Source organism: Microbacterium sp. NPDC060132, assembly GCF_042729675.1.
Lineage (GTDB): Bacteria > Actinomycetota > Actinomycetes > Actinomycetales > Microbacteriaceae > Microbacterium > Microbacterium sufflavum.
In genome coordinates, this window is the sequence record NZ_JBHWXU010000001.1 from 2,229,247 (window position 1) to 2,341,108 (window position 111,862).

Genomic DNA, 111,862 nt, shown 5'->3' on the forward strand with positions numbered 1-111,862 from the left:
TGGAAGAGCTGAGCGCCGGATGGCCGCGCGGGGTGCTGCACGTCGAGCGCTTCCAGGCGAAGACCTTCGGCGAATCGCAGGGCGCCGAGTCGTTCGAGGTGGTCGCCAGCCGGTCCGACCTCGTCGTCACGGTGGACCGCGGGTGCAGCATCCTCGAGATGCTCGAGAACGCCGGTATCGGCGTGCCCAGCTCCTGCCTGGAGGGCGTGTGCGGCACGTGCGAGACCGCCGTCGTCGACGGGGCGCCCGAGCACCGCGACTCGATCCTCACCCCCGACGAGCGCGAGAGCAACGAGACGATGATGATCTGCGTCTCCCGTTCGCTCGGCGACCGTCTCGTCCTCGACATCTGACCCCCCCCACGAACGGAGCGACCATGGACACCGGAACCGCATACGGGCTGCGCCTCGGGCAGCCGCTGAACGAGCTCGCCCAGGTGGGGCCTGGCACCCCCTACGGCGAGGTGCTGCGCCGCTACTGGCACCCGGTCGCGAAGGTCGAGGATGCGACGACACGACCCCTCTCGCTGCGCGTGCTGGGCGAGGAGCTCGTGCTGTTCCGCACCCGCAAGGGCAAGGCGGGTCTGCTGCACCCGCGCTGCATCCACCGCGGCGCGTCGCTGTTCTACGGCGGGGTCGAGGACGAGGGCATCCGCTGCTGCTACCACGGCTGGGTGTTCGACACCGAGGGGCACTGCCTGGAGCAGCCGTGCGAGCCCGACCTGGGACTGCACCGCGATCGCGTACGTCAGCCGTGGTACCCCGTCGAGGAGCAGTACGGCCTGATCTGGGCCTACATGGGCCCGCCCGACAAGAAGCCGGTGCTGCCGCGCTACGACACGCTCGAGGAGCTGGCCGACGACGAGCAGCTCATCGTGAACGACCAGGGCGTGGGCGGAGGCGGCCCGGCACAGCTCGACTTCAACTGGCTGCAGCACTGGGAGAACGTGATGGACCCGTTCCACGTGCCGATCCTGCACGCCCGGTTCAGCGGCAACCAGTTCACGCCGGAGATGGCGCTGATCCCCGAGGTCGAGTACGAGTACACGCCGCTGGGCGTTCGGAGCATCCAGATGCGCGACCTCGGCGACGGCCGGCAGCTGCGCCGCGTGACCGAGGTGATCTTCCCAAACCTGCGCGTGGTGGCGAGCCCCAAGCTCGCCTCCGGACAGACGAACATGATCGGCTGGGTGGTGCCGATGGACGACACCAACTTCCGCATCTTCACGGTCGCGCGCGACAGCGACCCCGACTTCCTCACCAAGCTGCGCTCCACCCACGAGGGCAAGCCGTGGAAGGAGCTCACCGACCTGGAGCACCAGCGGCTGCCCGGCGACTACGAGGCGCAGAAGTCGCAGGGCGCCATCTCGCTGCACTCCGAGGATCACCTCACCACCACCGACCAGGGCATCGCGATGATCCGGCGCATGATGGCCAAGCAGCACCGGGCCGTGGCGGGCGGCGGCGACCCGGTGGGCGTGTTCTTCGACGAGTCGGAGCGGCTGATCCGCATCGAGGGTGGCAACTACTTCGAGGGCGCGCCCGACGCGCCGCTGCTCGCCGACGCGGTGGACGACTGACATGGCCAAGTACACGGCGCGGCCGCCCCGGGGGGACCGTCCGGTCCTCGTGCTGGGCATCAGCGACGTCGTCGTGATCGAGGGCGAGCCGGCCGTGCCGGTGAGCACGCACCACCTGTCGGCGTGGGGGCGGTGGGTGCGCGACGTCGCCATCCCCGACGCCGCGGCGCAGCGGCTGCACGAGCTGGCGGAGCACTTCGACATCGTGTGGGCGTCGGAGTGGGGCCACAACGCGCACACCGCGTTCCGCGAGCCGCTCGAGCTGCCGGAGGAGCCGTGGCCGTTCCTGCCCGTGCAGTTCGACAAGCTCGCGCACATCCGCCGGTACGCGGACGGTCTGCCGTGGATCTGGGTCGACGATCCGCTCGTCGACCTGAGCGGCGAGCCGCCCCGGTGCGACGACGGCATCGTGGTGCGCGTGGACCCGGCCGCCGGCATCCTCAGCCTGGACGTCGACGAGCTGCTGACGAAGACGCGCGAGCTGGTCGAGCGTCGCGCCGAGGAAGACGAGGAGAACGCATGACGGATGCCGTCGCGATCGTGGGAGGGCGGGTCGTCACGGGCCTGGGCGAGGAGATCGAGAGCGGCACCGTGCTGCTGTCCGACGGGCGCATCGAGGCCGTCGGCACAGGGCTCGCCGTGCCCGAGGGCGCCCGGGTGATCGACGCCGCCGGATGCTGGGTGCTGCCCGGCCTCATCGACCCGCACAGCCACATCGGCGCGCACGAGGAGGCCAACGGCCCCGCCGGGTTCGACGGCAGCGAGGTCTCGTCGCCGGTCACCGCCGGCGTGCGGGCCATCGACGCCGTCAACATCGAGGACATCGCCTTCCGCGACGCGCTCGCCGGTGGCATCACCGCCGTGGTCGTGAAGCCGGGATCGGGCAACCCGATCGGCGGGCAGAGCGTCGCCATCAAGACGGCGGGAGGGCGCTCGGTCGACGAGCAGGTGATCCGCGCGGCGCTCGGCATGAAGTCGGCGCTCGGCGAGAACCCCAAGCAGGCCTACGGGGAGCGCAAGCAGCTGCCGTCGACCCGGCTCGGCATCGCCCTCGTCATCCGTCAGGCGCTGCGCGACGCGCAGGACTACGCGGTCCGGCGTGACAAGGCCCGCGCCGACGGCACGCCGTTCGCCGTGGACCTCGGAAAGCAGGCGCTCACGGAAGCCCTCGACGGCACGCTCACGTGGGAGCAGCACGCGCACCGGCACGACGACATCGCCACGGCGCTGCGCATCGCCGACGAGTTCGGGCTGCGCCTCGTCCTCAATCACGGCACCGAGGCGCACAAGCTCGCCGGCATCCTCGCCGCGCGCGACGTGCCCGTGATCTACGGACCCATCCTGTCGAGCCGCTCCAAGGTGGAGGTACGCGAAGCCGATCCCGCGAACCTCGCCGCGCTCGCCGCGGCGGGTGTGCGCGTGGCGCTCACCACCGACCACCCGGTCGTGCCCATCGGCCTGCTCGCGATGCAGGCGGCCGTGGCCGTGCGGGCCGGGCTGCCGAGGGAGACCGCGCTCGCGGCGATGACCTCGACGGCCGCGGCCATCGCCGGCATCGACGACCGGGTCGGCGCGCTGGAGCCCGGCCGCGACGCGGATGTGGTTCTGTGGACCGGAGACCCGCTCGACGTCGCCTCGACCGTGCGGGAGGTGCTCATCGACGGGCGCACGGTGTACTCGGCGCCGTCCGCGGCGCAGGAGGGGAACGGATGACGCTGCACGACGACGCCGCACGCCTGCAGCCGGAGCTGGTGGAGCTGCGCCGTCGTCTGCACCGCATCCCCGAGCCCGGGTTCGACCTGCCGCTGACGCAGCGCGCCGTGCTCGACGCGATCGACGGCCTTGGCCTGGAGATCACGACCGGATCGGACCTCAGCTCGGTCACGGCCGTGCTGCGCGGCGCGACCGACGGCCCGTCCGTGCTCCTGCGCGGAGACATGGACGCGCTCGCCATCGTCGAGGAGACCGGCCTCGAGTACGCGTCGGCGAACGGGGCGATGCACGCGTGCGGGCACGACCTGCACGTGGCCGGACTCGTGGGGGCCGCACGCCTGCTCGCCGGGCGGCGCGACCGCATCGCCGGCTCCGTCGTCTTCATGTTCCAGCCCGGCGAGGAAGCGGGCGGCGGGGCTCCGCTCATGATCCGCGACGGCGTGCTCGACGCCGCGGGCACGCGGGTCGAGGCCGCCTACGGCATCCACGTGGGTCCGGGCGCGCGCGGCACGTTCCAGCTGAAGTCCGGGACGATCATGGCGGGCGCCAACGTGCTGCGGGTGCGCGTGCACGGGAGGGGAGGGCACGGGTCGAGGCCGCAGCAGGCCGTGGATCCCGTGCCCGTGGTGGCCGAGCTGATCCTCGCCCTGCAGTCCTGGGTCACGCGCCGCATCGACGTGTTCGATCCCGTGGTGCTGTCGGTCACGACGCTGTACGCGGGGGAGATCACGAATGTGATCCCCGAGGACGCGGGCTTCGCGGCGACCCTGCGCACGCTGTCCGAGGCGTCGATCGCGCGGGCGCAGGCCGAGCTCCCGCCGCTGATCGAGCGCATCGCCGCGGCGCACGGCTGCACGGCCGACGTCGAGGTGATCGTCGGCTATCCGGTCACGGTCAACACGGTCGAGGAGACGGCGGCGGCGGCAGCGGTGCTCCGCGCCGAGTTCGGCGAGGACCGCGTGGAGGAGATCGATGCGCCCTGGATGGCGTCGGAGGACTTCTCGTTCGTGCTCAGGGAGGTGCCAGGCACGTTCCTGTTCCTGTGCGCGACCCCGCCGGATGTGGACCAGGACGACATCCCGATGAACCACTCGCCGCATGCGCGGTTCGACGACGCGGTGCTGGGCGATCAGGCCGCGGCTCTCGCGGCGCTCGCCTGGCGCCACGTCGGAGTCGGCGACGCGTAGGCGCCCGTCGTCTCGTCGCCGGGGTGCTGCCTGAGTGAGCGGAGCGAGACGAGGGGCGCGCGTGTCAGCGACCGAGCGTGCGGTGGTCCAGCACGGCCTTGCGGCCGACCTTCACATCGCCGGAGCGGATCGCGTCGATCAGGGCCTCGTGGATGCGCAGGCGCTCGTCGGTGTCCTGCCGGAAGCCCGGCACGGCCAGGGCGTCGTCGGTCGCGGCCCCCGCGGTCTCACCCTCGATGTAGTCGACGAGGTTGAGGTAGAACGTACGCAGCACGGCGTTGGGGGAGATCTCGGCGATCCGCCGGTGCAGCCGCCAGTTGCCGTGCAGGCCCTCGATGGGGTCGTGCCAGTGCTCGGTCAGCTCCGCCATCACGGCTTCGAGATCGGCGATGTCGGCGTCCGTGCGGTGCTGCACCGCGTCCTGCATGACGGCCTCGTCGAGCGCGTCCAGCACCTTGATCACGTCGTTCACCGGAGCGCCGGTCTGCCGCAGCCGCAGCACGCTGTGCGCGAGGCGGATCAGCGGGGACTGGTCGGCGACGAAGATGCCGCCACCGGGACCCGGGCGCAGATCGACCGAGCCGCGCGCCCGCAGCACCCGCAGCGCCTCGCCGAGCGTGGCCGGCGCCACACCGAACTGCTCGCACAGCTCCTGGCGGGTGCCGATGCGATGACCCGGCTCGAGACCCTCCGTCTTGATCATCGCCTCGACCTCGGTGACCACGCGGTCGGCGACGGACTGCGCGGGCGCGACGCGCTGGAACGTGCGCGCTTCTTCCTGGGTGCTGGCCACGGGGATCCTTCGGTCGGAGCGGGGCTGTGGAGCGGATCTCTCACATCCTAAGGAGCGCCTGCCGCGCCGGGGCGGTGGCGGCGGGCGATTCTCCTATTTGCAGTAATTGAATGTATCTAATACAGTCAATCACGCAATGCTGCTCACGAGAGGAAACAGATGACCGACCCCACCGGTGGCGATCTGCTCGCAGACTCCCTCATCAACCAGGGCGTCTCACGGATCTTCGGCATCCCGGGCGTCCAGCTCGATGCCGCCGCAGACGCCCTCCACGCCCGCACCGACCAGGTCGACTTCATCTGCGCGCGCAACGAGCAGGCCACGACCTACATGGCGGACGGCTACGCGCGGAGCACCGGCGACGTCGGTGTCGCGATGGTCGTGCCGGGCCCCGGCGTGCTCAACGCCCTCTCCGGCGTCGCGACCGGCTACTCGGCCAACTCGCCGATGCTCCTGATCGCGGGCCAGATCGACTCGCAGGCCATCGGCCGCGGACTCGGCGCCCTGCACGAGATCCCCGACCAGACGGGCATCCTGCAGCGCCTCACGAAATGGACGGGCACCGCCCGCTCCGCCGATGAGATCCCCGGGCTCGTGCGCGAGGCGTTCACGCAGCTGCGCAGCGGCCGCCCTCGCCCCGTCGCGCTCGAGGTGCCGCCGGACGTTCTCGCCGCCACCTCGCGTGCCGTCGCGGCCGAGCGTGTCGCCGACGCGCCCCTCGTGCCGGAGGAGCAGCAGATCCGCGACGCCGCCGCCCGCCTGCTCGCGGCCAAGCGCCCGATGATCGTGGTGGGCGGGGGAGTGCTCGCCGCGAACGCATCGGTCGCCCTCCAGGCACTCGCCGAGGCACTGGAGGCCCCCGTGCTCATGACCGAGAACGGCCGCGGTGCGCTCGACGCCCGCCACCGTCTGGCCTTCGACGCGCTCGCCCTCCGCGCGTTCCGGGAGGACGCCGACCTGGTGCTCGCCGTCGGCACGCGCTTCGTCTCGACGTTCGGCACCCAGGTCGACACGAACGGCGCCCCCGTGATCCTCGTGAACGCGGAGGCCGCCGACCTCGAGGGCCCGCGTGCCGCCGCGCAGACGCTGCACGCCGATGCCCGCCTCGCCCTCGCCGGCCTGGCCGCCGAGGTCGGCACCCCGGCGCGCGACTCGCGGGAGAGCGAGTTCGCCCGCGTGCGCGCCTGGCTCGCCGCGCAGTTCGCCGACATCGCCCCGCAGCGCGAGTACCTGTCCGCGATCCGCGGCGCGCTCCCCGAAGACGGCGTCTTCGTGAGCGAGTTCACGCAGGTGGGCTACGCCGCCAGCGCCTGCTATCCGGCGTACCAGCCGCGCACCTACATCGGCCCCGGTTACCAGGGCACGCTCGGCTACGGCTTCGCCACGGCCCTCGGCGTCAAGGCGGCCGACCCCGACCGCGCCGTCGTGTCGGTGAACGGCGACGGCGGCTTCTCCTGGACGCTGCAGGAGCTGTCCACGGCCAAGCGCTACGGTCTCGGCCTCGTGACGATCGTGTTCCACGACGGGTTCTACGGCAATGTGCGCCGCATCCAGAAGAACCGGTACGGGGCACGCTACTTCGCCAGCGACCTCACCAATCCGGACTACGGCACGCTCGCGGAGGCGTTCGGCATCCGCTCCGCACGGGCGACTACCCCGCAGGAGCTCTCGGGGGTGCTGGCCGACGCCGTGCCCGCGAACGAGCCGATCCTCATCAACGTGCCGGTCGGCGAGTTCCCGTCGCCGTGGCACCTGATCCACGAGGGTGTGCCGCGCCCGGCGCCGCTCGCCCCCGATGCGCATCTCGTGCGGCAGGCGGGGGTCTGACATGGTCATCGGGCACGACATCGCCGGCATCAGGGAGGATGCCGCAGGGCAGGCCTCGATCGATGTCGTCAGCCCGGCCGACGGCACCGTGATCGGTGCCGTCGTGGCAGGCGGCCCCGCCGATGTGGATCGTGCGGTGGCTGCGGCCGCGGGCGCGTTCGGCACCTGGTCGACGACGCCGATGTCGCAGCGGATCGCTCATGTCGAGGCGCTCGCCGAGGGGTTGGCGCGCCACCGTGAGCTGCTCGCTGCGACGTTGAGCGCGGAGATGGGGTCGCCGATCGCGTTCGCGCGCTCCGCCCAGGTGGGCGTCGCGATCGCCGACCTCGCCCGGCTGGTCGAGGCCGCCCGCGCGCACGTCGAGCGCGAGGCGGTCTCGAACTCCCTCGTGGTCGCGGAGCCGGTCGGTGTGGTCGCCGCGATCACGCCCTGGAACTTCCCCCTGCACCAGATCATGCTCAAGGTGGGCGCCGCGATCCTCGCCGGCTGCACCGTGGTGCTCAAGCCCAGCGAGGTCGCGCCGCTGAACGCCGCGATCGTGGGCGACATCCTCCGCGAGACCGGGCTGCCGGCCGGCGTCGTGAACATCGTGCACGGCGACGGCGCCGGTGTCGGCTCGCCGCTGGTGGCGCACCCCGGCGTCGACATGGTCACCTTCACGGGTTCGCGCCAGGTGGGGGAGCAGGTGGCGCGCGCCGCCGCCGCGACCATCAAGAAGGTCGCGCTGGAGCTCGGGGGCAAGTCGGCGGCGATCGTGCTCGACGACGCGCCGCTGGACGAGTCAGTGCGGGGGGTCCTCGCCTCGTGCTTCGCGAACGCCGGACAGACCTGCGCGGCGCAGACGCGCGTGCTGGTGCCGGAGGGCATGCGGGAGGCGTGGGAGCGCGCGGCCGTCGAGGCCGCGGCGGGCTGGGCGCCCGGCGACCCGCGCGCGGAGGGGACGGCCACCGGGCCGGTCGCCTCGGCGCTGCAGCGCGAGCGGGTGCGGTCGCACATCGAGACGGCGATCGCCGAGGGTGCGCGCGTGCTGACCGGCGGCCTCGATATCGTCGAACCGACGGCCGGCGGCGCCTACGTGCAGCCCACGATCTTCGCCGATGTGACACCCGACATGAGGATCTTCCACGAGGAGGTCTTCGGTCCGGTGCTCACGATCACTCCGTACGCCACGGTCGATGAGGCTGTCGACCTGGCGAACGACAGCGTGTACGGCCTGTCGGGCGGCGTGTGGTCGAGCGACCCTCGACGCGCCCTCGAGGTCGCGCTGCGCATGCGCACCGGCACCGTCGGCATCAACGGCGCCGGGCTCGACGTGGGGGCTCCCTTCGGGGGGTACAAGCAGTCGGGCGTCGGCCGGGAGTGCGGCGTGCACGGGTTCGAGGAGTTCCTCGAGCTGAAGTCGGTGATGGGCGCCGCCGCCCTTCTCGACGACCACTCGTGACCGGTAACAAACCCGAAACACCGCCGACACGAGGCAATAAAGAGCAATTCATAATTTTCAATGAGTTGGAACCCGCCCGAGGGTTCCGTGAAGAGAGGACACCCATGAGACGCAGCATCGTAGCCGCGGTCGTCGGCGTGACGGCACTCGCCCTGACCGGCTGCGCCGGCGGGGGAGACGGGTCAGGAGGCGGAGCGGTCGAGAAGGCCACCATCGCCATCGCCGCCGACCCGGGTTCGCTCAACCCGATCACGAACGCGACGCAGGCGGGGCAGGAGGTCTCGGCCTACCTGTACGAGACCCTCATGTCGTTCGCCCACGGCAAGGACGCCGAGGGCCTGCTCGCCGAGAGCTGGACGGAGTCGACGACCGAGGTGTCGTTCGTGCTGAAGGAGGGGATCGTCTGCACGGACGGCTCCAAGCTCACCGCCTCCGACGTCAAGGCCTCGTTCGACTACGCCGCAGACCCCGAGACGGCATCGCCCTACTCCGGCGTCTACTTCCCCGCCGAGGGCCTGACCGTCGAGGCCGACGACGCCTCGCGCACCGTCACGTTCACCAGCGCGCAGTCGCAGAGCTTCCTGCTCAGCAACATCGGCCAGATGCCGGTCGTGTGCGCGGCCGGCATCGAGGACCCCGCGTCGCTCGACACCACCCCCGTCGGCACCGGCATCTACACGCTCGAGGACTCCTCGCCCGGGCAGACCTACACGCTCGCCCTGCGCGACGACTACACGTGGGGTCCCGGCGACGTCACGAGCGACACCGAGGGGCTGCCGAAGACCGTCGAGCTGGAGGTCGTCGACACCGAGCCCACGCGCGCGAACATGCTCCTGTCTTCCGAGATCAACGTCGCCGAGGTCGGCGGCACGGATCGCGACCGGCTGGAGAGCGGCGATCTGTTCACGATCGACGTGCCCGCCCGTCCCGGCCTGATGTTCTTCAACCAGTCGGAGGGACGCCCGACCAACGACCTGCTGGTGCGGGAGGGCATCGCCGGCGGCATCGACCGCGACGAGGTCGCCTCGGTCTCCACCGGTGGACGCGGCGAGCTGATGACCTCGCTCGTCTCCTCGTTCACCGCGGTGTGCGTCGGGGCGGATGCCACCACGTCGCTGATCGGGTTCGACGCCGACGCGGCGGCCGCATCGCTCGACGAGGCCGGCTGGACCGTGGGCGCCGACGGCGTGCGGGAGAAGGACGGCGCGAAGCTGGAGCTCACCTTCGTCTACCCGTCCACCGAGGCGCAGTCGGTCGTGGCCGGCATCGAGCTCATCCAGCAGCAGCTGGGCGAGATCGGCGTCGAGGTCACTCCGGCACCGTCGTCGTCGTACACCGACGTCATCTTCCAGGGCGGCGACTGGGACCTCATCTGGGCCCCGATCTCCACCACGCTGCCCTCCACCTGGGCCGGCATCCTCTCGGGTCCGTTCCCCCCGGACGGCGGCAACTGGACGTACAACACCAACCAGGAGTTCTTCGACCTGACGGCCGAGGCGCAGCAGCTGGCCGGCGAGGACAGCTGCGACGCGTGGACCGCCGCGCAGGCCTCGGCGATCGGTAACCTCGAGGTGATGCCGTTCGCGGAGTCCACGAGCACGCTGTACGGAGCGGGCGTGGAGTTCGAGGTCACCACCAACGGACTGCTGATCCCGACGAGCCTCCGAGGCTAGGAGCCGCATGCTGGACCACGCGTCCGCCAGGACGGACACCGTGGCGGTGTTTCTTCGGAAGCGCCGCCACGGCAACCCCTGGCTGAGATTCCTCCTCCGCCGCGCGCTGCGCATGCTGGTGGCGATGTTCGTGATCATCGCGGTCGCGTTCTTCGTGCTCAGGGCATCCGGCGGCGACCCCGTGCGCGCCGCACTCGGCGCGACGGCCGACGAGGCCGTGGTCCAGGCCCGGCGCGATCAGCTGGGTCTCAACGACCCGCTGATCGTGCAGTTCTGGAACTATCTCACCGGCATCCTCCAGGGTGATCTGGGCTCGTCCCTCATCACCGGACGGTCGGTGTCGGAGCTCGTGCAGAACCGTCTCCCGGCCACCCTGGAGCTCGCCGGCATCTCGTTCGTGATCGTGCTGCTGGTGGCCGTGCCCGTGGGCCTCGGCATCGCGATCCTCACGCAGGGCAACCGACGCCGCGGCGTCGAGGTGACGTTCACCGGCATCACCGGCGTGATCGCCGCGATCCCGGAGTACCTCCTGGGCGTGGCACTGGTCGTGATCTTCGCGGTGGGGCTGCACTGGTTCCCCGTGGCCGGACGCTCGGGCCCCGCGTCGTACGTGCTGCCGGTGCTGGCCATGACGGTCGCCTCGTGGGCGTCGCTGTCGCGCATCGCCCGCGTCGAGGCGCTGAACACGCTGTCCGACGACTACGTGCGCACGGCCCGCTCCAAGCGCATCCCCGCGTCGTGGGTGTACTTCCGCCACGCGCTGCCCAACATGCTCACCGCCACGCTGACGATCGGCGGCACGCTGCTGTCGACCATGGTCGCCTCCAGCGTGCTCGTGGAGAAGGTGTTCAACTGGCCGGGTCTGGGCTCGGCGTTCGTCGACGCCATCGCCACGAAGGACTACGGCATCGTGCAGGGCCTCGCGCTCGTGTACGCGGCCATCATCCTCGTCATCACCCTCGCGGTCGACATCGTGCTGTCGCTCCTCGACCGGCGCACCACCCTCCTGGAGACGACCTGATGCGCTCGATCCTCACCTTCCTGCGCAACCCGCTCGGCGCGATCAGCACCGTCATGGTGCTCGTGCTGGTGTTCCTCGCGCTGTTCGCCCCGGAGATCTGGGGCGCGCAGGCGAACCAGACCGACACGTCGGCGCTGCTGCAGGGACCCAGCGCCGCGCACCCGCTCGGTACCGACGGCCTCGGGCGCGACCTCCTGCTCCGCACGCTCGTCGCCGCACGGCTGTCGCTGGGGATGGCGCTGATCGCCACCGTCATCGGCCTCGTCTTCGGTCTGCTGCTCGGTGCCCTCCCGTCGGTGCTCGGACCGCGGGTGCAGCGCCTGTTCAGCTCCGTCATCAGCACGTGGCTGGCGTTCCCGGTGCTGCTGGTGGCGATGCTGACCGTGATCCTGCTCGGGCCCAGCTCGTCGTCCGCGGTGATCGCGCTCGGCCTCACGATGGTGCCGTCGTTCGCCCGCCTCGCCCAGACGCTGTCGTCGCGCGTCGGCGGATCGGAGTACCTGGCGGCGGCGCGCATGATGGGCGTCTCGCGCGGACGGCAGTTCACGCGCTACGTGCTGCCGAACATCGCCGAACCCATCATCGTCAACGTCACCCTGTCGATCGGCGGCGGCCTGCTCGCGCTCTCCAGCCTCAGCTTCCTCGGCGTCGGCGTGCAGCCGCCGGACTACGACTGGGGCCGCATGCTCAGCGAGGCGTTCGACCAGGTGTACACCAACCCGACCGCGGTGGTCGGCCCCGGAGTCGCCGTCGTGTTCGCCGGCGTGGCGTTCGGCACGCTGGGCGAGTCGCTCGCCGCGCACCTGCGCAGCCACGGCAAGGGCAGCGTGCTCTCCCGGCGCAAGCTGGGCTCCGCGCCGCGCGTCGAGGCCCGCGAGCGGGTGGCCGACGACGACGCGCTGCTCGTGGTCGACGGCCTGTCGGTCTCGTTCCCCTCGCCGTCCGGGTGGGTGCGTCCCGTGCAGGACGTCTCGTTCTCGGTCGCACCGGGGGAGATCGTCGGCGTCGTCGGCGAGTCCGGCAGCGGCAAGTCGGTGGCGCTGATGGCGGTCGCCCAGCTGTCCGCCGCGGGCGCCGCCGTGACCGCGCAGGAGCTGCGCTTCGATGGCGACGACGTGCTCGACCTGCCGCCCGCCGTGATGAAGAAGCGGCTCGGCACGAAGATCGGCGTCGTGTTCCAGGATTCGCTCACGGCGCTCAACCCGGCGCTGCGCGTGGGCACGCAGCTCGCCGAGATCCCGCGTTTCCACGCCAGGGATGCCCGTGGCGCCGCACATCAGAAGGCCGTCGCCGCGCTGAAGGACGTCGCGATCGACGAGCCGGAGCGGCGCTCCCGGCAGTTCCCGCACGAGTACTCGGGCGGCATGCGGCAGCGCGCGCTCATCGCGATGTCGCAGATCGGCAAGCCGCGACTCATCATCGCCGACGAGCCCACCACGGCCCTCGACGTGACGGTGCAGCAGCGTGTGCTCGCGCTGCTCCGCCGCGAGTGCGAGGAGACCGGGGCGGCCGCGATCGTGGTGTCGCACGACATCGCCGTGCTCGCCGAGCTGTGCCAGCGCATCCTGGTGATGTACGCGGGACGCATCGTGGAGGACGTGGATGTGCGCCTGCTCGCGACGCCCGAGAAGCTCGCGCACCCCTACACGCGTGCGCTCGCCGAGTCGCTGCCCGACCTCGACACCGATCGCACCCAGCCGCTCGCGACGATCCCCGGCGAGCCGCCGGACCTCTCGCTGCCGCTCGTGGGCTGCGGGTTCGCTCCGCGCTGCCCGTTCGCGACCGAGCAGTGCCGCGCGGTCACCCCGGAGCCGGTGGCCCACGGTCACGGCGGTCGCGTGGCCTGCTGGCACCCGCAGGACGGCGTGCCGATCGAGGGCATCCTCGGGGAGCCGGTCGTGCTCACCGGGTCGCAGACCACGCAGACCACGCAGGAGGTGCGCTGATGGCCGAGCTCGTCGTCGACGATCTGGTGGTGACCTTCGGGCACGGCGACTCGTCGTTCAACGCCGTGGACGGCGTGTCGCTCACGGTGCCGCACGGCAGCATCGTCGGACTGGTCGGGGAGTCCGGCTCGGGCAAGTCCACCATCGCGCGCGTCATCGCCGGTCTCCAGCCGGCCACGGCCGGACGCCTGCTGCTCGACGGCGAGGAGCTGCGACCGGCGACCGGGCGGCAGCGCCTCGCGCGCGCCCGCGACGTGCAGATGATCTTCCAGGACCCGTACTCCTCGCTGAATCCACGCATGACCATCGGCGACACGCTCGACGAGGCGCTCACGCTGCACGGCAGCGGCAACGCCAAGGCGCGCGCCGACGGCGTGAAGGAGCTGTTGCGGCTGGTGCGCCTGAAGCCGGGCACGGTCGACCAGTATCCGTCTCAGCTGTCCGGCGGCATGCGGCAGCGCGTCGCGATCGCCCGCTGTCTGGCCGTGAAGCCGCGGCTCATCATCGCCGACGAGATCACGTCGGCGCTCGATGCGTCGGTGCAGGGTGCCGTGCTGAACCTGGTGCGCGATCTGCAGCGCGAGCTGGAGCTCTCGGTGCTGTTCATCACCCACAACCTCGCCGCCGTGCGGTACATCGCCGACACCACGGCCGTGATGCGCAAGGGGCGGATCGTCGAGCACGGCGACGCGGACGAGATCGTCTCGAATCCGCAGCACACCTACACGCAGTCCCTCGTCGCCGCGATCCCGCGCATCCAGAACGCCGGCACCGACCACCTCCTGCACGCGATCGGACACTGATGACCCTGCTCCACCCCACCACCGGTCTGCGCGACGACGCCCGCGATCTGCTCCCCGGTCTGGTCGGCCTGCGCCGCGCGATCCACGCCGATCCGGAGCTCGGGCTCGAACTGCCGCGCACGCAGCGGCGGATCCTCGATGCGCTCGAGCCGCTGGGCGTCGAGGTGACCCTCGGCGCGGGACTGAGCTCGATCGCCGCCGTCATCCGCGGCGCGCATCCCGGCCCGACCGTGCTGCTGCGCGCCGACATGGACGCACTGCCGCTCACCGAGGAGACCGGTCTCGACTATGCCGCCACGGGGGAGCGCATGCACGCGTGCGGACACGACCTGCACGTGGCGGGTCTCGTCGGCGCGGCGCAGCTGCTCGCCGCCCGTCGCGACGATCTGCACGGCGACGTGCTCCTGATGTTCCAGCCGGGCGAGGAGCTCGGCGACGGTGCCACCCGCATGCTGGCCGAGGGACTGCTCGACGTCACCGGCTCGCGGCCGGTGGCCGCGTTCGGCATCCACGTGGTCCCCGGTGAGTTCGGGGTGTTCTCCACGCGACCCGGTGCGCTGATGGCGGGCGCGATCGAGGTGGAGGTCACGATCACCGGGTCCGGGGGACACGCGTCGGCCCCGCACCTCACGCGGGACCCCGTGCCGGTGGCCGCGGAGCTCGTGACGGCGCTGCAGGCGTTCGTCACGCGGCGCTTCGACGTGTTCGACCCGGTGGTGCTGAGCGTCACACAGCTGCACGCCGGCGGACCCGCCCGCAACATCATCTCCGACACGGCGTCGCTCGTGGCGTCGGTGCGCGTGCTCTCGCACGAGAACAGCGCCCGCGTGCAGACCGAGATCCCCGCCCTGGTGCAGGAGATCGCGGCGGCGCACGACTGCACGGTCGAGGTCGACGTCACCATCCTGTGCGCGCCCACCGTGAACGACCCGCAGGCCGTCGCGCACGTGCGCAGCACCCTGAGCGGCCTGTTCGGCGAGGAGCGGGTGTGGGAGACCGCACACCCCGTGATGGGGTCGGAGGACTTCTCGTTCGTGCTGGAGCAGGTGCCGGGCGCGTTCCTGTTCCTGCGCGCCACCCCCGACGAGGTCGACCTGGAGACGGCGTCCCCGAACCACTCGCCGACCGTCGTGTTCGACGACGCGGTGCTCGCGGATCAGGCCGCGGCGCTCGCCGCCCTCGCGCTCGGCCGCCTCAGCGCCTGAGCCCTGCCTCAGGCCGTCAGGAACGCGCGGAGGTCGGCGTTCAGCTGCGCCGCGACCGCCGGGTCGCTGTACATCATGTGCCCGGCCCGGTACCAGTGCGAGGTGGTGCGTTCGCGGGGCAGGCCGAAGTGCCGCAGCAGATGGTCGGCGGCCCCCACGGTGGTCAGCGCGTCGTACACGCCCGTGCCGAGGAAGAGCCGCGCGTGCGGGTTCTGCTTCATCCACCGCGAGAGCCGCGCCGGGTAGGGGTAGGTGTGGAACGGCGACGGTCGGCCGTAGGTGGGGAACGCGGCGCCGCCCTCCTCCTGCCAGTCCCAGTCACGGCCGGCCTCCGTGTCGACGACCCGGTACGGTCGCGCGGAGTCGTCGCCGAACACGTCGAGCCGCAGACGCGACAGCCCGGTGACGTAGCGCGGGGAGAGCGCGGTGTCGGCGGGGTCGTGGCCGAGCTCGCCGACACGGCGGTCGGCGGCGGGGGCACGGTAGCGACTGTCCGTGACGCCCAGCACCTGGCCCTCGAGCAGCCGTTCGCGGAAGTCGGTCTTGCTGATCCACAGTCGGTCGCGCACGAGCTCGTCGGCGGGGAGGCCGATCATGGCGGACAACCGCTCGGCGACCGCGTCCCGGTCGCCCGCCGGCAGCTCGTCGCCCTGCAGCATGGCCGCGGCCAGGTCGCCGCGCGCGAAGTCGAGGGCGTCCGCGATGGCGTCCTCGACCGTGGCGTGCCCGCGCGACCCCGTGCCGTGGTACCAGGCGGTGGCGGCCTTGTAGGGCAGGTTGGCGAGGGCTCCGACGATGCTCCCCGGCCGGTCCTGCGTCTCCTGGATGTTCACCGCCTGACCGAGCAGCGCGATCCCGGCCAGCGGCGCCGTGTCCATGCTGTGCGGGTTCGTCGCCAGGAACGCCGCGCGCAGCGTGCCGTAGCTCTCGCCGAGGAAGTACGTGGGCGCGTCCCAGCGGCCGTGCCGGTCGCGCCAGTCGCCGATCGCGGCGGCGACCGCGTCGGCGTCGCCCTCCACGGTGCGGAAGAGCGAGCGGTCGGCGTCGTCCGCGAACGTGCCGAAGCCGGTGCCCGGTGCGTCGAGGAACACGAGGTCGGCGACGTCGAGGATGCTCGACGGGCTCTCCTCGATGCCGTACGGCGGCTGGCCGGCGTCGTCCGTGTCCACCGGGACGCGCGCCCGCCACGGTCCGATGCCGCTCAGGTGCAGGTAGATCGACGAGACGCCGGGCCCGCCGTTGGTGAGGAACAGCACCGGCCGGCCGGGTGCGTCGACCGTATAGCTGAACGCCGACAGCGTGCCCTGCGGCGTGCCGTCGGAGCGCCGCAGCGGCAGCTCCTCCACCCGCGCGACGTACTCCCGCTCTCCGAGTCGGCCCGTCGTCTCGCGTGCGCTCATCAGCGCGCGGTGGCGTCGCGGTAAAAGTCGTCGAGGTCGCTCTTCATGCGCACGACGGCATCTTCGTCCACGAACGTCATGTGGCCGGACTCGTAGAACGCGAAACGGATGTTGTCGCGCAGCGCGGGGGCGAGGTACAGGTGCGCCACGTCGACCTCCGGCCCGAAGAACGGGGTCGCGAGGTCGTAGTACCCGCCCATCACGAACACGCGGAGGTTCGGGTTGCGCCGCACCGCCGCCGACAGGTCGAGCGACACGTCGGGCACGAGCTGGGGGGCGTCGACGCCCGGCGCCTTGTGCTTCCAGTCCCAGGCCCGCGAGATGGGCATGTTGTGCAGGTGCCGGTAGTGCAGGTCGCTGGTGTAGCCGATGTCGTCGACGAGGTGCGCGCGGTAGGTCGACAGGTGCGCGCTGTTCACCCCGGCGGTGGCGGCGTCGTCGGTGGCGGGGTCGTGCGAGCCGCCGCCCACCACGTACTGGTGCTCGGCGGTGAAGCGGGTGTCGAACCGGCCGATCACGCGACCCTCGTCGGCGAGCAGCGCGTAGCGGTACTGCTCCATGCCGATGCGGAAGTGGTGCTTCTTCAGGTCGTCGGCATCGAGACCGACGAGGGCGCTCATGCGCGCGGCGACCTCGTCTTCGACCTCGGACGGGATCAGGTCGCCCTGCAGCAGGGCGGCCGCGAAGGGTCCCTGCGCGAAGGCCCTGGCCTCCACCAGGAACGGCTCCAGCTCGGTGTGCTCGGTGCGCGCCCTGCCGTGATACCAGGCGGTCGCGGCGAACGAGGGCAGCAGGTTGATGTACTCGCGCGGGCCGCCGAGGTTGCTCTCGCCCCAGTTCAGCACGGTGGACAGCAGCACGACGCCGTTGAAGTCGAGGCCCTGGTTCTGCAGGCGGTGCACGAGGGATGCGGCGCGCGTGGTGCCGTACGACTCGCCGAACAGGAACCGCGGGGCGTTCCAGTTGTTCGTGAGGGTGAGCCACCGGGTGATCGCCTTCGCGAACGCGTCGACGTCCTGGTCGACGCCCCATACCTGCGCGGGCGCGGTGTCGCCCAGCAGTCGCGAGTAGCCGGTGCCGGGGGCGTCGATGAAGACGAGGTCGGACTCGGTGAGCAGCGTGTGCGGGTTGTCGCCCCACGCGTAGGGAGCGGGTGGGGTCGCCTTCGGCGTGTTGGTGGGGGTGCGCTTGACGCCGAAGCCGCCGATGTTGAGCCACAGGCTGGCGGAGCCGGGTCCGCCGTTGAACAGGAAGGTCACCGGTCGCGGCGCAGCGCCCTCCTCGCGGTCGGCCACGTAGGACGTGTAGAAGACGCTGGCGAGCGGGGTGTGCTCGTCGTCGCGCACGATCACGGTGCCGGCGCCCGCCGTGTAGTCGAGCGTGCGTCCACCCGCCGTGATGCGGTGGCGGCGCGAGGTGAACGTCTCGGTCGCTGCGGTGTCGGCGGCGGGGGTCTGCTCGGTCACGGGGCTCCCTTGGAGGCTGGCAATGAGTGAATTGAATATAGCTTAATCACTCGCTCGCGTGCCGCGCGAGGAAGTCGTACACCTCGTTGTCGTCCACGCCGGGGAAGGCGCCGCGGGGGAGCGGCGAGAACATGTGCGTGTGCACGCGGGCGCTCGGCCACGCCCGCCCCTGCCAGCGCTCGGTCAGCTCGGTCGAGGGGCGCCGGCAGCACGCCTCGTCGGGGCAGGTCGACACGGCGCGGTCGCTCGTCTCCCTGCCCCGCCACCAGCGGGCGTCGTCGAACGGCACGCCGACCGTGACGGAGAACTCGCCGTCGGTGGAGGAGCCGGTCTGGGTGGAGCACCAGAACGTCCCGGACGGGGTGTCGGTGTACTGGTGGTGCTCGACCGTGCGGTTCTGCTGCGTGAAGGCGGAGCGCGCCTGGAACTTGCGGCACACGCGCTGGCCCTCGACGGCGCCGGTGACGTCCATCGGCAGCGGCAGCCCGTCGTTCTCGTAGACGCGGGTGATGGCTCCGGTCGAGTCGACGCGCAGGAAGTGCAGCGACATGCCCAGGTGCTGCGTCATCAGGTTGGTCATCCGCATGCCGGCGGCCTCGTGCGTGACGCCGAAGCCGTCGCGGAAGTCCTCGACGGCGAGGTTGCGGTCCTTCTTCGCCTGCTGCAGGAAAGCGACGGCGGCGGTCTCGGGCATCAGGCAGCAGGCGGCGAAGTAGTTGATCTCCAGGCGCTGCTGCAGGAAGTCGGCGTAGTCGGTGGGCGGGGTGTGCCCGAGCAGGCGGTGGGCCATGGCCTGCAGTGCCATCGAGCGCAGGCCGTGTCCGCCGGGGATGGAGGCGGGCGGCAGGTAGATGCGGCCGTTCTCGAGGTCGGTGACCGAGCGGGTGGAGTGCGGCAGGTCGTTGACGTAGATGAGCTCGAAGCCGAGCTTCTCCGCCATGATGCTCACGGTGCGGTGGGTGAGGGCCCCCTGTGTGTGCCCGGCCGCCTTGAGCTGCTTCTCGGCGAGCTTCTCGATCTCGGGCAGGTAGTTGTTCTGTGCGCGCATCCGCAGCCGCAGCTCGGTGTTCGCACGCCTGGCCTCCTCGGGGGTCGCGATCGCCTCGCGCTCCCTCCGCTGCAGCTCGTTGTGCAGCCCGAGGATCGACTCGATGGTCTCGTCGCTCATGCCCTTCGTGACGCGCACGGGAGCGACGCCGAGCTGGCGGAACACCGGGCTCTCCTGCGCGCGCTCCAGCTCGATCTCGAGCGCCGCACGGCGGTTGGGCGGCTCGCCGGAGATGAGGTCGGTGACCTCGGTGCCCGTGGCGTGCGCGATCGCCTGGAGCAGGGAGAGCTTGGGTTCGCGCTTGCCGTTCTCGATGAGGCTGAGCTGCGAGCCGGCGACCCCGACGACGGCGCCGAGCTCGTCGAGCGTGTACCCCTTCTGCAGGCGGTGGTGGCGGATGCGGTGACCGAGGGTCGTGAGGTGGAGTCCGGAGGGCGGCATGGTTTTGAGTGTAGCGAAAGAACATCGATTCTTTCGGCCCGATTTGTCCGAAAGTCGGGGTGGAGGCGGAAGAAGATAGGTGCAACGCCCCACACTTCTAAGGAGCAGTCATGGCCATGGCCGAAGTCATCACCCCCCGCACGTCTCCCGTCGCGACGATGCGTACGTTCGGCACGGCCCCCTCCTCCGACACCCCCGCGATGGCCGAGCTGCTCGCGTGGGTCGAGGAGATCCGGGCGCTCACCCAGCCCGACGCCGTGCACTGGGTCGACGGCTCCCGCGCCGAGAACGACTGGCTGCTGCGCGGGCTGGTCGACGAGGGCAAGCTCATCAAGCTCAACCCGGAGTGGCGTCCCGGCTCGTACCTCGCCCGCTCGCACCCGAGCGATGTCGCCCGCACCGAGGGGCGCACCTTCATCGCCTCGGAGCGCGAGGAGGACGCCGGTCCCACCAACAACTGGGCGGACCCCGCCGAGATGCGCGCCACCATGACCGAGATCTTCGCGGGCTCGATGCGCGGTCGCACGATGTACGTCGTCCCGTTCTCGATGGGTCGCGTCGGCGGACCGCTCTCGCACATCGGCGTGCAGATCACCGACAGCGCCTACGCGGTCGCCTCGATCGGCATCATGACCCGGGTGGGCGACGCCGTCACCCGCCAGATCGCGGAGGGGGCGCCGTGGGTCAAGACGGTCCACTCGGTGGGCGCTCCGCTGGCCGCGGGCGAGCCCGACGTCGAGTGGCCGTGCAACGACGAGAAGTACATCGTGCACTTCCCCGAGACGCTCGAGGTCTACTCGTACGGCTCGGGCTACGGCGGCAACGCGATCCTCGCGAAGAAGTGCTTCGCGCTGCGCATCGCCTCGGTGATCGCCCGCGACGAGGGCTGGCTCGCCGAGCACATGCTGCTCATCCGCGTGATCGATCCGCAGGGCACGGCCTACCACGTCGCTGCCGCGTTCCCCTCGGCGTGCGGCAAGACGAACCTCGCGATGCTGCGTCCGACAATCCCGGGATGGCGGGTCGAGACGCTCGGCGACGACATCGCCTGGATCCGTCCGGGCGAGGACGGGCGTCTGTGGGCCATCAACCCCGAGGCCGGCTTCTTCGGTGTCGCGCCGGGCACGGGCGAGTCCACCAACGTCACGGCCGTCGAGACGCTGTGGGGCAACACGATCTTCACGAACGTCGCGCTCCGGCCCGACGGCGACGTGTGGTGGGAGGGGCTGACCGACGAGGCGCCCGCGCACCTGATCGACTGGGAGGGCAACGACTGGACGCCCGACTCGGGTCGTCCGGCGGCGCACCCCAACTCGCGCTTCACGGTGTCGGCGGCGCAGTGCCCGCAGATCTCGGAGGACTGGGAGGAGGCCGTGCCGCTCGACGTGATCCTGTTCGGCGGGCGTCGCGCGAGCAACGTCCCGCTCGTGGTGGAGGCCACCGACTGGACGCACGGCGTGTTCCTCGGCTCGAACATCTCGTCCGAGCGCACCGCGGCGGCCGAGGGCACCGTGGGCGAGCTGCGCCGCGACCCGTTCGCGATGCTGCCGTTCTGCGGCTACAACATGGCCGACTACTTCGGGCACTGGCTGAAGGTGGGCCGCGGCCTGCGCTTCGACCGGGCACCGCGCATCTTCCAGGTCAACTGGTTCCGCCGCGGGGCCGACGGGCGCTTCCTGTGGCCCGGCTTCGGCGACAACTCCCGCGTGGTCGACTGGATCATCCGCCGCATCTCGGGCGCCGTGCCCGCCGTCGACAGCCCCATCGGACGGCTGCCGCGTGCGGAGGATCTCAACCTCGACGGGCTCGACCTGCCGGCGGAAGACCTGGAGGAGCTCTTCTCGGTCGACCCGGAGGCGTGGAAGGTCGAGGCCGACCTGACCGAGGAGTTCTACGACACCTTCGGCGACCGCGTGCCCGCGGCGCTGCGCACCGAGCTGGCCTCGCTGCGCTACCGGCTCGCGAAGGCGTCGTAGCCCCCAGACCGGTGCCGGTTCGGGGGAGCCGGCACCTTCGGGCCCCCGTGGCCCCCAGACCCGCGAAGGCGGGGCGTCGGAGACGAACCCATGGCTGAGTGGTCTCCGGCACCCCGCCTTCGCGTTGCCCGTTCGAGTGCGGTCAGGCGAGGAGCTGGTGACGCGCGAGGTCGCGGTACAGCGGCGTCGACTCGACCAGCTCCGCGTGGGTGCCCTGGCCGACGACCGTGCCGTCCTGCAACACGACGATGAGGTCGCTGTCGACGACCGTCGACAGCCGGTGGGCGATCACGACGAGGGTGCGGTCGGTGGACGCCGCCTCGATGGCCTCGCGCATGCGCTGCTCGTTCACACCGTCGAGCGACGACGTGGACTCGTCCAGCAGCAGGATCGGGGCGTCCGTGAGCAGTGCGCGCGCGATCGCGAGGCGCTGGCGCTCGCCGCCCGACAGCATCACGCCGTCCTCGCCGACCGGGGCGTCCACGCCGAGGGGGCTGCGTTCGAGCACGTCGCCGAGGTTCACGGCGCGCAGCACCCGTTCGCAGTCGGCGTCGCTGGCGTCGGGCGACGCGAGGCGCAGATTCTCGGCGAGGGTGCCGGCGAGGGTCGGGGCGTCCTGCTCGACGTAGCCGAACTGCGCGCGCAGCTCCTCCCGCGGGTACGTGCGGGCGTCGTGGCCGTGTACGCGGATGGCGCCGCCCGTGGGGTCGTAGAAGCGCTCGATGAGCGACAGGATCGTGCTCTTGCCCGCGCCGCTCGGACCGACCAGCGCCACCCGGGCGCCGCGCGGCACCGCGAACGACACGCCGCGCAGCACCTCGTGATCGGCGGCCTCGGCGTCGGCGGGCACCGGCTCGGCGGAGTCGAGGTGAGCGTCGGCGAGCAGATCCTTGGCCGCCTTCGCCGCGGCCTGTCGTGCGGCCACGACGTTCGCGGGGTAGCGGAAGCGCACATCGCGGAACTCGATCGCGGGCGCCGTGGGATCGTCGGCCTCGCGGGGGATCGAGGCGGCGGTGGCGGCGTCGTCCTGCGACTCGGTGGGCAGGTCGAGCACCTCCTGGATGCGGCCGAGCGCGCCGAGGGCCTGGTTCACCGAGGTGATCGCCCCGAACGTGGTGGCGAGCGGCATCACGAGCAGGAACAGGAACATGATGAACGCGATCAGCGAGGCGATCGTGATGGCGCCGGCGGCCACACGGAACCCGCCCACGCCCAGCACCACCAGGAGCGACAGCTGCAGGGCGATGCCCGAGACCGGCACCACGAGAGACGAGATCTTGGCGATGCGCACACCGATGCCGTAGGCCTCGGCGGCCCGGTCGGAGACGGCTGCGGTCTCGCGCTCGGTCGCCCCCGAGGCGCGGATGGTGCGGATCGAGCCCACGGCACGCTCGACGCCGGAGGCGAGTTCGCCCACCTTCTCCTGCTGGGCGGTCGACGCGGTGCGGATGCGGCCGCTGAGCGACACCACGACCACGACCGAGACGCCGATCACGACCACGATGAGCAGCAGCAGCACCGGATCGATCAGCAGCATCGCGACCAGGGCGCCCACGAACAGCACCGCGCTGCCGACCGCATCGGCGAGACCCTGCGTGAGCACGGCGTACAGCAGGGTGGTGTCGGTGCCGACGCGCGAGACGAGGTCGCCGGTGCGGCGGGCGTCGAACTCCGCGGTGGGCAGGTGCAGGATGCGCGCGATGAGCTTGCGCCGGCTGGAGTACACCACGGCCGTGCCGGTGCGCTGCAGCAGGTAGTGCTGGAAGCCGGAGATGATCGACGACACGATCACGAAGCCGACGAGCAGCCACACCAGGACCCCGATCGTGCCGTCGGTCTGCACGGCCTCGATGACCTGGCCGACCAGCACCGGCTGCACGAGCGAGGTCGCCGCGCCGATGACGCTGAGGATCGCGACGACGATGAGGGTGCGCTTGTGCTCGAACAGGAAGGGAAGGAGCTGACGGAAGGTGGCGCGAGGGCCGTCGGGCTGTGCGCCCCGGCGGCGTCGGCGTGCTGTCACCGTGGTGGACATGCGGGACCTCGATCTGGAGAGGGGGGTACTTCGACCGTACTCGGGGGCCGGTCGCTTCCTATGCGGCTGCTGTATGCACTCAGTGGCGCCCGAAGCGGCGATGCGCGGCCTGCTTGGTCACGCCCAGGGCGCTGGCGATCGCCTGCCACGAGTAGCCGTCGTTGCGCGCGCGGCGCACCTGCGCCTCCTCGGCGCGAGCGATCTCGATGCGGAGCCCGGCCAGGCGGTGCAGCTCGGCGAGCGGCTCGCCGCCCTCGGCCTGGGCGATCGTGGTCGTGTTCATCGGACACCTCCTGCGTCAATGATCATTGACGCGCGCCACCGTTGTCAATCTCTGTTGACGCGCGGTGTCCACAGATCGCGAACACCGCGCATGCGCGCCACATGTGATCACGGGGGCATGGGCAGATCACCCGCCACCCGCTGCGCCGCCTGATCCGGCGCATCTGGACGCTGCGCGAGGAGGTCTCCGCATACGACGCCGGCTCTGTCGCGCCGGCGGAGGCGCTCGGCGTCCCGCTGCTCACGCTCGACCGCCGGCTGGCGAAGACCGCGGCGGGGTACTGCGACGTCGTCGTCCTCTGAGCGCTCCCGCGTGCGGACGGCGGCCCGGAGACGCGCGAACGGCCGCACCTCGCGGGGAGGGCGGCCGTTCCGGGGTTCGTCGTGGGGTTCTCAGAGCTCGGCGGAGGCCGCCAGCCCCAGGTCGTCCTCGTAGTCGTGGTCCTTCGTCTCCGGCGTGAAGATCAGCGCCACGAAGGTGAGCACGGCCATCGAGGAGAGGTACACGCCGACCAGCCACGGCTCGCCGCCGACCGCCGCCCACAGTGCCACGGCGATGAACGGGGCCACGGCCGCGCCGAGGATCGACGACACGTTGTAGGCGATCGCGGAGCCCGAGTAGCGCACGTTCGTCGGGAACAGCTCGGGCAGCAGCGCGCCCATCGGGCCGAACGTCGTGCCCATGAGCATGAACCCGAACACCAGGAACGCCTGCGTGAGCGCGCCCGTGAACTTCGGGTCGGCCTGGGGCAGCAGGAAGAGGTTGAACGACAGGCCGAACACCACGATGAGGCCCGTGACCCACAGCAGCAGCTTGCGGCGGCCGATGGCGTCGGCGATCGGACCCGACAGCAGCGTGAAGATGCCGAAGAACACCACGCCGATGATCTGCATCAGCACGAAGTCGGTGTAGCCGAAGCCGAGCCCCGGGTAGAACTGGGCCGCGAACGCCGTGGGGTCGAAGTCCTTGCCGGTCGCCTCCGCGGCGGCGCGGGCGGCGGCCGACGCGGTCTCCACGTCGGCGGCCTTGGTGCCGTACGTCAGGGTGAAGTTCGTCATCAGGTAGAACAGCACGTAGGTCGCCAGCATGATGAACGTGCCGAGGATCAGCTGCTTCCAGTGGTGGCGGAAGACGGTGGCCAGCGGCAGCTTGCGGATGGCGCCGGTCTTCTCCGCCTTCTTGAACGTGTCCGACTCGACCAGGCGCAGGCGCACCCACAGGCCGATGATGACCATGACGGCCGAGAACAGGAACGGCACCCGCCAGCCCCACGACAGGAACGCCTCCGACTTCAGCGCCGGGTCCTCGGGGTGGGGCAGGGCGAAGTTGATGGCGAGGAAGATGCCGTTCGCGATGATGAACCCGAGGGGCGCACCCAGCTGCGGGAACGACCCGTACCAGGCGCGCTTGCCCTTCGGGGCGTTCTCGGTCGCGACCAGCGCCGCGCCCGACCACTCGCCGCCGAGCGCGAAGCCCTGGGCGAGGCGCAGCACGAGCAGCAGCAGCGGCGCGACCCAGCTGATCTGCTGGAACGTGGGCAGCAGGCCGATCACGAAGGTCGCGATGCCCATCGTGAGCAGGGACGCGACGAGCGTCGCCTTGCGGCCGAACTTGTCGCCGAAGTGGCCGAACACGACTGCGCCGATCGGGCGGGCGACCATCGCGGCGCCGAACACGGCGAACGACGACAGCAGCGAGGCGGTGTCGTTGGTGCTGGGGAAGAAGAGCGTCGGGAACACCAGGACCGCTGCCGTCGCGTAGACGTAGAAGTCGTAGAACTCGATGGTGGTGCCGACGAGGCTCGCGGTGATGACGCGCGAGCGGGGATTCGCGGGGGCGGGGGCGCTGCTCATGGGGTCTCTTTCTCGGATGACGCCGCTGGTATACCAGGGACCCGGGCGAGTCTACGCCTTCCTGGGAGTTGCCTGAACGCGGATGACGGCTCTCGGACCCGGCGGTGCGCGGCCCCCGTAGAGTCGGAGCACACGACGCGGAACACATGACGCGGAGCACACGACGCGGGGGAGCCGATATGACGACGCGGATGCTGCTGCTGGCCGACACGCACGTGCCGAAGCGCGCCAAGCGACTGCCCGACGCCGTGCTGCGCGCCGTCGACGAGGCCGACGTGGTGGTGCACGCGGGCGACTGGGTCGACGAGGCCACGCTCGATCTCCTCGCCGAGCGCGCCGCGGTGCTGCACGCCGTGTTCGGCAACAACGACGGCCCCGGTCTGCGCGGCCGGCTGCCCGAGGTCGCCCGGTTCCGGGTGGAGGACACGTCCGTCGCGGTGATCCACGAGACCGGGGGCGCGACGGGGCGGGAGCGACGCATGGACGCGGCGTTCCCCGACGACGACCTCCTGGTGTTCGGGCACTCGCACATCCCGTGGGACACGGTGACCCCGCGCGGCCTGCGTCTGGTGAACCCGGGGTCGCCGACCGACCGCCGCCGTCAGCCCGTGTGCACCCTGATGACGGTCGTGATCGACGGCGCCGACATCGACGCGACCCTCGTGCCGCTCTCGTGAAAGAGCCTCCCGCCGCCTCCGGCCCCGAGGTCGTCGCGGAGCCGCTGGCCTACCGCGCACCGATGCGCTCGCGCGACGACGCGGTGCCCGACGGTGCCGGAGCCGAGCGCGGTCTCACGCGCGGCCTGGTGGGGATGGGAGGACGGCTGGAGCGGGTGCCCTCGTCGCCGGCAGAGGCGCTGTCGGCGGTGGACGCCCGCTGGGGCGAGCGCGCCGCCCGGCGCCTCGAGCGCTTCGTGGCGCTGCCGGAGGGCACCTTCGTCTGGACCCGTGACGGAGACGGCCTGCTCTGGCTCGGGCGGCTCGACGGCCCGTGGTGGTACGACGGTTCGGCGGAGGCCGCGGCGGTCGACCTCGTGCACGTGCGGTCGTGCGTGTGGCTTCCGGCCCCCGTGGACCCGGCCGTGGCTCCCGCCGCCGTCACTGCGACGTTCGCGCGCGGCGGTCGCAACGGTCAGCGCATCGGGACGCCGGGAGCGGGTGCGGCGACCGCAGCGGTGTGGGAGCGCATCGTCGGCGGATGATCCCCGCGGTCGCTCAGACCGCCGGGGTGTCGGGGGTCAGCGCCGGATGGGTCAGCGCCAGACGGGTCAGCGCCAGATGACGGCCATGCCGGCGTTGGCCAGCGCGAGGATGCCGATGAGCCAGAACACGGCGGAGGGCACCGCCTCGCCGCGCTTCTGCCGCGCGGAGCCGATGCCCAGGAGCGCACCGATCACGAGGAGCACCACGAGCTTCACGCCGATCTTGACGTAGTTCAGGTCGTACTCGATGCCCCACGGAGCGGCCAGCGCCAGTCCGGCGACACCGGCGATCAGCAGGCCGTAGTCCATCAGCCGGGTGATCTGCCGCTTGCCGCCGAACGCCTGGGCCGCCCAGGCGCCGAACAGCACCGCGAAGCCGATGAGGTGGACGAACACGACGATGTGGCGCAGGATCTCCATGCCCTCACCGTACGTGAGGGGGGTACTGCGCCGCTAGCAAGGCCGCCCTGACCTCAGCCGCGCAGCTCCCGGATCACGAGGGCCGTGCGCAGCGCAGCGTCCGCCGCCTCCGCGCCCTTGTCCTCCTTCGAGCCCTCGAGACCCGCGCGATCCAGGCCCTGCTTCTCGTCGTCGAGGGTCAGCAGGCCGAAGCCGACCGGCCGCCCTGCGTCGAGCGACACCCGGGTGAGACCGTCGGTGGCCGCGGCGGACACGTACTCGAAGTGGGGGGTGCCGCCGCGGATGATCACGCCGAGCGCGACCACCGCATCGGCACCTCCGGCGAACGCGGCCTGCGCGGCCACCGCGAGCTCGAACGAGCCAGGCACCCGCACGAGCGTGTGCGACGCCTGCGCCTCGTCGAGCACCCGCTGCGCGCCCGCGATCAGTCCGTTCGAGATGGTCTCGTGCCACGTGCCGGCGATCACGACGACGTGCAGTCCCCGCCCGTCGATGCTCCCGGCCTTCGGTGCTCCTGCGCCGCTCATTCCTCGTCCTTCCCGGCCGCGAGGGCCTGGGCGAGCTCTGCCTCGCCGATGATGTGACCCATCCGGTCACGCTTGGTCTCCAGGTACTGGTGGTTGTTCGGGCCGACGCCCACGATCAGCGGCACCTGCTCCACCACATCGAGCCCCAGCTCGCGCAGCTGGTTCACCTTGTCGGTGTTGTTGGTCAGCAGTCGCACCTTCGACACGCCGAGGTCGGCGAGGATGCCGGCCGCGGCGGCGTAGTCGCGCGCATCGGCGGGCAGCCCGAGTGCGAGGTTCGCATCGACCGTGTCCAGGCCGTCCTCTTGAAGGCTGTAGGCGCGGAGCTTGTTGATCAGCCCGATTCCGCGCCCCTCGTGCCCGCGCATGTAGACGACGACCCCGCCGTCCTGCTCGATCGCGTCGAGCGCGGCGTCGAGCTGCGGTCCGCACTCGCACTTCAGCGACCCGAACGCCTCGCCCGTCAGGCACTCGGAGTGCACGCGCACGAGGGCGGTCTCGCTCAGCTCGCCCGACACGACCGCGATGTGGTCGGTTCCGGTCACGCGATCCTTGTAGGCGAGGAACCGGAACGAGCCGTGCTCGGTGGGCACGGTCGCGTCGGCGCGCAGGCTCACCCGGCGACCGCGGTGCGCGGCCGGCGTCGCCCCCGCGGGGTCGATCTCGTTGAGGTGCGCGATGAGCTGCTCGATCGTGATCACGGGCACACCGTCACGCGCGCCCAGCTCGATCAGTCCCGGCAGCCGCATCATGCTGCCGTCCTCCGCCACGACCTCGGCGATCGCGCCGACCGGTCGCAGACCCGCGAGCTTCATCAGCTCGACGGCGGCCTCGGTGTGGCCGCTGCGCTCGCGCACGCCGCCGTCCACCGCGCGCAGCGGCAGCACGTGCCCGGGGCGGATGATGCTCGTCGCGGTCGAGTCGGGGTTCGCGAGCACGTTGAGGGTGCGGGCCCGGTCGCTCGCGCTGATGCCAGTGGTCACGCCGTCGGCGGCGTCCACGCTCACCGTGTACGCGGTGGAGCGGGCGTCCTCGCTCGCCGCGACCATGGGCGGCAGGTTCAGCTGATCGGCCAGGTCGGCGGGCATGGGCGCGCACAGGAACCCGGACGACCAGCGCACGGTCCACGCGACCCACTCGGGCGTCGCCAGCTCCGCCGAGAGCACCACGTCGCCCTCGTTCTCGCGGTTCTCGTCGTCGGCCACGAGGACCGGCCGTCCGGCCCGCAGTGCCTCCAGGGCCTCGGGGATGGATGACAGGCTCATCGCGAGCCCCCTTCCGGTGCGGCGCGGAACGCGAGCAGACGCTCGACGTGCCGCGCGAGGATGTCGGTCTCGAGGTTCACGCGGTCGCCGACCGCGCGGGTGCCGAGCGTGGTGGCGGCGAGCGTCTCCGGGATGAGCGACACCTCGAACCACGGCGCCGCCTCGTCGGGCGCGCTCACGGCGCTCACGGTCAGCGAGGTGCCGTCCACCGAGATGGAGCCCTTGTCGACCACGAGCGGCGCGAGATCGTGGGGCAGGCCGATCCGCAGCACGCTCCACTGCGCACCCGGCCGCACCTCCCGCACCTCGCCGGTGCCGTCGACGTGGCCCTGGACGATGTGCCCGCCGAGCCGCGCGCCCACCGGCATCGCCTTCTCGATGTTCACGCGCGTGCCGACCACGGCCGATCCGATCGCGGCGACGTCGAGCGTCTGCTTCATCACGTCGGCGTCGAACGTGTCGGCGGTCGAATCGACCACGGTCAGGCACACGCCCGACACCGCGATCGACTCGCCGTGCACGGCGTCGGCCGCGGCCCTCGGCGCGCGCACGGTGAGCCGCCAGCCGTCGCCGGACTCTGCGATCGCCGTGATCTCGCCGATCTCCTCGATGATTCCGGTGAACATCACCAGGCACCTTCCTGCTCGGGGGCGTGGGGGTCTGTGAAGCGGGCGACGGCCAGGAGGTCGGCGCCGAGCGGCACCCACTCCTCGACGGTCAGCCGGCGCGCCTCGTCGATGCGGGAGACGCCGATGTCGGTGAGCGCGAGGCGGCCCCCGCCCAGCAGCACCGGTGCGACGTACGCGAGCACGCGATCCGCGAGTCCCGCCGCGACGAACGCGCTGGCCAGGGTCGGCCCGCCCTCCACGAACACGCTGTGGTGGCCGCGATCGTGCAGGTCGGCGAGCACCGCGGGCAGCTCGTGGGTGTCGTAGAAGAGGGGAGCGTGCGGGTGCCGGTGCACCGCCGCGTGTGCGGGCGTCGCGCGGGCGCCGATCACGACCGGCACGGGCTGCCGCGGGTGGAGGGCGTCACCGTCGCGCGCGGTCAGAGCCGGGTCGTCGGCCAGCACGGTGCCGGTGCCCACGACGATCGCGTCGGCCTCCGCACGACGGCGGTGCACGTCGGCGCGCGCCTCGGGGCCGGTGATCCATCGACTGGAGCCGTCGTCCGCGGCGGCACGGCCGTCGAGGCTCTGCGCCCACTTGACCGTGACGTGCGGGCGGCCCAGGCGCTTCGCGGTGAGCCAGGAGGCGATCAGCGCCTCGGCCTCCGCGGCGCGCACGCCCGACTCCACGTCGACCCCGGCGGCGCGGAGCCGCTCGGCCCCGCCGCCGGACACCTCGCCCGGATCGTCGAGGGCGTAGACCACGCGGGCGACCCCGGCCTCGATGAGAGCCACGGCGCAGGGACCCGTACGGCCGGTGTGGTTGCACGGCTCGAGCGTCACGACCGCGGTCGCCCCGCGCGCGGCACCCGGCGAGAGCTTCGACAGCGCATCGACCTCGGCGTGCGCGGTGCCGGAGCCGCGGTGCCATCCCTCGGCCAGCACCTCACCGGCGGGGGAGAGGAGCACGGCGCCCACCTGCGGGTTGACCCCGCGGGGGCCGCGGGCGGCGAGCTCGAGCGCACGGTCCATCGCACGCTGCTCGATCGCGGTCACTGCCATCCGTCGTCCTCTCTGCGGCCTCGGGGCTCTCGCAGGGGTGGCGGAACGGACGCACACGCGTGCGCCTCGTGCTGCCTCCCTTCCGGACTAGCGAGGTCACCCTCGCATCACCGTCGGTCCCGGAGTTCCACCGGATCGGCATCCCGATCACTCGAGACGCTCGCGGACTGTCACCGCCGGTTCGGATTCCCACCGACCCCGGAGCACGTTGCTGCTCTGAGTGTACTCAACACGGTCGGCGCGATTTCATTCCGTGGCATGGATCCGCGCGCAGCGCCGATCTCACTTCAGCAGGCGCGAGAGGCGGCGGTCGGCGAGCACCTTGCCGCCCGTCTGGCACGTGGGGCAGTACTCGAGCGACCGGTCGGCGAAGAACACGCTGCGCACGGTGTCTCCGCACACGGGGCACGCCTCGCCGCGGCGCGCGTGCACCTGCATGCCGCGCCGCTTGGCGTCTTTCAGGTCGGCGGGCGGCTTCCCGGAGGCCGCGGCCACGGCCTCGCGCAGCGTCTCCTGCATCGCCGCGAACAGCCGGTCGACCTCGGCGTCGTCGAGCGTCGCGGCGATCGCATAGGGCGACATGCGTGCGGCGTGCAGGATCTCGTCGGAGTAGGCGTTGCCGATGCCCGCGATCACGCCCTGGTCGCGCAGCAGCCCCTTGATCTGCATGCGCCGCCCCTCCAGCAGGCCGGCGAAGTCCGCCCGCGTGAAGGCCGGGTCGAGCGGGTCGGGACCGAGGCGGGCGATGCCGGGCACCTCCTGCGGATCGCGCACGACGTACACCGCGAGCGACTTCTTCGTACCGGCCTCCGTCAGGTCGAACCCGCTGCCGTCGTCGAGCGCGACACGCAGGGCGATGGGCGTCTTCCCCGGCTTGATGAGCGTGGTCGGCAGGGGCTCGTACCAGCGCAGCCAGCCCGCCTTCGCCAGGTGGAACACGAGGTGCAGCTCCGCACCGCACGACAGCACGACGAACTTGCCGAGCCGCGCGGCCGCGGTGATCTCCGCGCCGTGGAGCGCCGTGATGGGCGGGTCGTACGTCTTCAGCGCCGCGATGGCCGAGACCGACGCGCGGGTGATCGTGCGTCCGACCGCGCGCTCGCCGAGGAACGCGACGAGTCCTTCGACCTCCGGCATCTCGGGCATGCAGCCATCCTGTCACCGGCCTCCGACGCTGTCACGCCTCGCCGGCAGCCGTCAGAGCACGGGCCACTCGACCGGGGTGCGGTCGTCGGTGGCGAGCAGCCCGGCGACCCAGCCGTCGTCGCGGCCGCGCTGACTCGTGAGGGCCTGGCGCTGCGTGCCCTCGAACCGGAAGCCGAGGGCGCGGGCGGCCCGTGCCGACGGCACGTTGCCCACCACGGCCTGCCAGCGGATGCGCGCGAGCCCGAGCTCGGCGAACCCCCAGTCCAGCACCGCGCGGGCCGCCTCGGTCAGATAGCCCCGGCCGCGGGCGTCCGCGACCATCCAGTAGCCGAGTTCGGCACTGCCACCCGCGGCGTGGCCCGCGATGTGGTGCAGGCCGATGACGCCCACGAGCACGCCGTCCGCGAAGATGCCCCACACGGTCTGGGAGCCGTCCGCCCACCAGTCGGCGACGAGCGCGACGAAGTCCTCCGCGTCCTGCCGGAAGTACGGGTTCGGGACGGTCGTCCAGCGGGGGATCTCCGGGTCCTGGCAGGCCGCGGTGATCGCGTCGACGTCCGCCTCCGTCGGGGCATGCAGGACGAGGCGGGCGGTGGTGAGGGTGACCGGAGGCATCCCTCCAGCCTAGGACGGCCGAGCCGGTCGCCCGGTCGGCGAGGGGGACGTCGACCGCGGTGTCGGTGGGCGCGATTAGGCTTGTCCGGTGACTGTTCCGGGGATTCTGCGCGCCTTGGAAGAGGCGTCTCTGTTTCGTGACGCTCTCGCCTGGGCGCATACCGACGCCGACCTCGGACTGGTCGACGGCCTCGATGCGCCCACGCTCGCCGGGCTCCTCGCCAAGCGCGCCGCGGCCGGGCACCCCGCCGCGTTGCTCGCCGTGGTGCCGACCGGGCGCCGGGCCGAGACGCTCGCCGCGGCGATGTCGGCCTACGTGCCCGATGCCGAGGTGCTCACGTTCCCGGCGTGGGAGACCCTGCCGCACGAGCGGCTGAGCCCGAGCCCCGACACCGTCGGGCAGCGCCTGCAGACCCTGCGCCGCATCGCCGAGTGGTCGGGCGACCACCCCCTCGTGGTCGTCGCCTCCGTGCGCGCCGCGCTGCAGCCGATCGCCGGCAACCTGGGCGAGATCGCCCCGCTCGACCTCGCCGTCGGCAGCCGGGGGCACGAGCTCGACCACGTCGCGGAGCAGCTGGTCGAACGCGCATACTCCCGCGTGGACATGGTGTCGCGGCGCGGTGAGTTCGCCGTGCGCGGCGGCATCCTCGACGTGTTCCCTCCCACGTCGGAGCACCCCTACCGCGTGGAGTTCTTCGGCGACGAGATCGACCAGATCCGGGCGTTCTCCGTGGCCGATCAGCGCTCGCTCCCCGGCGACGTCCCCGCGGTCGACCTGCCGCCCAGCCGCGAGCTGCTGCTCACCGCCGACGTGCGCGACAGGGCGCGCGCGCTGATCGGCGGGTTCCCGGCCATCGCGGGCATGCTCGAGAAGATGGCCGAGGGCATCCCGGTCGAGGGCATGGAGTCGCTGCTGCCCGCCGTGGCCGGTCCGCTGAAGTCGCTCGTGGAGTACCTGCCGCCCGGCAGCGCGACCGCGGTGGTCGACCCCGAGCGGGCGACCGCGCGGGCGATCACCCTCGGCGACACGAACCGCGAGTTCCTCGACGCCGCGTGGAGCGCGGCGACCTCCGGGGCCTCGGCTCCCATCGACCTCGGCGCGGGCGACTTCCTCACGGTCGCCGACCTGCGCGACGTGGTGCGCGACCGCGGCGGCGTGTGGTGGCGGCTCAGCCCGTTCGGCATCGGCGACGCCGACCCGGAGAGCGTCGAGGCGTCGGCGGTCATCCCGTCGTTCCACGGCAACGTCGACGGGGCGATCGCCTTCGTCGACGCGAAGGTCGCCGACGGGTGGCGCGTCGTGGTGATCGCGACGGGACACGGGCTCGTCGACCGCGCGCGCGACGTGCTGTCCGACCGGGGCATCGCGGCCCGCGCGGTGGAGTCGCTGACCGAGGCCCCCGACCCCGGGGTCGCGACGCTCGTGACCGGTGCGGTCGAGGCGGGGTTCCAGGTGCCGGAGGCGAAGCTCGCCGTCCTCACCGACAACGAGTTCTACGGCCGCACGATCGGCGGCGACCAGCGCGTGGTGAAGAAGCTCGCCTCGCGCCGGAAGAACGTGGTCGACCCCCTCCAGCTCAAGCAGGGCGACTTCGTGGTGCACGCCACGCACGGCATCGGCCGCTTCGTGGAGATGACGCAGCGCGAGGTCTCGACGGGCGGCCGCCACGCCGCGAAGTCCGTGCGCGACTACCTCGTGCTGGAGTACGCCCCGTCCAAGCGCGGCTACCCGGGTGACAAGCTCTTCGTGCCCACCGACCAGCTCGACCTGCTCTCCAAGTACGTCGGCGGTGAGGCCCCGACGCTGTCGAAGATGGGCGGCAGTGACTGGGCGCAGGCCAAGGGCAAGGCCCGCAAGGCCGTGCGCGACATCGCGGTCGAGCTCGTGAAGCTCTACTCCGCGCGCATGAGCGCCAAGGGGCACGCGTTCGGTCCGGACACCCCGTGGCAGCGCGAGCTGGAGGAGGCGTTCCCGTTCGCCGAGACCCATGACCAGCTGCAGACCATCGACGAGATCAAGGCCGACATGGAGCGGCCCATCCCGATGGACCGGCTGCTGTCGGGCGACGTCGGCTTCGGCAAGACCGAGGTCGCGGTGCGCGCGGCGTTCAAGGCCATCCAGGACGGCAAGCAGGTCGCGATGCTCGTGCCGACGACGCTGCTGGTGAAGCAGCACCTGGAGACGTTCACGGAGCGCTTCGCCGGCTTCCCGGTGAAGGTGCGGCCGCTGTCGCGCTTCCAGACCGACAAGGAGGCGAAGCTCACGCTGCAGGGCCTTCTCGACGGCACGGTCGACATGGTCATCGGCACGCACCGCATCCTCACCGATCAGGTGATGTTCAAGGACCTCGGCCTGATGATCATCGACGAGGAGCAGCGCTTCGGCGTGGAGCACAAGGACGCGCTGAAGAAGATGAAGACCAACGTCGACATCCTCGCCATGAGCGCGACCCCGATCCCGCGCACCCTGGAGATGGCGGTCACCGGCATCCGGGAGATGTCCACGCTCGCGACGCCGCCGGAGGACCGGCACCCGATCCTCTCGTTCGTCGGGCCGCGCAGCGACAAGCAGATCGCCGCCGCCATCCGGCGCGAGATCCTGCGCGAGGGCCAGGTGTTCTTCGTGCACAACCGTGTGCAGTCCATCCAGCGGATCGCGGCCCAGCTCGCCGAGCTCGTGCCGGAGGCGCGCATCGCGGTCGCGCACGGGCAGATGGGGGAGCATGCGCTGGAGCAGGTGGTCGACGACTTCTGGGAGCGCAAGTTCGACGTGCTCGTCTCGACCACCATCATCGAGACCGGCCTCGACATCTCCAACGCCAACACGATCATCATCGACCGCGCCGACAAGTACGGCCTGAGCCAGCTGCACCAGCTCCGCGGACGCGTGGGCCGCGGACGCGAGCGCGCCTACGCGTACTTCCTCTACGACGACATGAAGCCGCTGAGCGAGACCGCGGCCGACCGCTTGCAGACCATCGCGGTCAACAACGACCTCGGCTCGGGCATGCAGGTGGCGCTGAAGGACCTGGAGCTGCGCGGGGCGGGCAACCTGCTCGGCGCGGAGCAGGCGGGGCACATCGCCGGCGTCGGCTTCGACCTGTACCTGCGCATGATCGGTGAGGCCGTCGCGACGTTCCGCGGCGAAGAGGTCGAGACGGGGCAGGAGCTGCGACTGGAGCTGCCGCTGGACGCGCGCATCCCCGAGGACTACATCGACAGTGAGCGCCTGCGCCTGGAGGCGTACCAGAAGCTGTCCGCCGCCTCGGCCGCGACCGCCAAGGACGATGCGATCGACCTCGTGCAGGAGGAGCTCATCGACCGCTACGGCACCCCGCCGGAAGAGGTCGCCGGGCTCTTCGCGATCGCGCGACTGCGCCGCAGGGCCGCCCGCGCCGGGCTCACCGACGTGGTGGCGATGGGGTCGAACCTCCGCATCGCCCCGGCGCGGCTGGAGGACTCCATCAAGGTGCGGCTGCAGCGGCTCTACCCGAAGGCGAAGCTCGTGGCCGGGGGAGAGGCGCTGGTGGTGCCGATGCCCACCGTCGCCGCGGCCGTCGGCGTCGGTGTGGAGCCGCTGCCCGACGCGCAGCTGCTGGAGTGGGTCGGCCAGCTGTTCACCGCGATCTTCCCGGAACCCGCCACGACCCCGTAGCGGACGGCCGGGGCCCCGGGGCTAGTCTGGCCGCATGTTGTACGAGCACCTCGGGGCTCGCCCCCGCATCCATGACACCGCCGTCGTCGCCCCCACCGCCGTGATCTCCGGCGATGTGGAGGTCGGTCCGGGCTGCCAGGTGCTGCACGGCGCCGTGATCACCGCCGAGGGCGGCCCGATCACGCTCGGCGCACACGTGATCGTGATGGAGAACGCGCTGATCAGGGCGACCGCGGCGAACGCGGTGCACATCGGCGACCACACCCTCGTCGGCACGCTCGCGAGCATCGCCGGCGCGACCGTGGGCGAGGAGGTGTTCTTCGCCTCGGGCGCCCGCATCTTCAACGGTGCTCTGGTGGGCAGCCGCTGCGAGGTGCGCGTCAACGCGATCGTGCACCGGCGCGCGGTGCTGCCCGAGGGGACGGTCGTGCCGATCGGATGGGTCGCGGTCGGCGATCCGGTGCAGCTGCTCTCGCCGGACCGGGCGGAGGAGATCGCGGCGGCGCAGCCCGAGCTCGACTTCCCCGGGCACGTGTTCGGGGTCGACCGGGACACCCCCGACCTCATGGTGCAGCTCACCGAGCGCTACGGGAGCTCCCTCGCGCGGCACGCCGACGACCGACCCGTCGGTCCGTAGCCGCGCGGGCGCGCAGAGACGAAGCCGAGCACCCCGCCGATGCCCGGCTTCGCCGGCTCGATGTCAGATGACGCCCTGCGCGAGCATGGCAGCGGCGACCCTCTCGAATCCTGCGATGTTGGCCCCCGCGACGTAGTCGCCGGGAACCCCGTACCGTTCCGCGGCGTCGAACGCGGCGCCGTGGATATCCGCCATGATCTCACGGAGCTTGCTCTCGCTGTCGGCGAAGGTCCACCGCTGGCGCGAGGCGTTCTGGCTCATCTCCAGCGCGGAGGTGGCCACACCGCCCGCGTTGGCCGCCTTGCCGGGGGCGAACAGCACACCCGCCCGCTGGAACGCCTCGACGGCCTCGGGCACGCACGGCATGTTGGCGCCCTCGGAGACCGCCTGCACACCGCCGGCGATCAGCGCCTCGGCGTCGGCCAGGCTCACCTCGTTCTGCGTGGCGGACGGCACGGCGATGTCGACCGGCACCTCCCACACGCTGCCGCCCTCGACGAACCGTGCGCTGGGGCGGCGGCGGGCGTACTCGACGATGCGGGCGCGCTCGACCTCCTTCAGCTGACGCAGCAGGTCGAGGTCGATGCCGGCGTCGTCGACGACGTAGCCGGAGGAGTCGGAGGCGGTGACCGCGGTCGCGCCGAGCTGCGCGGCCTTCTGGATCGCGTAGAGGGCGACGTTGCCGGAGCCGGAGATGCCGACGCGCTTGCCCGCCAGCGAGTCGCCGCGGACGGCGAGCATCTCCTGCGCGAAGAACACGGCGCCGTAGCCGGTGGCCTCCGTGCGCACCTCGGCCCCACCCCAGCCGGTGCCCTTGCCGGTGAACATGCCCGACTCGTGGCGGTTGGTGACCTTGCGGTACTGTCCGAACAGGTAGCCGATCTCACGGCCGCCCACGCCGATGTCGCCCGCGGGGACGTCGGTGTGCTCGCCGAGGTGGCGGTACAGCTCGTTCATGAACGACTGGCAGAAGCGCATGACCTCCGCGTCGGACTTGCCGTGCGGGTCGAAGTCGGAGCCGCCCTTGCCGCCGCCGATGCCCTGACCGGTGAGCGCGTTCTTGAAGATCTGCTCGAAGCCGAGGAACTTGATGATCGACAGGTTCACCGAGGGGTGGAAGCGCAGGCCGCCCTTGTACGGGCCGAGCACGGAGGAGAACTGGATGCGGTAGCCGCGGTTGACCTGCAGCTTCCCCGCGTCGTCGACCCACGGCACGCGGAACAGGATCTGCCGCTCGGGCTCGACCAGGCGCTCGAGGATGCCACCGTCGACGTATTCCGGGTGGCGCTCCAGCACGGGGGCGATCGAGTGCAGCACCTCGTGCACGGCCTGGTGGAACTCCGGCTCGTGCGGGCTGCGGGAGAGCACCGTGTCGAACACGGGCTGCACGGAGTCGGCGAGCGGATGGAAGTCGGCAGTGGTCGTGACGGTCACGCGGGAAGGACTTTCTGGTGGGGGATGGGGTGCTGGCGATCGTGTCGCGTCAGGGCGGTGCCGGTTGGGCCGAGCTCTCACTCTAGCGTCGGCGCCCGAGGGCCCCGCGCCACGCGACGGGCGGCCGCGGCTCAGCCGGTGTTCTGCAGTCCGGCCGCGACGCCGCTCACCGAGAGCAGCAGGAGGCGCTGCTGTTCCGCGTCGGCGCCCGAGCCCTCCGGCTGCGGCGCGGCCGAGCGCAGGGCACGGAGCGCGCGCAGCTGCAGCAGCGACAGCGCGTCGACGTAGGGGCTGCGCAGCTGCACGGCGCGCTGCAGCACGGGCTTGTTCTCGAGCAGGCCGTCGCCGCCGGTGAGCCGCACGACCCACTGGCGCGTGAGCGCGAGCTCGTCGAGCACGAGCGCCGCCAGGTCGTCGCGGTCGCCGAGGGCCAGGTACTGCCGGGCGATGCGCTCGTCGGTCTTGGCGAGGCTCATCGCGACGTTGTCGACCATGGTGTGCAGCAGCGGCCACTCGCGGTACGCCTCACGCAGCAGGTCCTGGTCGCCGACGGCCTCCAGGGCGGTGCCGAGACCGAACCAGCCGGCGAGGTTGATGCGCGCCTGGGTCCACGCGAACACCCACGGGATCGCCCGCAGGTCTTCCAGCGACTCGACCGACAGTCCGCGTCGGGCGGGGCGGGAGCCGAGTGCCAGCAGCCCGATCTCCTCCATCGGGGTCACCGTGGCGAACCACGGCGCGAAGCCCTCGGCCTTGACGAGCGAGAAGAAGCGCTCGCGGGAGGCCGCGTCCATCGTGGCGGCCACCTCGGCGTAGCGCTCGGCCGCGCGGCTGGTGCGCTCCTCCACCGTGGGGGAGGAGGCGAGCAGCGTGGCGGCGGCGACCTGGTCGATGTGCCGCATGGCGATCGCGGGCTCGCCGTAGCGGGCGAAGATCACCTCGCCCTGCTCGGTGAGCTTGAACCGGCCGTCGACGGAGTGCGGCGGCTGGGCGAGGATGGCGGAGTTGGCGGGGCCGCCGCCGCGCCCGAGGGCGCCGCCGCGACCGTGGAACAGCGTGAGCTCGATGCCCGACTCCTGCGCCCAGCGGGCGATGGTGGCCTGCGCCGCGTACAGCGCGAGGTTCGCGGCGACCGGGCCGACGTCCTTCGACGAGTCGGAGTAGCCGAGCATCACCTCGAGGCGGTTGCCTGTGGCGGCCATCCGCTCGCGGAACTCGGGGAACGTGACGACCTCGGCGAGGATCGCCGGCGCGGCCTGCAGGTCGGCGAAGGTCTCGAACAGCGGCACGACATCGAGCACCGGGGCGTCGTCGCCGAGGGCGTACCGGGCGAGGCGGTGCACGTTCGCGAGGTCGGACGCGGCCTGGGTGAACGAGACGACGTAGCGCCCTGCCGCCCGCAGCCCGCGGTCGCGCTGGATGTCCGCGATCGCACGGAACACCTCCAGCACCTCCTCCGTCTGGGCGCTGATCGGGCCGCCCGCGTCGAGCTCGGCGAGGGCCGTGGCGTGCACCTGGGAGTGCTGGCGCACCTCGAGCTCGGTCAGGTGGAAGCCGTAGGTCTCCACCTGCCAGATCAGGTGCTGCACCCCGCCGAACGCGTGCCGACGGGCGCCGGCCGCGGCGAGCGAGGACTGCACGGCGCGCAGGTCGGCCAGCAGCTCGTCGGGCCGGGTGTAGGCGCGGTCGCCGTCGCCGAGCCGGGTCGCGGCCACCCGCCGGGCGAGCACGAGCAGCACGCGGCGGTGCGGCTCCTCCGGCGACCGGGCGGCGAGCTCGGCGGCGACCTCGGGCTCGGCGGCCGCGAAGGCCTCCCACAGTGCGACGACCTCCGCGCTCGGGGGCGTGTCGTCGGCCGAGAGCGTGAGCGTGCGGCCGATGCGGTCCAGCGCGCGCTCGAGCCCGCGCAGCACATGGTCGGAGGCGATCTGCGAGGCCTCGCGCGTGACGGCCGCGGTGACGAACGGGTTCCCGTCGCGGTCGCCGCCCACCCACGAGCCGATGCGCACGAAGGAGGGCACCACGGGCGCGCTGGCTCCGGACTCCTCGCCGCGCAGCGCGTCGTCGATGCGGCGGTACACGTGCGGCACCGTCGTGAAGAGCGTCTCGTCGAACACGCCCATGACGGTGCGGACCTCGTCGGTCGGGGAGGGCTTCTGCGCGCGCAGCGGGGCGGTGCGCCACAGCGTGTCGATCTCCTCCAGCATGCGACGGCGGGCGCGGTGCTCCTCGGCGCCGCCCGCGCTCGCGGCGTCGTGCTGCGTGAGCAGTTCCGACAGGCGGCGGATGCTCGACGACACCGCACGGCGGCGGGCCTCGGTCGGGTGCGCCGTGAACACCGGGTGGAAGCGCAGACCGGCGAGACGGCGGCGCGCCTCGTCCTCGCCGACCTCGTCGCGCAGGCGCGCGTAGGCCGTGGCGACCGTGTCGCTCGCGTCTTCCCGCCCCGGCTGCCCGGCCCGCTCGCGCAGCACGCGCACGCGCTGGTGCTCCTCGGCGAGATTCACCAGGTGGAAATAGCAGGTGAACGCCCGCGCGACCTCGTCGGCGCGGGCGATCGTGAACGACTCGGCGATCGCCGCTGCCCGCTCGAACGCGTCGGAGGTCTCGTCCTCGTAGGCCTGGATCGTCGCGAGGCGCAGACGCTCGACGTCGTCGAACAGGTCGTCGCCGCCGGCCTCGCGGAGCACCTGGCCGAGCAGCTGGCCCAGCATCCGCACGTCGGAGCGCATGGCATCGGGAATGCCGCGACCGGCTTCGAAGCGACCGATCACGCGGATGGCCTCGGTGGGCGTCGGCTCGGAGAAAGCGGGGGAATCGGGGGTCACCCTCCGAGAGTATCCCGGGGTGAGAACGCCTCTTGCACGCATGACGGCCGGAGGACACCGCCGCCTACGATGGAGACGATGCGCATCACAGCGAACCCCCTCCGCGGTCAGCAGTTCCCCGCCGTCCTCCTGCTCGTCGCGGCCGGACTGGGGCTCCTCCTCGCGAACCTGCCCACCCACGACACGCTCGCGGGGCTGCTGGACGCGCACCTCGCGGTGCCGGGCACGGCGCTCGACCTGTCGATCGCGCACTGGGTGTCGGACGGTCTGCTGGCGGTGTTCTTCCTGGTGGTCGCGATCGAGCTGCGCCACGAGCTGACCCACGGCGAGCTCGACTCCCCGCGCAAGGCCGTGCAGCCGGCGATCGCCGCGACCGGCGGGGTGCTGGTCCCCATCCTGGTGTACCTGCTGATCGCGGGCGGCCCGGAGACGGCGTCCGGCTGGCCGATCCCCACCGCGACCGACATCGCCTTCGCGCTCGGTGTGCTGGCGATGTTCGGCCGCGGCCTGCCGTCGCGCGTGCGGGTGTTCCTGCTGGCGCTCGCGATCCTCGACGACATCATCGGCATCGTGTTCATCGCGGTGCTGTTCGCGCACGACGTGCAGTGGCTGCTGTTCGTGCTGGCCCTGGTCGGTGTGGCCGTGTTCTGGGGGCTCAGCCGGCTCCTGCACGCGAAGGGGCATCCGCTGATCGCGGTCGCGATGACCGTGGTCGGTGTGGTGACGTGGGCGCTCGTGGCGTCGTCCGGCGTGCACGCCACGATCGCGGGGGTCATGCTGGGGCTGGTGATGGCGCCGGTGCCCGCCGGCCGTACGCGGCACGCGCTCGAGCCCACGGTCAACGGGGTGATCCTGCCGGTGTTCGCATTCGTCGCGGCGTTCGTGGTGATCCCCGCGGTGGCGCCGACGGAGCTGTCGCCCGCGTTCTGGGCCATCGTGGTGGCCCTCCCGGTCGGCAAGATCGTCGGCATCACGGTGTTCGGCTGGTTCGCGATGCGCATCCGCCCGCGGGGAGCCGATCCGGCGCTGCCCTTCGCCGACATCGTCGCGGCGGGAGCGCTCGGCGGCATCGGCTTCACGGTGTCGCTGCTGCTCGCGAACCTCGCGTTCGCCGCCGACGCGGGCCTGCGCGACCAGGCGATCCTCGGGGTGCTGGTCGGCTCGCTCCTGGCACTGCTGCTCTCGGCGGTGATCGTGTCGCTGCGGGCCCGCTGGTACCGTCGCCTCGCCGGTGCCTCCTCCGCAGAGCGGGGCGGGCCTGACCGAGGAGCGGAGGACGCATGAGCGGGTCTGCCGACGAGTCGCGGCCTGACGTGGATGCGCTGCGGGCCGCGGCCGACACCATGCGGGCCGTGCGCGAGCGCTGCGTGTGGTCGCAGCGCATCACCCACCGCGACCTGGTGCCGTACCTGATCGAGGAGTCGCACGAGGTGATCGACGCCGTGGAGTCCGGCACCCGCGACGATCTGCGTGAGGAGCTGGGCGACCTGCTGTGGCAGGTGCTGTTCCACGCCGCGATCGCCGCGCAGGACCCCGACGATCCGTTCGACATCGACGACGTGGCCGCCACGCTCACCGAGAAGATGGTGCGCCGTCATCCGCACGTGTTCGGCGACGAGGTCGCCACCACGCCGGAGGAGGTGCTGATCCACTGGAACGCGGCGAAGGCCGCGGAGAAGCGCACGCGGCGCAGCGTGCTCGACGGCGTGCCACGGGGGATGCCGGCGCTCGCCCTGGCGCAGAAGCTGGTCGGCCGGGCCGCGGGGGCCGGTGTCACGGTGCCGCAGAGCCCCGTCGCGGCCACTCCGGCGTCCGAGGCGGAGCTCGGCGACGCGCTCCTGGCGCTGGTCGCGACCGCGCGCGCCGAGGGGTGGGATGCCGAGCGGGCGCTGCGCGAGCGGCTGCGGCTGCTGGAGGACGAGGTGCGCCAGGCGGAGGCCGGCTGACCCGACGCGCGGGTGCCGCCGACGACCTGGGAAGATGGACGGGTGGCTACTGTGAACCCGCCGCGCGGCATGCGCGACTTCCTCCCCGCCGACAAGGCCCGCCGTGAGCGCGTGCTCTCCGTGATCCGCGAGCGCTACCGCGCGCACGGGTTCGACGAGATCGAGACGCCCGTGGTGGAGGAGTACGAGCGGCTGCACGCGGGCATCGGCGGCGACAACGAGAAGCTGTCGTTCGCGATCCTGCGCCGCGGTCTCGACGCCGACGCGATCCGCGCCGCGGCCGACGACCCCGCCGCGCTGTCCGACCTGGGGTTGCGCTACGACCTGACGGTGCCGCTGGCGCGCTTCTACGCCAGCAACCGCGGGCAGCTCCCCGGTGTGTTCCGCTCCGTGCAGATCGCGCCGGTGTGGCGGGCCGAGCGGCCGCAGAAGGGCCGCTACCGCCAGTTCGTGCAGTGTGACATCGACATCATCGGGGATGCGTCGGGGCGGGCCGAGGCCGAGCTGCTCGTCGCATCGCTCGACGCCGTCGACGCGCTGGGGCTCGAGGGTGCCACCGTGCGCATCAACGACCGCCGCCTGCTCGACTGGATGCTGGGCCACCTGGGCTTCACGACCGAGGAGCGCCCGCAGGTGCTGATCACGATCGACAAGCTCGACAAGATCGGGCCGGAGGGGGTCGCGGCCGAGCTGCGCGAGCGCGGGGTCACCGCGACCGCCGTCGCCGCGTTCGAGGAGTTCCTCCGCCGCCCGCAGACGCTGGAGTACCACCCGTACGGGGAGCGGCAGATCCGCAAGGCGCTGCCCGAGGGCGTCCCTGATGAGCTCATCGCGCACCTCACCGGCATCGGCGAGGCCGTGGCGGCCGCACGCCCCGTGGTCGCGGAGCACGTCGAGATCCCGCTCGTGTTCGACCCGTTCCTCGTGCGCGGCATGGGGTACTACACGGGCACGATCTTCGAGCTCGCGCACCCCTCCGTCGGGTACTCGCTCGGCGGCGGCGGGCGCTACGACGGCATGATCGGCCGGTTCCTGAAGCAGGACGTTCCCGCGGTGGGCTTCTCGCTCGGGTTCGAGCGGCTGGTCGACCTGGTCTCCGCCGACCCCGACACCGAGGCGCAGGCGATCGTCCTGGTCCACGATGCCGACGTGCCGGTGGGCGAGCTGGTCGCCCACAAGGCCGAGCTCGTGGCGAGGGGGGCGCGCGTGCGGCTCGAGCAGCGCACCAAGAACCTCAAGGCGCTGCTGGAGCGTGCGGCCGCCGACGGCTACACCCACTTCGCGAGCGTGCGGGCAGGCTCCGACGAGCTCGAGGTCAAGACGCTCGGCTGATCCGGGGCTCGGTGGTGTTCACCGGGCGTTCACGGCGGTCGACTCGAATCGGGTCGTGCGTCGCCTCCGTCCCGTGTTCGCCGCCGTGTCCGCCGTCGCCCTGCTGACCGCGGTGCTGCGCCTCGTGCTGGTCCGTCAGGCCGCGCTCGCGCGACGGCGCATTGGCAAGCCGCTCGGGGAGGTGTCGCTCGATGCCGACCGGCTCTGGCGGCCGGGGCTCGACGGCGCCCCGCTCGACCTGCTGCTGGTGGGAGACTCGCTCGCGGCGGGGCTGGGGGCGCAGCGCCCCAAGCAGACCCTGGGCGGACGACTCGCCAAGGCGCTCGCGCGTGGTCTGGGGCGTCCGGTGCGCCTGCGTACGGTGGCGAGGGTCGGCGCGGAGTCGCGCGACCTCGCGACGCAGCTGGACGCGTTGCCGCCCGGGTACCGTCCGCACGTCGCGGTGGTCGTGGTGGGCGGGAACGACGTGACGCATCGCCTGCCGGTCGCCGAGTCCGCGCGGCACCTGGATGACGCGGTGCGGCGGCTGCGCGACCTCGGCGCCGGGGTCGTGGTGGGCACCTGCCCGGATCTGGGGGCGCTCCGCGCGGTGCCGCAGCCGCTGCGCCGCATCGCCTCGAGCCTGTCGCGTCGGCTCGCCGCCGTGCAGGCGGAGGCGGCCCGCCGCGCGGGGGCCGAGCCGGTCGATCTGCGCCGCGCCGTGGGGCCGCTGTTCTTCGACGAGCCGGAGGCGATGTTCAGCCTCGACCGGTTCCACCCGAGCCCGCTCGGCTACCGGCGCACCGCGGAGGCGCTGCTCCCCGCCGTGCAGCGGGCGACCGTCGTCGCGCTCAGCTCGCGTCGGCCTGCCCCGCGCTGAACGACGCCGCCCATTCGGCGACGCGGCGCGCGCTCTCCTCGTCCGAGAGGTCTTCGACCCTGGTCATGATCGACCATCGCACGCCGAAGGGGTCGCGGATGCTGGCGAAGCGGTCGCCCGACACGAAGTGCATCGCGGGCTCGCGCACGGTGGCACCGGCGGCCACGGCGCGCTCGACCACGGCGTCGACGTCGGGCACGTAGAGGCCGAGGGAATAGCAGGCGTCGTCGCCGGCGGGCGGCGGCACGAGGTGGTAGTCGGGACTGGGCTCGCCCAGTTGCAGTCGACCGGTGCCGAAGTCGAGGTCGGCGTGGGCCACGACGTCGCCGAACTCGGTCACGTCGATCACGCGGGCTCCGAACACGTCGCGGTAGAACGCGAGCGCACCGGCGGCGTCGGGGATCGCGAGGAACGGGGTGAGCGAGGTCACGCCGTGCGGGCGGCCGTCGGTCGTGTGCGCACCGGTCACGCCGGTGACGGGCAGGTCTGCGGGTGTCTGATCGGTCATGTCGCCACGGTAGATCGCGCGGCGCGCCGGGCGCTTGAAGATGCGCGACACGGGCGCCACGGCGTCGCGTCGGCGGTGCCCCCTACGCTGAGCGCATGGTGAATCCGACCAGGGGTGTGCTGTATCCCGCGCGATTGCCGCAGTTCCACCGCCTGCCCGCTCCGCCCGAGGTCCGGCACCTCGTGGCGTGGTTCTGGATCCCGGAGTGGGACATCGAGCCCGGACGCTCCTCCCGGCAGGAGGTGGTGTCGTATCCGGCGCTCAACCTCGTGGTCGAGCCCGACGCCGTGACGCTGTCCGGCGCGACCACCCGCCTGTTCCACCGCGACCTGAGCGGGCGCGGCTGGGCCGTCGGCGCCCTCCTGCGTCCGGCCGCGGTGCCCGCGCTCGAGCCCGATCCGGCAGCCCTCGTCGACACCGCCCGCGCGGTCGCGGCACCGGAGCTGCACGACGGGGTGTCGGCGGCGATGTCGACGGGGGAGGGGCACCGGGAGCGCGCGGTCGCGGCGTTCTCCCGCTGGCTCGTGGCGAACGCGCCGGCGGACGACGACGATGCCCGAGGCGCGAACGCCGTGTTCGACGCCCTGTTCGGCGACGGGGCGGCGCTGACCCCCGAGGAGGCCGCGACGCGCCTGGCGGTGTCGGTGCGCACCCTGCAGCGCCTCACCCGACGGCACGTGGGGCTGTCGCCCGCGGCCATGATCCGTCGCCGACGGTTGCAGGAGGCCGCGCAGCGCGTGCGCGATGAGCCCGCGGTCGACCTGGCGTCGCTCGCGGCCGAGCTCGGGTACGCCGACCACGCGCACCTGACCCGGGACTTCCGGGCCGTGCTGGGCATCGCTCCGCGGGGCTACCGTTCCGCGCTGCGGGAGTGATCGGCGCGCCGTTCGAGCCGCAACCGCACGAGTCGATAGGCCACCCCGGCGACGACCACGGCCGTTCCGATGAGGGACGCCGCCACGGGCAGCGTGTTCACGAGCACCAGGCAGCCGAGCGCGCCGACCACCTGGAGCGCGCGCGGCGACCGTCGGGCGGCACCGCGCTGACGGAAGGCCGCGGCATTGGCGATCAGGTAGTAGAGCAGCACCCCGAACGAGGAGAAGCCGATCGCGGTGCGCAGGTCGGCCGCCAGCACCAGCGCGATCACGAGCGCCGCGAGCACGAGTTCCGCGCGCTGGGGCACCTGATGCCGGGCGTCGATGCGGGACAGGAACCGCGGCAGATCGCCCTCCCTGGCCATCGCGAGCACCGTGCGTCCGATGCCGGTGAGCAGCGCCAGGAGTGCCCCGAGGGACGCGGCCGCCGCGGCGATCCGCACCAGGGGCGTCGCCCACGACCAGCCGGCGGCGACGAGCACGTCTGCCAGCGGCGCGGTCGCGCCCTGCACCTCGGCGCCGAGCACCAGCACCACGGTGAGGCCGACCAGCGCATAGACGACTACGGCGCCGCCGAGGGCCAGGGCGATCGCGCGGGGGATCGTGCGCACGGGGTCGGTGACCTCCTCGCCCATCGTCGCGATCCGGGCGTAGCCGGCGAATGCGAAGAACAGCAGCCCGGCTCCCTGGAGCACGCCGTACGCGGTCGCGTCGGGCAGCGGGGCGGGGGTCGAGGTGGGAGCGGCGCCGAGCCCGAGGATCACCACGACCGCGAGCCCGAGCAGGGAGCAGGCGACGAGGATCCGGGTCAGCAGCGCGGTGCGGGTGACGCCGAAGCAGTTGACGACCGCGAGCACCGCGACGGCGAGCACCGCGACCGGCCTCTGCCAGGCGGGCGGGACGGCGTAGGCAGCGAACGTCATCGCCATGGCCGCGCAGCTCGCGATCTTGCCGATCACGAAGCTCCAGCCGGCGACGAAGCCCCACCACGGGCCGATCTCGGCGCGCGCGTAGGCGTACGTGCCGCCCGCGACCGGGTGGACGGCGGCGAGCTGTGCCGACGCGGTGGCGTTGCAGTAGGCCACGACGGCGGCGATCGCGAGGGCGATCAGGATGCCGCTGCCCGCGACGCCGATGGCCGGGGCCCACACGGCGAACACGCCGGCGCCGATCATCGAGCCGAGGCCGATCGCGACGGCGTCGGCGAGGGTCAGGCGTCGGGCGAGGGGCACGCGGCCATCGTCCCACGTGCCGGTGAACGGCCGGTGTCGCGTCAGCGGCGGGCGGCGGTGACGCGCTTCTTCTCGCGGATGTACACCTGGCGCCGCACCCTCGCCACGGTGTCGCCGTCGCCGTCGGTGATCACGGTCTCGAACCACTCGAGCACCTTGCCGCCGCCGTGGGCGCGCTGCCGCAGCTCCTCCGCCTTCTCCCGCGGCACCGAGAACTCGGCCGTGAGCACGCCGCGTCCCGGCTTGAGGAACTCGATCTCGCCGCGGGTGTCCCACACCACGTAGTCGCGCCCGAGCTGGTGCATCACGAGCATGAAGAAGTACGGGTCGGTCATGGCCGACATGGAGCCGCCGAACGCCGTCTTGACGTAGTTGCGGGTGAAGACGTTGACGTGCAGCTCGACGGTCGCGTGGGTCCAGTCCTCGCTGAACCGGCGCACGCGGATGCCGCTGAACAGGTTCGGGATCCACAGGCTCATGCCGACCGCGAGGCGGCGGGGGGTGATGCGCATGAGGTCAGTGTGGAGGATGCCGCAGCGACCGGCGAAGACGTCTGGAGGGTTGGCACAGTTGTTCTAGTTGACATAGAATAAGTAGCGATAGGAGGTCGCCATGCTGATCCGCGTCGACGTCGACAGTCCGCACGCGCTGTACGACCAGGTCGCCGCGTCCATCCGGGCCGACATCCTGGCGGGCGCGCTCACCCCGGGCGACCGGCTGCCCGCGGCGCGCGACGTCGCGAGCGCGCTCGACATCAACCAGCACACGGTGCTGCACGCCTACCAGCGGCTGCGCGACGAGGGTCTCGTCGACCTCCGGCGCGGCAGGGGCGCGGTGATCGCGGCCTCTGCGGCCCCGCTGGTCGAGCTCGCGCACGAGATCGACGGACTCGTCCGTCGTGCCGCCGCGGTGGGGGTCTCCGCCGAGACGCTCGCCGGCATCGTCCGCACCCACCGCGCTCCCGTCGACGACCGGAGCACCCGCGCCGCACAGCGGACCACACCGCGCACCACAGAGGAGGATTCGCCATGACGACCCACGACCTCACCCGCACGCCGCCCGCGCTGCTGCGGCGGGCGCGCCTCCTCTTCGTCCTGGTCGCGGTCGCCGTGCCCGTGGTCATCACGGCCATCGCCGCCGCGGTGCTGCTGTCCTGGCTACCCTCGCTCCCCGGCACCGTCGCGGTGCACTGGGGTCTCGACGGCGCCGACCGCTTCGGTGCCCCGATCGTCTACCTCTGGCTGCTCCTCGGCGTCGGGCTCGGCCTCCCGCTCCTGATGGCCGCGACCACGCTCGCCGCGGTGGCTGCGCACTGGGGCGGAGCCGCCCGGCTGATGGGTGCGCTCGCGGCCGGCATGTCCGGGTTCGCGGCGGTGCTGAGCCTCGGGTCGCTGTGGATCCAGCGCGACCTCGCGTCGACCGCCGAGGTCCCGGGCATCGGCGTCGTGACGGCGCTCGCGTTCGCCGCTCTCCTCGTCACCGGAGGTGTCGCCTGGCTCATTCAGCCCAGGGTGAGGCCCGAGCCCGGGCGCACGCTCGAGCCGCGGCACGTCGTGCGGGTGGCCGACGGGGAACGGGTGGTCTGGGTGGGCACCACGACCATGCCCCGCGGGGCCCTGGCCTTCCTTCTGGTCGTCCTCCTCGGGCTGATCGCGCTGGCGGTGTGGATGCTCGCGGGCGGCATCACCGGGGCGTGGATCGCGGTCCTGGTGACCGTGGTGGTGGCGTTCGCCGTGGCCGCGACGGCGTCGTTCCGGGTGCGTGTGACACCGGAGGGCCTCACGGCGCAGGCTCCGCTCGGCTGGCCGCGTCAGCGCATCCCGGTCGACCGCATCGTGTCCGCGCGAGCCGTGACCGTCTCGCCGTTCGGGGAGTTCGGCGGATGGGGGTGGCGCTTCTCGCCGGACGGCCGCAGCGGCATCGTGATGCGACAGGGCTCCGCGATCGAGGTGGCGCGCCGCGACCACGGACCGTTCATCGTGACGATCGACGGGGCGGAGGAGGCCGCGGCACTGCTGCAGGCCTACGTCGATCGGGCCGCCGCGCGGACGGACCACGGGGGAGGGTCCGACGGGGCGACCGAGAGGAGCGGACGATGACCGTCGACGACACGACACGCGACGCGGAGGGAGCCGTGACGCGCGTGCCGTGGGCCGCGGTGATCGTGTTCGTCGCGACAGCCTGCGGGCTCGCCTGGCTGGTCGCCCTGCCGCTCTGGCTGGGTGCGGGGCTCGCCGAGCCGATCTCGACGCTCCTGCTGCCGGCCATGATGCTGACGCCCGCCCTCGCGACGGTGCTCGTGGTGTTCGTGATGCGGGTGCCCAGGCCGGGTGCGCGCCTGCGCTTCCTGGGGCTCTGGCCGCTGCGCCCGGCGAAGCGCGTCGTGTGGCTCCTGGTCGCGGCGTGGCTGATCCCCCCGCTGCTGGTGGGGCTCGGCATCCTGGTCTCCGCCGCCCTCGGCTGGGTGCGGCTCGACCCGACGTCCGGGGCGTTCGCGGCCGAGCTGGCACGGGCGCTCCCCGCCGGCACGCCGATGCCGCCGGTCGAGGTCGTGGTGTTCGCGCAGCTCGCTATGATCCCGCTCGGCGCGCTGGTCAACGCGGGGTTCGCGTTCGGTGAGGAACTGGGGTGGCGCGGGTGGCTGCTGCCCGCCCTGCGTCCGCTGGGCACCTGGCCGGCACTGCTGCTCAGCGGTGTCATCTGGGGTCTCTGGCACAGTCCGGTGATCCTGCTCGGCTACAACTTCGGTCGCACCGACGTCACCGGCGTGTTGTTCATGGTCGGCGGGTGCGTCGCGTGGGGTGTGCTGTTCGGCTGGCTGCGCCTGCGCTCCGGGTCGGTGTGGCCGGCGGTCGTCGCGCACGGTTCGCTTAACGCCGCGGCCGGGATGGTGGTGCTGTTCGCCGCGACACAGCCCGACCTCGCGCTGGCGGGACCGCTGGGTGTCGCGGCCTGGCTGGTCGCGGCGGTGGTGATCCTCGTGCTGCTGCTGACCGGGCAGTTCCGGGTGCAGCCGCCGCTCGCGCCGCGGCGAGCCGGAGCAGCGGCGGCGACGCTTGACGCGCCGCGTGCGCCGGGGGTTGGCTGAGCGCATGGACTCCACCCCCGCCGCCTGGGCCGACGCCGACACCTTCCTCGCCGAGCAGCTCCTGGAGCCCGATCCCGCGCTCGACGCGGCGCTCGCCGCCCAACGGGCCGCCGGGCTGCCCGAGATCGAGGTCGCGCCCCTGGCGGGCAAGCTGCTGAACCTGCTGGTGCGGTTGAGCGGGGCGCGGCGGGTGCTGGAGATCGGCACGCTCGGCGGCTACTCCACGATCTGGCTCGCACGCGCCGTGGGGGAGGAGGGACGGGTCGTGACGGTCGAGGCCGAGGCGGACAACGCCGCGGTGGCCAGGGCGAGCCTCGATGCGGCCGGTGTCGGCGAACGGGTGGACATCCGCATCGGCCGCGGCGCCGACGTGCTCCCGACGCTGGTGGGCGGGTTCGACCTGGTGTTCATCGACGCCGACAAGGAGTCCAACACCGTGTACCTGGACTGGGCCGCGCGGCTCGGGCATCCCGGCACCGTGGTCGTGCTCGACAACATCGGCCGCGACGGTGAGATCGTGCGCGACGACTCGACCGATTCGAAGGTCGTCGGCACCAGGGAGGGCCTGCGGATGCTGGGGGAGGACCCGCGGTTCGATGCGACCGCGCTGCAGACCGTGGGGCTGAAGGGCTGGGACGGCGTCGCACTGGCCCTCGTGGTCTGACCCGGCCCGCGCGCGGCATCCACCCGGCGCCGCCTGTCACCCCGGCGCCGTCCGAGCCCGGGGCTAGACTGGGGCGCGGATCGACGACGCTCCACACAACCTTTTCCCTGAGCAAGGAGCACATCAGTGGCACTGATCGAGGCTGTAGGCGCACGCGAGATTCTCGACTCGCGCGGAAACCCGACCGTCGAGGTGGAGGTGCTCCTCGACGACGGCATCGTGCAGCGTGCGGCCGTGCCGTCCGGTGCGTCGACCGGCGCCTTCGAGGCGTACGAGCTGCGCGACGGCGACAAGAGCCGCTACGGGGGCAAGGGCGTGCGCAAGGCCGTCGAGGCCGTGATCGACGAGCTCGGCCCGGCGCTCGAGGGCGTGGAGGCGAGCGAGCAGCGCATCGTCGACGAGATCCTGATCGAGGTCGACGGCACCGAGAACAAGAAGCGCGTCGGCGCGAACGCCATCCTCGGCGTCAGCCTCGCGGTCGCGAAGGCCGCCGCCGACTCCGCAGACCTCCCGCTGTTCCGCTACCTGGGTGGCCCCAACGCGCACGTGCTGCCCGTGCCGCTGTTCAACGTGATCAACGGCGGCGAGCACGCCGACAACGGCATCGACATGCAGGAGTTCTTCCTCGCTCCGATCGGCGCCGAGACCTACTCCGAGGCGCTGCGCTGGGGCGTCGAGACCTACCACGTGCTGCGTGCCGAGCTGAAGGCCGCCGGCTACGCCACGGGCCTCGGCGACGAGGGCGGCTTCGCCCCCGACCTGCCCAGCAACCGCGAGGGCCTCGACTTCCTGGTCAAGGCCATCGAGAAGGCCGGGTTCACCCCGGGCACCGACATCGCGCTGGGCCTCGACGTCGCCGCCACCGAGTTCTTCAACGACGGCGTGTACCGCCTCGACAACAAGGACTGGGACGCCGCGGCGCTGACCGAGTACTACGTCGGCCTGGTGAACGACTTCCCGATCGTCACCATCGAAGACGCACTCGCCGAAGACGACTGGGACAACTGGAAGCACCTCACCGAGGCGCTCGGCTCGAAGGTGCAGCTGGTCGGCGACGACCTGTTCGTCACCAACCCGCAGCGTCTCGCCGACGGCATCGCCCGCGGCGTGGCCAACTCGCTGCTGGTGAAGGTCAACCAGATCGGCACGCTCACCGAGACGTTCGACGCGGTCAGCCTGGCGCAGCGCTCCGGCTACACGGCCATGCTGTCGCACCGCTCGGGCGAGACGGAGGACACCACGATCGCCGACCTCGTGGTCGCCACGAACGCGGGTCAGATCAAGGCGGGTGCCCCGGCGCGCAGCGAGCGCGTCGCGAAGTACAACCAGCTGCTGCGCATCGAGGAGGAGCTCGGCGACGCCGCGGTCTTCGCCGGCCGCTCTGCGTTCCCGCGCTACCGGGCCTGAGCGCACACACAGTGACAGAGCCGCGTGAGCCGCGGCAGGACGATGCCGCCGAGGCGGCATGACGGAGGAGGAGCCGTGGCACGACGACCGGCTCCTCCTTCGTCGTCGTCGAACGCGTCTCCGCGCCCCGCGACGGCCAAGACCGCACGGCCGGCACCGTCCGCGAAGCCGGGGCGTCGAGCGCCACGGAGCGCGGAGGGCGCCGCGCCGCGGGTGGACGTGCGGGAGTGGGCGTCGGGGATCCGACTGTCCGCGTTCTCTGCGATCATGCTGTCGCTCGTGGTGCTCGGCGCCTGGGTGCTGGTCCCCACGCTCGGGACGTTCATCGACCAGCGGCAGAAGATCGCGGCGCTGGAGGCCTCGGTGCAGGTCAGCGAGGCCGAGATCGCCGCGCTCTCCGCCGAGCGCGATCGGTGGGACGATCCCGCCTACATCACGACCCAGGCGCGCGAGCGCCTGTATTACGTCAAGCCCGGCGAGGTCGTGTACCTGATCGACAACGACCTCGATCCGTCGGCGCTGCCGCGGGAGCAGGAACCGGTGAGCGACACCCTGGAGGAGCGCCCCGCGGACTGGATGCCGCAGCTGCTGCGCACGCTCGTGTCCGCCGGCCTCAGCGACACCGTGGCCGTCACCCGCTGAGCTTCCGCTCCGAGCATCCTCCCTGGAGCCTCCCCTACGCTGGTGTGGTGACGACGCCCCCGTTCCCCGCCCCCACGCCCGCCGAACTCGCCGTCGTGTCCGCGCAGCTCGGCCGCCCCGCGCGGGGAGTGGTCGGGATCGCGGCGCGGTGCCGCTGCGGCAACCCGACGGTGGTCGCCACCACGCCGCGGCTTCCGGACGGGACGCCGTTCCCCACGTTCTACTACCTGACCCATCCCGCGGCGACCGCGGCCATGTCGACGCTCGAGGCCACGCATGTGATGCCGGAGCTCGCCGCTCTGCTGGACGACGATGCGGAGGTCGCCGAGGCGTATCGCGCGGCGCACGACGCGTACCTGGCCGATCGCGCGCAGTTCGGTGAGGTTCCGGAGATCGACGGCATCTCGGCGGGCGGCATGCCCACCCGCGTCAAGTGCCTGCACGCTCTCGCCGGGCACGCCCTCGCGGCCGGCCCCGGTGTGAACCCGATCGGCGACGCGGCGCTCGAGCGCTCGTCCTGGTCGCCCGCGGTCTGCCGCTGCGAGGACCCCGGTGCGGCTGTGCGCGAGGCGGCGCGCTCGGCATGACCGGACGGCGGATGCTGCGCAGCGTGGTCGCCGCCGCCGCGGTGGCGACGACGGTGCTGCTGCTGGGGTCGAGCGCGACGGCGGCGACGCCGCCGCCGATCCCGGACGACCCCGCCGACCCGGTGCGCGCGGCGGAGTACTGGCTCGACGGCGCGCGGATCCGCGAGGCGTGGCAGACGACGCGTGGCGAGGGGACGACCATCGCGGTGATCGACACAGGCATCGGCAAGGTCCCGCAGACGTTCGGCGACGCGGTGGTCGGCGGCACGGACGTCTCCGGCACGGGGACGCCGGATGGACGGACGCCGCTGGGCGCGATCGACGGCAACCACGGGTCCTGGGTGGCGTCCCTCGCCGCCGGTCGCGGCGCCCCCGACGGCACCGGCATGATCGGCGTCGCCCCGGAAGCCAAGCTGCTGTCGGTGTCCGTGGGCTTCGGCGCGGCGGCCGCCGTGCCCTTCACGGAGCAGGTGGCGAAAGCGATGCGGTGGGCGGTGGACAACGGGGCCGACATCATCAACCTCTCCTTCACCACCAACACCCTGGACTGGGACGAGAGCTGGGACGACGCGTTCCTCTACGCGTTCGAGCACGACGTGGTCGTGGTCGTCGCGGCGGGCAACCGGGGGAGCGGCACGAACATCATCGGCGCTCCCGCCACGATCCCCGGTGTGCTCACGGTGGGCGGTGTCGATCAGACGGGCACCGCGAGCATCGAGGCGTCGACGCAGGGCATCACGATCGGGATCTCGGCGCCCAGTGAGGGCCTGCTCGGTGTCTCGGCCGACGGGGAAGTCGTCAAGTGGAACGGCACGAGCGGTGCGGCACCGATCGTGGCGGGGATCGCCGCGCTCATCCGGTCGGCACATCCCGACATCTCCGCGAACGACGTGATCAACCGCATCATCAAGACGGCGATACCCGTACCCGATGCGCAGAAGCCCCGCGATCCGCTCTACGGCTACGGGCTGGTCGATGCTGCCGCGGCGATCTCGGCCACCCTTCCCTCGGTCGACACGAACCCGATGGGCGACCTGGCGGAGTGGATCCGGCTGTTCCGCCGAGCCGAGAGCGAGCCGGCGCCGCAGCCCGAGCTGACCCCGGTCGCCGTGCCTCCGCTTCCCGATGCGGATCAACCGAGCGAGGCCGGCTCACCGCTGCTTCCCAGCGCCGAATCACTGCGCTACGGTACCCTGCCGCTCGTCGCACTCACGGTGCCTGGTATCCTGATAGCGCTTGGCGTCACCGCAGCTGCCCGGCGCATCCGATCGGCGCGCGTTCCCGTACGCCACAATCCCGACTCCGAGGAGTAGTTCTTCTGTGCCTCAGAACAGCACTGTGCCCAAGATCCTGATCGTCGGCGGGGGCTACGCAGGTTTCTACACCGCGTGGAAGCTCGAGAAGCACCTGCGCAAGGGTGAGGCCGACGTGACCATGGTGGACCCGCTGCCGTACATGACGTACCAGCCGTTCCTTCCCGAGGTCGCCGCCGGTTCGATCGAGGCACGTCACTCGGTGGTCGCGCACCGCCGCCACCTCAAGCGCACGCACGTGCTCACCGCCAAGGTGACCAACATCAACCACGCGCAGAAGACCGCGACGATCACGCCGCCCGTCGGCGAGCCGTACGAGTTCGCGTACGACCAGATCGTGGTCACCGCGGGTGCCGTCTCGCGCACGTTCCCGATCCCGGGCATCGCCGACAACGCGATCGGTCTCAAGACCATCGAAGAGGCCGTGGCGATCCGCGACAAGGTCATGTCGAACTTCGACAAGGCCGCCTCGCTTCCCGCCGGTCCCGAGCGCGACCGTCTGCTGACCGTGGTCGTCGTGGGTGGTGGCTTCGCTGGCATCGAGGTGTTCGCCGAGCTGCGCTCGCTGGCCTCGTCGCTCGTGAGCAAGTACCCGCAGATCCACTTCGAGGACACGCACTTCCACCTGATCGAGGCGATGGGGCGGATCATGCCCGAGGTGTCGCTCAAGACCAGCGAGTGGGTGCTCAAGGACCTCGCGAAGCGCGGCGCCAACGTGCACCTCGACACGCAGGTCACGGGTGCGATCGACGGCAACGTCGAGCTCTCGACGGGCGAGGTCATCCCGACCGACGTGATCGTCTGGACCGCGGGCGTCATGGCCAACCCGACCGTCGTGCGCGGCGGCGACCTGCCGATCGAGGAGCGCGGTCGCATCCAGACCCGCGCCGACCTGCGCGTTGGCACCCCGGAGGCCTTCGTCGAGGGCGCCTGGGCTGCCGGTGACGTCTCGGCCGTGCCCGACCTGTCGGGTGGTGGCGTCGGCGGATTCTGCGTGCCGAACGCGCAGCACGCGGTGCGTCAGGCCAAGCTCCTCGCGAAGAACCTGGTGGCGGTGCTCCGTGGCGAGGCGCCCAAGGAGTACTTCCACAAGAACCTCGGGGCCGTGGCCGGTCTCGGCCTGTACAACGGCGTCTTCCAGTCCGGCAAGATCGCCCTCAAGGGCTTCATCGCCTGGGTCGCGCACCGCGGGTACCACGGACTCGCGATGCCGACGTGGGAGCGCAAGTGGCGCGTGCTGTGGGGCTGGTGGAACAACCTGTGGCTCGGCCGCGACCTGGTCAACCTCGAGACCGTGCAGAACCCGCGCTACGTGTTCGAGGAGTTCGCGGCGCGTCCGCGTCCGGCGGCACCGGCCAACGCGGCCCCGGCGGCTGCTCCGGCGAAGTCGGCTCCGGCCGCGAAGGGGGCTCCCGCCGCGGAGACCCCGGCCGATGTGAAGCCCGCTCCGAAGAAGGCGGCGGCGAAGAAGCCCGCCGCGAAGGCTTCGGCGACAGCGGAGACCGCGCCCGTCAAGTGACGACGACACCGAACGGCCCCGTACGCGAATGCGTGCGGGGCCGTTCTCGTTCCGGGCCGGACGTATGAGGGTGGAGACGCCGCAAGAGTTGGCCACGTAACATGTCAGATTGTACGCTTTCCGGGAGCGTGGACAAGGCCGTGTGGGCGGCCGTGTGGATCGTGCGCGATGCGAGGAGACCAGGTGGCGACGCGGAGTGGGGGTTCGATGCCGACGCTCAGCGTCTCGATCCGCGCCCTGCCGGGGCTCGAGAACCGGGCGGTCGCCCTGGCGCACGAGCTCCGCAGCGCTCCCGTCCAGATCGTCTCCGACGGGATCGAACCGTCGGCGCGTCGCGGTTCCCCGCGTCCCGTCTGGCAGCCGTGGAGCCGCCGGGCGACTCATCATCTCGTGCTCTCGGGTGACGTGGACGCGCATCCGGCGCTTCTCGCTCAGGTCCGCGACGCGGTGAGGCGTCAGCCCGCCGCGGTGCTGAGCTTCTTCTCGGGGTGGGACACCTACGCGTCGCACGCGGTGCGGATCGCTGCCTTCGCCGGGCGGCCGTGGGTCGCCCCGCCGGGGAAGACGGCGTCCGTCGTCGCCACCGTTTTGCCGGTCGCGGTCGCCGCCGAGCTCGCCGCCGCCGACGACAGCGCTCCCGTCGACGATGGGGAAGCGCTGTTCCGAGTCATCCGATCCCGCGGCCTGTCCCACTTCGCCAGCAACCCCAGCCTCGTGCAGGTCGCCGACCTCCGCCCGGATGGCGCGGGGGCGGCGCGAGCAGAGCGCGCGACAGCGTTCCTTCCGACGGCGGAGGCACCGGCGGCGTGGTGGGCAGGGGATCCGCTTCCCACACCGATGCAGGTCCCGGCGATCCATGTGAGCGACGGCGAGCCGGTGTCATACGAGGCGCCCCTGGACGGAGATGATCGCTGGCGCATCCGGTCGAGGCGGGCGATCCCCGCTCCGCATTCGCGGCGGCTCACCCGCATCATCCGCGACCGCCTGCTGTGCACCGAGGTCGCCCGCAGCGATCTGCGTGCCGCGGCGTCGCTCCTGGGCGCGGCCTCGGTGCTGTGCGATCAGCTCCTGCTCGCGGCGCGCGCGGGGTCGCCTCCGGAGGGCTTCGGGGAGCTGAGCGCTCGGGAGTCCGCCGGGACGCTCCCCCTCGGGGCGCTGGGACGCACGGTCGCGGCGCTCTCGGAGGACGGCGGGCGCACCGAGGTGCATGCGGCGTTCCTCGCCATCCGCGACGACGTGCTCGAGGTGCTCGACGATCTCGGCTGAGCGGGCAGTGGAGAGGATCCATAGCCCTGCCCGCTAGGGTTTCGAAGTGCAAGGGGAGTACTCCCGTCTGCAGCGTCGTCGTCACTACGGACATGACATCGTGTCCCGGCCCGCTGGCCCTTCCGGGCGGAGGAGACCTTGGCACCCGTTCGCGGGCTGCCCGGAGACCCCTGCCGATGCTGGACGTCGACCCTCCCGGTGGCCCGCCCCACGAAGGGATCACCATGGGAAAGCTCTCCCGACTCATCCGCCTCGCCTCCGACGCGCTCGACACGGGCGGCGCGACATCCTCGCGGCGGCCCGGGGACACGGGGCGGGAGTCCACCGATTGGGGCGGAATGATCCGCGGTGCGGTCGACCAGGTGCGCGGCACCCGCGACGCCTCGCCGTCCGCTGCACGACCGGGCGACCCGTACGCGCCGCCGCCCGCGCACGACGCGACCGCCCGTCGCGTCCAGGACCGGACACGACCCGCGGGGGCCTTCGCGCAGCCGCCCGCACCGCACCGCGGCGGATCCGCGCTCTCCCCGCAGGATCGTGCCGCGATCGCCCGGTACGACTACCTGATGCAGACGGCCGATCCTCAGCGCATCGAGCAGCTCCACCGCGAGGCGTTCGCGCGGCTCACCCCGCAGCAGCGCGAGGTCGTGGCGGCGCGCATGCAGCGGGAGCTCCCCGCGGGTGAGCGGCCGCGGTCGTCCGCCCCCGACGATCTGGCCAGGGCGGCCGGGCGGGCGGAGGCGATGCGACCGGGACGGATGCGCGGTCTGCTGTCCCGCGCGCGCGGCGTCGGGGCCGGCGGGGCTGCCGTCGCGGCGGGTGGTGCCGCCGTCGGTCTGCTCGGCGTCGTGGCCGGCGGTGCGGTGGTCAGCGCGGTCGCCGCGCCGCTGCTCGACCAGGCCGCATCGCTCGGCGTGGACTTCGGCGCCCTCGCAGAGGGCCTGGACGTCGAGGCGCTGGTATCCGGCGTCGATGTCGAGGCGCTGACGGGCGGCGCCGGAGATCTCCTGGGATCGGCGGGGGACGCGGTGTCCGGCCTCGGAGAGACCGCGACGGGCTGGGGCGACCGCCTGGGCGACCTGGGCGTCCCCGGGATCGGTGACCTGTTCGGGCGCTGACCCTCGGGTCCGGTGCCCCCGCTGGGACTCGAACCCAGACTGAGGCGATTTTAAGTCGCCTGCCTCTGCCATTGGGCTACGGGGGCCGCGTCGCCAGCCTAGCGCCGGCGAACGGCGGCCCCCGCACCCTCTGCGACGCGGTGTCAGGAGGGGTGAACCCGAGTGCGCTCAGGCCGTAGGGTGGGGGAGTGCTCGACCTCACCGATGAACTGAGCCCCGTCCAGGGCACCGCCGCGGTCGCCCCCGAGTGGGAGGATCCCGGCCGATACTGGCCCCGACTCTCGGCCGCCACGGGCCATCTGCCCGCCCCGGTCGCGGTGATCGACCGGGAGGCCCTCCGCTACAACGCGATGGATCTCCTCGTGCGGTCGGGCGGTCTGCCCATCCGCGTCGCCTCCAAGTCGGTGCGGGTGCGGGAGGTGCTGGATGCCGTACTGCGGCTGCCGGGCTTCCGGGGCATCCTCGCGTTCACGCTGGAGGAGGCGCTGTGGCTCGCCGAGACGCACGACGACATCGTCCTCGGCTACCCGACGGTCGACCGCGCCGCCCTGGAGCGGCTCGTCGCCGATGAGGCCGCGGCCCGACGGATCACCCTCATGGTGGACGATCTGGTGCACCTCGACCTCATCGACAGTATCGCCGGGCCGGGCTCTCGTCCCGAGCTGCGTGTCGCGATCGACGTCGATGCCTCGTGGCGCTCGCCGCTGCTGGGGCACATCGGCGTGCGGCGTTCGGCCCTGTTCTCCGCGGGTGAGGTGGCCGCGTTCGCGAGGAAGGTCGCGGCCCGTCCGGGGTTCCGGCTCGTCGGCCTGCAGATGTACGACGCGCAGATCGCCGGTCAGGGGGACGACGCGGGTCCGGACGCCCCGCTCATCCGTCTCGTGCAGTCGCGCTCGCGGGAGGAGCTGCGCGAGCGCCGGGCGGCGATCGCCGCGGCGGTCAGCGCCGTCGCACCCCTGGAATTCCTCAACGGGGGCGGCACCGGGTCGCTCGAGTTCACGGGCAGCGACGAGTCGCTGACCGAGGCGAGCGCGGGAAGCGGGCTGCTCGGCGGGCATCTGTTCGATGGCTACCGCTCGTTCCGGCCCGCGCCGGCCGCCGCGTTCGCGTTCGACGTCGTGCGGCGCCCGGCGGCCGACATCGCGACCGTGCTCGGCGGTGGCTGGATCGCCTCCGGGCCCGCGGTGGCCTCGCGGCAGCCGCTCCCGGTGTGGCCGGCGGATCTCCGCACGCTGCCTCGGGAGGCCGCGGGCGAGGTGCAGACCCCCCTCCGCGGGCCGAACGCCGCGACGCTCGGCGTGGGCGATCGGGTCTGGTTCCGCCACGCGAAGAGCGGCGAGCCGGCCGAGCGGATCGACCGCTATCACCTGGTGTCGGGCGACGAGGTCATCGACGAGCTGCCGACGTACCGCGGCGAGGGGAAGGCGTTCCTGTGACGCGCATCGGCGGCACCTGGCAGAACTGGGGCCGCTCGGCGTCGGTGCGTCCCGTCCGCGTCGAGCGCCCGCGCAGCCCCGAGGGCGTGCAGCGCGCCGTGCGGGCCGCCGCGAAGCAGGGCCTGACGATCAAGGCGGTCGGCGCCGGCCACAGCTTCACCGGGATCGCCGTCGCCCCCGGCGTGCTGCTCGAACTGGACGACCTGCAGGGGCTCGTGTCCGCAGACGCCGCATCCGGACGTGTGAGCCTCCTCGCCGGTACCCGCCTGCACCGGATCCCCGGGCTGCTCGCGCCGTACGGCCTGGCGATGCAGAACCTCGGCGACATCGACCGGCAGTCGATCTCCGGGGCCATCTCGACCGGCACGCACGGAACCGGTGCGACGTTCGGCGGGCTCGCGACCCAGGTCGTCGGCGTCACGCTGATCACGGCCGCGGGCGAGTTCCTCCGGATCGACGAGCAGCACCAGCCCGAACTTCTGCCCGCGGTGGCCGTGGGTCTCGGGGCTCTGGGCATCATCGTCGAAGTGACGCTGCAGTGCGTCCCGTCGTTCGTCCTGCACGCGATCGACGAGCCCGTGCCGCTCGACGACGTGCTGTCGTCCGTGCACGAGCGTGTCGCCGCGTCCGACCACTTCGAGTTCTACTGGTTCCCGCACACCGACGTCGCCCTCACCAAGCGGCAGACGCGGCTTCCGGAGTCGACGGTCCGCAAGCCGCTGCCCGTCGTGGGCCGGTGGGTGGACGAGAGTCTGCTCTCCAACGGCGTGTACCGCGTGGTGTGTGCGGCCGGTCAGCTGGTGCCGGCGGTCACGCCGCCGTTCAGCCGCCTGGCCGTCCGGCTCACGGGCGATCGCGAGTACACCGATCTGTCGCACCGGGTGCTCACCCAGAGCCGCACGGTGCGGTTCCGCGAGATGGAGTACGCGATCCCCGCGGACGCGGTCGTCCCCGCCTTCCGCGCGGTGCAGCAGCTGATCGCGGACCGCGGCTGGCGGATCGAGTTCCCGATCGAGGTGCGTTTCGCCGCCGCGGACGACCGCTGGCTCTCCACGGCACACGGGCGCGCCAGCGCCTACATCGCCGTGCATCGCTATTGGCGCGCCGATCCCACGGCGTACTTCGAGGCCGTGGAGCGGATCATGAGGGAGCACGGTGGCCGGCCGCACTGGGGGAAGCTGCACACGCAGGACGCGGAGTCGCTGCGCGCGGTGTACCCGCGGTTCGACGACTTCGTGGGGCTGCGGGACCGGCTCGACCCCGAACGGCGCTTCACCAACCGCTACCTGGACCGGGTGCTCGGCGCGTGATGCGGCCGGCGGCTGACGCGCCCAGTCCACGCGCAGCCTGCGCGTCTAGGATGAGAGAAACACGAGGAAGGGTGGGGCTCTGATGGAATGGCTCGTGCCGGTACTGATCGTCGTCGGGGTGATCCTGCTCGTCGGCATCTATCTCTGGGCCACATACAACTCGCTCGTGCAGCTCAACGTGCGCGTGGACGAGGCGTGGAGCGGCATCACGGTTCAGCTCAAGCGCCGAGCGGACCTCATCCCCAACCTGATCGAGACCGTCAAGGGCTACGCCTCGCACGAGAAGGCCGTGTTCGAGAACGTCACGCGGGCGCGTGCCGAGACCCTCACCGCGAGCGGCCCCGGTGAGGCCGGCATCGCCGAGGGACACCTCCAGCAGGCGCTGCGCAGCCTGTTCGCCGTGGCGGAGGCCTATCCGCAGTTGCAGGCGAGCCAGAACTACCTCCAGCTGCAGCAGTCGCTGGTCGACACGGAAGACAAGATCCAGGCGGCTCGACGCTTCTACAACGGCGGCGTGCGCGAGCTGAACACCAAGATCAAGGTCTTCCCCAACAATCTCTTCGCGAAGGGCCTGGGTTTCACCGAGCGCGAGTTCTTCGAGGTCGCCGACAGCGGCGCGATCTCCGAGCCCCCGCGCGTGCAGTTCTGACGCACGCGCTCACCACACCGTCAGCCGCAGCCCCTCCGCGGTGAAATCGACGTCGCCCCGCAGACTCCAGTCGTCGGTGCGGTAGGTGGTGGTGCGGGGCGCTCCGTCCTGTCCCGTCCCGGTCACGGTGGCGACGAGCACGCCGCCTGCCGCGGTGAAGCCGTCCGTCATGAGCGTGACGGTGGGCTGCTGCTCGATCCGATACCGGACCTCGCTCACGTCGCGGAACTCGAGCCCCCACGGGAGCCGGATGCCGCAGCCCGGGGGCGGAGAGGGCGCCGGAGTCGTGCACGCCGTCAGGTGGTCGTCGAGGTGCTGTTGCGCGGCCTCCGTGGCCTCGGGTCGAAGGGAGGCGTCCACCTCGACCGCGGTCGTCTCGCCGGGAAGCACCGTGACCTCGCTGGTCCCCTCGAGCAGAGCGGCCGGGGCCGCCGCGACCGCGTAGGTGCCCGGCAGCAGGACGGTCTCGTCGCCGGCGGGGAGCGTCGCTGCGCCGATCGCGACCGCGGTGCCGGCCGTCGTGCTCGGTGTGACCGCACCGAGCCACGAGCCGTCCACGACCCAGCGACCGTTCACCGCGCTCATCGACAGGGTCGCGTCGTGCTCCTCACCGCCGAGTCGGAAGGACACCTCGACGCGCCGGTTCTCGCCGGTCCCGTGGGTCCCGGTCACGGCGGGCCGGGCGATGCGTTCGGTCGCCCCATCGAGCGCCGCGAGCGCCGTCGCGCTGACCTCCGCGCCCGTCGCCTCGACCGCCTTCGGGTCGCCCGACTCCACCGCGTGCAGGTAGGCGAGGGCCGCCTCATCCGGTGACGGCGACCGCAGCGACGCGAACACGATCCAGCCTCCGACGGCGGCCACCACGACCGCCGCGGCGATCGCCGCCGCCCACCGGAGGCGCCTGCTCACGCCGCGCCCTCCCGCTCGTGCACGTGCCGCCGCACCGGTGCCCCGTCGCTCGTCGCCAGGGCGTCGTGCAGCGCGGAGGTGGCATCTCCCCAGCCCGACACCGACACGTGCTCGAGCCCCTGCCACGCGGCGGCGAGCCGCAGTTCCCGCGCGATCGCCTCCGCGTCGTCGGGCCGTGCCTGCGGCTCCCACCACGCCGACTGCACCTGCAGCGTGGAGCCGGCGCGCTCGGCCTTGAGGTCGACCCGCGCCACGATGCGGTCGCCCACCAGGACCGGGAGGGAGTAGTAGCCGTAACGGCGCTTGGCCGCCGGCACGTAGATCTCGATGCGGTAGTCGAGCTCGAAGGCGCGGAGCGCGCGCTCGCGGAACCACACCACGGGGTCGAACGGCGTGAGGATCGCGGCCGCCTCGACGCGGCGGGGGAGAACGGCATCGCGGTGGCGCCACGCGGGGAGCGGGCGACCGGCGCGTTCCCATCCCCGCACGCGCACCGGCAGCAGCTCGCCCGTGTCCTCCAGCTCGGCGATCGCCCTGCCGATGGTGGCGCGGTCTCGGATGCGGTAGTAGTCCGCGAGGTCGGACGTGGTCGCCACGCCGCTCGAGCGGGCCGCGCGGCGGATGAGCTCGCGGATCGCGTCGTCGCGGGAGACGTCGCGCGCGCGGATGTGCTCCGGGATGACGTGCTCCGCCAGGGCGTACGTGCGCTCGAAGCCGCGCCGCCCGCTGACGGCCACGTCTCCCGTGCGCCACAGGTGCTCGAGGGCGAGCTTGACCTCGTCCCAGTCCCACCATGTGCCGCGCTCGCGGGGAGCGTCGGCGCGCAGGTCGGCGGGGCGGAGCGGGCCACGGTCGCGCAGTTCCGCCTGCACCCACGCGACCGTGCGGGCGTTGGTGCTGAGCCACGAGTCCTCGCCGGCCCAGCGATGGCGGAACGCGTCCATGCGGAACCGCCAGAGCGGCCAGTCCTCGACCGGGATGAACGTGGCCTCGTGAGCGAGGTACTCGACGTAGTGCGTGGTGCGCGACAGGAAGAGCCGGTCGAGCAGGGCCGGATCGTACGCGCCGAGCCGGGAGAACAGCGGCAGGTAGTGCGACCGGGCGAACACGTTGACCGAGTCGATCTGCAGCACTCCGAGCCGCTCCATCACGCGGTGCAGGTGGCGGTTGGAGACGGCAGCGGGTCGCGCGCGTGTGAACCCCTGCGCGGCGAGTGCCATGCGGCGTGCCTGCGCGGAGCTGAGGGAGTCGGTCACGCCGCCAGCGTAACGCCGGTGTCGGACATCTCTCTCGCGGGGTAGATGCGCCGAGCGGCATACCGCATGACCGTAGACTGAGGCGATGAGCGAGGACCAGCGACCCCGGCTGCGCGATCTGTTCCGTCCGCGCCCCGTGTCCACCGACCGGACCGTGACCACCGAGGCCGACGAGGCCGTGCCTCTGCCGCTGCGCATCACCGCGAGCTACGCCTGGCGCCTGTTGCTGATCGCGGCAGCCATCGGCGTCTTCATCTGGCTCGTGATGCTGCTGAAGCTCCTCGTCATCCCGCTCATGGTCGCGATCCTCATCACGGCGCTGCTGTGGCCGGCCTTCTCGTGGATGCTGCGGCGCGGCGTGCCGCGCTGGCTCGCGATCGCGATCTCGCTGATCGGCACGGTCGCGATCGTCACGGGTCTCATGTGGCTCGTGGTGTGGCAGGTCAGGGAGCAGCTGCCCGACGTCCAGCAGCGCACCACCGAGGCGTTCGATCAGTTCCAGGTCTGGCTGCACGACGGGCCGCTGAACCTCTCCGACACCCAGATCGCCGACTATCTCCAGCAGGGTCTCGACCTCATCTCCGAACAGGCGCAACTGCTGTGGACCGGCGCCCTCGCGATCGGCACGACCGTCGGTCACGTGGCCACGGGCGCGTTGCTGGCGCTGTTCATCCTCATCTGCCTGCTCGCGGATGGCGCCGGCATCTGGCGCTGGACGCTCAAGGTCTTCCCGCGTCGCGCTCGTCCCGCGGTCGACGGGGCCGCGCGCAACGGCTGGGCGACCATCGTCAACTACGCCCGCACGCAGCTGTTCGTGGCGACGATCGACGCGATCGGCATCGGACTCGGCGCGTTCCTGCTCCAGGTGCCGCTCGCGCTTCCGGTCGCCGTGCTCGTCTTCCTCGGCTCGTTCATCCCGATCGTGGGTGCGGTCGTCACCGGCGCCGTCGCGGTGTTCCTCGCGCTCGTCTACAACGGCCCGTGGATCGCGCTGTGGATGCTGGTGGTCGTCCTGGCGGTGCAGCAGATCGAGGGACACATCCTGCAGCCGATCATGATGGGCTCGGCCGTCAAGGTGCACCCGCTCGCCGTCGTGCTCGTGGTCGCGGGTGGAGCGATGATCGCGGGTATCCCCGGCGCCCTGTTCGCCGTACCGCTGGCGGCGTTCGTGAACGTCGCCGCGGTCACCATCAGCTCGGGCTCGTGGCGCACCGGCGTCGGTCCGAGCGGAGACCTGATCTGGAGCACAGTCCCGCGACAGCGGACACGGAGGAATCGATGAGCCAAGTCCCCAGCCTGACCGAGTTCGAGCACGCCGCTCAGAGTCTGGCTGAGGTGATTTCGCACACGCCGACCCTGCCCTCCCGGGCCCTCTCCGACGCCCTCGGCGCTCCCGTGCTGCTGAAGATGGAGAACCTGCAGCGCACCGGGTCGTTCAAGATCCGCGGTGCGGCGTACCGGCTCTCCCGGCTCAGCGCGGAGGAGCGCTCGCGCGGCGTCGTCGCGGCATCGGCGGGCAACCACGCGCAGGGGGTCGCGCTGGCCGCCCAGGCGCTCGGCATCCCCGCCACGATCTTCATGCCGCTGGGCGTGCCGGTGCCCAAGCTCCTCGCCACGCGCGGCTACGGTGCCGAGGTCGTGCTGGAGGGCGAGACGGTGGCGACCTCGCTGCGCCTGGCCGCGGAGTTCTCCGAGCGCACCGGGGCCGTGCTCATCCACCCGTTCGACCACCGCGACGTCGTGATCGGTCAGGGCACGCTCGGCCTCGAACTGCTCGCCGACGCGCCCGAGGTCGACACGGTCGTGCTCGGCATCGGCGGCGGCGGCCTCATCGCGGGCGTCGCGGCGGCGGTCAAGGCGCGCGCGGCGGAGCTCGGCCGCACCGTCCGGGTGATCGGGGTGCAGGCCGAGAACGCCGCTGCCGTGCCGCCGTCGCTGGAGGCGGGGGAGCCGGTCGACATCGTCACGCGGCCGACCATCGCCGACGGGATCCTGGTCGCGCGTCCGGGCGACGTGCCCTTCGGGATCATCCGCGATCTCGTGGACGAGGTCGTGACGGTGTCCGACGACGACCTGGCGCGCGCGATCGTCCTGCTGCTGGAGCAGGCGAAGGTGGTCGTGGAGCCGGCGGGGGCCGCGGGGGTCGCGGCGATCCTCGCGGGCAAGGTGTCGCCGAACGGCACGACCATGGCCGTCCTGTCCGGCGGCAACATCGACCCGCTCCTGCTGCAGCGCGTCGTGGCCCACGGCCTCGCCGCCTCGGGGCGCTACCTCACGATCCGGATCCCTCTGCCGGACCGGCCGGGCCAGCTCGCCCGCGTGTCGGAGCTGATCGCCGAGGCGGGAGCGAACGTCATCGAGGCCATGCACACCCGGCACGGCCACGGTCTCCAGATCAGCGACGTCATCCTCGAGCTGAGCGTGGAGACGCGCGGACCGGAGCACTCCGAGCACACGCTCGACACGCTGCGGCGCGCGGGCTTCGCCCCCCTCGTCGTGCTCGACTGAGCCACCCGCGCACACGACAGCGCCCCTCGTCCGTGTGGACGAGGGGCGATGTGTCGTTCGCGGGGGCTCAGCCCGTGTAGGTCTCGACGTTGACGATCTCGACGCTGATGGCGCGACCGTTCGGCGCCTCGTACGACGACTTCTCGCCGACCTTGAGGCCCAGGATGGCCTGTCCGAGCGGGCTCGCCTCGCTGTAGACGTCGAGGTCGCTGCCCGCCGCGATCTCGCGGCTGCCCAGCAGGAAGACCTCTTCGCCGCCGGCCACGACCGCGGTGACGACCGTACCGGGCTCGACGATGCCGCGGCTGGCGGGCGCCTCGCCGACCTTCGCGGTCTTCAGCAGGCTCTCCAGGGTGCGGATGCGCGCCTCCTGCTTACCCTGCTCGTCCTTCGCGGCATGGTAGCCGCCGTTCTCCTTGAGGTCGCCCTCCTCGCGGGCGGCCTCGATGCGCTTGGCGATCTCGTCGCGGCCGACGGTGGAGAGGTGCTCCAGCTCGGCGACGAGCCGGTCGTACGCTTCCTGCGTGAGGAACGGAACCTGAGCGTCCGTGGACATGACGAAGCTCCTTCTATCGGGATCCCGCCGAGCAACCGCGGGGGATATGCCAAGACGCCCCGGCACGGGCCGGGGCGTCGTCTGTCTGCCCCCAGTCTAGGCGACCCAGCAGGTGTTCACCAAACCTGTCGTGGCCTCCGCGACCGTGGGGATGCGCTCCGAGCGGGTCTGCGAGTGACGATCCGTGGCGGGCAGCTCGACCACCTTCCAGCCGACCACTCCGAACTCCTCGTCGAGCGCCTCGAGTACGCAGACGACGTCCTTGCCCTGCACGCCGGTCACCTGGAAGCGCACGTCGACCGCGTGCTCGTCGACGAGCTCGAAGCCCAGGTCGTCGGCGTCGACGGAGCTCATCGACTGCGCGACCGTCATCCAGGCGAAGGCGCCGACGACGACCAGGGCGATCGCTCCGGCGATGATCCAGGGGAGCCGGCGGCGTCGGGTTCGGCCGTAGCGTTCGTCGAGCTCGGTGGCGGTCGTCACAGGGAGGGTCTTCCGGTCGTTAGGCTGGTGATACCAGGTTATGCGACCTGCGTACGAAAGGCCGATTCATGCGTGCTCTGTCCGAGACTCCGATGCCCACGCCCTCCATGACCGTGGCGCCGGAGGCCGTGACCCCGGGATTCGTCGGCTTCGCCGCGATCGTCGTGGTGGTCCTCGCGGTCATCCTGCTCATCTGGGACATGAACCGCCGCATCCGCCGCGTGCGGTATCGCGAAGAGGTGCGCGAGGAACTGGATGCCGAGCAGGCCGCGCAGGCGGCGCAGGCCGGACCCGACGCGGACGACGCGTCGACCGCGGCGCCGGAGGACGCGAGCGACGACGGGCGACCGGACGGCCGCTGACGCCTCACTGCGGCGTCACGGGGCGCCGAGCGAGGGGGAGAGCGGCTCCAGCGCGATGAGCAGGCACGCGGTCCAGTGGCACAGGAACGCCAGCACCGTGCACACGTGGAAGATCTCGTGGAAGCCGAAATGGCCGGGCCACGGATTGGGCTTCTTCAGCGCGTAGACGATCGCCCCGCCCGTGTAGAGCAGGCCGCCGACGATCACCAGCACCATCATCGCCACGTTCGCGTTGAGCAGGTCGACGATGTACATCACCGCCGCCCAGCCCAGCAGCAGGTAGAGCGCGACATACAGCCACCGGGGCGCGTTGATCCAGAAGACGCGGAACAGGATCCCGAGGAGGGCCCCGCTCCACACCAGGATCAGCAGGAGCGCGCCCTTGTCCGGGGGAAGGGCGAGCGTCGCGATCGGCGTGTACGTGCCGGCGATGAGCAGCAGGATGTTCGCGTGATCGATGCGCTTGAGGATCACCTTGACCCGCGGCCGCCAGTTGAAGCGGTGGTACATCGCCGAGTTGCCGAACAGCAGCAGCGACGTGGCCATGAAGACTGCCGCGGCCCACTTGGCCGGCGCGCCGTGCGACAGGACGATCAGCACCACGCCGGCCGCGATCGCCACGGGGAACGTGCCCGCATGGATCCACCCGCGCCAGGTGGGCTTGATCTCGGTCGCCGCATCGGCGGCAGCCGCCTCGAGGAGCGGCAGTTTGGGGACATCGGTGCCGGGCTCGTCGGAAGTGCTCACGCCCTCACTCTAAGCCGCGTCGCATGCCGTCGACGGCACATGCCCGCGGGATCCGCACGCCGCGCGCCGGCGCACGGCAGGGTAGCGTAGGTGGGTGATGTCACGCGAGAGCCCGGGCCGCGGGCCGCTGTACCGGCTGTACACCAGCCGGCTGCGTCGTCACCTCGATCCGGCCTCCGTTCCGCACCACGTCGCCATGATGATCGACGGCAACCGTCGTTGGGCGCGCCAGCTCGGCTTCGCCACCCCGGCGGAGGGACACCGCGCCGGTGCCGCCAAGATGCACGAGTTCCTCGGCTGGTGCGACGAGCTCGGCGTGCGGGTCGTCTCCCTTTACCTGCTCTCCAGCGACAACCTGCGCAAGCGCGACTCGGCGGAGCTCGCGGATCTCATCGAGATCATCGCCGAGCTCGCGGAGGCGCTGTCGCGGGAGGGCAACTGGCGGGTGCAGCACGTGGGCCGTTCCGACATCCTTCCCGCGGAGCTCGCGGCCGTCCTCGCCGCTGCGGAAGAGCGTACGAAGGACCACACCGGGCTCCATGTGAACCTCGCGGTCGGATACGGCGGTCGTAACGAGATCGTCGACGCGGTGCGCAGCATCATCACGAAGCACGAGGCCTCCGGCGGCACGATGGAAGACCTCGCCGCACACCTCACGCCCGAGATGATCGGCGAGCACCTCTACACGGGCGGGCAGCCCGATCCCGATCTCGTGATCCGCACCAGCGGAGAGCAGCGCCTGAGTGACTTCCTGCTGTGGCAGAGCGCGCACAGCGAGTTCTACTTCGTGGAGGCGCTCGGCCCCGATCTGCGCCAGGTCGACTTCCTCCGCGCGATCCGCGACTATGCCGACCGCGACCGCCGCTTCGGTCGCTGAGGCCGTGGCACCGCACCGTGCCACAATGACGACGTGAGCGCACTCGAGGACTACGTCGGCACGTTCGACACCGAACCCGGCTATCTGAACTGGGCGGCCTTCGGACCCCTCTCGCCCTCGGTGCGCGAGGAGGTGTTCGCGGATGCGGATCTCCTCGCGAGCGGGCGACCGTCGTCCCTCGCGCTCGTCGCGGAGCGCATCGGCCAGGCGCAGGAGACGGTCGCGGAGCTGCTGGGAGCGGACGCCGCGGACGTCACCCTGCAGCCGTCCTCCACACACGGGCTTCAGCACGCGCTGTACGGCCTCACCGGCACCGTCGTCGCGTCCACCGCGGAGTTCCCGAGCGTCAGCCTCACGCTGGAGCGCGCATCGGCCGCGTCGGACCGGGCCCTGACGCCGCGGTGGATCACACCCGCCGACGGCCGGGTCTCACCGGAGGCCGTGCCCGCGGCGCTGGACGACGAGGTCACCGCGCTGGCCGTCAGCCACGTCGACTTCCGGACGGGGTACCGGGTCGACCTCGCGGCGCTGCGCGACGTGCTCGGGCCCGACCGGCTGCTGATCGTGGATGCGGTCCAGTCGTTCGGCGTCGTCGACGTGGACTACACCGCAGCCGACGTGGTGATCGGCCACGGCTACAAGTGGCTCAGAGCGGCCAGGGGGAGCGGCTTCGCCTGGTTCTCTCCGCGCGCCAGAGAGCGCATCACCCCGGTCCTCTCCGGCATCACCGGCACAACGGCGACCGGGCTGGTGGTCGACGCGCTCCCCGGTCCCGCCGAGTCCGCGCGCGCCTACACCGTCAGCGTGCCCGACACCCTGGCTGCAGGGCGCCTCGCGATCGGAGCACGCGACGTGCGCGACGCCGGGGTCGCGGCGATCGAGTCGCGGCTCGCGGAGCACGTCGACACCGTGATCGAGATCGCGGACCGACACGGCATCGAGGTCGTGTCGCCGCGCGAACGCGAGCACCGCGCCGGCATCGTGGCCCTCGCGCCCGAGGAGCCCGCGCGACTCGCCGCCGCCCTCGCGAACGCCGGCATCGTCGTGACCGCCCGCGGATCGTCGATCCGGATCGCGCCCCACGCCGGGACCGACGCCGAGACGCTCCGCCTGCTGGACGAGACCCTGCAGGCGTTCGGCCAGACGACGTTCATCAGCTCTTAATATTCGCTGGCGTGTCGGGCCCGTGTTAATCCGGGGAGCGGTCGTACGGTCAAGGCATCGGGCAAGGCGCCCGGTCGGGTCGGCCTCCAGGTTCGCGACTCGTGACCCCCTGGTCGACTCGTTCGCATAGCCGGGAATCCCCGGGTCGGGAGTGGGTCGTGACCACACGTTCAGCGCAGCACACCGCCAGCACCGCGCAGCAGTCCACCCGTCAGTCCTCGAGAAGCACCTCGGCCGCGCAGCCCGATCAGGACCTGCGCACCTACGTGCTCGACACGTCGGTGCTGCTGAGCGATCCGCAGGCATTCTTCCGATTCGCGGAGCACTCGATCGTGCTGCCCGTCGTGGTCATCAGCGAGCTCGAGGGCAAGCGGCACGACCCCGAGATCGGCTACTTCGCCCGCCAGGCGCTCCGTCACCTGGACGACCTCCGGGTCGAGCACGGGCGTCTGGACTTCCCGGTCGAGGTCGGCGAGGGCGGCACGCTCCGCGTCGACCTCGGCAACACCGACCTCTCCGTGCTGCCCGTCGGCATCCGCCTGAGCGACAACGACAGCCGCATCCTCTCCGTCGCCATGCACCTCGCACAGGACGGACAGGACGTCACGATCGTCTCGAAGGACCTCCCGATGCGGGTCAAGGCCGCGTCGCTCGGCTTGCGCGCCGAGGAGTACCTCGCCGAGCAGGCCGTGGACTCCGGGTGGACCGGCATCGCGAGCCTCGACCTGTCCGGCGACGACATCAGCGACCTCTATGAGAGCGAGGTCGGGATCAGCGAAGACGTCAACGGGCTCCCCGTCAACACGGGTCTCATCATCCACTCGGAGCGCGGATCGGCGCTCGGACGCGTCACCGGCGACGGCGAGTTCCGGCTGGTGCGCGGCGACCGCGACATCTTCGGGATGCACGGCCGCTCGGCCGAACAGCGCATCGCCATCGACCTGCTGCTCGACCCCGAGGTGGGCATCGTGTCGCTCGGGGGTCGCGCCGGAACGGGCAAGTCGGCCCTCGCCCTGTGCGCCGGACTGGAAGCGGTGCTCGAGCGGCAGCAGCAGAAGAAGATCATCGTCTTCCGGCCGCTGTTCGCCGTGGGCGGCCAGGAGCTGGGGTACCTCCCCGGCGATCAGGGCGAGAAGATGAACCCCTGGGGTCAGGCGGTGTACGACACCCTCGGATCGGTCGTCTCGGGCAACGTGATCGACGAGGTCGTCGAGCGGGGGATGCTCGAGGTGCTGCCGCTCACCCACATCCGCGGACGCTCGCTGCACGACGCGTTCGTGATCGTCGACGAGGCGCAGTCCCTCGAGCGCAACGTGCTGCTCACGGTGCTCAGCCGCATGGGTCAGAACTCCCGCGTCATCCTCACGCACGACGTCGGTCAGCGCGACAACCTGCGCGTCGGACGCCACGACGGCATCGCCAGCGTGATCGAGACGCTCAAGGGACACGACCTCTTCGGCCATGTGACCCTCACCCGCTCGGAGCGTTCCGCGATCGCGGCCCTCGTCACCGAACTCCTGGAGGGCGGAGAGCTCAGCTGACGAGGCCGGGAAAAAGCGGATGCCGCGGGGACCAGGTCCTCGCGGCATCCGTCGTCTCAGCGACCGGTGATCATCCGGGGTGCGTCATCGACAGCAGGTCGAGCTTCTCGTCCAGCTGCTCCAGCGTCAGGTCGCCGCGCTCGACGTAGCCCAGGTCGATCACCGCGTCGCGCACCGTGATGCCCTTCGCGACAGAGTGCTTCGCGATCTTCGCGGCGGCCTCGTAGCCGATCAGCTTGTTCAGCGGCGTCACGATCGACGGGCTCATGCCCGCGAACGCGGCGGCACGGTCGAGGTTCGCCTGCAGGCCGTCGATCGTCTTGTCGGCCAGCACGCGCGAGGCGTTCGCAAGGAGGCGGATCGACTCGAGCAGGGCGGTGCCCATGACCGGGATCGCCACGTTCAGCTCGAATGCGCCGGACGCACCGGCCCACGCCACGGTCGCGTCGTTGCCGATGACACGGGCGCACACCATCAGCACGGCCTCGGGAACGACCGGGTTGACCTTGCCCGGCATGATCGAGGAGCCCGGCTGCAGATCGGGGATGTGCAGCTCGCCCAGACCCGTGTTGGGGCCGGAGCCCATCCACCGGAGGTCGTTGTTGATCTTGGTGAGCGACACCGCGATCGTGCGGAGCGCGCCGGAGGCTTCGACCAGGCCGTCGCGGTTGGCCTGCGCCTCGAAGTGGTCCTTGGCCTCGGTGATGGGCAGGTCGGTCTCGGCGGCGAGCAGCTCGATGACCTTCTGCGGGAACCCGAGCGGCGTGTTGATGCCGGTGCCGACCGCCGTGCCGCCCAGCGGGACCTCGGCCACGCGGGGGAGGGCGGACTGCACGCGCTCGATGCCCAGGCGGATCTGACGGGCGTAGCCGCCGAACTCCTGTCCGAGGGTGACCGGCGTCGCATCCATGAGGTGCGTGCGGCCGGACTTGACCGCGTCCTTCCACAGCTCGGCCTTGGCCTCCAGCGCGACGGCGAGGTGGTCGAGCGCGGGGATCAGCGTGTCGATCAGGGCCTGCGTGACCGCGATGTGCACGGAGGTGGGGAACACGTCGTTCGACGACTGCGAGGCGTTGACGTGGTCGTTCGGGTGCACCGTCGCGCCGAGGATGCGCGTGGCGAGAGTGGCCAGCACCTCGTTCATGTTCATGTTCGAGGACGTGCCGGAGCCGGTCTGGTACGTGTCGACCGGGAACTCGCCGTCGTGGGCGCCGGACGCCACCTGGTCGGCGGCCTGGGCGATCGCGTCGGCGATGGCACCGTCGAGCGTGCCGAGTTCCTTGTTCGCCAGCGCCGCCGCCTTCTTGATGCGCGCGAGCGCGGCGATCTGCGCCGACTCCAGGCCCTTGCCGGAGATCGGGAAGTTCTCCACGGCGCGCTGCGTCTGCGCACCGTAGAGCGCGTTCACGGGCACACGCACCTCACCCATCGTGTCGTGTTCGATGCGGTAGCCCTGCTCGTTCGCGCCGCTGAGCTGGTTGGCGTCGGTCATTCCGAACCCTCCTTGGTTGCGGGGACGGTCCCCTCGGTGTCGATCCCGACCGTGATGACGGGCACAGCCTCGCCCTCGGCCAGACGGTAGTTGGCGCCGACGATCCCGAGGCGGCCCTCGGCGACGGCGTTGCTGATGATCTCCGACGACTGCAGCAGGTCGTGCACCGTGTTGCGCAGGTGCTCGCGGCCGACCAGCTCGGCGTCGATGTCGGCGACCGTGGCGCCCCCGCTCTCCGCCAGCACCTTGCGGGCGGCGGGCACGATCGGCGCGATCAGCTTCCAGATGTGCGGGGGGAGCGGTGCCGCATCGATCGCGGTGCCGTCGATCGCGGCTCGCACCGCGCCGCACGAGTCGTGCGCGAGCACCACGATGAGCGGCACCTCCAGCACCGCGACCGCGTACTCCAGGCTCGCGACGATCGACTCGCCCATCACCTGACCGGCGTTGCGCACCACGAACAGGTCGCCGAGGCCCAGGTCGAAGATGATCTCCGCCGCGAGGCGGGAGTCGGCGCATCCGAAGAGCGTGGCGACCGGGTGCTGGGCGGCGGTCAGGTCTTTGCGGCGGGCGACGTTCTGGTTCGGGTGCTGCGGCTCGTCGCGGACGAAGCGGCGGTTGCCTTCCTGCATCTGCGTCCAGGCGGCGGAAGGAGTGAGCGGGTGGGTCATCGGGCCTCCGTGACGGTGCGGATCTGAGGGACGAGCGACTCGGCGAGCTCGGCGGTCGAGTCCGCCGAGCGGGAGCCGTAGAGGAGCACGTAGTCGTCGCCGGCCTGCGTGCCGATGGCGTACGAGATGTTGGCGTCGGCGCCGGCGTTTCCTGGCTTGTACACGTCCCACTCCAGCCCGCCGATGCGGATCGTGTCGGTGGGGGCGATGCCGTTCAGGCGCTGCGGGGCCCAGGAGGCGTCGGCGTCGAAGGCCTGCGCGAGCTTGATGAACCCGCGCTCGTCCTGGGCCGCGGGGGCGAGCGTGACCTCCCAGACGACCGTGGCTCCGCTCTGCAGTTCCGCGGCGTTGACGCGCCAGAACTTCCCGGTCTCCGGCACGATCACGGGCCCGCCCATGGACGACTCGACATCGGCGGCGATGCCTGCGACGTCGATGGGCTTCTGCGCCACCGGCTCGCCGCGCGGGACCACGAGCACGATGACGAGCACGACCGCGAGGGTCACCAGGAGCGCGGCGACCAGGTTGCGGACGGTCTGGCTGGATCGATACGCCTTGCTGGATGCGGCCTTGCGGGCCGCGGTCTCCTCCGCCGTCTCCGGACGGCCGAGGTCGGCGTTGATGGCGGGGCCCTTGCTCATGACGCCCCGTCCGTCTCGGCGTCACCGGCGGCGGCGCGTGCCGCTTCCAGGCGGCGCTTGGCGCCCAGCAGCCATTCCTCGCAGCGGGCGGCGAGCGCTTCTCCACGTTCCCACAGCGCCAGCGACTGCTCGAGGGTCGGAGCGCCCTGCTCCAGCTCGGCGACCACGCGGACGAGCTCGTCCCGGGCGGCCTCGAACGACAGCGTGTCCACAGGGGTGTCGTTCAGCGCGCTCACTCCTCCATCCTACGTCGTGGCACGGACGCGCCCGGTTCAGGCGCCTTCCGCGATCTCGCCCTCCGAGCGCGCGGCGACCGACCCGCGGTCGACCGTGATCGTCAGGGCGCTGCCGGCCGGGGCGTCCGCTGCATCCCGCAGGATCACGCCCCCGTCGAGGTGCGCGATCGCATAGCCGCGGGCGAGGGTCGCGGCGGGGGAGAGGGCACGCAGCGACGCCCGCAGCTCGCTGGTGCGACGGCTGGCGTCGTCGAGCTGACGCTGCACGGCATCGCGTCCGCGCGACACCAGCAGCCAGGACTCCTGTGCGCGGGTGTCGATGATCGGATCGGGCGAGCGCAGGACCGGTCGCGACCGCAGCTGCTCGAGCTGAGCGATGTCGTGGGTGAGGCGCTGCGTGACCCGCGTGGTCGCGCGCGACCGGAGCTGGGCGATCAGCGCGCGCTGCTCGCCGACGTCGGGCACCACGCGCTTGGCGGCGTCCGTCGGGGTGGAGGCACGGAGGTCGGCAACGTCGTCGAGGAGCGGATGGTCGTTCTCGTGCCCGATGGCGCTGACGACCGGGGTGCGCGCGGCCGCGACCGCGCGCACCAGCCGCTCGTCGCTGAAGCCCAGGAGCGTCTGGGGGTCGCCGCCGCCGCGGGCGATGATGATCACGTCCACGTCAGGGTCGGCGTCGAGCCGGGCGAGTGCGGCCAGGGTGTCGGGCACGCAGCGGTCGCCCTGGACGGCCGCGTACTCGGTGCGGAAGCGCACCTGCGGCCACCGCAGTTCGGCGTTGCGGTGCACGTCCTTCTCGGCGTCGGAGCGCTCGCCCGTGATGAGTCCGATCACGTGCGGGAGGAAGGGGAGGCGCAGCTTTCGGCCGGCGTCGAAGAGCCCCTCCTGCCGCAGCTGCACGCGCAGCTTCTCCAGGCGCTCGAGCTGATCGCCGAGGCCGACGTGCTTCATGGCCGAGACCGCGAAGCTGAAGTCGCCCGACTTCACGAAGTAGTCCGCCTTGACCGCCGCGACCACGTGGTCGCCGACGCCGAGATCGGCAGGGATGCGCCCGCGCACGCTCGACCAGATCCGGATCGAGATCTGCGCGTCGGAGCGCGTGTCCTTCAGCCGGGCGAACACGTTCCCGGCGCGCTGGTTCCACGACGTGATCTCGCCCTCGACCCACACCGTGTTCCAGCGGGCGACGAAGTCGCGGATGGTGGCGTTGAGCCGGGCGACGGAGGTGGGTGCCTGTGCGGTGGAGTCACGCGGGGCGACGGCGTCGGCGGGCGGGGTCTCACCCGGTCCGGTCGTCGCTTCGAAGACTGTCATCTGCTCCCGTTCCCGCCCGGGCTCTCCCCGGCCTCGCACAGCTGTACGGCGATAGAATTCCGGTGTGACCTCGACAGCCGTGCATCTTCCCGTCCCCCGCCTTCCTCGCGTGCGTGCGGCGGCAGGGCGGCTTCAGGATAACCCGGTGCCAGGACGCAAGCGCGTGCTGCTCGCCGCGCCGCGCGGATACTGTGCCGGCGTGGATCGCGCTGTGGTGGCGGTGGAGAAGGCCCTCGAGCGCTACGGCGCCCCGGTTTATGTGCGCAAGCAGATCGTGCACAACATCCACGTCGTCACCGAGCTCGAGGCGAAGGGGGCGATCTTCGTCGAGGAGGTCGACGAGGTGCCCGAGGGAGCCCACGTCGTCTTCAGCGCGCACGGGGTCTCTCCCGCCGTGGTGAATGCCGCGTCCGACCGGGGACTGCACGCGATCGACGCGACCTGCCCGCTCGTGACGAAGGTGCACCGCGAGGCGGTACGGTTCGCGCGCGACGACTTCGAGATCCTCCTGATCGGGCACGACGGGCACGAGGAGGTGGAGGGCACCGCGGGCGAGGCCCCCGACCACGTCACGGTCGTCAACTCTCCCGAGGAGGCCGACACCGTCCAGGTGAAGGACCCGTCGAAGGTGGTGTGGCTGTCGCAGACGACGCTCTCGGTCGACGAGACGATGGAGACCGTCAATCGTCTGCGCACCCGCTTCCCCGAGCTGCACAACCCGCCGTCCGATGACATCTGCTACGCCACCCAGAACCGCCAGGTCGCGATCAAGAAGGTCGCGGCGGGCGCGGATCTGGTGATCGTGGTCGGATCGGCCAACTCCTCCAACAGTGTGCGCCTGGTCGAGGTCGCGCTCGAGTACGGGGCGAAGGCGGCGTACCGGGTCGACTACGCCGAGGAGATCCAGCAGGAGTGGCTCGACGGCGTCGAGACCGTCGGCGTCACCAGCGGCGCCTCGGTGCCGGAGGTGCTGGTGCGCGAGGTGCTCGACGCGATCGGCCACGCGGGGTACCGCGACGTCGAGGAGGTGCGCACCGCGGAGGAGGACCTCATGTTCTCCCTGCCGAAGGAGCTGCGCCAGGACCCGTCCGGCCAGCGCGACGCCCGCGCCCTCGGAGGCCGTGCCTCCGCCGGAGGAGGCGCGTAGCGTTGAGCGCGGCGGAGGCGGAGCCGACCCTCATCGGGTCGGTGCAGCGCGCGCTCCGCCTCGTCGACATCGTCGCGAACTCCCCGCGACCGCTGCCGCCCAAGATGCTAGCCGCGATCACGGGTCTCACCCCCGGCACCACGTACAACCTGGTGCGTACGCTCGTGCACGAGGGCTACCTGAGCGCGGAGCCCGACGGCCTCGTGCTCGGCACCCGGTTTCCGGCGTTCCAGCAGCAGGGCGACTCGCGCGGCGTGTTCCTGGCCCGTGTGCGCGCAGCGCTCCGGGCGGTCACCGAGGACCTCGGCGCGACGGCCTATCTCTCGCGCTTCGCGGACGGCGAGCTGCATCTCGTGGACATCGTCGACGCGGAACGCAACCCCCGGGTCGAGCTGTGGGTCGGGCTGCACTCCAGCGCGCATGCCACGGCCCTCGGCAAGCAGATCCTGGCCGAGCTGCCCGACGAGGAGCGTCGCGACTACCTGTCGCGTCACCGCCTGGAGGAGCTCACCCCGCGGACCATCAGCGACCGGCGGACGCTGCTCACCCAGCTGGAGCAGTCGCCGGGCTGGGCTGTCGACCAGGAGGAGTACGCGATCGGCGCGACGTGCGTGGCGGTGCCGGTGATCGCCCCCGGGGTGACGGCCTCGCTCGCGATCTCGCTGCCGGCGGACCAGGCGGTGGTGGATCGCCGGCTCGTCTCCCGCCTGCAGCGCTCCGCCCGCAACCTGTCGCTGCAGCTCGGGGCCGACGCGCTCGGCAGCGGGCAGGGCGACGAGTTCACTATCTGAATTCCGACCCCTGGTTCTTCCGGCCGCGGGTTCCTACCATGGAAGAAGCAGCGCGATACAGAGCGCTGCCGATCGCCAGAGGCGTCCCCAGCGCCGGCGACCGACCTGGATGAGGAGCGTCCCCAGTGCTCCTCTCCCGCGGCCCCCGAGGAGTCCCCACTTCTCCGGGGCCGCCACCGTCTCCGGAGGTCTTCGGCTGGGAGCCGGTCGGAGACGCGCGCGTTAGCATGGCGGCATGACAGATCAGCGCCCGCGCTACGGTGAGATCGCGACGCCGGAGGAGCAGCGCCTGGCCCGCGGTCTGCCGCTCATCGACGAGGCCGTGCCGGCGCCCACGGCTCCGGCGTTCCCCGCCCCGGCACACGCGCCGGCCCCGGCGGTGGACGCCCCGCGCCGCCGGCCCGTCGACCGGATCGTGACCATCGCGCTGCTCGCCTACGGCCTCGTGAACGTCGTGGTGACCGGACTGTCCTACCTCGATATCGGCCGCGTCATGAACGAGACCATGTCGATCCTCGGGATCGAGGGGGAGTTCACCAACTACGCCATGGGTCGTCCCTGGGGGACGATCGCGGCGATCGTGCTGGTCCTGGGCTGGTGCATCACGGCGGCGCTGTCGATCCGGCGCCTCCGCCGTGGTCGCCTGACGTGGTGGCTGCCGGTCGTCGGCGCGATCGTGACCGTGATCGTGGTGTCGCTGTGCCTCGCCGTGCCGATGATGAACGACCCGGCCTTCCTCGCCTACCTGGAGCAGACGGCCGGCACCGTCCGCTGATCTCCCGTGAACGAGAAGGGGCCCGGCACAGTGCCGGGCCCCTTCGTTCGTGATCCTGCGATCAGCTCTTCGACTGACCGTGCGAACCGAGCTGACGCGTCGACTCGACCACGCGAGCGGCCATCGCCGACTCGGCGATCTTGCCCCAGGCGCGGGGGTCGTACTGCTTCTTATTGCCGACCTCGCCGTCGACCTTCAGCACGCCGTCGTAGTTCTTGAACATGTAGTCCGCGATCGCGCGGGTGTAGGCGTACTGGGTGTCGGTGTCGATGTTCATCTTGACGACGCCGTTGGCGACCGCGAGCGCGATCTCCTCGTCGGTCGAGCCGGATCCGCCGTGGAAGACGAGGTCGAGCGGCTTGGGTCCGGTGTTGTACTTCGCGGCGACCTCGGCCTGGATCTCGCCCAGCAGCTCGGGGCGCAGCTTCACGCCGCCGGGCTTGTACACGCCGTGCACGTTGCCGAACGTGAGCGCGGCGATGTAGCGGCCCTGCTCGCCGAGGCCCAGCGCCTGCACGGCCTGGTCGACATCGCCGAACGTTGTGTAGAGCGCCTCGTTCGAGCCCTCGTGCGCGACGCCGTCCTCCTCGCCGCCGACGACGCCGATCTCGACCTCGAGGATCGCGTTGATCGCCTTCATGCGGGGGAGGAGCTCCTTGGCGATCTCGATGTTCTCCGCCAGCGGCACGGCCGAGCCGTCCCACATGTGCGACTGGAAGATCGGGTTGCGGCCGGCCTTGACCTCTTCCTCGGAGGCGGCGATCAGCGGCTCGACGAAGCCGGCGAGGGCGTCCTTCGGGCAGTGGTCGGTGTGCAGCGCGACGGTGACCGGGTAGTTCTTGGCGACCTCGGTGGCGTAGCGCGCGAAGGCGAGGGCGCCGGTCGCGCGGGCCTTCACCGTGTGACCGGCGAAGTAGTCGGCACCGCCCGTGGTGACCTGGATGATGCCGTCGGAGCCGGCCTCGGTGAGTCCCTGCAGGACGGCGTTGATGGTCTGCGAGCTGGACACGTTGAACGCGGGGTATGCGAAGCCGCCGGCCTTCGCGCGGTCGAGCATTTCGGCGTACTGATCCGGGGTGGCGACGGGCATGAGAACTCCTGCGGTAGGTGAAGCCGGGACAGGTGCCACTCTATCGGGGCGCCTGTCCGGCTCGTGCAGGCGAGCGGAGCGTTCGGCGGCGCACGATCTGCCGTGCTGTTAAGAAGTGCGATTCCTTCGCGAGATACCGGCGGAAAGGAGGGCTGTTCGCGCGCCCACGTAGCTAGGCTGGCCGCATGGTGAGTCTGACTGCCGACCTGAGCCCGCTCCGTCCCGACCGCAACCTGGCGATGGAGCTCGTCCGCGCGACGGAGGCGGCAGCGATCCGCGCCGTGCCCTTCATCGGTCGCGGCGCGAAAGAGGCGGCCGACGGTGCCGCGGTCGACGCGATGCGCGCGTTCCTCGGCACGGTCGACTTCCAGGGCCGCGTGGTGATCGGCGAGGGGGAGAAGGACAACGCCCCGATGCTGTTCAACGGCGAGGTCGTGGGCACCGGGCAGGGCCCGCTGTGCGACATCGCGGTCGACCCCATCGACGGAACGTCCCTCACCGCCGCCGGACGACAGAACGCCCTCTCCGTGATCGCGGTGTCCGACCGCGACACGATGCTCGACGCGTCCAGCGTCTTCTACATGGACAAGCTCGTGACGGGACCGGCGGGCGTGGGCGTGGTCGACATCCGGCTCCCGATCGGCGAGAACATCCGCCGGCTCGCGGGCGCGCTCGACAAGCCGGTCGACGAGATCGTGGTGTCGGTGCTGAACCGTCCACGGCACGAGCAGCTGATCCAGGACATCCGCGACGCGGGCGCAGGCACCCGGCTGATGAGCGACGGCGATGTGGCCGGCGGGATCAACGCGGCCCGCCACGATGCGCGCACCGACATGTGCGTGGGCGTGGGCGGGAGCCCCGAGGGCATCGTCACCGCGTGCGCGATCAAGGCCCTCGGCGGTCACATCCAGGGGCGGCTGTGGCCGCGGGACGACGACGAGCGCCAGCGCGGGATCGACGCGGGACTCGACATGGACAGGGTGTACGAGGCGGACGACCTCGTGCGCGGCAACAACACGATCTTCGTGGCGACGGGCGTCACCGACGGACAGCTCGTGGCGGGGGTGCGCCGGGAGCGCGGCTACGTCTACACGGAGAGCGTCGTGCTGCGCGGGGCCTCGGGAACACTGCGCCGCATCGCCTCGGAGCACCTCGTGTCGAAGTGGCTGTGACATTTCCTTCCGCGGCTGATCGACTGCTCTGAGCTCGAAGGCTGCCCGTGTCGGGCGACGCCATCGTTATCGAGCCGGTACCGGCGCGCGCGAACCGTGGCACCGGTCGCGCGAGGCGTCGTGTCACAATTGTCACTGGGTTTGTCGCCGTCGACGGAGCCGCCAGGCACCGCAGGCACAGGAGGGCGAACGCATGACAACGCAGCACACGAGTGGCTCGACCAGCGCCGCACCGACCAAGATCATCACCACCAACACGGGACGCATCCTCCGGGTGAGCGCCGATGCCGAGGCCGCCGTGACCACACCGGCCGCCCCCGCGAAACCGCAGGTTGACCCGGCTCGTCGGGCCGACGTGCTGTTCCGCGTTCGACGTGACGAGGGCCACGAGATCAGCGCCTGGTGGATGATCGGCGCCTTCCTCGCCACAAGCGGCCTCGTCATCCTGCTGCTCAGCGGCGTGCCCGGCGTCGCCTGACGCGTCCTCGTCCTGGCCGTTCCGGCTCATTCGTGGCGGGACGTCTGCGCCTCATCCAGGCGTCGTCGCACCTCGCCGACGTCGGCCCTGAGGCCGTCCAGGAGGTCCGGGGTCTCGCCCGGCGGTGCCGCGGGCTCCGCTGCTCCGGAGGCCGTGCGTGACACGCCGCTGTCCACCGGCACGGCCGTGGATGCGGGTTCGACCGCCGCCGCGGCTTCGGAGGTCGGCGCGGCATCGACGGTCGGCCCGGCCCCACCGGTGCCGATCAGCTCCGCCGCGGTGAAGCGACGACCGTCCGCTGTGACGACGGGCGGAGCGCTGAGCGCGGACGCGTCCACTCCGGGGAACTGCCGCGCCGTCACGAGCACACGCGACTCGAGGGACCCCGCGAACCGGTTGTAGCTGTCGACCGTGCGCTCGAGCGCCCGGCGCAGATCGTCGGCATGACCGGCGAGCGTGCCGAGGCGCTCGTACAGCTGCGTGCCCAGGGTCAGCAGACGACGTGCTTCGGTCGACACCTCCTGCTGCGTCCACGTGTAGGCGACGGTCTTCAGCACGGCCCACAGGTTGACGGGGGAGGCGAGGGCCACACGGCGGCTGAAGGCGTAGTCGAGCAGCGTCGGGTCTTCGTCGATGGCCGTCGCGAGCAGCGACTCGCTCGGCAGGAAGCAGATCACGAACTCGGGACTCGCGTCGAGGCCCGACCAGTACGCCTTCTTCGCCAGGGCGTCGACGTGTGCGCGCACGGCCTTCACGTGCTTCTGGAGGTGTGCGCGACGCTGCGCCTCGTGCGCGTCGCCAACGGGCAGCGCCGAGGCCTCGAGGTAGGCGTCGAGCGGAACCTTCGCGTCGACCGCGATCGACGTGCCGCCGGCGAGCCGCACGACCATGTCGGGGCGCCCCTGCCCGCGGTCCGAGGAGATCGTGGTCTGCAGATCGAAGTCGACGTGGCGCGTGAGCCCGGCGGCCTCCACCACCCGGCGCAGCTGTGCTTCGCCCCACACCCCGCGCGTCGCGGTCGACTTCAGCGCTCCGGCGAGCGACTCCGTGGTCGCGCGCAGGGCCTCGTCGGACTCCTGCGCACGCCGCAGCTGCTCCGCGAGGGTGCCGAACTGCTCGTGCCGCTCGTGCTCGATGGCCGCGACCTTGGACTGCATCTGCTGCAGACTCTCGCGCACCGGGGCGAGCGCCTGCAGCACGGCGTTCTGCTGCTGCACACGCAGCGCCTCGGCGCGCTGCTCCGCGCGGCCGTGCTCGACCGCGTCGCGATACAGGTCGTACTGCCGGTCGCGGTCGTCACGGGCGGCCGCGAGCTCGGCCTGGGCACGGGCGAGGTCGGCGGCGCCCCGACTCGCGCGCAGGAACCAGCCCAGGGCGACGCCCGAGGCCACGGCCACGAGGAGCAGAACGATCGTCAGCGCATCCATGGGCCCATCGTGCCCCCGGGGTCGGACATTCGTCGGGAGGCACCGCTGAGCGGTCTCAGGCGACCGCGCGCTCCAGGACGGGGAGGGCGGGCTCGGTCACACGCAGGCTCAGGGCGTCGGCGAGGGCGAAGACGTCGGCGGCCGCGGCGCGCCGAGCGGCGTCGACCACGATGTGCGCGCACGCCCGCGCGTCGGCGAGGGCATCGTGATGGGAGAACTCGTCGTACCCGGCGGCGGCCGCGGCGAGCGGGAGCCGGTACGAGTCGAGCTGGTAGGTCTTGCGGGCCACCTGGAGGCTGCACAGCGAGCGGTAGGGCGGGCAGATCTGACCCGTGGCCTCCGCCGCACGGCGCAGCACGTTGAGGTCGAATCCGGCGTTGTGCGCCACGAGCACGTCGGCACCGGCGAAGGCGCACAGACGGTCGAACTGATCCGCCCAGGAGGAGGCCGTCGCGACGTGCTCCGGCCGGATGCCGTGGATGCGGACGTTCCACTCCATGAACTCGTCGTGACCGGGCGGCGGCTGGATGAGCCAGCCCGCGGTGGCGACGACCTCGCCGCCGCGCACGCGGACGAGTCCGACGGCGCAGGCGGAGGCCGGGCTGGAGTTCGCGGTCTCGAAGTCGATCGCAGTGAAGTCCAGTGGCACGTCTTCACTCTCTCCCGGGCCTCCGACGTCGGGTCGCAGACTCGCCGTAGGCTGGCCACATGAGCGACGAGCAGGCGACCTCCTTCGGCGGCCAGGCGGGCAGCTACGAGGTCGGTCGCCCCGAATACCCGTTCGAGGCGGTCGCGTGGATGCTCGACCGCGCGGCGGCAGGAGCCCGCCGTATCGCCGACGTCGGCGCGGGCACCGGCAAGCTCACCCGTGCCCTCGTCGCGGGGGAGGGCACGGAGGTCGTCGCGGTGGATCCGGATCCCGCGATGCTCGCCGCCCTGCGCGACGCGGTGCCCGGGGTGCCCACCTTCGTCGGCACGGCCGAGCGCCTCCCGCTGCCGGACGCGAGTCTCGACGCGGTCGTGCTGGGACAGGCGTGGCACTGGGTCGATCCGGTCGCGGCCTCCGCGGAGATCGGCCGCGTCGTCCGCCCCGGAGGGGTGCTCGGGCTGGTCTGGAACCTCCGCGACGAGCGCGTGGACTGGGTGCGTCGCCTGACCGACATCATGCACGGCAGCAACGCCGAGATCATGCTCGCCGCGGGCGACCCCGTGGTGGCCGCGCCGTTCGGCGGTGTGGAGCAGGAGCGCTGGGAGTGGGTGCGTCCGGTGACGCGCGAGGTGATGCACCGCATGGCGTCGTCGCGCAGTTACGTCATCACGGCCGACCACGCGGAGAAGGCGCGCATCCGCCGCGACATGGACGCCCTGTTCGACGAGCTGGGATTGCACGACGACGCCACGATCGAGCTGCCGTACGTGACGAAGGCGTTCCGCGCCGTGCGCGACTGACCCCGCGCGGCAGCATCACGGCCCGCAGGTAGACTCGTACCCCGTGGCTCTCACTATCGGTATCGTCGGCCTGCCCAACGTCGGCAAGTCCACCCTCTTCAACGCCCTCACCAAGAACGACGTGCTCGCGGCGAACTACCCGTTCGCGACGATCGAGCCCAACGTCGGCGTGGTGAACCTGCCCGACCCGCGGCTCGAGAAGCTCGCCGAGATCTTCGGCAGCGAGCGCATCCTCCCCGCGGCCGTGTCGTTCGTCGACATCGCGGGCATCGTGCGCGGGGCCAGCGAGGGAGAGGGGCTGGGCAACCAGTTCCTGGCGAACATCCGCGAGGCGGACGCGATCGCCCAGGTCGTGCGCGGCTTCTCCGACGACGACGTGGTTCACGTCGACGGTGCGGTGAACCCGGCGTCCGACATGGAGACCATCAACGCCGAGCTCATGCTCGCCGACCTGCAGACCGTCGAGAAGGCGATCACCCGGTACGAGAAGGAGGTGCGCGGGAAGAAGATCGACCCGTCCGTCCTCGAAGCGGCGCAGGCGGCGAAGGACGCGCTGGAGCGCGGCGTGCTGCTGTCCACGAGCGGCCTCGACCTCGCGCCGATCCGCGAGCTCGGCCTGCTGACCGTCAAGCCGGTCATCTTCGTGTTCAACGTCGACGAAGCGGTGCTCACCGACGACGTGCGCAAGGCGGAGCTCGCGGCCCTGGTCGCGCCCGCGCAGGCGATCTTCCTCGACGCCAAGATCGAGTCGGAACTGAAGGACCTGGACCCGGAGGACGCGGCCGAGCTGCTCGCCTCGACGGGCCAGGAGGAGTCCGGCCTCGACCAGCTCGCACGCATCGGCTTCGACACCCTCGGGCTGCAGACGTACCTCACCGCCGGACCGAAGGAAGCGCGGGCGTGGACGATCGGCAAGGGATGGAAGGCCCCGCAGGCCGCCGGCGTGATCCACACCGACTTCGAGAAGGGCTTCATCAAGGCCGAGATCGTGTCGTTCGACGACCTCGTCGCCACCGGCTCCGTGCAGGAGGCCCGCGCGAAGGGCAAGGCCCGGCTGGAGGGCAAGGACTACGTCATGCAGGACGGCGACGTCGTGGAGTTCCGTATCGGAAACACATCTGGCGGGTCGAAGTAAGCCGCTAGACGACGTCATTCAAGGGCAGGCGACGATGCGGTCGTCGGTTCAAGAGTGCGCCAACGGGGTGTTTACATCCTCCGAATCCATGGCGGTACGAATGACCCCCGCGCCCAGTCCGACGAGCGATCCAAGTGCTCCGCCGACAACCGCAAACGCGGCGCTCCATGCAACGCCCGACGTTCGAGGATCAACGAACTGGGGATTCTCCGAATAGGTCACCATCGCTCCTGGCAACCAGGCAAGCACGACCAGGACGCCCACTAGCGCACCGCACGCGAACCCAACCGCGACAAAGACCAGCATCCGGCGTCCGACGGAGAATATCTTGCGGGTTGAGGGAGCCATCAGTCAAAGATATGGCGTATGAGCGCAGTCTGGAAGCGGAACGACCTGCGCAGGACGGCGACGTCGTGGAATTCCGCTTCAACAACTGATGCGAGAAGTGGTCGTCGGTGTTCCTGGGAACGCTTAGAGTTCGATCATGGGAAAGCTGGAGTACAACAGCTCGCGGCCGCCGATCGAGGTCGACGACGACGTCCTGGTGCATCTGAAGATCGTGATCTCGACGAAGCTCCGCCGTCAGGAGAGCTTCATGATGACGTGGCCCTCGGGGAAGAAGCATCCCGGGCGCCTCTCGGCGTGGATGCACCCGAGCATCCCGCTGGTCCTGGAGTTCGACGAGGAGCCGCCGCCGAAGATCGACCCGGCGCGGCTCGAGCGCATGATGGAGCGCCTGAACGCCCGGGGCGAGCTCGTGCTCGACGAGCTCAGCGACGAAAGCTCGGCCTGACACGAGGTCGCGCGCGCGGGCTCACCCCTCCTCGCGCGCTTCGCCGGGCTCTCGCCAGCGCGGCTGCGACGGCTCGGGGGTGAGCGGGGACTCCGGTGGCGGCGTGGGCAGGGTCACGGGCTCGCCCGCGATGAGCTGCACCGCTCGGCCCGCGTGCCGCACCGTGACGGGGTCGCCCGCGCTCAGGCGGTAGGTCGTGTCGTCGGGCGTGATGTCGACATGCAGGATGCACCCGTGCAGGCGCACCCCGAACCCGAGCCGCGTGATGTTGCGGGGGAGCCGGGGGTGGAACGAGAGGCCGGCGTCGCTGTCGCGCATGCCCCCGTAGCCCGCGGTGATACCGGTCCAGATGCCCGCGAGCGCCGCGATGTGCAACCCCTCGGCGGTGTTGCCGTGGAGGTCGTCGAGGTCGAGCGCGGCGAGCTCCGCGAGGTACGCCGCGGCGAGGTCGAGGTGCCAGAGCTCCGCCGCGATCACCGCCTGCGCCATGGCCGAGAGTGAGGAGTCGCGCACCGTGAGGGCCTCGTAGTACGCGAACGCCCTGGCCTTCTCCTCCCGCGTGAACTCCTCGTGCTCCGTGTACAGCGCGAGCACCAGGTCGGCCTGCTTCGCGACCTGCTTGCGGTACAGGTCGAAGTACGGGAAGTGACTGTGCAGCGGGTACTGCTCGGGTCGCGTGGCGTCGAAGTCCCACACGGCATGCCGCGTCGACCCCGCGAACTGCTCGTGCACGCGGCGCCGCTCGTCGAACGGCACCGTCATCGCGTCAGCGGCGTCGTTCCAGCGCGAGACCTCGGCGTCGTCGACCCCGAGCCGCTCCGCGACCTCGATGTGGCGTCGGGCCGCGGCCACCGCACCGCGCAGGTTCCGTCGCGCCGCCAGGTTCGTGTAGGTGTTGTCGTCGACGATCGCGGAGTACTCGTCAGGGCCGGTGACCCCGTCGAGATGGAAGCCGCCGTCGTCGTCCCAGCGGCCGAGCGACAGCCACAGCCGCGCGGTCTCGATCAGGATCTCCGCGCCGGCGTCGCGCTCGAAGTCGCGGTCTCCCGTCGCCCTGACGTACTGCATCACGGCGCCGGCCACCGCCGCGTTGATGTGGAACGCCGCCGTGCTGGCCGGCCAGTAGCCGGAGCTCTCGCGTCCGTCGATCGTGCGCCAGGCGAAGGTCGCCCCGTCCAGGTGCAGAGTGCGCGCGCGTTCGCGGGCGTGATCGAGCGTCGCGTACCGCCAGCGCAGCGCCTGCAGGGCCGCGTCGGGCGCGGTCGAGGTGAGCACGGGGAGCACGAACGCCTCGAAGTCCCAGAACGTGTGCCCCTCGTACCCGGAGCCCGTGAGCCCCTTGCCCGGCACGGAGCGCACCTCGGCACGCGCCGCCGCCTGGAACACCTGGAAGAGCGCGTACCGCACGCCCTGCTGCAGGCGGGGGTCGCCATCGACCCGCACGTCGCCGCACTCCCAGTACGCGTCGAGCGCCTCGCGCTGTCCCGTCGCCACCGCCTCCCATCCGAGGCGCACGGCCTCCTCGACGGCCTCGTCCGCGCGGTCGCGGAGCGTCTGCGGCGAGAGCGAGTCCGACCACTCGTGGCCCACGAACTTCACGACCTCGAGCTCCTCGCCCGCCGCCAGCGCCACGTGGACGCGGGTGCGCGCCAGGTCGCGGTCGGCCTCCACGGTGACCGTGGGCGCGGTGGTGGCGGTCGAGGAAACCGTGTGATCGGTGCTCACCGCCACGTGGATGCCGCTGCGCCTGGTGCGGTGCAGCAGCGTGGCGCGCGACCCCAGCACCGCGGAGTCCACGGCCTGGAGCGGGCGGGAGAGCAGCTCCTGCACACGGGGATCGGCGTGCGGCGACGGCAGCGGCTCGTTCGCCAGCACCTCCGACAGGACTGTGACGGCCACGGGCTCCAGGGCCGTCACGCGATACCGGACAGCGGCGAGCGAGCGGTGTCGCAGCGAGACGAGCCGGGTGGACGCGACCTGCACGCGCCGACCCTCCGCCGACTCCCACTCCAGCTCGCGGTGCAGCGTCCCGTCCCGCAGATCGAGGCGCCGCTCATGCCGGTGCACCGTGCCGTGCTCCACATCGAACGGCTCATCGTCCACGAGCAGACGGATGAGCTGCCCGTTGGGCACGTTGATCACGCTCTGCCCGGTCTCCGGATAACCATAGCCGTCCTCGGCGTACGGCATCGGATGGTCCTCGAAGACCCCGTTGAGGTAGCTGCCGGCGACCCCGCGCGGGTCGCCCTCGTCGAGGTTGCCGCGCCAGCCGACGTGCCCGTTGGAGAGTCCGAACACCGACTCCTCCTGCGCCAGATGCTCGACATCCACTCCCGTGACGCTCACCGACCACGGTTCGACGCGGAACGCCGCCGTCATGCCCGTGCGGTCCGGACGTCTCGCGGACGGCGGGGCCGTTCGGGGAGGTGCGGGGCGGGGCCGACGTGGAGCATGGCGTTTCCTTCTGCCGAGGACCGGGAGCTGCGACGCTAGCGCGGGGTCCTCACGGGGACGAGGGAGTTGCGCCGAGCCCGGCGCGTCGGGTAGACGACGGCCCCCCGCGCTCGCGCCTCGGGCGACGGCGAGCGGATAGCCGGTGCTCGCCCCCGCCGTCAACCCCTGGTCCCCGCCCCGTGGTGCAGACCAGGGTGGTCGCATGGCGGAGGATTCTCAGGAGAACACGGACCCGATCGCTGGCTTCCTGCGCGCGAACCTCGATGAGATCGTCGACCGGCTCTCCGCCTGGGTCGCGATTCCCTCGGTGTCGGCGGACCCTGACAGGCGGCAGGACATGGAGCGCTCCGCCCGATGGATCGCGGGGGAGCTGCGCGACGCGGGACTGCGCACGACCCTCCTTCCGGTCGGCGAGTCCGTGACGGTGTACGGCGAGAGCGCGCCCGTCCCTGGGGCTCCCACCGTGCTGGTCTACAGCCACCACGACGTACGCCACGCCAAACCGGAGGAGTGGAGCGAGACCGCGCCGTTCACCCCCGTGCGCCGCGACGGACGACTGTACGGCCGCGGGGCGTCGGACGCGAAGGGACAGGTGCTCGCGCACGTCTGGGCGCTGCGCGCCGCTGCCGCTGTCGACGGCGCGCTCCCGCGCGTGAACCTCAAGCTGCTGATCGACGGGGAGGAGGAGATCGGATCGCCGAACCTCCGCCGTCTGCTCGACGAGGAGCCGGAGCGCTTCGCCTGCGATCTCGTCGTCTTCTCCGACACGATCCAGTGGCGGGTGGATGCCCCCGCCCCGGTGACCTCGATGCGCGGCACCCTGACGGCGACGCTCACGATCAGGGGACCGGAGCGCGACGTGCACAGCGGTGTCGCGTCCGGGGTCACGCTCAACCCGGCGCTCGTGCTGTCCCGCGTGCTCGGCGGACTGCATCACCCGGATGGGCGCATCGCGATCCCCGGCTTCCATGACCGCGTCGCCGAGACCTCCGCCGAGCGCAGGGCGGAGTTCGCCGCCCTGCCGTTCGACGAGCAGGACTGGATCACGCGCACCGAGACCCGGGCGATCGTCGGCGAGGACGGGTTCACGCCGCTGGAGCGTCTGTGGACGCGTCCGGCGATCGAGGTCATCTCGCTGCTCGCCGGCGATCCGGACGGCATCGAGCGATCGGTCATCCCGCGCGAGGCCACGGCATCGCTCAGCGTGCGGACCGTGCCCGACCAGCGCATCCCGGACATCGCGGACCTGCTCCGCTCCCACGTGGCCGCCGTGATGCCCGACGGGGCGACCTACACGCTCGAGGTCGACGAGGACATCGCCCAGGAGCCGTACGTCTCGCCCCCTGGCGAGGTGACTGACGCGCTCGAACGGGCCCTCGGCCGCGGATTCGGCATCCCGGTGCAGGGTCGCATGGGCAACGCCGGGGGAGGCCCGGCCGACTGGCTGTCGCGACACCTCGACGCTCCCGTGCACTTCCTCGGCACGGGTCTTCCCGAGGACCACTGGCACGCGAGCGACGAGAGCCTCGACCTGCGGATGTTCGTGGCCGGTGCCGCGACGCTCGCTCACCTGTGGCGTGAACTGGGGCGCCCACGATGACTCCGCCGGGGGTCGCGAGGAGGAGGCGCGGCCCCCGGCGGGCTACGCTGGACGCAGGCGGTCTCGGCCGCGGCGCGGGTCGCAGGAGCCCGGCGTGGACGACCGCCTGCGTTCCTGACACCGACGGCACGAGGAGACCGACGCCGATGACCGACACCCAGATCTTCGAGCCAGACGGCCGCGCCATCCCCTTCGTGGACGAGGGCGACGGACCCGTCAAGCTGGTGCTCATCCAGGAGCGCGACCTGGCCGCCGACGTGCTCGGCGTCGTGGGGCACTACCTCGCCGAGGAGGCCGGATTCCACGTGCTGCGCATCGGCCACCGCGCGGACGGCGTCGACGCCTCGCTCGACGACCGCGTGGCGGACGCGCTCGCCGTGATCGACCACGTGGGCCTCGAAGACACCTGGATCGGCGGACACGGCTTCGGAGGCACGGTCGCCCGCTCCTTCGCCGTCGCGCACCCCGACCGGGTGAACGGGCTGGCGCTGCTGGGGGTGGAGGACGTGGAGGTTCCGCTGGCTCCGGTGATCCCGGTGCTGCTGATCCAGGGGACCGACGACACGGACACCCCGGAGGCGAACGCCGAGCGCCTGCAGGCCGCCGCTCCCGAGCGTGCGAGCATCAAGCGGATCGACGGCGGAGGCCACCTCTTCCCCATGACGCACCCGATCGAGACCGCCGTGGTGCTGGAGGAGTACCTCGACTGGGACTGAACGCACGGATGCCGCGACCGAGTCGGCCGCGGCATCCGGAGTCCGTGGGTCAGGCGACCTGCGGGAGCACCGCGAAGGAGACGGAGCCCTCGTCGTCGACTCCCGCGTCGAGGATCTTGTCGTCGAGAGCGGCCGCGGCCGCATCGTCGAGGAACAGGCGCGTTCCCTGGATCTCCACCACCTGATCCGCCGGTTCCGGGTCGGCCGTCACGGCGACGGCGAGGTGCGCCGCCCCTGCGTCATCCTGAGCCGGGGCGGAGTGGATCCGCAGACCCGCGTCCGGCGCGTCGTTCTGTCGACTCACGAGGGTCGAGACGATGGCGGTGGCGTTGTCGGTGAGGGTGAGCACGAAGCTCTCCTTTCCGGTCGGGTCGTGCCGCGGTCGCGACACGTGCTTCCACGATCCCCGTCACCGCCGCGAGCCTCCACCCCCTTGCGTCATCCGAGCCTCGCGTTTACTCTCGCAGCCGCTTGCGCAGGAACACCTGCGCGGTGCCGTCCCCGTCGGGCACGCGCTCGTGCTCGACGTAGCCGCACGACTCGTACAGCCGGATGTTCGCCTCGCTGAGGCTCCCCGTGAACAGCTCGGCGACCGGTGCCCGCGACGCCTGCTCCGCGGCTTCCAGCAACCGGCGGCCGATGCCCTCGCCCTGCATGTCGGGCGCGATGGCGATGCGCCCGATGAGCAGCAGGTCGTCCTTCTCGACGTACCGGATCGCGCCGACCAGCCGTCCGTCGATGCGAGCCGTGAAACCGGACTCGGACCGCAGCTCGGCCTCCAGCTCCGCGAGCGTCTGGGTCAGCGGCGGCATGTCCACGCTGCCGTAGATCGCCGCTTCCGACACGAAGGCCGCGCGCTGGACGGTCAGCACCTCGCCCGCGTCGGCGTCGCTGATAGGCGAGATCACGATCTCGGGGCCCTCGTTCTGTTCGGTGCTGGTCACGGTTCCGCCTCTCTCTGCGTCCGGGGGACTCCGCCACGTTCGACCGTGAGCCCGGCGAGTGTCAACCCCCTCGATCCGGCCAGGCGCGGGCGGCTACGGTCGCGGCAGGAGGTCACACCATGGCAGACACCAAGACGAAGAAGACCGGCGGCGCGAAGAGCGGCGCGAGCACGCGGGCCAAGACCACCCGGCAGCAGAACGCGGAGAAGGGGTTCACCGCTTCGCCCACGCTCGCCGCGAACCTGCAGGCGGTGCTCGTCGACCTGATCGAGCTCTCGCTGCAGGGCAAGCAGGCGCACTGGAACGTCGTGGGCAGGAACTTCCGCGACACGCACCGCCAGCTCGACGAGATCATCGAGGACGCGCGCACGTTCAGCGACACCATCGCGGAGCGGATGCGCGCGCTGCACGCGGTGCCGGACGGTCGCAGCGCCACCATCGCGAAGACCACCACGCTGCCCGAGTTCCCCACCGGCGAGGTCTCGACCACCGAGACGATCGACCTCGTGACCGAGCGGCTCGAGGCGACGGTGGCCACGCTGCGCGGGGTGCACGATGACGTGGACGAGGAGGACCCCACCTCGGCCGATCTGCTGCACGCCGTGATCGAGCGCCTGGAGCAGTTCGCCTGGATGGTGAGCGCCGAGAACCGCAGCCCCGCCGGCCGCTGAGGACCGGAGTGGAGAGCCATCGCCGTCGCCGTCGCGCACCCGCGCGCGGCGGCGGCGATCAGGTGTCGGCGCGAGCCCTCGCACGCGCGCGACGCAGGAATCCCGGCAGCGCCATCCACAGTCCCGTGACCAGCACGAGCGCCGCGATCAGCGCGACGAGTCCGGCGGTGCGGTTCACGGTGAAGTCGACGATGAGCGTCGTGACACCGATCGTGAGCGCACCGATCACCACCAGGTCCACCTTCACGATGCGCGCCGCGATACGGACGAGCTCCGGCTTCTGCCGGGTGCCGAACAGCGCCCGGTGCATGCCGACCGGAGCGAGGGCGAGGATGGTCGCGATCGCGGCCAGGGCCACCAGCACCACGTACAGATCGCGCTGCAGCTCGTCCATGTCGGTGAAGCGCGGCTGGAACGCCACGGCGAGCAGGAACCCGGTGAGGATCTGCGTGCCGGTCTGCATCACCCGCAGCTCCTGCAGCAGCTCATCCCAGTTGCGGTCGGCGCGCTCGTTCGGGGTCTCGTCACGGCCGTCGTCGCGGTCATCCCGATCGTCCGGGCCACGGCGTGCATCTGCTGTCATAGCCTCAGTCTCGTGGCGCGGCTCCGGTCGTGTCCAGAAGGTTGCGCCCCGGCTCGCCGCCCCCTCTCGAAAGGACTCGAAATGACGCTTCCCCCGATCGACGAGTGGTGGCCGGAGCTGTCCGACGACGCGCGCCGTGCGGTCATCGGCAGCGGCTCCCGGCACCTGGACGAGGATGTGCGCGAGGAGATCCGGGAGATCACGGGCGCCGTGGTCGGCATGATCGAGACGCTGTCCGAGGACGACCTCGCGTACGCGCGGAGGCACGCGCCGGACGACGAGTGAGCGCGCGGGAGACCCGGGGCGGTCAGGCGCTCTCGGTCTCCTCGCGCAGCCGCGGCTCGGTCCGCCGCTCGGGACGGACGCCGTGCTTGTCGGCGTAGAACGCGCGGATGCGGTCCATGTCGGCGGAGACGTCGCCGGTCAGCTCCATCGTGGGGCCGAGCCCGGTCGTCATGGTCGCGCGGTCCACGAAACCCAGGGTCACGGGCATGCCGGTCTCCCGTGCGATGCGGTAGAAGCCCGACTTCCAGTACGCGTTCCCGCCGCGGGTGCCGTCGGGCGTCACCACCAGGCCGAACACGGTCCCGGCGTGCACCTGCGCGACCACCTCGCCCACGACCCTCGCTGGGTCGGCGCGATCCACGGGGATGCCGCCGAGGCGTCGCATGATCGGGCCGCGCCAGCCGTGGAACAGGCTCTTCTTGCCCAGCCAGTGCACGTCGATGCCGAGCCGCCAGGCGATGGCGAGCATCAGGACGAAGTCCCAGTTGGAGGTGTGCGGGGCGCCGATCAGCACGGTGGGGCGGTCCGGCGCGCGGCCGCCGGCGAGCGTCCAGCGGCTGAACGCCCAGAACACGCGGGCGAGGAGTCGTCTGAGCATCCGTCCACGCTAGGGGAGCGGCCTATCGATCGGCTGGCGGTGCAGAGCCATCGGTCCGCCTCGCCGCGGTGCCACCGGTCAGGGCTTCGGTGACCGCGACGCTCAACCCCGGCATCGGATCCACCGGCACAGCGAGGGCCTGCAGCGCCCGGCTGAAGTAGTTGCGCGCCGCCGCGGCGAGGGTGATGTCGACGATCTGCCGGTCGGAGAACCCCGCGTCGCGCAGGCGCTGCGAGTCGGCGTCGGTCATGGCCTCCGGCTCGCGGGAGAGCCGCTCGGCGTACCGGATCACCGCCTGCTCCGCCGGGTCGAAGGCGCTGTCGTCGCCCTCGCCGAACGCGGCGAGCCCGGTCTCGTCGACCTGGCCGATGCGCACCGCGCGGCGTCCGTGCGCCAGGAGGCAGTGCGGCGACCCGATCGCGCGGGCGGCGCCGAGCGTGGCCGCCTCGTACACGCGGACGCCGATCGACGGCACCACCGCGTGGACGAGGGCCTCGAAGGCCGCGTAGGCCTCCGGGTTCACGGCCATCGCCTGGGTGTGGGCGAAGACGAAGCCGTCCTCGGCGATGTCGCTGTCGTACATGGCGGCGACGGGACCTTCGGCGGTGGCCGCCATCGGGGTGCGGATGATCATGTCGACTCCCTCGTCCGGGCCCGCCGGAGGGGCGTTGACCCGCATCACCCGGAAGGATACGCCCGACTGCGCACCGCGGGTAGGGCCGCGGAGCCGTCCCTCTCCGGCGGGCGTACCATCGAAGGATGACCGAGAAGACGCCGCGCAACGCCGAGCAGGAGACCGCGCCCGTGCTGCAGCCGCTCCCCGCCGCGCTCGAGGTGCTCGACGGGGATGCCGTCGGCTTCTGCAGCAACGGCGTCTGCCACCTCCCCGCGCCGTCGACGCGGTAGGCGACAGACGCCGTCACACCCGGGCGGTGTCAGTGGCCCCCGTGGCCGCCCTCACCGGCATCGTCGGCGGGCTTGCGCACGAACGGGCTGAGCGCCACCGCCGCGAGCGAGATGATCGCCGCGATGAGGAACGCCATGCGTGCACCGGGTGCCCCCGCGACCGCCCGCGACAGACCCTCGTCTTCTCCCGCGTGCAGGATCGCCGAGTACGTGACCGTGAGCAGCGCGACTCCGGCCGCACCGCCCACCTGCTGCAGCGTGTTGAGGACGGCCGAGCCGTGCGAGTACAGCGACCGGTGCAGCGAGCCCAGCGACGAGGAGAACAGCGGGGTGAACGACATCGCGAGTCCGACCGACATGGCCGCCTGCACGATGATGAGCAGCCACCACACGGTGTGCTCGCCCACGGTGGAGTAGAAGAACAGCGCCGCCGAGACCAGGATCGTGCCGGGGATGAGCAGCGGGCGCGTGCCCTTCGCGTCGTACACGCGGCCCATCACCGGACCGAGCAGGCCCATCAGGACGGAACCCGGGAGCAGGATCAGCCCCGACTCCAGAGCCGTGAGACCCGCCACGTTCTGCAGGTACTGCGGGAGCAGCGTGAGCGTGCCGAACATCGACAGCGCCAGGATGGTCATGATGATCACCGCGAGCGAGAAGTTGCCGACGCGGAACACCCGGAGGTCGAGCAGGGCGTCGTCCACGCGCTGCAGCACCAGCTGACGCCACACGAACAGCGCGAGCGACACGGCGCCGACCGACAGCGCGATCACGCCCGCCGTGCCGCCCGAGCCGCCCTCGCCGCCGAACTGGCTGAGTCCGAACACGATGCCGCCGAAGCCGAGCGCCGCGAGCGGGATCGACAGCACGTCGAGCGGAGCCTTGCGGGTCTCGCCCAGGTTCGTCATCCACTTCACGCCCATGCCGAGCGACACGAGGGCGATGGGCAGCACGATCGCGAACAGCGCCCGCCAGTTGAACGCATCGAGCACGGCGCCGGCGAGCGTCGGGCCGATGGCGGGGGCGAGCGAGATCACGAGGCCGACCCGGCCCATCATGCGGCCGCGCGACTGCGGCGGCACGACGTTCATGATCGTCGTCATCAGCAGCGGCATCATGATGCCGGTGCCCGCGGCCTGGATCACCCGGCCGACCAGCAGCACCGAGAAGCCGGGCGCGACCAGCGCGACCAGGGTGCCCAGCGAGAAGGCCGTCATCGCGGCGATGAAGACCTGACGGGTCGTGAAGCGCTGCAGGATGAAGCCGGTCGTCGGGATGACGACCGCCATGGTGAGCATGAAGGCGCTCGTGAGCCACTGCCCGAGCTCGGGCGGGATGCCCAGGTCGGTGTTGAGGTGCGGGATCGCGATCCCCATCGTGGTCTCGTTGAGGATGGCGACGAAGGCCGCGACGAGCAGGAGCCAGATCACGCGCATGTCGCGGCGGGGGATCTCACCGCTCTGTGCGGGAGGCGTCGAGATGGAGCCGGTATCGACGGCAGACATGGGCGGCCTCCAGGGCATCGAGGGGGAAGGAAGGCGCGAGAGTTCGCAGGAGTCACTCAGCGTAACGGGTGCCGCGGACATTTCATTCCGATCCCTGTGATATCCGCTCAGGGCGGAGATCCGCGGGCGGCGACGTCGGCGCCCGTGGGTACGCTTGCGCCATGAGCATGGGCGGTATGGGCGGCGGGCCACGGGCCGGGTTCCGTGGGGTCGACGAGGAGGCCCAGCGCCGCCAGAACGCCGAGGCTCCGCGCATCGAGGGCCTGGGCAGCCGCGTGGTCGCGCTGTTCAGCGCCTACCGGTGGCGCATCCTCGTGACGGGCGTGCTGGTGGTCGTGGGAGCGGGCATCGCGGTCATCCCGCCGTTGCTGGTGCAGCGCATCTTCGACGACGCACTCTTCCCGGTCGACGGCGGCGGCCCTCACCTGCAGCTGCTGGCCTGGCTCGTGGGCGCGATGGTCGCCCTGTTCCTGCTCTCGGCCGGACTCGGCGTCGTGCAGACGTGGCTCACCGCGACCGTCGGCAACAGCGTCACGGGCGACCTGCGGGTGCGCCTTTTCGAGCACCTGCAGGCGATGGAGCTCGGGTTCTTCACCCGTACCAAGACCGGGGTCATCCAGTCGCGCCTGCAGAACGACGTCGGCGGGGTGTCCGGCGTGCTCACCAACACCGTCACGAGCATCCTCGGCAATGCCGTCACCGTGATCGCCTCGCTCGTCGCGATGATCCTGATCGACTGGCGTCTCACCCTGATCGCGGTCGTGCTGATGCCGTTCCTCGTGCTCGTCCAGCGCCGCGTCGGCCAGGTGCGGGCGCGCATCGCGGGGGAGACGCAGGAGTCGCTGTCGGAGCTCACGTCGATCACGCAGGAGACGCTGAGCGTGTCGGGCATGCTGCTCTCCAAGGCGTTCAACCGGCAGCGCACCGAGTCGGAGCGCTACCAGGCGGAGAACCGCAACCAGGTGGTCCTCCAGGTGCGCCGCGCGATGAGCGGTCAGGGCTTCTTCGCGGTCGTGCAGGTGATCATGGCCAGCGTCCCCGCCGTCATCTATCTCGTGTCCGGGTTCTTCATCGCGGGCGGCACCGGTGCCATCACCGCCGGCACCATCGTGGCGTTCACGACCGTGCAGGCCCGGCTGCTCATGCCGCTGATGGGGCTCATGCGCGTCTCGCTCGACCTGCAGACGTCCTCCGCGCTGTTCGCGCGCATCTTCGAGTACCTCGACCTGGTGCCCGAGATCACCGACGCGCCCGACGCGATCACGGTCGACCGGGCGCCGGGGCCGCGCGGTCGCGTGGAGTTCGCCGACGTGGTGTTCCGCTACCCGGATGCCGCGCCCGACGCCCGACCCACGCTGCACGGCGTGTCGTTCGTGGCGGAGCCGGGGCAGCACGTGGCGTTCGTCGGGCCGTCCGGGGCGGGCAAGACCACGATCATCTACCTCGCACCGCGCCTGTACGAAGCCACGGAGGGCACCGTCCTGTTCGCCGGCGCCGACGTGCGCACGCTGCGGCAGGAGTCGATCATCGACGACGTGGGCATCGTGTCGCAGGAGACCTACCTCTTCCATGCGACCATCCGCGAGAACCTCCTGTACGCCAAGCCGGACGCGACCGAGCAGGAGCTGATCGCCGCCTGCACCGCGGCCAACATCCACCACATCATCAGCGGGTTCGAGAAGGGCTACGACACCGTGGTCGGCGAACGCGGCTACCGGTTGTCCGGCGGGGAGAAGCAGCGGATCGCGATCGCGCGCGTCCTGCTCAAGGACCCGCCGGTGCTGCTGCTCGACGAGGCGACCTCGGCGCTCGACACCGTGTCGGAACGCGTCGTGCAGGAGGCGCTGGACGAGGCGGCGAAGGGACGCACGACCCTCTCGATCGCGCACCGGCTGTCCACCGTCATGGGCGCCGACGTGATCCACGTGATCGATGCCGGCCGCATCGTCGAGTCCGGCACGCACGCCGAGCTGCTGGCGCAGGGCGGGCTCTACGCCGAGCTCGCGGCGCAGCAGGTGGCGGCCTCGCGCGTGCTCACCGTCGAGGCGGAGATCGAGGAAGACGACGCGGGGGAGCCCGCGACCGGGGGCGTGCGGGCGGCGCTCGACGCCCGCCGTGCCGACCGCGCACCGGACGACGCGGCTGCGGCGGACGCCGTCACCGCACTCGCGACCGCGGCTCCGCTGATCACGCCGTCCGCACCGGCGGCGGCCACCGGGGTCACGACGCCCGACCCCGACGAGTCCGCCCTCCCCGAGGCCTGAGCGCCGGGGCGGCGGCGTCAGTGCACGGACAGGCCGCCGTCGACGAACAGCGAGTGCCCGGTGACGTAGGCCGAGCCCGCACCGGCGAGGAACACCGCGGCGCCCGCGAAGTCGCTCGGCAGTCCGTTGCGTCCGATCATGGTGCGCGCGGCGAGGGCCGCGATGGTGTCGGGGTCCTGCTGCAGCCGGGCGTTCAGCGGGGTGAGCACGAACCCGGGCACCAGGGTGTTGCTCGTGACTCCGGTGCCACCCCAGGCCTCGGCTTCGGAGCGCATGAGCGACTCGACCGCGCCCTTCGACGCGCCGTACACGCCGCTGCCCACGAAAGCCCGGTGCGCCTGCTGCGAGCTGATGTGGATGAGCCGTCCGTAGCCGCGGGACGCCATGCCCCTCGCGTACCGCTGGCCGAGCAGGAACGGCGCCAGCGCGTTGACCGTCATGGTCGCGTCCCAGTCGTCCTGCGTGATCTCGGCGTAGGGCGGCCGGAGGTTGATGCCCGCCGAGTTCACCAGGATGTCCGGCTCGCCGAACGGCTCCGCGGCCGCGGCGGCCGCGGCGTGGATGCCGTCGCGCGTGCCCAGGTCGCCGACGACCCCGGCCGCGCGGGCGCCGTGACCGCGCAGCTCCTCGACGGTCTCGCGGATGCGCTCCTCGCCACGGGCGACGATCACGGTCGCGGCGCCCGCGCGGGCGAGTGCGGTGGCGATGCCGCGGCCGATGCCGGAGCTGCCGCCGGTCACCACGGCCGTGCGACCGTCGAGCGAGAACAGCGAGTCGAGGTAGGCGTTCATGCGGGCGGCCTTTCGGGGGTCGGGCTCACCAGTTCAGGGCGTCGGCGAGCGCGGGATCGGGAGCGGCGTCGGCGAACTCCGGCAGCGCCCGCAGCTCGGCCAGGAACGCCTGCACCTCGGCGTCGTACGCCGGGTCGGGGTGCGTACGGGCGATGTCGAGCAGGGGAGGGACGTCCATCGCCAGGATGAGGTCGAGGCGGGCGGTGACGGCGGCGTGCTCCCCGGCGGCGTGCAGCACCGCGATCCCGCCGCGGAGGGCCGTGAGGTAGTCGCGGAGCACGGGGAGCTGGGCCTTGCTCTGCGTGATCGACGTGCCGTCGGCCCTGACCCGCCACTCGACGACGACGTCGGGGATGACGTCGAACGCCCCGGCGCGGGTGTACAGGGTCTGCGCGACGACCTGGTCCTCGTAGGCGACGCCCTCGGGGAAGCGGAGGTCGGTCCACAGCGGGGTCCTGCTCACCTTCGACCACGCGACGATGTTCGACGCGGCCGCGGGGTGCTCGGCAAGCGTGGTGCCGCGTCGCTCGGGGGCGGTGGCGGCGGCGACCCACGGCTGCACGCGCCCCGCGACGTAGCGGTCGCCCTGCCACCGCGACCGCACGTACGCGCCGGCGGCGAGGTCGCTCCCGGTCTCCTCGAGCGTGCCGAGCAGCCGGGCGAGCGCCGTGGGGCGCAGTTCGTCGTCGGCGTCGAGGAACCCGGTGTACGGGGTGTCCACGAGCGAGAGGCCCACGTTGCGCGCGGCACCGAGGCCGCGGGAGGCGGCGTGACGCATCGACGTGAACCGCGGATCCGCGGCCGCGGCGGCGTCGAAGATCGCGCCCGTGTCGTCGGTCGAGCCGTCGTCGATGAGGATGGCACGCCAGCGTCGCTCGGTCTGCGCGCGCAGCGAGTCGAGCGCGGCGCGGGCGAAGGCGGCGATGTCGCGTCCTGGCACGACCAGGGTCACGAGCGGGGCGTCGGTCACCAGCCGAGTCTAGAGCCGCAGCTCACCCCCGGACGGCGTCCACGGAGGCGGCGACGAGGGCGGCGAGGCGCTCCGGCGCGTCGTCCGGGAGGGGGGCGCGCCCGAACGTGAAGCGCACCGAGGTCTGGGCGACCGCGGGGTCGAGGCCGCACGCGAGCAGCACGTGCGACGGCTCGTCGCTGCCCGCCGCGCACGCGGAGCCGCTGGACGAGATGACGCCGCGCCGCTCCAGCTCCAGCAGCACCGCCTCGCCGCTCACCCCCGCGATCGTGAAGCTGGCCGTGGCGGGCAGACGGCGCACGGGGTCACCCGTGAGCGCCGCCTCCGGCACCCGCCTCAGCAGCTCGGCGATGAAGCGTCCGGTCGCGGCGCCGATCCGCGCCCCCGCGACCTCGCGTTCCCGTTCGGCGAGGTCGAGCGCGGTCGCCAGGCCCACGGCGCCCGCGACGTCGGCGGTGCCCGAGCGGCGCCCGCGCTCCTGTCCGCCGCCGTGCAGCAGCGGCTCCAGGGGCAGGCGGCCACGCACCGCGAGCGCGCCCGTGCCCTTGGGGGCGCCCAGCTTGTGCCCGGCGATCGACACCGCGTCGGCGCCGAGGTCGCGCAGCGGCAGCCAGCCCGCCGACTGCACGGCGTCGAGGTGCAGCGGCACTCCCCGCGCACGGGCGACCGCGGCAAGGGCCTCGACGTCCTGCACCGTGCCGATCTCGTTGTTCGCGTGCCCCAGCGCGACCAGTGCCGTGTCATCGCGGAGCGCGGCGGCGAGGGCCTCGGTGGTGACGCGGCCGTCCGGCCCCACGTCGAGCGCCGTCACCTCCACGTCGTGGAACCGCGCGAGGAACGCGGCCGACTCCAGGATCGACTCGTGCTCGATCGGCGACACCACGACGTGCCGGCGCCCCGAGCTCAGCGCGCCGAGCACCAGTCCCTTCACCGCGAGGTTGTTCGCCTCGGTGCCGCCGCTGGTGAACACGACGTCGCCGCGGCGCATCCCGAGCACGTGCGCGACCCTGGCCCTGGCGTCCTCGAGGGCCTCCGCCGCCGCCTCTCCCGCGGTGTGGTGGCTGGCGGGGTTGCCGTACACCGTCGTGAGGTACGGCTGCATCGCGGCCAGCACCTCCGGGCGGACGGGGGAGGTGGCGGCGTGGTCGAGGTACAGCACGGCGTCAGTCGATCCGCAGATCCAGGCCGAGATCGAGCGCGCGGGCCGAGTGGGTGAGCGCCCCGACGGAGATGATGTCCACTCCCGTGCGGGCGATCGCGGCCACGGTGTCGAGGTCGACGCCGCCCGAAGCCTCCGCGGTCGCGCGACCGTCGATCAGCGCGACACCGGCGCGCAGCTCGTCCGGGGTGAAGTTGTCCAGCAGCACCGTGTGCGCGCCGCCGTCGAGCACCGCGGGGATCTGGTCGAGCCGGTCGACCTCGACCACGACGTGCGCGGTGTGCGGCAGTCGCGCCACGGCCTCGCGCAGCGCCGACGCCAGGTCGAGACCGGTGCGCTGCAGCACCGCGAGGTGGTTGTCCTTCGCCATGACCGCGTCTGACAGGGAGAAGCGGTGGTTGCGGCCACCCCCGCAGGCGACGGCGTGGCGCTCGAACGCCCGGAGCCCCGGGGTGGTCTTCCTGGTGTCGCCGATGCGGGCGCGCGTGCCCTCGATCGCCGCGACGTACGCGGCGGTGAGGGTCGCGATGCCCGACATGCGCTGCGTGAAGTTCAGCGCCACCCGCTCGGCGGTCAGCAGGCTGCGGGCGGCTCCGGTCACGGTCGCGAGCACGTCACCCGCAGCGAACGCGTCGCCCTCGCCCACGTGCAGGTCCACGGTGACCTCCGGGTCGGTGAGGGTGAAGGCGGCGGCGAACACCTCTCCGCCGCTGAACACCCCGGGCTCGCGGGCGACGAGGTCGGCGGTCGCGGTGGCGTCGGCGGGCAGCAGCGTCGCACTGGTCAGGTCGCCCCACGGGGCGTCCTCCTCGAGGGCGGCGCCGACCACGCGGGTGAGGGTGGCACGGGTGAGCATCAGACGGTCTCCAGGATCGGGGGACGGGCGGTGGCGGGGGCGGCGGGCTCCGCGTCCGCGCGGTGGTGGGCGCCGACCGAGATGCGGCGCGCCAGGGCAGCGGCGGCCGTGGCCTCCGCGACGTGCAGCAGGTGGGCGTCCTCGTGGTCGCGCGCGCTCTGCGGCGGCTGCTGCGCGATGATCCAGCCGCGGATGGTGCCGAGGGCGCGCTCGAGTCCCCGCGCTGTGCGGTGGAGTCCGACCTCGTCCCACATCAGCTGCTGCAGGGCGCGGCGCGCGAACGGCGGGGTGCCGGTGGTCGCCGTCGGCTCCGTGGCGGGTGTCGCGGTCGCCCGCGGCGTCGTGGGGCCGGGGTGGACACCGGCGGGCCAGGGACCGGCGAGGGCCGCAGCCGCCCGTGCGCCGAACACCGCACCCTCCAGGAGGGAGTTCGACGCGAGGCGGTTCGCGCCGTGCACCCCGGTACGGGCCACCTCGCCCACCGCGTAGAGCCCGCGGATCGTGGTGCGTCCGTCGAGGTCGGTCACGACGCCGCCCATCAGGTAGTGCGCAGCCGGGGTCACCGGGAGCGGCTCGCGAGACCAGTCGAAGCCCCGCTCGCGGGTGACACGGTCGATCGTGGGGAAGCGGCGCGCGAGGGTCGCAGCTCCCAGCATCGTGGCGTCGAGGCGCACCGGCACGTCCTGTCGCGCGGCCTGTGCGGCGATCGCCCGCGCGACCACGTCCCGCGGCGCCAGCTCGCCGTCGGGGTGGCTGTCGAAGACGAACCGCCGTCCGTCGGCGTCGAGCAGCACCGCCCCTTCGCCGCGCACGGCCTCCGAGATGAGGAACGCCGGGCCGCTCGCGAGCACGGTGGGGTGGAACTGCACGAACTCCAGGTCGGCGACCGCGGCCCCCGCGGCCAGGGCCACGGCGATCCCGTCGCCCGTGACCCCGGCGGGGTTGGTGGTGTGGGCGTACAGCTGTCCGTCGCCCCCGGTCGCGAGGATCACGGCGTCGGCGGTCCGCACGGTGGGGTGGCCGTCGTGGAGCAGCTCCACGCCGCGCACGGTGCCGTCCGCCACGGTGAGCCCGGTGAGCATCGCCCGTTCGACCAGGGCCATTCCCGCCCGGCGCACGGCCGCGGTGAGGGCGGTCGCGATGGCGGCACCCGTGGCGTCTCCGCCCGCGTGGAGGATGCGCGCGTGGCTGTGCGCCGCCTCCCTCCCGCGCTGGAGGCTGCCGTCGGCGGCGCGGTCGAACGCGACGCCCCGGGCGATGAGCTCCGCGATGCGGGCGGAGCTCGCGGCCACGAGCGTCTCGACGGCGGTGCGGTCGCCGAGTCCGGCTCCGGCGGTGAGGGTGTCGTCCGCGTGCGCGGCCGGAGAGTCGTCCGGCCCGTAGCCGCCCGCGATCCCGCCCTGCGCGAGCGGTGTGCAGCCCTCGCCGACCTCGCCCTTCGTCACGAGCGTCACGGTGTGGCCCGCCTCGTGCGCGTGCAGGGCCGCGGTCATGCCCGCGATGCCCGCTCCGACGACGACGACGTTCATCGCGTGCCGGCTGCCGGGGGCTTGGCGGCGAGCATGCGCTCGAGGGCGACCCTGGCCGGTTCCGCGACGTCCTGGGCCACCGTGATCCGGTTGGGCGTGCGTCCCGCGACCAGCTCCTCCAGCGTCCAGGCGAGGTAGCCGGGGTGGATGCGGTACATGGTCGAGCAGGGGCACACCACGGGGTCGAGGCAGAAGATCCGGTGCTGCGGGTACTGCGCGGCGAGGCGGCGCACGAGGTTGATCTCGGTGCCGATCGCGAACGTCGTCGGCGTGGTGGCCTCGTCGATCGCGCGGCGGATGTACTCGGTCGATCCGGCCTCGTCGGCGGCGTCCACCACCTCCATCGGACACTCCGGGTGGACGATCACGCGCACGCCGGGGTGCTCGGCGCGGGCCTGGTCGATCTGCGCGACCGTGAAGCGGCGGTGCACGGAGCAGAAGCCGTGCCACAGGATGACGCGCGCGTCGCTGAGCTCGTCGGGCGTGGAGCCGCCCAGCGCTCGCCGCGGGTTCCACAGCGGCATGCGCTCCAGCGGCACGCCCATGGCCTTGGCGGTGTTGCGGCCGAGGTGCTGGTCGGGGAAGAACAGCACGCGCTGTCCGCGCGCGAACGCCCATTCGAGCACGGTGTGCGCGTTGGAGGAGGTGCAGACGATGCCGCCGTGTCGCCCGACGAAGCCCTTGATCGCGGCGGACGAGTTCATGTAGGTGACGGGGATCACCGGCACCCGGCCGTCCGCGTCCGGCGTGTCGAGGTCACCCAGCACGTCGGCGAGCTGCTCCCAGCACTCCTCGACCTGGTCGATGTCGGCCATGTCCGCCATCGAGCATCCGGCGGCGAGGTTCGGCAGGATGACGGACTGCTCGGGGCGCGACAGGAGGTCGGCGGTCTCGGCCATGAAGTGCACACCGCAGAACACGATCGCCTCCGCGTCGGTCCGGCCCTTGGCGGCCGTGGCGAGCTGGAAGGAGTCGCCCACGTAGTCGGCGTGCGTGACGACCTCTTCGCGCTGGTAGAAGTGCCCGAGGATCACCACGCGGTCGCCCAAGGTCGCCTTGGCGGCACGGATGCGGTCGTGGAGCTCGGCCTCCGGTGCCTCGCGGTATTCGGCGGGCAGTTCGCCCTGGCGGGGAGCGCCGGTGGGGATCACATCGCCCATGGACGACCCCGGGCCGTAGCCCGGGCGGATGTCGAAGTCCCAGGGGCCGGCCGCGAGGTCGGTGGTGCAGGTGGCCTCGGTCGACGCGCCGGTGACGATCGCCTGGATCGCGTGGTCGACCGAGGCGTCCACGGGCAGGACGGCGGGAGTCGGGACGGCGGTGATGCTCATCGGGTGCTCGTTTCTTCGGGGCCGAGGGGGCCGCGGTCGGCCAGCTCGACATCGGTGTTGTCGCGGTACAGACGGGCGGGACGGTGGCTTCCGGTGCGGAACCGGTCGGTGGGCAGGAGGTTGCCGGCGGCCTCCACCTGACGGCGGAAGTTCGCGGGGTCGAGCTGGCGGCCGAGGATCGACTCGTACGCCTCGCGGAGCTCGGCGAGCGTGAACTCCGCGGGCAGGAAGCCCTGTGCGACGCGGCTGTAGCCGACCTTGTTGCGCAGGCGCCACAGGGCGTACTCGATGATCTTGGCGTGGTCGAACGCCAGTGCGGGGAGCTCGTCGACCTCGAACCACTGCACGTTCTCCGGCGCGCGTCCGCTGGCGCGGTGGGCGGCGATCTGGGCTTCGACGTCGTCCTGTCGCAGCAGGGCCCAGTACACGATCGAGACGACGCGCGTGGGGGAGCGGTCGACGGCGCCGAACGCGTAGAGCTGCTCGAGGTAGCTGGGCGCGAGGCCCGTGGTCTCCGCGAGCGTGCGGGCGGCGGCGTCGACCGGGGATTCCTCGGCGGTGAGCCAGCCGCCGGGGAGCGCCCACTGCTGCGCGAACGGCTCGCGCGTGCGGAGCACGAGGGGGAGGGCGAGCACGGCGCGGCCGTCGTCGGTGCGCCGCAGCGTCAGGATCACGGTCGAGACGGCGACGCGGATGGGCTGGCTTCGAGTCATAGGCACCTTAACCTCCGTGAACGATCTTAGTGTCATAGCGACCCTTAGGGCGACTCCATGACGCCGTGGGTCCAGCGAGTCCGAAACGTTATCTGCGGGAGGGAATAGGGCTTGTCCGGCTCGAAGGGGTTTGTTAGGTTACTGTCCTAACAAACCCCTTCGAGGTGACGTCCGTCTCCTCCTCCCGGGTTTCCCGTGAACCCCGACCGGGGTTCGGCTCCATCCGGAGAATCCCTCCTGCAGTGCAGCACCGAGAGGAAATGAAGAATGATCCGTAAGGGAAAGCGCGGTATCGCGCTCACGGCGGTCGCGGGGGCCTCGGTCCTCGCACTGGGACTCACCGCCTGCGGTGGCGGGGGAGGCGAAGGCGGCAACGCCGACGGCGACCGCGCCCTCCGCGTCTGGGCCGGCAGCACGACGCCGATCACCACGAACTACAACCCCTTCGCCCCGAACGTGCTCCACGGCGCACTCGGTCCGATCTACGAGCCCCTGTTCTTCTACAACAAGACCAAGGATGAGGAGCCGATCGGCCTCATCGGCGAGTCCTTCGAGTACAACGAGGACGGCACGCAGATCACGGTGAAGATCAAGCCCGATCTGAAGTGGAGCGACGGCGAGCCCCTCACGGCCTCCGACGTCGCCTTCACCTTCAAGTACGAGGCCAACAACCCCGAGGGCAACAATCTGGTCTCCGCCGAGGCGACGGACGACACCACCGTCGTGCTCACGTACGGCATCGCGCAGTACACCACGGAATTCCAGCGGATGGGCTCGAGCTACATCCTCCCCGAGCACATCTGGAAGGACGTGGACGACTTCGCGAACTTCACCAACGAGGAGCCGGTCGGGTCGGGCCCGTACGTCGTCGACAAGACCACGAGCGAGTCCTACACCCTAGTCGCGAATGAGAACTACCGCGACGCCGACGAGCTGGCCATCAAGAAGGTCCAGTACATCGCCGTCGACAACAACCAGACGGCGCAGGATCTCGTCGCCGCGGGCGAGCTGGACTGGACCGGCATGTTCATCCCCAACCCGGACGACGTGACCGGCAACGGCAAGATCGAGTGGATCAACACGCCGCAGGACCCGACCGTGCTGTACACGTGCTCGAACGCCGAGCTCGGCTGCACGGGTCCGCAGACCGACGTCGCCGTGCGTCAGGCGCTGAACGTCGCGATCGACCGCGCCACCATCAAGGAGAAGGCGTTCGTCGGCCTCACCGCCGACATCTCGCCCGCCTACACGCTGCTCCCGCGGGATGAGAAGTGGCTCACGGACGACGCGTACGAGGTCAGTCCGCAGGAGGCGAACGTCGAGGAAGCCGCGTCGATCCTCGAGGCGGCCGGCTACACCAAGGGCTCGTCGGGCATCTACGAGAAGGCCGGCGTGCCGGTCGAGTTGAGCCTGATCTCGGTCGACGGGTGGACGGACTACAACGACGCCGCGAAGCTGATCGCCGAGCAGGCGGAGAAGGCCGGCATCAAGGTCACCACGTCCACCGTGCAGTGGCAGGAGTTCGTCGACGCCCGTCAGTCCGGCCAGTTCCAGCTGATCGTCGGCGGGGTCATCGGCACCACCATCGCCGACCCGTTCCAGATCTACCGTGACTGGTTCGGCGGCACCGCGGTGCAGTCCACCAGCCCGGTCGGGACGGAGATCCCCCCGGGGCGCTGGAACTTCAGCCGCTACAGCAACCCCGCCGTCGACGCGGCCATCCAGCAGGCCATCAGCACCGAGGACGAGGGGGAGCGCAAGCAGCTCTACGCCACGATCCAGGACGCGATCGTCAACGACGTGCCCTACATCCCGCTGGTGATCAACGCCACGCAGACCTTCTACAACACGAAGGACTACACCGGCTGGCCGACGGAGGAGAACCTCTACGCGTTCCCGCCGTCCTGGGGTGCCATCGCCGCCGGCTACGTGCTGACGCAGATCAAGCCGGCCGGCTGAGCGAAGGAGTCGGGGAAGCAGGAAGTCAGGACACAGTGACATGAAGTTCTATGCACGACGGATCGGGTTCTACGCGTTCACGCTGTGGGCCGCGATCTCCATCAACTTCCTGCTTCCCCGGCTCATGCCGGGGGACCCCGCCGACATCATGATCGCCAAGATGCAGCGGGCGGGCGGCGAGGTCTCCGAGACCACCATCCGCAACATCAAGCTGCTGCTCGGGGGCGACGACTCCTCGCTGTGGGAGCAGTACATCGCCTACTGGGGGCGGATGCTCCGCGGAGACCTCGGCATCTCCGTCACGAAGTTCCCGACGCCGGTCGCCGACCTCATCGCGGGCGCCCTCCCGTGGACCCTGGTGCTGGTGGGCACGGCGACCGTCCTGTCCTTCCTCCTCGGCGTCGTGCTCGGCGCGTGGGCGGGGTGGAAGCGGGGCACGTGGGTCGACCACCTCATCCCGGCGACCACCGTCCTGCAGTCCATCCCGTACTTCTGGCTCGCGCTCGTGCTGGTCGCCGTCTTCGCGGTCGGGCTCGGATGGTTCCCCATGTTCGGCGGCTACGACGTCTTCGACTTCCCGGACGGCCCGGAGCCGACCTGGGCCTTCTTCACCGACGCGGTCGCTCACTCGCTCCTTCCCGCGATCACGATCGTGATCAGCTCGGTCGGCGGGTGGATGTTCGGCATGCGCAACATGATGGTGTCGACGCTCGCCGAGGACTACGTGCTGACCGCCGAGGCGAAGGGCCTGCGCCCGCGGCGCATCATGACCACCTACGCCGCGCGAAACGCCGCGATCCCGTCGATCGCGGGCTTCTCGATCACCCTCGGCTTCGTGGTGGCCGGCGCCATCGTGATGGAACAGGTGTTCACGTATCCGGGTGTCGGGAAGCTCATGTTCCAGGCCGTCACCAACAACGACTACGCGCTGATGCAGGGGCTGTTCCTCGTGATCACCCTCACGGTGCTCGTCGCCAACTTCTTCATGGACCTCGTCTATGGCTTCATCGACCCGAGGGCTCGCCAGAATGTCTGACACGAAGAACCCGCTCCTCGTGGAGGAGCCGCCCACCGTCGCCCCCGAGGGCACGGTCGCCCTGGCCACGCAGCGCCAGGAACGCAAGCGCCGCCGGATCCTGCCGAGCACGTCGCCGAAGTTCATCGTCGGCTCTGTGCTCGTGCTCGCCATCGTGCTCTTCGCGATCATCGCGCCCTTCTTCACACAGAACCCGCGCAGCACCGACAACCCCGCACTCGCCGCGCCCTCGGCCGAGCACTGGCTGGGAACGACCAAACTCGGCAACGACGTCCTCGCCCAGCTCGCCATCGGGGCGCAGGGATCGTTGCTCATCGGCGTCACCGCCGGCGGGATCGCGATCGTCCTGTCCCTCTTCTTCGGTGTGCTGGCGGGGTACCTCGGCGGCTGGCGCGAGGACGCCCTGGCGCTGCTCACGAACGTGATGATCGTGATCCCCGGGCTCCCGCTCGTGATGGTGATCGCGTCGTTCGTGCCGCAGCGCAGCTGGCAGCTCGTCGCCTTCGTGCTCGGCATCACCTCGTGGGCCGGGGCGGCCTATGTCCTGCGGCTGCAGACGCGCTCGCTGCGCACCCGCGACTACGTGTACGCCTCGAAGGTGGCGGGGGAGCGATCGTTCCGCGTGATCCTCGTCGAGATCATGCCGAACCTGCTCCCGCTGCTGACCGCGCAGTTCCTGTTCGCGATCATCTTCGCGATCCTCGGCGAGGCCGGGCTGTCGTACCTCGGTCTCGGCCCGAACTCGTCGATCACCTGGGGGTCCATCCTCAACGACGCCCAGTCCGGGCAGGCGCTCGGCCGCGGTGCGTGGTGGTGGTTCGTGCCCCCGGGCATCATGATCGCGATCCTGGGCGCGGGCCTCGCGCTGATCAACTTCGCGATCGACGAGGTCATCAACCCGAAGCTGCGCAACGCGCCCGATGCGGCCCGTCGGGTGCGCAAGGCCGCCAAGACGAAGGGGGTCTCCGCATGAGCGACGCCGTCCTGACCGCGAGGAACGTGTCGATCGAGTACGAGGTGGATCCGCCGGTCAGGGCGGTGCGGGATGTGTCGCTGACGCTGCATCGTGGCGAGATCCTGGGGTTGGCGGGGGAGTCGGGGTGTGGGAAGACGACGCTCGCGTATGGGATGAATCGGTTG

The 111,862-nt window shown here is 71.7% G+C and carries 106 protein-coding genes and 1 tRNA gene (2 of these 107 running past the window's edge); 60 read left to right on the top strand and 47 right to left on the bottom strand.

What is annotated here, in order from left to right:
• The 5 genes in view from ACFWCH_RS10845 to ACFWCH_RS10865 are tightly spaced (at most 23 nt apart) and all read left to right on the top strand, a layout consistent with a single transcriptional unit that may run on beyond the window.
• Positions 1-353 carry the final stretch of a PDR/VanB family oxidoreductase gene (locus ACFWCH_RS10845; protein WP_240753157.1) on the top strand. 616 nt of this gene lie to the left of the window's left edge, so the window shows 353 of its 969 coding nt (coding positions 617-969); the start codon falls outside the window, past its left edge; it ends in the stop codon at positions 351-353.
• A 23-nt stretch (positions 354-376) separates the two neighbouring features.
• On the top strand, positions 377-1,579 hold the full coding sequence (locus tag ACFWCH_RS10850) for an aromatic ring-hydroxylating dioxygenase subunit alpha (protein WP_136029053.1): 1,203 nt from the start codon (positions 377-379) through the stop codon (positions 1,577-1,579).
• Between the two features lies 1 nt (position 1,580).
• Positions 1,581-2,102, top strand: a complete 522-nt coding sequence (locus ACFWCH_RS10855; protein WP_136035537.1) for a hypothetical protein — start codon at positions 1,581-1,583, stop codon at positions 2,100-2,102.
• Complete coding sequence (locus ACFWCH_RS10860) at positions 2,099-3,292, top strand: amidohydrolase (protein WP_136035536.1); 1,194 nt, start codon at positions 2,099-2,101, stop codon at positions 3,290-3,292. Before ACFWCH_RS10855 ends, ACFWCH_RS10860 begins: the two co-directional genes overlap by 4 nt.
• A complete protein-coding gene (locus ACFWCH_RS10865; RefSeq protein ID WP_136035535.1) occupies positions 3,289-4,479 on the top strand; it encodes a M20 family metallopeptidase in 1,191 nt (396 codons plus the stop codon). Before ACFWCH_RS10860 ends, ACFWCH_RS10865 begins: the two co-directional genes overlap by 4 nt.
• Positions 4,480-4,543: 64 nt before the next feature.
• On the opposite strand, the gene ACFWCH_RS10870 is transcribed toward ACFWCH_RS10865, so the two are convergent.
• On the bottom strand, positions 4,544-5,272 hold the full coding sequence (locus ACFWCH_RS10870; protein WP_136029061.1) for a FadR/GntR family transcriptional regulator: 729 nt from the start codon (positions 5,270-5,272) through the stop codon (positions 4,544-4,546).
• Between the two features lie 159 nt (positions 5,273-5,431).
• Between ACFWCH_RS10870 and ACFWCH_RS10875 the strand changes: the two genes are divergently transcribed.
• From ACFWCH_RS10875 to ACFWCH_RS10905, 7 genes are all read left to right on the top strand, one after another.
• Positions 5,432-7,099 carry a thiamine pyrophosphate-dependent enzyme gene (locus ACFWCH_RS10875; RefSeq protein ID WP_378803529.1) on the top strand — a complete coding sequence of 556 codons (1,668 nt, stop codon included), beginning with the start codon at positions 5,432-5,434 and terminating at the stop codon, positions 7,097-7,099.
• A 1-nt stretch (position 7,100) separates the two neighbouring features.
• The gene (locus ACFWCH_RS10880) at positions 7,101-8,540 is read left to right on the top strand and encodes an aldehyde dehydrogenase family protein (RefSeq protein WP_247638523.1); all 1,440 of its coding nucleotides are present in this window, start codon (positions 7,101-7,103) and stop codon (positions 8,538-8,540) included.
• A 104-nt stretch (positions 8,541-8,644) separates the two neighbouring features.
• The gene (locus ACFWCH_RS10885) at positions 8,645-10,213 is read left to right on the top strand and encodes an ABC transporter substrate-binding protein (RefSeq protein ID WP_378803530.1); all 1,569 of its coding nucleotides are present in this window, start codon (positions 8,645-8,647) and stop codon (positions 10,211-10,213) included.
• Between the two features lie 7 nt (positions 10,214-10,220).
• Positions 10,221-11,234 (top strand): ABC transporter permease, encoded by a 1,014-nt coding sequence (locus ACFWCH_RS10890; RefSeq protein ID WP_136044970.1) that lies wholly within the window; start codon positions 10,221-10,223, stop codon positions 11,232-11,234.
• Positions 11,234-13,180, top strand: a complete 1,947-nt coding sequence (locus tag ACFWCH_RS10895) for a dipeptide/oligopeptide/nickel ABC transporter permease/ATP-binding protein (RefSeq protein ID WP_378803531.1) — start codon at positions 11,234-11,236, stop codon at positions 13,178-13,180. Before ACFWCH_RS10890 ends, ACFWCH_RS10895 begins: the two co-directional genes overlap by 1 nt.
• Positions 13,180-13,983: an ABC transporter ATP-binding protein gene (locus tag ACFWCH_RS10900; protein WP_136044968.1), complete on the top strand. Its 804-nt coding sequence runs from the start codon at positions 13,180-13,182 to the stop codon at positions 13,981-13,983. The genes ACFWCH_RS10895 and ACFWCH_RS10900 overlap by 1 nt, the downstream gene beginning before the upstream one ends.
• Entirely contained in the window at positions 13,983-15,188 is a 1,206-nt protein-coding gene (locus ACFWCH_RS10905) for a M20 family metallopeptidase (RefSeq protein ID WP_136044967.1), read from the top strand. Before ACFWCH_RS10900 ends, ACFWCH_RS10905 begins: the two co-directional genes overlap by 1 nt.
• Before the next feature lie 8 nt (positions 15,189-15,196).
• On the opposite strand, the gene ACFWCH_RS10910 is transcribed toward ACFWCH_RS10905, so the two are convergent.
• The 3 genes from ACFWCH_RS10910 to ACFWCH_RS10920 are packed head-to-tail and all read right to left on the bottom strand — an operon-like array spanning position 15,197 to position 19,543.
• A complete protein-coding gene (locus ACFWCH_RS10910) occupies positions 15,197-16,588 on the bottom strand; it encodes a hypothetical protein (protein ID WP_378803532.1) in 1,392 nt (463 codons plus the stop codon).
• Positions 16,588-18,054: a S10 family peptidase gene (locus ACFWCH_RS10915; RefSeq protein WP_205812662.1), complete on the bottom strand. Its 1,467-nt coding sequence runs from the start codon at positions 18,052-18,054 to the stop codon at positions 16,588-16,590. The genes ACFWCH_RS10910 and ACFWCH_RS10915 overlap by 1 nt, the downstream gene beginning before the upstream one ends.
• Positions 18,055-18,100: 46 nt before the next feature.
• Positions 18,101-19,543: an XRE family transcriptional regulator gene (locus ACFWCH_RS10920; RefSeq protein WP_136029081.1), complete on the bottom strand. Its 1,443-nt coding sequence runs from the start codon at positions 19,541-19,543 to the stop codon at positions 18,101-18,103.
• A 110-nt stretch (positions 19,544-19,653) separates the two neighbouring features.
• Between ACFWCH_RS10920 and ACFWCH_RS10925 the strand changes: the two genes are divergently transcribed.
• The gene (locus tag ACFWCH_RS10925) at positions 19,654-21,519 is read left to right on the top strand and encodes a phosphoenolpyruvate carboxykinase (GTP) (protein WP_378803534.1); all 1,866 of its coding nucleotides are present in this window, start codon (positions 19,654-19,656) and stop codon (positions 21,517-21,519) included.
• Between the two features lie 142 nt (positions 21,520-21,661).
• Here the strand turns inward: ACFWCH_RS10925 and ACFWCH_RS10930 are convergent, their stop codons facing one another.
• From ACFWCH_RS10930 to ACFWCH_RS10940, 3 genes are all read right to left on the bottom strand, one after another.
• Positions 21,662-23,554, bottom strand: coding sequence for an ABC transporter ATP-binding protein (locus tag ACFWCH_RS10930; protein ID WP_378803535.1), 1,893 nt, complete (start codon positions 23,552-23,554; stop codon positions 21,662-21,664).
• 79 nt (positions 23,555-23,633) lie between these two features.
• A complete protein-coding gene (locus tag ACFWCH_RS10935) occupies positions 23,634-23,837 on the bottom strand; it encodes an AsnC family protein (RefSeq protein ID WP_136044963.1) in 204 nt (67 codons plus the stop codon).
• Between the two features lie 392 nt (positions 23,838-24,229).
• Positions 24,230-25,690 (bottom strand): MFS transporter, encoded by a 1,461-nt coding sequence (locus tag ACFWCH_RS10940; RefSeq protein ID WP_136029087.1) that lies wholly within the window; start codon positions 25,688-25,690, stop codon positions 24,230-24,232.
• Positions 25,691-25,869: 179 nt separating this feature from the next.
• Between ACFWCH_RS10940 and ACFWCH_RS10945 the strand changes: the two genes are divergently transcribed.
• Positions 25,870-26,367: a metallophosphoesterase family protein gene (locus ACFWCH_RS10945; protein ID WP_378803536.1), complete on the top strand. Its 498-nt coding sequence runs from the start codon at positions 25,870-25,872 to the stop codon at positions 26,365-26,367.
• Positions 26,364-26,891 (top strand): GAF domain-containing protein, encoded by a 528-nt coding sequence (locus ACFWCH_RS10950; RefSeq protein ID WP_247638531.1) that lies wholly within the window; start codon positions 26,364-26,366, stop codon positions 26,889-26,891. Before ACFWCH_RS10945 ends, ACFWCH_RS10950 begins: the two co-directional genes overlap by 4 nt.
• Positions 26,892-26,957: 66 nt before the next feature.
• On the opposite strand, the gene ACFWCH_RS10955 is transcribed toward ACFWCH_RS10950, so the two are convergent.
• The 7 genes from ACFWCH_RS10955 to ACFWCH_RS10985 all read right to left on the bottom strand — a co-directional run bounded on the left by ACFWCH_RS10955 (position 26,958) and on the right by ACFWCH_RS10985 (position 32,533).
• Positions 26,958-27,311, bottom strand: a complete 354-nt coding sequence (locus ACFWCH_RS10955; RefSeq protein ID WP_136029091.1) for a Fe-S protein — start codon at positions 27,309-27,311, stop codon at positions 26,958-26,960.
• 53 nt (positions 27,312-27,364) lie between these two features.
• A complete protein-coding gene (gene ribH / locus ACFWCH_RS10960; RefSeq protein ID WP_136044544.1) occupies positions 27,365-27,838 on the bottom strand; it encodes a 6,7-dimethyl-8-ribityllumazine synthase in 474 nt (157 codons plus the stop codon).
• Entirely contained in the window at positions 27,835-29,103 is a 1,269-nt protein-coding gene (ribA, locus tag ACFWCH_RS10965; RefSeq protein ID WP_136029095.1) for a GTP cyclohydrolase II, read from the bottom strand. The genes ribH and ribA overlap by 4 nt, the downstream gene beginning before the upstream one ends.
• Positions 29,100-29,729 (bottom strand): riboflavin synthase, encoded by a 630-nt coding sequence (locus ACFWCH_RS10970; RefSeq protein ID WP_136029096.1) that lies wholly within the window; start codon positions 29,727-29,729, stop codon positions 29,100-29,102. Before ACFWCH_RS10970 ends, ribA begins: the two co-directional genes overlap by 4 nt.
• Complete coding sequence (gene ribD / locus ACFWCH_RS10975; protein WP_378803537.1) at positions 29,729-30,772, bottom strand: bifunctional diaminohydroxyphosphoribosylaminopyrimidine deaminase/5-amino-6-(5-phosphoribosylamino)uracil reductase RibD; 1,044 nt, start codon at positions 30,770-30,772, stop codon at positions 29,729-29,731. The genes ACFWCH_RS10970 and ribD overlap by 1 nt, the downstream gene beginning before the upstream one ends.
• Before the next feature lie 282 nt (positions 30,773-31,054).
• Positions 31,055-31,918, bottom strand: coding sequence for an Fpg/Nei family DNA glycosylase (locus ACFWCH_RS10980; protein WP_378803538.1), 864 nt, complete (start codon positions 31,916-31,918; stop codon positions 31,055-31,057).
• Positions 31,919-31,969: 51 nt separating this feature from the next.
• Complete coding sequence (locus tag ACFWCH_RS10985) at positions 31,970-32,533, bottom strand: GNAT family N-acetyltransferase (protein WP_247638533.1); 564 nt, start codon at positions 32,531-32,533, stop codon at positions 31,970-31,972.
• An 88-nt stretch (positions 32,534-32,621) separates the two neighbouring features.
• On the opposite strand from ACFWCH_RS10985, the gene mfd reads away from it, so the two are divergent.
• Positions 32,622-36,188, top strand: coding sequence for a transcription-repair coupling factor (gene mfd / locus ACFWCH_RS10990; RefSeq protein ID WP_136029105.1), 3,567 nt, complete (start codon positions 32,622-32,624; stop codon positions 36,186-36,188).
• A gap of 34 nt (positions 36,189-36,222) precedes the next feature.
• Positions 36,223-36,825 carry a gamma carbonic anhydrase family protein gene (locus tag ACFWCH_RS10995; RefSeq protein ID WP_136036014.1) on the top strand — a complete coding sequence of 201 codons (603 nt, stop codon included), beginning with the start codon at positions 36,223-36,225 and terminating at the stop codon, positions 36,823-36,825.
• A gap of 63 nt (positions 36,826-36,888) precedes the next feature.
• On the opposite strand, the gene gdhA is transcribed toward ACFWCH_RS10995, so the two are convergent.
• Complete coding sequence (gene gdhA / locus ACFWCH_RS11000) at positions 36,889-38,259, bottom strand: NADP-specific glutamate dehydrogenase (RefSeq protein WP_136029109.1); 1,371 nt, start codon at positions 38,257-38,259, stop codon at positions 36,889-36,891.
• Positions 38,260-38,390: 131 nt separating this feature from the next.
• Positions 38,391-40,991, bottom strand: coding sequence for a phosphoenolpyruvate carboxylase (locus tag ACFWCH_RS11005; protein WP_378803854.1), 2,601 nt, complete (start codon positions 40,989-40,991; stop codon positions 38,391-38,393).
• A 174-nt stretch (positions 40,992-41,165) separates the two neighbouring features.
• Between ACFWCH_RS11005 and nhaA the strand changes: the two genes are divergently transcribed.
• From nhaA to ACFWCH_RS11025, 4 genes are all read left to right on the top strand, one after another.
• A complete protein-coding gene (nhaA, locus tag ACFWCH_RS11010; protein ID WP_378803539.1) occupies positions 41,166-42,371 on the top strand; it encodes a Na+/H+ antiporter NhaA in 1,206 nt (401 codons plus the stop codon).
• The gene (locus ACFWCH_RS11015) at positions 42,368-43,033 is read left to right on the top strand and encodes a MazG family protein (protein WP_378803540.1); all 666 of its coding nucleotides are present in this window, start codon (positions 42,368-42,370) and stop codon (positions 43,031-43,033) included. The genes nhaA and ACFWCH_RS11015 overlap by 4 nt, the downstream gene beginning before the upstream one ends.
• Positions 43,034-43,102: 69 nt before the next feature.
• Positions 43,103-44,365 (top strand): histidine--tRNA ligase, encoded by a 1,263-nt coding sequence (hisS, locus tag ACFWCH_RS11020; protein ID WP_240745298.1) that lies wholly within the window; start codon positions 43,103-43,105, stop codon positions 44,363-44,365.
• Positions 44,366-44,420: 55 nt separating this feature from the next.
• Positions 44,421-45,224: an SGNH/GDSL hydrolase family protein gene (locus ACFWCH_RS11025; RefSeq protein ID WP_247638538.1), complete on the top strand. Its 804-nt coding sequence runs from the start codon at positions 44,421-44,423 to the stop codon at positions 45,222-45,224.
• On the opposite strand, the gene ACFWCH_RS11030 is transcribed toward ACFWCH_RS11025, so the two are convergent.
• Positions 45,196-45,732 carry a glyoxalase/bleomycin resistance/extradiol dioxygenase family protein gene (locus ACFWCH_RS11030; RefSeq protein WP_136033413.1) on the bottom strand — a complete coding sequence of 179 codons (537 nt, stop codon included), beginning with the start codon at positions 45,730-45,732 and terminating at the stop codon, positions 45,196-45,198. The two genes, ACFWCH_RS11025 and ACFWCH_RS11030, sit on opposite strands and share 29 nt — an antisense overlap.
• A gap of 95 nt (positions 45,733-45,827) precedes the next feature.
• Between ACFWCH_RS11030 and ACFWCH_RS11035 the strand changes: the two genes are divergently transcribed.
• Entirely contained in the window at positions 45,828-46,607 is a 780-nt protein-coding gene (locus tag ACFWCH_RS11035) for a helix-turn-helix domain-containing protein (protein ID WP_247981419.1), read from the top strand.
• Here ACFWCH_RS11035 and ACFWCH_RS11040 read toward each other — a convergent pair.
• Both ACFWCH_RS11040 and ACFWCH_RS11045 read right to left on the bottom strand, forming a co-directional pair.
• Positions 46,583-47,839: an APC family permease gene (locus tag ACFWCH_RS11040; protein WP_378803541.1), complete on the bottom strand. Its 1,257-nt coding sequence runs from the start codon at positions 47,837-47,839 to the stop codon at positions 46,583-46,585. The two genes, ACFWCH_RS11035 and ACFWCH_RS11040, sit on opposite strands and share 25 nt — an antisense overlap.
• 41 nt (positions 47,840-47,880) lie before the next feature.
• Positions 47,881-48,351, bottom strand: coding sequence for a DUF4442 domain-containing protein (locus ACFWCH_RS11045; protein ID WP_206251555.1), 471 nt, complete (start codon positions 48,349-48,351; stop codon positions 47,881-47,883).
• Between the two features lie 100 nt (positions 48,352-48,451).
• Here ACFWCH_RS11045 and ACFWCH_RS11050 point away from each other — a divergent pair, with 100 nt between their 5' ends.
• From ACFWCH_RS11050 to ACFWCH_RS11100, 11 genes are all read left to right on the top strand, one after another.
• Positions 48,452-48,871, top strand: a complete 420-nt coding sequence (locus ACFWCH_RS11050) for a GntR family transcriptional regulator (RefSeq protein WP_378803542.1) — start codon at positions 48,452-48,454, stop codon at positions 48,869-48,871.
• Positions 48,868-49,938 carry a DUF1648 domain-containing protein gene (locus tag ACFWCH_RS11055; RefSeq protein WP_378803543.1) on the top strand — a complete coding sequence of 357 codons (1,071 nt, stop codon included), beginning with the start codon at positions 48,868-48,870 and terminating at the stop codon, positions 49,936-49,938. The genes ACFWCH_RS11050 and ACFWCH_RS11055 overlap by 4 nt, the downstream gene beginning before the upstream one ends.
• Entirely contained in the window at positions 49,935-50,927 is a 993-nt protein-coding gene (locus ACFWCH_RS11060) for a CPBP family intramembrane glutamic endopeptidase (protein ID WP_378803544.1), read from the top strand. Before ACFWCH_RS11055 ends, ACFWCH_RS11060 begins: the two co-directional genes overlap by 4 nt.
• 4 nt (positions 50,928-50,931) lie before the next feature.
• Positions 50,932-51,591: an O-methyltransferase gene (locus ACFWCH_RS11065; RefSeq protein WP_378803545.1), complete on the top strand. Its 660-nt coding sequence runs from the start codon at positions 50,932-50,934 to the stop codon at positions 51,589-51,591.
• Positions 51,592-51,717: 126 nt separating this feature from the next.
• Positions 51,718-52,998: a phosphopyruvate hydratase gene (eno, locus tag ACFWCH_RS11070; RefSeq protein ID WP_136033431.1), complete on the top strand. Its 1,281-nt coding sequence runs from the start codon at positions 51,718-51,720 to the stop codon at positions 52,996-52,998.
• Between the two features lie 75 nt (positions 52,999-53,073).
• Positions 53,074-53,640 (top strand): septum formation initiator family protein, encoded by a 567-nt coding sequence (locus ACFWCH_RS11075; RefSeq protein ID WP_240753287.1) that lies wholly within the window; start codon positions 53,074-53,076, stop codon positions 53,638-53,640.
• A 47-nt stretch (positions 53,641-53,687) separates the two neighbouring features.
• Complete coding sequence (locus ACFWCH_RS11080) at positions 53,688-54,227, top strand: DUF501 domain-containing protein (protein ID WP_247638544.1); 540 nt, start codon at positions 53,688-53,690, stop codon at positions 54,225-54,227.
• Positions 54,224-55,540 (top strand): S8 family serine peptidase, encoded by a 1,317-nt coding sequence (locus ACFWCH_RS11085; RefSeq protein WP_136033435.1) that lies wholly within the window; start codon positions 54,224-54,226, stop codon positions 55,538-55,540. The genes ACFWCH_RS11080 and ACFWCH_RS11085 overlap by 4 nt, the downstream gene beginning before the upstream one ends.
• A 25-nt stretch (positions 55,541-55,565) precedes the next feature.
• Positions 55,566-57,059, top strand: coding sequence for an NAD(P)/FAD-dependent oxidoreductase (locus ACFWCH_RS11090; protein ID WP_378803546.1), 1,494 nt, complete (start codon positions 55,566-55,568; stop codon positions 57,057-57,059).
• A 207-nt stretch (positions 57,060-57,266) separates the two neighbouring features.
• The gene (locus ACFWCH_RS11095; protein WP_378803547.1) at positions 57,267-58,325 is read left to right on the top strand and encodes a hypothetical protein; all 1,059 of its coding nucleotides are present in this window, start codon (positions 57,267-57,269) and stop codon (positions 58,323-58,325) included.
• 224 nt (positions 58,326-58,549) lie between these two features.
• Complete coding sequence (locus ACFWCH_RS11100) at positions 58,550-59,443, top strand: cation-transporting ATPase (protein WP_378803548.1); 894 nt, start codon at positions 58,550-58,552, stop codon at positions 59,441-59,443.
• Between the two features lie 13 nt (positions 59,444-59,456).
• Here ACFWCH_RS11100 and ACFWCH_RS11105 read toward each other — a convergent pair.
• Positions 59,457-59,529 (bottom strand) — tRNA-Leu (locus tag ACFWCH_RS11105).
• Between the two features lie 102 nt (positions 59,530-59,631).
• Here ACFWCH_RS11105 and ACFWCH_RS11110 point away from each other — a divergent pair.
• From ACFWCH_RS11110 to ACFWCH_RS11120, 3 genes are all read left to right on the top strand, one after another.
• Positions 59,632-60,879, top strand: a complete 1,248-nt coding sequence (locus ACFWCH_RS11110) for an alanine racemase (protein WP_378803549.1) — start codon at positions 59,632-59,634, stop codon at positions 60,877-60,879.
• Positions 60,876-62,189 carry a D-arabinono-1,4-lactone oxidase gene (locus ACFWCH_RS11115; protein WP_247638548.1) on the top strand — a complete coding sequence of 438 codons (1,314 nt, stop codon included), beginning with the start codon at positions 60,876-60,878 and terminating at the stop codon, positions 62,187-62,189. The genes ACFWCH_RS11110 and ACFWCH_RS11115 overlap by 4 nt, the downstream gene beginning before the upstream one ends.
• Positions 62,190-62,271: 82 nt before the next feature.
• Positions 62,272-62,838 carry a LemA family protein gene (locus tag ACFWCH_RS11120; protein WP_136033446.1) on the top strand — a complete coding sequence of 189 codons (567 nt, stop codon included), beginning with the start codon at positions 62,272-62,274 and terminating at the stop codon, positions 62,836-62,838.
• A 9-nt stretch (positions 62,839-62,847) separates the two neighbouring features.
• Here ACFWCH_RS11120 and ACFWCH_RS11125 read toward each other — a convergent pair whose 3' ends face one another.
• Positions 62,848-63,747 carry a hypothetical protein gene (locus ACFWCH_RS11125; RefSeq protein WP_247638549.1) on the bottom strand — a complete coding sequence of 300 codons (900 nt, stop codon included), beginning with the start codon at positions 63,745-63,747 and terminating at the stop codon, positions 62,848-62,850.
• On the bottom strand, positions 63,744-65,003 hold the full coding sequence (locus ACFWCH_RS11130; RefSeq protein ID WP_247638550.1) for a winged helix-turn-helix domain-containing protein: 1,260 nt from the start codon (positions 65,001-65,003) through the stop codon (positions 63,744-63,746). Before ACFWCH_RS11130 ends, ACFWCH_RS11125 begins: the two co-directional genes overlap by 4 nt.
• Before the next feature lie 85 nt (positions 65,004-65,088).
• Here ACFWCH_RS11130 and ACFWCH_RS11135 point away from each other — a divergent pair, with 85 nt between their 5' ends.
• The gene (locus tag ACFWCH_RS11135; protein ID WP_136033452.1) at positions 65,089-66,285 is read left to right on the top strand and encodes an AI-2E family transporter; all 1,197 of its coding nucleotides are present in this window, start codon (positions 65,089-65,091) and stop codon (positions 66,283-66,285) included.
• On the top strand, positions 66,282-67,511 hold the full coding sequence (gene ilvA / locus ACFWCH_RS11140; protein ID WP_136036902.1) for a threonine ammonia-lyase: 1,230 nt from the start codon (positions 66,282-66,284) through the stop codon (positions 67,509-67,511). Before ACFWCH_RS11135 ends, ilvA begins: the two co-directional genes overlap by 4 nt.
• 67 nt (positions 67,512-67,578) lie before the next feature.
• Here the strand turns inward: ilvA and greA are convergent, their stop codons facing one another.
• Both greA and ACFWCH_RS11150 read right to left on the bottom strand, forming a co-directional pair.
• A complete protein-coding gene (gene greA / locus ACFWCH_RS11145) occupies positions 67,579-68,067 on the bottom strand; it encodes a transcription elongation factor GreA (RefSeq protein ID WP_136033456.1) in 489 nt (162 codons plus the stop codon).
• 96 nt (positions 68,068-68,163) lie between these two features.
• Entirely contained in the window at positions 68,164-68,550 is a 387-nt protein-coding gene (locus ACFWCH_RS11150; RefSeq protein ID WP_136033458.1) for a DUF4307 domain-containing protein, read from the bottom strand.
• A gap of 92 nt (positions 68,551-68,642) precedes the next feature.
• Here ACFWCH_RS11150 and ACFWCH_RS11155 point away from each other — a divergent pair, with 92 nt between their 5' ends.
• Positions 68,643-68,912 (top strand): hypothetical protein, encoded by a 270-nt coding sequence (locus ACFWCH_RS11155; RefSeq protein WP_308194352.1) that lies wholly within the window; start codon positions 68,643-68,645, stop codon positions 68,910-68,912.
• A gap of 15 nt (positions 68,913-68,927) precedes the next feature.
• Here the strand turns inward: ACFWCH_RS11155 and ACFWCH_RS11160 are convergent, their stop codons facing one another.
• The gene (locus ACFWCH_RS11160; protein ID WP_136033462.1) at positions 68,928-69,659 is read right to left on the bottom strand and encodes a hemolysin III family protein; all 732 of its coding nucleotides are present in this window, start codon (positions 69,657-69,659) and stop codon (positions 68,928-68,930) included.
• A 97-nt stretch (positions 69,660-69,756) separates the two neighbouring features.
• Between ACFWCH_RS11160 and ACFWCH_RS11165 the strand changes: the two genes are divergently transcribed.
• From ACFWCH_RS11165 to ACFWCH_RS11175, 3 genes are all read left to right on the top strand, one after another.
• On the top strand, positions 69,757-70,536 hold the full coding sequence (locus tag ACFWCH_RS11165; protein ID WP_136033529.1) for an isoprenyl transferase: 780 nt from the start codon (positions 69,757-69,759) through the stop codon (positions 70,534-70,536).
• 33 nt (positions 70,537-70,569) lie between these two features.
• Complete coding sequence (locus tag ACFWCH_RS11170; RefSeq protein ID WP_247638551.1) at positions 70,570-71,700, top strand: aminotransferase class V-fold PLP-dependent enzyme; 1,131 nt, start codon at positions 70,570-70,572, stop codon at positions 71,698-71,700.
• Between the two features lie 158 nt (positions 71,701-71,858).
• Positions 71,859-73,241 (top strand): PhoH family protein, encoded by a 1,383-nt coding sequence (locus ACFWCH_RS11175; RefSeq protein WP_136033466.1) that lies wholly within the window; start codon positions 71,859-71,861, stop codon positions 73,239-73,241.
• A 70-nt stretch (positions 73,242-73,311) separates the two neighbouring features.
• On the opposite strand, the gene ACFWCH_RS11180 is transcribed toward ACFWCH_RS11175, so the two are convergent.
• Genes ACFWCH_RS11180 through xseA form a run of 5 tightly spaced genes read right to left on the bottom strand, consistent with a single transcriptional unit; the run spans position 73,312 to position 77,595 of the window.
• Positions 73,312-74,733, bottom strand: a complete 1,422-nt coding sequence (locus ACFWCH_RS11180; RefSeq protein ID WP_378803550.1) for a class II fumarate hydratase — start codon at positions 74,731-74,733, stop codon at positions 73,312-73,314.
• Entirely contained in the window at positions 74,730-75,404 is a 675-nt protein-coding gene (locus tag ACFWCH_RS11185; protein WP_136033470.1) for a carbonic anhydrase, read from the bottom strand. The genes ACFWCH_RS11180 and ACFWCH_RS11185 overlap by 4 nt, the downstream gene beginning before the upstream one ends.
• Complete coding sequence (locus ACFWCH_RS11190; protein ID WP_136036901.1) at positions 75,401-76,045, bottom strand: DUF4245 family protein; 645 nt, start codon at positions 76,043-76,045, stop codon at positions 75,401-75,403. The genes ACFWCH_RS11185 and ACFWCH_RS11190 overlap by 4 nt, the downstream gene beginning before the upstream one ends.
• Complete coding sequence (locus tag ACFWCH_RS11195; protein ID WP_136033474.1) at positions 76,042-76,281, bottom strand: exodeoxyribonuclease VII small subunit; 240 nt, start codon at positions 76,279-76,281, stop codon at positions 76,042-76,044. The genes ACFWCH_RS11190 and ACFWCH_RS11195 overlap by 4 nt, the downstream gene beginning before the upstream one ends.
• Before the next feature lie 36 nt (positions 76,282-76,317).
• On the bottom strand, positions 76,318-77,595 hold the full coding sequence (xseA, locus tag ACFWCH_RS11200) for an exodeoxyribonuclease VII large subunit (protein ID WP_247981433.1): 1,278 nt from the start codon (positions 77,593-77,595) through the stop codon (positions 76,318-76,320).
• 64 nt (positions 77,596-77,659) lie between these two features.
• Here xseA and ACFWCH_RS11205 point away from each other — a divergent pair, with 64 nt between their 5' ends.
• The 3 genes from ACFWCH_RS11205 (at position 77,660) to ACFWCH_RS11215 (ending at position 80,308) form a co-directional block, all read left to right on the top strand.
• The gene (locus tag ACFWCH_RS11205) at positions 77,660-78,742 is read left to right on the top strand and encodes a 4-hydroxy-3-methylbut-2-enyl diphosphate reductase (protein WP_205814401.1); all 1,083 of its coding nucleotides are present in this window, start codon (positions 77,660-77,662) and stop codon (positions 78,740-78,742) included.
• A 2-nt stretch (positions 78,743-78,744) separates the two neighbouring features.
• Complete coding sequence (locus tag ACFWCH_RS11210; protein WP_136033480.1) at positions 78,745-79,533, top strand: IclR family transcriptional regulator; 789 nt, start codon at positions 78,745-78,747, stop codon at positions 79,531-79,533.
• A gap of 235 nt (positions 79,534-79,768) precedes the next feature.
• A complete protein-coding gene (locus tag ACFWCH_RS11215) occupies positions 79,769-80,308 on the top strand; it encodes a DUF6264 family protein (protein WP_136044592.1) in 540 nt (179 codons plus the stop codon).
• A 61-nt stretch (positions 80,309-80,369) separates the two neighbouring features.
• Here the strand turns inward: ACFWCH_RS11215 and fbaA are convergent, their stop codons facing one another.
• On the bottom strand, positions 80,370-81,398 hold the full coding sequence (gene fbaA / locus ACFWCH_RS11220; RefSeq protein WP_136033484.1) for a class II fructose-bisphosphate aldolase: 1,029 nt from the start codon (positions 81,396-81,398) through the stop codon (positions 80,370-80,372).
• A 185-nt stretch (positions 81,399-81,583) separates the two neighbouring features.
• Here fbaA and glpX point away from each other — a divergent pair, with 185 nt between their 5' ends.
• Both glpX and ACFWCH_RS11230 read left to right on the top strand, forming a co-directional pair.
• The gene (glpX, locus tag ACFWCH_RS11225; protein WP_136033486.1) at positions 81,584-82,570 is read left to right on the top strand and encodes a class II fructose-bisphosphatase; all 987 of its coding nucleotides are present in this window, start codon (positions 81,584-81,586) and stop codon (positions 82,568-82,570) included.
• 193 nt (positions 82,571-82,763) lie between these two features.
• Positions 82,764-83,048 (top strand): hypothetical protein, encoded by a 285-nt coding sequence (locus tag ACFWCH_RS11230; protein ID WP_136033488.1) that lies wholly within the window; start codon positions 82,764-82,766, stop codon positions 83,046-83,048.
• 26 nt (positions 83,049-83,074) lie between these two features.
• Here the strand turns inward: ACFWCH_RS11230 and ACFWCH_RS11235 are convergent, their stop codons facing one another.
• Both ACFWCH_RS11235 and ACFWCH_RS11240 read right to left on the bottom strand, forming a co-directional pair.
• On the bottom strand, positions 83,075-84,475 hold the full coding sequence (locus tag ACFWCH_RS11235; protein ID WP_247638554.1) for a DNA recombination protein RmuC: 1,401 nt from the start codon (positions 84,473-84,475) through the stop codon (positions 83,075-83,077).
• A 55-nt stretch (positions 84,476-84,530) separates the two neighbouring features.
• On the bottom strand, positions 84,531-85,124 hold the full coding sequence (locus ACFWCH_RS11240) for a 3'-5' exonuclease (RefSeq protein ID WP_247638555.1): 594 nt from the start codon (positions 85,122-85,124) through the stop codon (positions 84,531-84,533).
• 59 nt (positions 85,125-85,183) lie between these two features.
• Here ACFWCH_RS11240 and ACFWCH_RS11245 point away from each other — a divergent pair, with 59 nt between their 5' ends.
• From ACFWCH_RS11245 to ACFWCH_RS11255, 3 genes are all read left to right on the top strand, one after another.
• Complete coding sequence (locus ACFWCH_RS11245; protein ID WP_378803552.1) at positions 85,184-85,924, top strand: class I SAM-dependent methyltransferase; 741 nt, start codon at positions 85,184-85,186, stop codon at positions 85,922-85,924.
• Between the two features lie 43 nt (positions 85,925-85,967).
• Positions 85,968-87,059 (top strand): redox-regulated ATPase YchF, encoded by a 1,092-nt coding sequence (gene ychF / locus ACFWCH_RS11250; protein ID WP_247638557.1) that lies wholly within the window; start codon positions 85,968-85,970, stop codon positions 87,057-87,059.
• Between the two features lie 484 nt (positions 87,060-87,543).
• A complete protein-coding gene (locus ACFWCH_RS11255) occupies positions 87,544-87,852 on the top strand; it encodes a hypothetical protein (RefSeq protein WP_136033498.1) in 309 nt (102 codons plus the stop codon).
• Positions 87,853-87,873: 21 nt separating this feature from the next.
• Here ACFWCH_RS11255 and ACFWCH_RS11260 read toward each other — a convergent pair whose 3' ends face one another.
• On the bottom strand, positions 87,874-90,231 hold the full coding sequence (locus tag ACFWCH_RS11260; RefSeq protein ID WP_247638558.1) for a glycoside hydrolase family 65 protein: 2,358 nt from the start codon (positions 90,229-90,231) through the stop codon (positions 87,874-87,876).
• Between the two features lie 277 nt (positions 90,232-90,508).
• Here ACFWCH_RS11260 and ACFWCH_RS11265 point away from each other — a divergent pair, with 277 nt between their 5' ends.
• Together ACFWCH_RS11265 and ACFWCH_RS11270 are read left to right on the top strand one after the other, a co-directional pair.
• Complete coding sequence (locus ACFWCH_RS11265) at positions 90,509-91,906, top strand: M20/M25/M40 family metallo-hydrolase (RefSeq protein WP_247638559.1); 1,398 nt, start codon at positions 90,509-90,511, stop codon at positions 91,904-91,906.
• Positions 91,907-92,052: 146 nt separating this feature from the next.
• Positions 92,053-92,622 carry an alpha/beta fold hydrolase gene (locus ACFWCH_RS11270; RefSeq protein ID WP_136036941.1) on the top strand — a complete coding sequence of 190 codons (570 nt, stop codon included), beginning with the start codon at positions 92,053-92,055 and terminating at the stop codon, positions 92,620-92,622.
• 49 nt (positions 92,623-92,671) lie between these two features.
• On the opposite strand, the gene ACFWCH_RS11275 is transcribed toward ACFWCH_RS11270, so the two are convergent.
• Together ACFWCH_RS11275 and ACFWCH_RS11280 are read right to left on the bottom strand one after the other, a co-directional pair.
• Positions 92,672-92,971, bottom strand: a complete 300-nt coding sequence (locus tag ACFWCH_RS11275; protein WP_136033504.1) for a Fe-S cluster assembly protein HesB — start codon at positions 92,969-92,971, stop codon at positions 92,672-92,674.
• 106 nt (positions 92,972-93,077) lie between these two features.
• Positions 93,078-93,566: a GNAT family N-acetyltransferase gene (locus tag ACFWCH_RS11280; protein ID WP_205814405.1), complete on the bottom strand. Its 489-nt coding sequence runs from the start codon at positions 93,564-93,566 to the stop codon at positions 93,078-93,080.
• A gap of 119 nt (positions 93,567-93,685) precedes the next feature.
• Between ACFWCH_RS11280 and ACFWCH_RS11285 the strand changes: the two genes are divergently transcribed.
• On the top strand, positions 93,686-94,237 hold the full coding sequence (locus ACFWCH_RS11285; protein ID WP_136033507.1) for a Dps family protein: 552 nt from the start codon (positions 93,686-93,688) through the stop codon (positions 94,235-94,237).
• A 58-nt stretch (positions 94,238-94,295) separates the two neighbouring features.
• Here the strand turns inward: ACFWCH_RS11285 and ACFWCH_RS11290 are convergent, their stop codons facing one another.
• On the bottom strand, positions 94,296-94,820 hold the full coding sequence (locus tag ACFWCH_RS11290; protein ID WP_136033509.1) for a DUF6328 family protein: 525 nt from the start codon (positions 94,818-94,820) through the stop codon (positions 94,296-94,298).
• Positions 94,821-94,901: 81 nt separating this feature from the next.
• On the opposite strand from ACFWCH_RS11290, the gene ACFWCH_RS11295 reads away from it, so the two are divergent.
• Positions 94,902-95,105 (top strand): hypothetical protein, encoded by a 204-nt coding sequence (locus ACFWCH_RS11295; RefSeq protein ID WP_247638560.1) that lies wholly within the window; start codon positions 94,902-94,904, stop codon positions 95,103-95,105.
• Between the two features lie 22 nt (positions 95,106-95,127).
• Here ACFWCH_RS11295 and ACFWCH_RS11300 read toward each other — a convergent pair whose 3' ends face one another.
• Complete coding sequence (locus ACFWCH_RS11300) at positions 95,128-95,703, bottom strand: 1-acyl-sn-glycerol-3-phosphate acyltransferase (RefSeq protein WP_136036939.1); 576 nt, start codon at positions 95,701-95,703, stop codon at positions 95,128-95,130.
• Positions 95,704-95,725: 22 nt separating this feature from the next.
• Positions 95,726-96,337 (bottom strand): carboxymuconolactone decarboxylase family protein, encoded by a 612-nt coding sequence (locus ACFWCH_RS11305; RefSeq protein ID WP_247638561.1) that lies wholly within the window; start codon positions 96,335-96,337, stop codon positions 95,726-95,728.
• A gap of 125 nt (positions 96,338-96,462) precedes the next feature.
• Between ACFWCH_RS11305 and ACFWCH_RS11310 the strand changes: the two genes are divergently transcribed.
• A complete protein-coding gene (locus ACFWCH_RS11310; protein WP_168387113.1) occupies positions 96,463-96,609 on the top strand; it encodes a hypothetical protein in 147 nt (48 codons plus the stop codon).
• 29 nt (positions 96,610-96,638) lie between these two features.
• Here ACFWCH_RS11310 and ACFWCH_RS11315 read toward each other — a convergent pair whose 3' ends face one another.
• Positions 96,639-98,114, bottom strand: a complete 1,476-nt coding sequence (locus ACFWCH_RS11315; RefSeq protein WP_136036937.1) for an MDR family MFS transporter — start codon at positions 98,112-98,114, stop codon at positions 96,639-96,641.
• Between the two features lie 167 nt (positions 98,115-98,281).
• On the opposite strand from ACFWCH_RS11315, the gene ACFWCH_RS11320 reads away from it, so the two are divergent.
• Positions 98,282-100,378 carry an ABC transporter ATP-binding protein gene (locus ACFWCH_RS11320; protein ID WP_247982862.1) on the top strand — a complete coding sequence of 699 codons (2,097 nt, stop codon included), beginning with the start codon at positions 98,282-98,284 and terminating at the stop codon, positions 100,376-100,378.
• Positions 100,379-100,395: 17 nt separating this feature from the next.
• Here the strand turns inward: ACFWCH_RS11320 and ACFWCH_RS11325 are convergent, their stop codons facing one another.
• From ACFWCH_RS11325 to ACFWCH_RS11355, 7 genes are read right to left on the bottom strand one after another with little or no spacing between them, the layout of a single operon-like run.
• Complete coding sequence (locus tag ACFWCH_RS11325; protein ID WP_247638562.1) at positions 100,396-101,169, bottom strand: SDR family NAD(P)-dependent oxidoreductase; 774 nt, start codon at positions 101,167-101,169, stop codon at positions 100,396-100,398.
• Positions 101,170-101,194: 25 nt separating this feature from the next.
• Positions 101,195-102,139, bottom strand: coding sequence for a glycosyltransferase family 2 protein (locus tag ACFWCH_RS11330; protein WP_308194353.1), 945 nt, complete (start codon positions 102,137-102,139; stop codon positions 101,195-101,197).
• A gap of 22 nt (positions 102,140-102,161) precedes the next feature.
• The gene (locus ACFWCH_RS11335; RefSeq protein ID WP_247638563.1) at positions 102,162-103,298 is read right to left on the bottom strand and encodes a cysteine desulfurase family protein; all 1,137 of its coding nucleotides are present in this window, start codon (positions 103,296-103,298) and stop codon (positions 102,162-102,164) included.
• Positions 103,299-103,302: 4 nt separating this feature from the next.
• On the bottom strand, positions 103,303-104,154 hold the full coding sequence (gene nadC, locus ACFWCH_RS11340) for a carboxylating nicotinate-nucleotide diphosphorylase (RefSeq protein ID WP_247638564.1): 852 nt from the start codon (positions 104,152-104,154) through the stop codon (positions 103,303-103,305).
• Positions 104,154-105,683 carry an L-aspartate oxidase gene (gene nadB, locus ACFWCH_RS11345; RefSeq protein WP_378803553.1) on the bottom strand — a complete coding sequence of 510 codons (1,530 nt, stop codon included), beginning with the start codon at positions 105,681-105,683 and terminating at the stop codon, positions 104,154-104,156. Before nadB ends, nadC begins: the two co-directional genes overlap by 1 nt.
• The gene (gene nadA, locus ACFWCH_RS11350; RefSeq protein ID WP_136028550.1) at positions 105,680-107,014 is read right to left on the bottom strand and encodes a quinolinate synthase NadA; all 1,335 of its coding nucleotides are present in this window, start codon (positions 107,012-107,014) and stop codon (positions 105,680-105,682) included. Before nadA ends, nadB begins: the two co-directional genes overlap by 4 nt.
• A complete protein-coding gene (locus tag ACFWCH_RS11355; RefSeq protein ID WP_247638567.1) occupies positions 107,011-107,727 on the bottom strand; it encodes an NUDIX domain-containing protein in 717 nt (238 codons plus the stop codon). Before ACFWCH_RS11355 ends, nadA begins: the two co-directional genes overlap by 4 nt.
• 267 nt (positions 107,728-107,994) lie before the next feature.
• On the opposite strand from ACFWCH_RS11355, the gene ACFWCH_RS11360 reads away from it, so the two are divergent.
• The 4 genes in view from ACFWCH_RS11360 to ACFWCH_RS11375 are tightly spaced (at most 40 nt apart) and all read left to right on the top strand, a layout consistent with a single transcriptional unit that may run on beyond the window.
• A complete protein-coding gene (locus ACFWCH_RS11360) occupies positions 107,995-109,686 on the top strand; it encodes an ABC transporter substrate-binding protein (RefSeq protein ID WP_136035501.1) in 1,692 nt (563 codons plus the stop codon).
• A 40-nt stretch (positions 109,687-109,726) separates the two neighbouring features.
• Entirely contained in the window at positions 109,727-110,722 is a 996-nt protein-coding gene (locus tag ACFWCH_RS11365) for an ABC transporter permease (RefSeq protein WP_136035502.1), read from the top strand.
• On the top strand, positions 110,715-111,695 hold the full coding sequence (locus ACFWCH_RS11370) for an ABC transporter permease (RefSeq protein ID WP_136035503.1): 981 nt from the start codon (positions 110,715-110,717) through the stop codon (positions 111,693-111,695). The genes ACFWCH_RS11365 and ACFWCH_RS11370 overlap by 8 nt, the downstream gene beginning before the upstream one ends.
• On the top strand, positions 111,692-111,862 hold the start of the coding sequence (locus ACFWCH_RS11375) for an ABC transporter ATP-binding protein (RefSeq protein WP_378803554.1). It continues 681 nt past the right edge of the window; 171 of the gene's 852 nt are visible here — the first part of the coding sequence; the start codon lies at positions 111,692-111,694; its stop codon lies off the right edge, out of view. Before ACFWCH_RS11370 ends, ACFWCH_RS11375 begins: the two co-directional genes overlap by 4 nt.

Coding starts and splice junctions, on each gene's coding strand:
- ACFWCH_RS10850 (WP_136029053.1), top strand. CDS start 377: ATGGACACCGGAACCGCATACGGGCTGCGCCTCGGGCAGCCGCTGAAC.
- ACFWCH_RS10855 (WP_136035537.1), top strand. CDS start 1,581: ATGGCCAAGTACACGGCGCGGCCGCCCCGGGGGGACCGTCCGGTCCTC.
- ACFWCH_RS10860 (WP_136035536.1), top strand. CDS start 2,099: ATGACGGATGCCGTCGCGATCGTGGGAGGGCGGGTCGTCACGGGCCTG.
- ACFWCH_RS10865 (WP_136035535.1), top strand. CDS start 3,289: ATGACGCTGCACGACGACGCCGCACGCCTGCAGCCGGAGCTGGTGGAG.
- ACFWCH_RS10875 (WP_378803529.1), top strand. CDS start 5,432: ATGACCGACCCCACCGGTGGCGATCTGCTCGCAGACTCCCTCATCAAC.
- ACFWCH_RS10880 (WP_247638523.1), top strand. CDS start 7,101: ATGGTCATCGGGCACGACATCGCCGGCATCAGGGAGGATGCCGCAGGG.
- ACFWCH_RS10885 (WP_378803530.1), top strand. CDS start 8,645: ATGAGACGCAGCATCGTAGCCGCGGTCGTCGGCGTGACGGCACTCGCC.
- ACFWCH_RS10890 (WP_136044970.1), top strand. CDS start 10,221: ATGCTGGACCACGCGTCCGCCAGGACGGACACCGTGGCGGTGTTTCTT.
- ACFWCH_RS10895 (WP_378803531.1), top strand. CDS start 11,234: ATGCGCTCGATCCTCACCTTCCTGCGCAACCCGCTCGGCGCGATCAGC.
- ACFWCH_RS10900 (WP_136044968.1), top strand. CDS start 13,180: ATGGCCGAGCTCGTCGTCGACGATCTGGTGGTGACCTTCGGGCACGGC.
- ACFWCH_RS10905 (WP_136044967.1), top strand. CDS start 13,983: ATGACCCTGCTCCACCCCACCACCGGTCTGCGCGACGACGCCCGCGAT.
- ACFWCH_RS10910 (WP_378803532.1), bottom strand. CDS start 16,588: ATGAGCGCACGCGAGACGACGGGCCGACTCGGAGAGCGGGAGTACGTC.
- ACFWCH_RS10920 (WP_136029081.1), bottom strand. CDS start 19,543: ATGCCGCCCTCCGGACTCCACCTCACGACCCTCGGTCACCGCATCCGC.
- ACFWCH_RS10925 (WP_378803534.1), top strand. CDS start 19,654: ATGGCCATGGCCGAAGTCATCACCCCCCGCACGTCTCCCGTCGCGACG.
- ACFWCH_RS10930 (WP_378803535.1), bottom strand. CDS start 23,554: ATGTCCACCACGGTGACAGCACGCCGACGCCGCCGGGGCGCACAGCCC.
- ACFWCH_RS10935 (WP_136044963.1), bottom strand. CDS start 23,837: ATGAACACGACCACGATCGCCCAGGCCGAGGGCGGCGAGCCGCTCGCC.
- ACFWCH_RS10940 (WP_136029087.1), bottom strand. CDS start 25,690: ATGAGCAGCGCCCCCGCCCCCGCGAATCCCCGCTCGCGCGTCATCACC.
- ACFWCH_RS10945 (WP_378803536.1), top strand. CDS start 25,870: ATGACGACGCGGATGCTGCTGCTGGCCGACACGCACGTGCCGAAGCGC.
- ACFWCH_RS10955 (WP_136029091.1), bottom strand. CDS start 27,311: ATGGAGATCCTGCGCCACATCGTCGTGTTCGTCCACCTCATCGGCTTC.
- ribH (WP_136044544.1), bottom strand. CDS start 27,838: ATGAGCGGCGCAGGAGCACCGAAGGCCGGGAGCATCGACGGGCGGGGA.
- ribA (WP_136029095.1), bottom strand. CDS start 29,103: ATGAGCCTGTCATCCATCCCCGAGGCCCTGGAGGCACTGCGGGCCGGA.
- ACFWCH_RS10970 (WP_136029096.1), bottom strand. CDS start 29,729: ATGTTCACCGGAATCATCGAGGAGATCGGCGAGATCACGGCGATCGCA.
- ribD (WP_378803537.1), bottom strand. CDS start 30,772: ATGGCAGTGACCGCGATCGAGCAGCGTGCGATGGACCGTGCGCTCGAG.
- ACFWCH_RS10980 (WP_378803538.1), bottom strand. CDS start 31,918: ATGCCCGAGATGCCGGAGGTCGAAGGACTCGTCGCGTTCCTCGGCGAG.
- ACFWCH_RS10985 (WP_247638533.1), bottom strand. CDS start 32,533: ATGCCTCCGGTCACCCTCACCACCGCCCGCCTCGTCCTGCATGCCCCG.
- ACFWCH_RS10995 (WP_136036014.1), top strand. CDS start 36,223: ATGTTGTACGAGCACCTCGGGGCTCGCCCCCGCATCCATGACACCGCC.
- ACFWCH_RS11005 (WP_378803854.1), bottom strand. CDS start 40,991: ATGCGCTCCGACGTGCGGATGCTGGGCCAGCTGCTCGGCCAGGTGCTC.
- nhaA (WP_378803539.1), top strand. CDS start 41,166: ATGCGCATCACAGCGAACCCCCTCCGCGGTCAGCAGTTCCCCGCCGTC.
- ACFWCH_RS11015 (WP_378803540.1), top strand. CDS start 42,368: ATGAGCGGGTCTGCCGACGAGTCGCGGCCTGACGTGGATGCGCTGCGG.
- hisS (WP_240745298.1), top strand. CDS start 43,103: ATGCGCGACTTCCTCCCCGCCGACAAGGCCCGCCGTGAGCGCGTGCTC.
- ACFWCH_RS11030 (WP_136033413.1), bottom strand. CDS start 45,732: ATGACCGATCAGACACCCGCAGACCTGCCCGTCACCGGCGTGACCGGT.
- ACFWCH_RS11035 (WP_247981419.1), top strand. CDS start 45,828: ATGGTGAATCCGACCAGGGGTGTGCTGTATCCCGCGCGATTGCCGCAG.
- ACFWCH_RS11045 (WP_206251555.1), bottom strand. CDS start 48,351: ATGCGCATCACCCCCCGCCGCCTCGCGGTCGGCATGAGCCTGTGGATC.
- ACFWCH_RS11050 (WP_378803542.1), top strand. CDS start 48,452: ATGCTGATCCGCGTCGACGTCGACAGTCCGCACGCGCTGTACGACCAG.
- ACFWCH_RS11055 (WP_378803543.1), top strand. CDS start 48,868: ATGACGACCCACGACCTCACCCGCACGCCGCCCGCGCTGCTGCGGCGG.
- ACFWCH_RS11060 (WP_378803544.1), top strand. CDS start 49,935: ATGACCGTCGACGACACGACACGCGACGCGGAGGGAGCCGTGACGCGC.
- ACFWCH_RS11065 (WP_378803545.1), top strand. CDS start 50,932: ATGGACTCCACCCCCGCCGCCTGGGCCGACGCCGACACCTTCCTCGCC.
- ACFWCH_RS11085 (WP_136033435.1), top strand. CDS start 54,224: ATGACCGGACGGCGGATGCTGCGCAGCGTGGTCGCCGCCGCCGCGGTG.
- ACFWCH_RS11095 (WP_378803547.1), top strand. CDS start 57,267: ATGCCGACGCTCAGCGTCTCGATCCGCGCCCTGCCGGGGCTCGAGAAC.
- ACFWCH_RS11100 (WP_378803548.1), top strand. CDS start 58,550: ATGGGAAAGCTCTCCCGACTCATCCGCCTCGCCTCCGACGCGCTCGAC.
- ACFWCH_RS11120 (WP_136033446.1), top strand. CDS start 62,272: ATGGAATGGCTCGTGCCGGTACTGATCGTCGTCGGGGTGATCCTGCTC.
- ACFWCH_RS11135 (WP_136033452.1), top strand. CDS start 65,089: ATGAGCGAGGACCAGCGACCCCGGCTGCGCGATCTGTTCCGTCCGCGC.
- ilvA (WP_136036902.1), top strand. CDS start 66,282: ATGAGCCAAGTCCCCAGCCTGACCGAGTTCGAGCACGCCGCTCAGAGT.
- greA (WP_136033456.1), bottom strand. CDS start 68,067: ATGTCCACGGACGCTCAGGTTCCGTTCCTCACGCAGGAAGCGTACGAC.
- ACFWCH_RS11155 (WP_308194352.1), top strand. CDS start 68,643: ATGCCCACGCCCTCCATGACCGTGGCGCCGGAGGCCGTGACCCCGGGA.
- ACFWCH_RS11165 (WP_136033529.1), top strand. CDS start 69,757: ATGTCACGCGAGAGCCCGGGCCGCGGGCCGCTGTACCGGCTGTACACC.
- ACFWCH_RS11180 (WP_378803550.1), bottom strand. CDS start 74,733: ATGACCGACGCCAACCAGCTCAGCGGCGCGAACGAGCAGGGCTACCGC.
- ACFWCH_RS11185 (WP_136033470.1), bottom strand. CDS start 75,404: ATGACCCACCCGCTCACTCCTTCCGCCGCCTGGACGCAGATGCAGGAA.
- ACFWCH_RS11190 (WP_136036901.1), bottom strand. CDS start 76,045: ATGAGCAAGGGCCCCGCCATCAACGCCGACCTCGGCCGTCCGGAGACG.
- xseA (WP_247981433.1), bottom strand. CDS start 77,595: ATGACAGTCTTCGAAGCGACGACCGGACCGGGTGAGACCCCGCCCGCC.
- ACFWCH_RS11215 (WP_136044592.1), top strand. CDS start 79,769: ATGACAGATCAGCGCCCGCGCTACGGTGAGATCGCGACGCCGGAGGAG.
- fbaA (WP_136033484.1), bottom strand. CDS start 81,398: ATGCCCGTCGCCACCCCGGATCAGTACGCCGAAATGCTCGACCGCGCG.
- glpX (WP_136033486.1), top strand. CDS start 81,584: ATGGTGAGTCTGACTGCCGACCTGAGCCCGCTCCGTCCCGACCGCAAC.
- ACFWCH_RS11230 (WP_136033488.1), top strand. CDS start 82,764: ATGACAACGCAGCACACGAGTGGCTCGACCAGCGCCGCACCGACCAAG.
- ACFWCH_RS11235 (WP_247638554.1), bottom strand. CDS start 84,475: ATGGATGCGCTGACGATCGTTCTGCTCCTCGTGGCCGTGGCCTCGGGC.
- ACFWCH_RS11245 (WP_378803552.1), top strand. CDS start 85,184: ATGAGCGACGAGCAGGCGACCTCCTTCGGCGGCCAGGCGGGCAGCTAC.
- ACFWCH_RS11255 (WP_136033498.1), top strand. CDS start 87,544: ATGGGAAAGCTGGAGTACAACAGCTCGCGGCCGCCGATCGAGGTCGAC.
- ACFWCH_RS11260 (WP_247638558.1), bottom strand. CDS start 90,231: ATGACGGCGGCGTTCCGCGTCGAACCGTGGTCGGTGAGCGTCACGGGA.
- ACFWCH_RS11265 (WP_247638559.1), top strand. CDS start 90,509: ATGGCGGAGGATTCTCAGGAGAACACGGACCCGATCGCTGGCTTCCTG.
- ACFWCH_RS11270 (WP_136036941.1), top strand. CDS start 92,053: ATGACCGACACCCAGATCTTCGAGCCAGACGGCCGCGCCATCCCCTTC.
- ACFWCH_RS11285 (WP_136033507.1), top strand. CDS start 93,686: ATGGCAGACACCAAGACGAAGAAGACCGGCGGCGCGAAGAGCGGCGCG.
- ACFWCH_RS11290 (WP_136033509.1), bottom strand. CDS start 94,820: ATGACAGCAGATGCACGCCGTGGCCCGGACGATCGGGATGACCGCGAC.
- ACFWCH_RS11295 (WP_247638560.1), top strand. CDS start 94,902: ATGACGCTTCCCCCGATCGACGAGTGGTGGCCGGAGCTGTCCGACGAC.
- ACFWCH_RS11300 (WP_136036939.1), bottom strand. CDS start 95,703: ATGCTCAGACGACTCCTCGCCCGCGTGTTCTGGGCGTTCAGCCGCTGG.
- ACFWCH_RS11305 (WP_247638561.1), bottom strand. CDS start 96,337: ATGATCATCCGCACCCCGATGGCGGCCACCGCCGAAGGTCCCGTCGCC.
- ACFWCH_RS11310 (WP_168387113.1), top strand. CDS start 96,463: ATGACCGAGAAGACGCCGCGCAACGCCGAGCAGGAGACCGCGCCCGTG.
- ACFWCH_RS11315 (WP_136036937.1), bottom strand. CDS start 98,114: ATGTCTGCCGTCGATACCGGCTCCATCTCGACGCCTCCCGCACAGAGC.
- ACFWCH_RS11320 (WP_247982862.1), top strand. CDS start 98,282: ATGGGCGGTATGGGCGGCGGGCCACGGGCCGGGTTCCGTGGGGTCGAC.
- ACFWCH_RS11325 (WP_247638562.1), bottom strand. CDS start 101,169: ATGAACGCCTACCTCGACTCGCTGTTCTCGCTCGACGGTCGCACGGCC.
- nadC (WP_247638564.1), bottom strand. CDS start 104,154: ATGCTCACCCGTGCCACCCTCACCCGCGTGGTCGGCGCCGCCCTCGAG.
- nadB (WP_378803553.1), bottom strand. CDS start 105,683: ATGAACGTCGTCGTCGTCGGAGCGGGCATCGCGGGCATGACCGCGGCC.
- nadA (WP_136028550.1), bottom strand. CDS start 107,014: ATGAGCATCACCGCCGTCCCGACTCCCGCCGTCCTGCCCGTGGACGCC.
- ACFWCH_RS11355 (WP_247638567.1), bottom strand. CDS start 107,727: ATGACTCGAAGCCAGCCCATCCGCGTCGCCGTCTCGACCGTGATCCTG.
- ACFWCH_RS11360 (WP_136035501.1), top strand. CDS start 107,995: ATGATCCGTAAGGGAAAGCGCGGTATCGCGCTCACGGCGGTCGCGGGG.
- ACFWCH_RS11365 (WP_136035502.1), top strand. CDS start 109,727: ATGAAGTTCTATGCACGACGGATCGGGTTCTACGCGTTCACGCTGTGG.
- ACFWCH_RS11370 (WP_136035503.1), top strand. CDS start 110,715: ATGTCTGACACGAAGAACCCGCTCCTCGTGGAGGAGCCGCCCACCGTC.